Annotated in this window: 61 protein-coding genes; 31 read left to right on the plus strand and 30 right to left on the minus strand. The window is 40.8% G+C overall.

From position 1 onward, the window contains the following. Nucleotides 1-101 precede the first annotated feature (101 nt). Complete coding sequence (locus tag Q0779_RS16835; protein WP_298774291.1) at nt 102-461, minus strand: DUF2750 domain-containing protein; 360 nt, start codon at nt 459-461, stop codon at nt 102-104. 281 nt (nt 462-742) lie between these two features. Between Q0779_RS16835 and Q0779_RS16840 the strand changes: the two genes are divergently transcribed. The 6 genes from Q0779_RS16840 to Q0779_RS16865 all read left to right on the plus strand — a co-directional run bounded on the left by Q0779_RS16840 (nt 743) and on the right by Q0779_RS16865 (nt 8,356). Continuing rightward, nucleotides 743-1,906 carry a lytic murein transglycosylase gene (locus Q0779_RS16840; protein WP_298774387.1) on the plus strand — a complete coding sequence of 388 codons (1,164 nt, stop codon included), beginning with the start codon at nt 743-745 and terminating at the stop codon, nt 1,904-1,906. Nucleotides 1,907-1,991: 85 nt separating this feature from the next. Further along, nucleotides 1,992-2,474 (plus strand): peptidylprolyl isomerase, encoded by a 483-nt coding sequence (locus Q0779_RS16845; RefSeq protein WP_298774293.1) that lies wholly within the window; start codon nt 1,992-1,994, stop codon nt 2,472-2,474. Between the two features lie 339 nt (nt 2,475-2,813). Then, the gene (locus Q0779_RS16850; RefSeq protein ID WP_298774388.1) at nt 2,814-3,026 is read left to right on the plus strand and encodes a DUF3389 family protein; all 213 of its coding nucleotides are present in this window, start codon (nt 2,814-2,816) and stop codon (nt 3,024-3,026) included. A 10-nt stretch (nt 3,027-3,036) separates the two neighbouring features. After that, nucleotides 3,037-3,708 carry a carboxylesterase gene (locus tag Q0779_RS16855; RefSeq protein WP_298774295.1) on the plus strand — a complete coding sequence of 224 codons (672 nt, stop codon included), beginning with the start codon at nt 3,037-3,039 and terminating at the stop codon, nt 3,706-3,708. Nucleotides 3,709-4,067: 359 nt separating this feature from the next. Then, the gene (ushA, locus tag Q0779_RS16860; protein WP_298774297.1) at nt 4,068-5,846 is read left to right on the plus strand and encodes a bifunctional UDP-sugar hydrolase/5'-nucleotidase UshA; all 1,779 of its coding nucleotides are present in this window, start codon (nt 4,068-4,070) and stop codon (nt 5,844-5,846) included. A gap of 587 nt (nt 5,847-6,433) precedes the next feature. Beyond that, entirely contained in the window at nt 6,434-8,356 is a 1,923-nt protein-coding gene (locus Q0779_RS16865) for a bifunctional UDP-sugar hydrolase/5'-nucleotidase (protein ID WP_298774299.1), read from the plus strand. 93 nt (nt 8,357-8,449) lie between these two features. On the opposite strand, the gene ilvN is transcribed toward Q0779_RS16865, so the two are convergent. The 3 genes from ilvN to Q0779_RS16880 all read right to left on the minus strand — a co-directional run bounded on the left by ilvN (nt 8,450) and on the right by Q0779_RS16880 (nt 12,274). Continuing rightward, nucleotides 8,450-8,944, minus strand: coding sequence for an acetolactate synthase small subunit (gene ilvN, locus Q0779_RS16870; RefSeq protein ID WP_298774301.1), 495 nt, complete (start codon nt 8,942-8,944; stop codon nt 8,450-8,452). After that, the gene (locus tag Q0779_RS16875; protein WP_298774303.1) at nt 8,944-10,665 is read right to left on the minus strand and encodes an acetolactate synthase 3 large subunit; all 1,722 of its coding nucleotides are present in this window, start codon (nt 10,663-10,665) and stop codon (nt 8,944-8,946) included. The genes ilvN and Q0779_RS16875 overlap by 1 nt, the downstream gene beginning before the upstream one ends. Nucleotides 10,666-11,044: 379 nt before the next feature. Beyond that, nucleotides 11,045-12,274, minus strand: a complete 1,230-nt coding sequence (locus Q0779_RS16880) for a multidrug effflux MFS transporter (protein ID WP_298774306.1) — start codon at nt 12,272-12,274, stop codon at nt 11,045-11,047. Nucleotides 12,275-12,720: 446 nt separating this feature from the next. Between Q0779_RS16880 and Q0779_RS16885 the strand changes: the two genes are divergently transcribed. The 5 genes from Q0779_RS16885 (at nt 12,721) to Q0779_RS16905 (ending at nt 17,487) form a co-directional block, all read left to right on the plus strand. Continuing rightward, nucleotides 12,721-14,064 (plus strand): SLC13 family permease, encoded by a 1,344-nt coding sequence (locus tag Q0779_RS16885; protein ID WP_298774308.1) that lies wholly within the window; start codon nt 12,721-12,723, stop codon nt 14,062-14,064. 256 nt (nt 14,065-14,320) lie between these two features. Further along, on the plus strand, nt 14,321-14,599 hold the full coding sequence (locus Q0779_RS16890; protein WP_298774310.1) for a peptidylprolyl isomerase: 279 nt from the start codon (nt 14,321-14,323) through the stop codon (nt 14,597-14,599). Between the two features lie 1,191 nt (nt 14,600-15,790). After that, a complete protein-coding gene (locus tag Q0779_RS16895; RefSeq protein ID WP_298774312.1) occupies nt 15,791-16,279 on the plus strand; it encodes a GNAT family N-acetyltransferase in 489 nt (162 codons plus the stop codon). A gap of 182 nt (nt 16,280-16,461) precedes the next feature. Beyond that, entirely contained in the window at nt 16,462-16,980 is a 519-nt protein-coding gene (locus Q0779_RS16900; RefSeq protein ID WP_298774314.1) for a GNAT family N-acetyltransferase, read from the plus strand. Between the two features lie 51 nt (nt 16,981-17,031). Further along, nucleotides 17,032-17,487, plus strand: a complete 456-nt coding sequence (locus tag Q0779_RS16905) for an energy transducer TonB (protein WP_298774316.1) — start codon at nt 17,032-17,034, stop codon at nt 17,485-17,487. Between the two features lie 326 nt (nt 17,488-17,813). Here Q0779_RS16905 and Q0779_RS16910 read toward each other — a convergent pair whose 3' ends face one another. Next, nucleotides 17,814-18,299 (minus strand): pyrimidine dimer DNA glycosylase/endonuclease V, encoded by a 486-nt coding sequence (locus Q0779_RS16910; protein ID WP_298774318.1) that lies wholly within the window; start codon nt 18,297-18,299, stop codon nt 17,814-17,816. Nucleotides 18,300-18,804: 505 nt separating this feature from the next. On the opposite strand from Q0779_RS16910, the gene Q0779_RS16915 reads away from it, so the two are divergent. From Q0779_RS16915 to Q0779_RS16940, 6 genes are all read left to right on the plus strand, one after another. Continuing rightward, nucleotides 18,805-21,528: a TonB-dependent siderophore receptor gene (locus tag Q0779_RS16915; RefSeq protein ID WP_298774319.1), complete on the plus strand. Its 2,724-nt coding sequence runs from the start codon at nt 18,805-18,807 to the stop codon at nt 21,526-21,528. A 107-nt stretch (nt 21,529-21,635) separates the two neighbouring features. Continuing rightward, complete coding sequence (locus Q0779_RS16920) at nt 21,636-21,920, plus strand: hypothetical protein (protein WP_298774321.1); 285 nt, start codon at nt 21,636-21,638, stop codon at nt 21,918-21,920. Next, nucleotides 21,917-23,638, plus strand: a complete 1,722-nt coding sequence (locus Q0779_RS16925) for a PepSY domain-containing protein (protein ID WP_298774324.1) — start codon at nt 21,917-21,919, stop codon at nt 23,636-23,638. Before Q0779_RS16920 ends, Q0779_RS16925 begins: the two co-directional genes overlap by 4 nt. Continuing rightward, nucleotides 23,628-23,879 carry a DUF3325 domain-containing protein gene (locus Q0779_RS16930; protein ID WP_298774327.1) on the plus strand — a complete coding sequence of 84 codons (252 nt, stop codon included), beginning with the start codon at nt 23,628-23,630 and terminating at the stop codon, nt 23,877-23,879. Before Q0779_RS16925 ends, Q0779_RS16930 begins: the two co-directional genes overlap by 11 nt. 1,031 nt (nt 23,880-24,910) lie before the next feature. Beyond that, complete coding sequence (locus Q0779_RS16935) at nt 24,911-25,525, plus strand: HNH endonuclease (RefSeq protein WP_298774329.1); 615 nt, start codon at nt 24,911-24,913, stop codon at nt 25,523-25,525. Between the two features lie 365 nt (nt 25,526-25,890). Next, a complete protein-coding gene (locus Q0779_RS16940) occupies nt 25,891-26,922 on the plus strand; it encodes a kelch repeat-containing protein (RefSeq protein WP_298774332.1) in 1,032 nt (343 codons plus the stop codon). 227 nt (nt 26,923-27,149) lie between these two features. On the opposite strand, the gene Q0779_RS16945 is transcribed toward Q0779_RS16940, so the two are convergent. Continuing rightward, a complete protein-coding gene (locus tag Q0779_RS16945) occupies nt 27,150-28,184 on the minus strand; it encodes a methionine synthase (RefSeq protein ID WP_298774335.1) in 1,035 nt (344 codons plus the stop codon). Between the two features lie 159 nt (nt 28,185-28,343). Next, nucleotides 28,344-29,321 carry a DUF1852 domain-containing protein gene (locus Q0779_RS16950; protein WP_298774338.1) on the minus strand — a complete coding sequence of 326 codons (978 nt, stop codon included), beginning with the start codon at nt 29,319-29,321 and terminating at the stop codon, nt 28,344-28,346. Between the two features lie 223 nt (nt 29,322-29,544). Between Q0779_RS16950 and Q0779_RS16955 the strand changes: the two genes are divergently transcribed. Next, nucleotides 29,545-30,357, plus strand: coding sequence for a sulfite exporter TauE/SafE family protein (locus tag Q0779_RS16955; RefSeq protein ID WP_298774340.1), 813 nt, complete (start codon nt 29,545-29,547; stop codon nt 30,355-30,357). 780 nt (nt 30,358-31,137) lie between these two features. Here the strand turns inward: Q0779_RS16955 and Q0779_RS16960 are convergent. Further along, a complete protein-coding gene (locus tag Q0779_RS16960; RefSeq protein ID WP_298774341.1) occupies nt 31,138-31,827 on the minus strand; it encodes a TylF/MycF/NovP-related O-methyltransferase in 690 nt (229 codons plus the stop codon). A 1,197-nt stretch (nt 31,828-33,024) separates the two neighbouring features. On the opposite strand from Q0779_RS16960, the gene Q0779_RS16965 reads away from it, so the two are divergent. The 6 genes from Q0779_RS16965 (at nt 33,025) to Q0779_RS16990 (ending at nt 47,395) form a co-directional block, all read left to right on the plus strand. Then, on the plus strand, nt 33,025-34,662 hold the full coding sequence (locus Q0779_RS16965) for a hypothetical protein (RefSeq protein WP_298774342.1): 1,638 nt from the start codon (nt 33,025-33,027) through the stop codon (nt 34,660-34,662). Nucleotides 34,663-35,478: 816 nt separating this feature from the next. Next, nucleotides 35,479-39,459, plus strand: a complete 3,981-nt coding sequence (gene hrpA / locus Q0779_RS16970) for an ATP-dependent RNA helicase HrpA (protein WP_298774390.1) — start codon at nt 35,479-35,481, stop codon at nt 39,457-39,459. Nucleotides 39,460-39,580: 121 nt separating this feature from the next. Continuing rightward, entirely contained in the window at nt 39,581-40,936 is a 1,356-nt protein-coding gene (locus Q0779_RS16975; protein WP_298774344.1) for an acyclic terpene utilization AtuA family protein, read from the plus strand. After that, the gene (locus Q0779_RS16980) at nt 40,936-41,253 is read left to right on the plus strand and encodes a DUF4387 domain-containing protein (protein ID WP_298774345.1); all 318 of its coding nucleotides are present in this window, start codon (nt 40,936-40,938) and stop codon (nt 41,251-41,253) included. The genes Q0779_RS16975 and Q0779_RS16980 overlap by 1 nt, the downstream gene beginning before the upstream one ends. A 741-nt stretch (nt 41,254-41,994) precedes the next feature. Next, complete coding sequence (locus Q0779_RS16985) at nt 41,995-44,217, plus strand: M4 family metallopeptidase (RefSeq protein WP_298774347.1); 2,223 nt, start codon at nt 41,995-41,997, stop codon at nt 44,215-44,217. Between the two features lie 955 nt (nt 44,218-45,172). Continuing rightward, on the plus strand, nt 45,173-47,395 hold the full coding sequence (locus Q0779_RS16990) for a M4 family metallopeptidase (RefSeq protein ID WP_298774348.1): 2,223 nt from the start codon (nt 45,173-45,175) through the stop codon (nt 47,393-47,395). A 160-nt stretch (nt 47,396-47,555) separates the two neighbouring features. Here the strand turns inward: Q0779_RS16990 and fadE are convergent, their stop codons facing one another. Continuing rightward, nucleotides 47,556-50,003, minus strand: a complete 2,448-nt coding sequence (fadE, locus tag Q0779_RS16995) for an acyl-CoA dehydrogenase FadE (protein WP_298774350.1) — start codon at nt 50,001-50,003, stop codon at nt 47,556-47,558. A 248-nt stretch (nt 50,004-50,251) separates the two neighbouring features. Here fadE and Q0779_RS17000 point away from each other — a divergent pair, with 248 nt between their 5' ends. After that, nucleotides 50,252-51,049, plus strand: a complete 798-nt coding sequence (locus Q0779_RS17000; protein WP_298774352.1) for a class II glutamine amidotransferase — start codon at nt 50,252-50,254, stop codon at nt 51,047-51,049. A 101-nt stretch (nt 51,050-51,150) separates the two neighbouring features. Here the strand turns inward: Q0779_RS17000 and Q0779_RS17005 are convergent, their stop codons facing one another. The 15 genes from Q0779_RS17005 to Q0779_RS17075 all read right to left on the minus strand — a co-directional run bounded on the left by Q0779_RS17005 (nt 51,151) and on the right by Q0779_RS17075 (nt 65,799). Beyond that, nucleotides 51,151-51,933 (minus strand): DUF3108 domain-containing protein, encoded by a 783-nt coding sequence (locus tag Q0779_RS17005; RefSeq protein WP_298774392.1) that lies wholly within the window; start codon nt 51,931-51,933, stop codon nt 51,151-51,153. Nucleotides 51,934-52,029: 96 nt separating this feature from the next. Further along, nucleotides 52,030-52,434, minus strand: a complete 405-nt coding sequence (locus Q0779_RS17010; protein WP_298774353.1) for an MGMT family protein — start codon at nt 52,432-52,434, stop codon at nt 52,030-52,032. Nucleotides 52,435-52,760: 326 nt separating this feature from the next. Further along, nucleotides 52,761-55,655 carry an alkaline phosphatase family protein gene (locus Q0779_RS17015; RefSeq protein WP_298774355.1) on the minus strand — a complete coding sequence of 965 codons (2,895 nt, stop codon included), beginning with the start codon at nt 55,653-55,655 and terminating at the stop codon, nt 52,761-52,763. Between the two features lie 146 nt (nt 55,656-55,801). Further along, a complete protein-coding gene (locus Q0779_RS17020; RefSeq protein ID WP_298774357.1) occupies nt 55,802-56,056 on the minus strand; it encodes a DUF2897 family protein in 255 nt (84 codons plus the stop codon). Nucleotides 56,057-56,135: 79 nt separating this feature from the next. Further along, the gene (gene kdsB / locus Q0779_RS17025) at nt 56,136-56,873 is read right to left on the minus strand and encodes an 8-amino-3,8-dideoxy-manno-octulosonate cytidylyltransferase KdsB (protein ID WP_298774359.1); all 738 of its coding nucleotides are present in this window, start codon (nt 56,871-56,873) and stop codon (nt 56,136-56,138) included. Nucleotides 56,874-56,967: 94 nt separating this feature from the next. Beyond that, the gene (gene kdnB, locus Q0779_RS17030) at nt 56,968-58,038 is read right to left on the minus strand and encodes a 3-deoxy-alpha-D-manno-octulosonate 8-oxidase KdnB (protein WP_298774360.1); all 1,071 of its coding nucleotides are present in this window, start codon (nt 58,036-58,038) and stop codon (nt 56,968-56,970) included. Nucleotides 58,039-58,121: 83 nt separating this feature from the next. Continuing rightward, nucleotides 58,122-59,306 (minus strand): 8-amino-3,8-dideoxy-alpha-D-manno-octulosonate transaminase KdnA, encoded by a 1,185-nt coding sequence (gene kdnA, locus Q0779_RS17035; RefSeq protein ID WP_298774362.1) that lies wholly within the window; start codon nt 59,304-59,306, stop codon nt 58,122-58,124. Nucleotides 59,307-59,514: 208 nt separating this feature from the next. Then, nucleotides 59,515-60,123: a carbonate dehydratase gene (can, locus tag Q0779_RS17040; protein WP_298774363.1), complete on the minus strand. Its 609-nt coding sequence runs from the start codon at nt 60,121-60,123 to the stop codon at nt 59,515-59,517. A gap of 94 nt (nt 60,124-60,217) precedes the next feature. Continuing rightward, nucleotides 60,218-60,895, minus strand: coding sequence for a M15 family metallopeptidase (locus tag Q0779_RS17045; protein WP_298774364.1), 678 nt, complete (start codon nt 60,893-60,895; stop codon nt 60,218-60,220). After that, nucleotides 60,889-62,043 carry a succinyl-diaminopimelate desuccinylase gene (gene dapE / locus Q0779_RS17050; RefSeq protein WP_298774365.1) on the minus strand — a complete coding sequence of 385 codons (1,155 nt, stop codon included), beginning with the start codon at nt 62,041-62,043 and terminating at the stop codon, nt 60,889-60,891. The genes Q0779_RS17045 and dapE overlap by 7 nt, the downstream gene beginning before the upstream one ends. Beyond that, nucleotides 62,040-62,384, minus strand: coding sequence for an arsenate reductase (locus Q0779_RS17055; RefSeq protein WP_298774367.1), 345 nt, complete (start codon nt 62,382-62,384; stop codon nt 62,040-62,042). Before Q0779_RS17055 ends, dapE begins: the two co-directional genes overlap by 4 nt. A gap of 106 nt (nt 62,385-62,490) precedes the next feature. Then, complete coding sequence (crr, locus tag Q0779_RS17060; protein ID WP_298774370.1) at nt 62,491-63,000, minus strand: PTS glucose transporter subunit IIA; 510 nt, start codon at nt 62,998-63,000, stop codon at nt 62,491-62,493. Nucleotides 63,001-63,284: 284 nt separating this feature from the next. Next, nucleotides 63,285-65,000 (minus strand): phosphoenolpyruvate--protein phosphotransferase, encoded by a 1,716-nt coding sequence (ptsP, locus tag Q0779_RS17065; protein ID WP_298774372.1) that lies wholly within the window; start codon nt 64,998-65,000, stop codon nt 63,285-63,287. A gap of 10 nt (nt 65,001-65,010) precedes the next feature. Then, nucleotides 65,011-65,271, minus strand: coding sequence for an HPr family phosphocarrier protein (locus Q0779_RS17070; RefSeq protein WP_298774374.1), 261 nt, complete (start codon nt 65,269-65,271; stop codon nt 65,011-65,013). A 75-nt stretch (nt 65,272-65,346) separates the two neighbouring features. Then, nucleotides 65,347-65,799 (minus strand): ACT domain-containing protein, encoded by a 453-nt coding sequence (locus Q0779_RS17075; RefSeq protein ID WP_298774375.1) that lies wholly within the window; start codon nt 65,797-65,799, stop codon nt 65,347-65,349. 219 nt (nt 65,800-66,018) lie between these two features. Between Q0779_RS17075 and Q0779_RS17080 the strand changes: the two genes are divergently transcribed. Together Q0779_RS17080 and Q0779_RS17085 are read left to right on the plus strand one after the other, a co-directional pair. Continuing rightward, entirely contained in the window at nt 66,019-66,720 is a 702-nt protein-coding gene (locus Q0779_RS17080) for a DUF3334 family protein (RefSeq protein WP_298774394.1), read from the plus strand. A 412-nt stretch (nt 66,721-67,132) separates the two neighbouring features. After that, nucleotides 67,133-68,350: an RsmB/NOP family class I SAM-dependent RNA methyltransferase gene (locus Q0779_RS17085; protein ID WP_298774377.1), complete on the plus strand. Its 1,218-nt coding sequence runs from the start codon at nt 67,133-67,135 to the stop codon at nt 68,348-68,350. A gap of 187 nt (nt 68,351-68,537) precedes the next feature. On the opposite strand, the gene Q0779_RS17090 is transcribed toward Q0779_RS17085, so the two are convergent. From Q0779_RS17090 to Q0779_RS17115, 6 genes are all read right to left on the minus strand, one after another. After that, nucleotides 68,538-69,008, minus strand: a complete 471-nt coding sequence (locus tag Q0779_RS17090) for a MarR family transcriptional regulator (RefSeq protein WP_298774378.1) — start codon at nt 69,006-69,008, stop codon at nt 68,538-68,540. Between the two features lie 186 nt (nt 69,009-69,194). Continuing rightward, complete coding sequence (locus Q0779_RS17095) at nt 69,195-69,923, minus strand: TorF family putative porin (RefSeq protein ID WP_298774396.1); 729 nt, start codon at nt 69,921-69,923, stop codon at nt 69,195-69,197. A gap of 134 nt (nt 69,924-70,057) precedes the next feature. Further along, nucleotides 70,058-71,242 (minus strand): BCCT family transporter, encoded by a 1,185-nt coding sequence (locus Q0779_RS17100; RefSeq protein WP_298774379.1) that lies wholly within the window; start codon nt 71,240-71,242, stop codon nt 70,058-70,060. A 298-nt stretch (nt 71,243-71,540) separates the two neighbouring features. Next, nucleotides 71,541-73,241 carry a choline dehydrogenase gene (gene betA, locus Q0779_RS17105; protein WP_298774381.1) on the minus strand — a complete coding sequence of 567 codons (1,701 nt, stop codon included), beginning with the start codon at nt 73,239-73,241 and terminating at the stop codon, nt 71,541-71,543. A gap of 9 nt (nt 73,242-73,250) precedes the next feature. Continuing rightward, nucleotides 73,251-74,714, minus strand: a complete 1,464-nt coding sequence (betB, locus tag Q0779_RS17110; protein WP_298774382.1) for a betaine-aldehyde dehydrogenase — start codon at nt 74,712-74,714, stop codon at nt 73,251-73,253. 838 nt (nt 74,715-75,552) lie between these two features. Next, entirely contained in the window at nt 75,553-77,133 is a 1,581-nt protein-coding gene (locus Q0779_RS17115; RefSeq protein WP_298774383.1) for an isocitrate lyase, read from the minus strand. Nucleotides 77,134-77,244: 111 nt separating this feature from the next. Here Q0779_RS17115 and Q0779_RS17120 point away from each other — a divergent pair, with 111 nt between their 5' ends. The 4 genes from Q0779_RS17120 to Q0779_RS17135 all read left to right on the plus strand — a co-directional run bounded on the left by Q0779_RS17120 (nt 77,245) and on the right by Q0779_RS17135 (nt 81,359). After that, nucleotides 77,245-78,189, plus strand: coding sequence for a LysR family transcriptional regulator (locus Q0779_RS17120; RefSeq protein WP_298774384.1), 945 nt, complete (start codon nt 77,245-77,247; stop codon nt 78,187-78,189). A gap of 674 nt (nt 78,190-78,863) precedes the next feature. Beyond that, nucleotides 78,864-80,687, plus strand: coding sequence for a DUF4365 domain-containing protein (locus tag Q0779_RS17125; RefSeq protein ID WP_298774385.1), 1,824 nt, complete (start codon nt 78,864-78,866; stop codon nt 80,685-80,687). 88 nt (nt 80,688-80,775) lie between these two features. Continuing rightward, complete coding sequence (locus Q0779_RS17130; RefSeq protein ID WP_298774398.1) at nt 80,776-81,258, plus strand: hypothetical protein; 483 nt, start codon at nt 80,776-80,778, stop codon at nt 81,256-81,258. Then, a complete protein-coding gene (locus Q0779_RS17135; RefSeq protein WP_298774386.1) occupies nt 81,165-81,359 on the plus strand; it encodes an HNH endonuclease in 195 nt (64 codons plus the stop codon). The genes Q0779_RS17130 and Q0779_RS17135 overlap by 94 nt, the downstream gene beginning before the upstream one ends. Nucleotides 81,360-81,522 lie beyond the last annotated feature (163 nt).

The following is an 81,522-nucleotide window of genomic DNA, read 5'->3' on the forward strand; positions in this document are numbered from 1 at the left end:
GCCCTCAACTCAATGCCTTGCCTAAACGCGTTTTAATTCCAGCTGAATCCTGCATCTTCAAGTGGTTTGGGTATAGTGTTTATAGGGTGTGGCTTACTGGGTTATTCGGCTTCAATTTTGACTAAGGCTGTCGCTAATTCAATGGGATCGATTTCAAGACAGGTTTGATTTTCAATCCAGTTAACACCAATTAACACTCCATCGTCATTCAGATCACTTATCCATTCTTCTAATAAACTTTCTACACTAATTGATACTGCTTGATAATCGGCCCACTCTTCGGTGCAATGACTTTTGGCTTGGGTTTCGTTAGACCATAATGGCATCACGTCAGTATTTTCAAATTCAGCAGAATCACAGACAACCCAGCCTTCTTTGGCTTCATCTTGTAAACCCCAAACCCGCTGTTGTTCTTTAACATTGTTAATAAAAGTGTCCAATATAGGATCGCTGTTAGTCATAGTGCTTCTCTTGGCTGGATGAGAGGTTAGTGTGCAGTCGCCGTGCTTGTTAATCAAGTTTTAATGCTTAAAAAATGAGGAAAAAAAGGCGGATTAGGAATAATGTATTAAAAATGAGAACTAAAGGCTTAAATTATGGTCAATTTGATTAAATATGCCGATTTTTCACAGGTTCTATTAGTAACCTATGGTGCTTTAGTCTAGAGTGCTAATAAGGTTTGAATCGAATATCTTATTTTTTGGGAGTCTTCTGGTTTATGAAATTTATCCCCTTAGCTTCAATGCTCATCTTTTCAACAATTTATATTCCAACCGTTTCAGCACAAGACTTTAAAACCTGTGTTAAACGTTTACAAGTTACAGCCAAAGAGCAGGGTTTATCTCAAGATATTATCAATAATACCTTGGCCCATGTAAAATATGTGCCCCGCGTGGTAGAGCTGGATAATCAGCAACCAGAATTTAGTCAAACTTTTGAAGGTTATTACAATAAACGAGTGACGGAAGCTCGAGTGGCGCAAGGTCGGCAGTTATTAAAAGAGAATCGAGATTTTTTAGAGCAGCTAACGAAACAATATGGTATTCCGCCGCAGTATTTATTGGCTTTTTGGGGCTTAGAGACAAATTTTGGCGGCTATAAAGGAAAAATGCCTGTATTAGACTCGTTAGCGACCTTGGCTTGTTTACCTAGGCGCAGTGAGTATTTTACCGGTGAATTAATGCAAGCATTAAAATTGAAGCAAAAATATGGTTTCAGTCAAGATGACATGGTGGGCTCTTGGGCTGGCGCCATGGGACATACACAGTTTATGCCTTCAGCTTATGCGAAATATGCTATTGATGCCGATGGAAGCGGTAAGGCGGATCTGTGGAACAGTCAAGTTGATGCTTTAACATCAGCGGCTTATTTTTTACAGCAGCTCGGTTGGCATCGAAATGAACGTTGGGGAAGGGAGGTGATCTTACCTCGTGGTTTTTCCTATCAAAATGTGGGTAAATCCCAAACGAAGTCGTTAGCACAGTGGTCACAGCTAGGGCTTCTTAATACCAACCGTACTGCGTTAAGTACACCGAATATGCAGGCCAGTTTATATCTTCCTTCCGGTCATTTGGGGCCTGCCTTTTTAGCCTATGAAAATTTTGATGTGATCATGCGTTGGAATCGATCAACATTTTATGCCCTTGCAGTCGGTAGACTGGCAGATCGTATCAATGGTGGCGGCGTATTGACGAACTTGCCGCCGAAAATGCCCAGGTTAAGCCGTGAGAAATTGAAAGCCTTACAAACTTCTCTAAATGAAAAAGGGTTCGATGTGGGTGAGGCTGATGGCGTGCTCGGTTCACGCTCCATAAAGGGCTTACAAGAGTATCAGCAGAGTCAAGGTTTAATTGCAGACGGGTACCCGAGTCTGGCAACATTAGCCTCTTTAGGGGTATCACGATAGTTTTCAGAGGGGAAAAGAGAAAAGATCTAGAGCCTAAGGCCTGCATTTGGTAAGCTGCCGCCATCAATAAGCGTTAAGGATAGTTATGAGTATTAATGATGACATGGTCGTGCAGTTTAATTATACATTGCGTGATGAAAAAGGTGATGTATTAGAGACAAATGAAGGGCATGATCCCATCGCGTATTTACACGGTCATGATAATATGATGCCGGGCGTGGAAAAATCGATTGCGGGTAAAGAAGTGGGCGAAAAATTCACCGTCACTTTACCTGCTGCTGAAACCTATGGCGAGCGTAATGAAGGGGCTGAACAACGTGTGTCAGTGAAACACTTACAAGGGGCTAAAGTGTGGAAACCTGGTATGAGAGCACTGATTAATACCGATCAGGGTCAGCGCCAAGTGACTATTGTTAAAGTAGGTAAGTTTATGGCCACAGTGGATGTTAATCATCCATTGGCGGGTCGCGAATTGACTTTTGATATTGAGCTACTTGATGCGCGTGAAGCCACAGCAGAAGAAATCGCTCACGGCCATGCACATGGTAAGGGCGGTCATCAGCATTAATCGCACTTTGATACTTTTTACCCGTGATACTTGAAGATGCGGGATTCAGCTGGAATTAAAAGCCTTTTAGGTAAGACTTTGAACAACGAGCCTAGTCATTCTAAGCTGATGTTCAATAACGCAGCATAAAAGGCTTTTAAACCAGCCCGTTGGGAGTCTGTAAAAGCACCGACTTCTGCGTTATATCAACGCAGAAGGCAATAAGCACTCTTGCAATAATACGCCTTGAATTAGGCTCTTTTACAGGCTCTGAAAACATGCATCTTCAAGTCTCACGGGTATAAGCCCAAGGCGTTCATTCACATGACGTTGTTGGGCTTTTTTAATCATGAGATCACTATGATTATTGATTTTTCCCAAGGTAAGATAATTGTGACGCCTGATGAGGTGCAGATCCGTTTGGACCAAGCCACTCTTTATGGTATGGCGGAAGATATTAAATTTAAAATGGATGTGCAGATCATGTATGCGGATGCTGGTGCGGTGCGTTGGAGCTTGAAGCTGGATTCAGCAGAGCAACTATTACAGATAAAAGATACATTAATGATATAAGGAATTAAAGATGTCAGTGATCCCATTGGAACGTATTACGATTGAGCCAAAGGGCGTCGCAAAGGCCTGTGTGATTTGGTTACATGGTTTGGGTGATTCTGGGGCAGGCTTTGCCCCCGTTGTGCCTGCGTTAGGATTAAAGCCTGATCATTCTATTCGCTTTATTTTTCCTCATGCCCCTGAACAAGCTGTGACGATAAATGCAGGTCATGTGATGCGCTCTTGGTATGATATTAAAGGAATGGATTTATTGGATAGAGCGGATTTACCAGGAGTATTAGCCAGTGAAGCGCGTGTTAAGGCATTAATTGAAGAACAAGAAGCCTTAGGTATTAGTGCTGATCGCATTATATTAGCGGGTTTTAGTCAAGGTGGAGTGATGAGCTTATTCACTGGGCTGCGTTATTCGAAAAAGTTGGCGGGTATCATGGGACTTTCTTGTTATTTACCCACAGGCGATAAGTTACCTAGTAATGTCAGTGAGCAAAATCACTCTACGGCGATATTACAACACCATGGATTGCAAGATGAAGTGGTGCCTCATCAAGCCGGAGTGATGGCGAGAAATGCCTTGTTGTCTGCGGGTTACCAAACCCAATGGCAGGAGTATACTATGGGGCATAATGTCCTGCCGCAACAATTATTAGATATTGGTCGCTGGTTAACGACTCAACTCTCTTGAACAAGGATCGTTATCAAAGCTGTTAATCGTGTCATTTTTCAAGTGTTCAATTTTTATTGATGAGTGTTTGAAGAATGACGCCTATTCAACGTCGATATTTGCGTTCAAGATTCAGTGTTACATTATTTTAATCTGTTACCGGTTTATGTTCTGCTTATGTATTAATTGATGTCTTATTTGTATATTTAAATTTAATGATATGCCCCTGCGTTATACATAAGTCTAATCTCTTCGTTTTATTCAATTTATCAGTGTGCTGTCTATGTTAGGATCCGCCGCCAAAATAGAAGTGATTTTTTGATTAACTTTTTGATTAGAAATGGCACTGTTAAAATAAGAATGAAAAAGGTGAATGCAGCATGATAAAAAAGCTCGTTAAGGTGGCCGTGGGGATTGGATTGGCCGTTTTTCTCTCTGCTTGTGATTGGACAGAGCAAAGTGATGCACTCATGGCAGGCGGACTAAACTTAGACCCGACTCACAAAGAAGTGATGAGTTGTGAAGCTGCGGGCGATGATTGTATTCATTTTACGGTATTGCATACCAATGATAATCATGGGCGGTTTTGGCAAAATCAAGAAGGGGAATATGGCATGGCCGCCCGCAAATCTTTAGTCGATCGTATTCGTAAAGAAGTGAGAGCGGCTGGAGGAGAAACGCTTCTTCTGTCGGGCGGAGATATTAATACAGGGGTACCTGAGTCTGATCTGCAAGATGCCAAACCTGATTTTGTGGGGATGAACCTAATAGGTTACGATGCAATGGCGGTGGGGAATCATGAGTTTGATAACCCCTTATCCGTTTTAGACAAACAACGTGAATGGGCAAACTTTCCTATGCTTGCGGCCAATATTTATAAGGCGGATGGAACGCGTTATTTTAAGCCTTACAAAATATTTGATTTCAATGGTTTGAAAGTGGCTGTTATCGGTTTAACGACTAAAGATACCGCGAAATTAGGTAATCCTGAATTTGTTAATGTACTGACTTTTACCGATCCTGCCATTGAAATTGCCAAAGTGATTAAAGAATTAAAAGCGAAAAATGCAGCAGATGTTATTTTTGCCACAACCCATATGGGCCACTTTGCAGACGGGCATTTTGGCAGTAATGCACCGGGTGATGTGATGATGGCACGTTCATTGGAACCGGGGTTGTTGCAAGCGGTCTTCGGTGGACACTCGCAAAATCCTGTGTGCATGGAGCCTAACAGCAACAATTATGCTCAGTTTCAACCTGGTGATGATTGTGTACCCGATAGGCAAAATGGTGCCTATATCATGCAAGCTCATGAATGGGGAAAATATGTGGGTCGCGCTGATTTTGAATATTATTCAGGGAAGCTGCATCTTCTGAATTACCAACTTATCCCTGTTAATTTAGTCAAACCTAAACGGGATAATAAAGGTAAGCTTGTTTTTGACTCTCAAGGTAAAGCGGTGAAAACTTGGATCCAATCTTATATTCAACCAGACAGTAAAGTGCTTGCAGCGTTAGAGCCATATCAAATGCAAGGGCAAGAAGAGTTGGATCAAGTGGTTGCTAAAACCGATGGTGTTTTTGATGGCGCACGGGATCATGTGCGTTTCATGCAAACTAACTTGGGTCAATTAATTGCTAAGGTACAAAGCCAGAAAGTCGGTGCTGATTTTGGGATCATGAATTCTGGTGGGGTACGGGACTCACTGCCTGCGGGAAAAATCAGCTATCGCGATGTCTTGATGGTGCAGCCTTTTGGTAATTTATTCAGTTTAGCCACCATGACAGGAACACAATTACGTCACTATTTAGGTGATGTTGCAGCCATGCAACGTGATTCAGGTGGTTATGCGCAGATCACGAATGTCAAAATGTCGGTAGACTGCGTGGCAAAAACCGTCAATATCAGCAAAATTAATGGTCGGAACTTTAAAGAAACGGACAAATACACTTTTAGTATCCCCAGTTACAGTGCAGCGGGTGGAGATGGTTACCCTATCATTGATGCAGTAGCGACAGGGCATGTGGATGCTGATGTGTTGTTTCAATTTTTCAAAGATACAAAAAATGTGTCGATTGCAGATTATACACCTGCAGGCGATATCATATATGAAAATTCCGATAGTCCGTTAGGTTGCCAAGTGTCAATGCCACTTTAGCGAATAGAGGCGATACCCACCTTCTTTTTTGCGAATGAGAAAAAGTAAAAAGTCAGGCTTTTTATTTTTTCTTATTCTCTGTGATCTCTTACTTCTCTTCTATTTTCTATCAGCTTTGATGCTTGAAACTGCCATAAGCAATTTCATTAACAATAAATAGAACCCTCTATCATCTATTTCTGCTGTGTGTTTTTTATACGCGAGGTGCTTATTGTTATTAAAAATAGAGCGCTCTTTACAATTGTTATTTTTATTTGTCATAAGAAGTAAATTCTACTTTAGTTTATTCGTTGTTCTTAATTTAGTGTTTATTGGCTTTTGGTGTTTATTTGCTTTAATTCAATAGATTAGTGTGTTTTTTTACGGATGCTCCATCAGGTTTCATGTGAAATTAATAATCATTGTTTTTATTTATGTTTATTTTTATCGTTTAAAAAATAACTTGTAAAACAAATAAATTACAAATTGTCATATTTTTGACACATATTGAGTTTATTTTTTGCTAGAATGGACGCCAGCGAAATAAGAATGATGATGCGTTATCGCTAAATTATAAAAATGACAAATAAAAATAATAGGTTGATATAATGAATAAAAAATTACTTAAGGGATTGGTGGCTACAGCTGTATTAACCGCACTTGCTGGTTGTGGTAGCGACGATGATAACAACAATAACACGGAATCAGGTAGCAATACGTTTAATCTTGCCATTGCTCATATAAACGATACTCACTCTAATTTCGATGCGACTTCACTTGATTTTACTGCGCAAGTTGAAGAGGCTGATTTTGATGTAAGAACATCGGTTGGAGGATACCCACGTATTGCTAAAAAGCTAAAAGAAGCCCGTGAAGCGGCAGAGGAGAAAGGATTGCCATTTTTAGCTTTACATGGTGGTGATGCGTTTCAAGGCTCACTTTATTTTAGTGTCCTAAAAGGTGAGGGTAATGCTAAGTTATTGAGTGAAATGGGGTTAGATGCTGCAGCCTTAGGTAATCATGAATTTGATTTAGGTAATGAGGCGCTAATCGAATTTGCTAATAATATTAATTATCCAATTTTGGCTGCGAATTTAGACATGAGTGCCGATGCTAGTATGAGTGGTGTTGACAATATCTTGCCTTATACAATAAAAGAATTAAATGGTGAGCGTGTTGGTATATTTGGTTTAGTACTCGAAGACATGCCTTCGATTACTTCTCCAGGTGAGGATCTTATTTTCAATGGTGAAGTGGAAACGGCCCAAGCCACAGTGGATACGTTAGTTGCTGAGGGCGTTGATAAAATTATCATGGTGAGCCACATTGGTCTTGATCGCGATATTCGTATTGCAGAAAATGTTAATGGTGTTGATGTGATTGTGGGTGGTCATTCTCACACACGTTTAGGTGATTTTACCAATCTTGGACTAGGTCATGGTTCAGCGTCAGCAAGTTACGCGCAAATATTTACTAACCCTGACGGTAAAGGGAAAACGTGTATTGTACAAGCGGGCGAGAAAGCTGAAGCTGTAGGTGGTCTTGAAGTGAGTTTCACCGAAGGTGCCGTGACGGAATGTGCGGGGACCAATGTACTCTTGATTGATAATGACTTCCAACATAAATACGATGGTGAGACACGCGTTGCATTAGAAAGTGATGATCAAACAGCGGTAGAAGCGTTTGTCAATGCGCAAAGCAATATTGCCTTTGCTGAAGAAGATGAAGACGTTCGGCGTGTTATCGATACCGAATATAAACCTTTGCTAGAAAAATTTGAATCAACTGTTGTGGGCAACGTTTCTGATGTGAATGATCCAACTAATACTGCGCAGTTAGATCATGTCCGTATTCCAGGTGTTGCACGCGGCGGTGCGTCTTTAGCGGGTACAGGTTCTGAGGCGGGCGCTCATGTTGCCACCTCTATGGTGTGGAAATTAAATGAGCAAGGTTATGGCGTGGATATGGCCATTACCAACAATGGTGGTGTAAGAGATCATATTGTTGCGGGGCCTGATGGCTTAACCGCAGGTTATGTTGTCGGTTCTTTACTGTATTTTAATAATGAACTAGCCATCGTTGAATTAACGGGTAGCGATATTAGTTCGCTTCTTGAATATACCATTAATTATGGTATATCGACGTCATCAGGTGCGTTCCCAACATTTGCTAACCTTGAATTTACCTTTAATGGCTTGGCGATTGAGGGTGAGCAAATTGAGGGCTTGAATGTTTGTCCTGGTGGCGTAGATGCCGGAAATTGTGCTGCTATTGAAGATGATAAGGTATATAAAGTGACAACCAATGCCTATATTGCTGGCGGTAAAGATGGTTATGATATGTTAGCGACGCATAATCAGTCAGATTTAGTGTTGACAGGCTTTGTTGATAACGAAGTCATGATTGAATATGTGGAAATGTTAGCGGCATCAGGTAAGGCATTGGAAGAAATATCGACGGGGCTGACGTTTATTGCGCCGGCTGATTTAGTGATAGATAATCCGCTTAACAAGCCAGAAGATAACCAGTAAAAGATAATCAATTGATATAGATATAAAAAACCGGTAATGACTGATTACCGGTTTTTTATATTAGAAGAGTGAAAACTTTCTAAGTAATGAAGCTTATAACTTCATGGCTTTTTCACCGCGAGATAAGCCAACCACACCTGAACGTGAAATTTCAACCACTTTGGTAAACTCAGATAAAGCGGCAATGCACGCATCGAGCTTTTCTGTGGTGCCTATGGTTTGTACTGTGTACAAGTTTGCCGTGACATCCACAATTTGCCCGCGGAAAATATCGGCGGTGCGCCTGACTTCCTCGCGGCTATCGCCTTGGGCTTTCACTTTGATGAGCGCTAGTTCGCGTTCAACATGGGGACTCTCACTGATATTTAATACTTTTATGACATCAATCAGTTTGTGCAGTTGCTTTTCGATTTGCTCTAAAATGGCCTCATCGGCCTTCACAGTAATGGTGAGGCGAGAAAGGGTGTCATCATCGGTTGGAGCCACCGTTAAGGTTTCAATGTTATATCCCCGTTGTGAGAATAGCCCGACGACACGAGATAAAGCGCCTGATTGGTTTTCAAGTAAAATAGATATGATACGACGCATTAGCTTTTCTCCGTTTTGCTGAGCCACATTTCATTCATTGCACCGCCGCGAATAAGCATGGGATAGACATGTTCTGTTTCATCGACACTGATATCCACAAAAACCAGTTTATCTTTCATGGCTAGGGCTTCAGCAAGTTTAGATTCAAGCTCGGCAGGATCGTCAATGGTTATGCCAACATGGCCATATGCTTCCGAAATTTTGGCAAAATTTGGCACTGAATCCATATAAGATTGTGAGTGGCGACCAGAATAAATCATATCTTGCCATTGTTTGACCATGCCCAGAAAACGGTTATTCAAGTTAATGATTTTAACCGGGACACCGTATTGCAATGCTGTTGACAGTTCCTGAATATTCATTTGAATAGAACCATCACCCGTCACGCATACCACGGTTTCTTCCGGTAAGGCCATTTTAACGCCCATGGCGGCAGGCAAACCAAATCCCATGGTGCCAAGGCCGCCTGAGTTTATCCAGCGACGAGGCTTATCAAAGGGATAGTACAGCGCAGCAAACATTTGATGTTGACCCACATCAGAGCTCACATAGGCGTCTCCATTAGTGAGTTTATGCAAGGTTTCAATGACTTGCTGAGGCTTAATACGGGAGCTTGTTTTATCATAGGCAAGGCTGTCCCGTGCGCGCCATTGTTCGATATCAGTCCACCAATTATCCAGCACGGCTTTATCGTTATCTTTCGTTGGATCGTTTGCTAGCAGCGCTAACATGCTGTCGAGAATATTATCCGCAGAGCCGACAATCGGAATATCAACTCGAACAGTTTTGGAAATAGAGGAGGGATCGATATCGATATGTAATATTGTGGCATTAGGGCAATACTTGTCGACATTGTTGGTGGTTCTATCGTCAAAGCGAACGCCAATACCAAAAATAAGATCGGTATTGTGCATGGTCATATTAGCTTCATATGTACCGTGCATACCGAGCATACCAAGGCATTGATGATGGGTGCCAGGAAAAGCCCCGAGTCCCATGAGTGTGGTGATAACAGGAATATTGAGTTTTTCAGCGAGAGTGAGAATTTGTTTATCACAGCCAGAAATAATGGCGCCGCCGCCAACATAAAGAACGGGTTTTTTTGCGGCTAATAAGGCTTGTAAACCACGACGAATTTGCCCTTTATGGCCATTGGTCGTGGGATTATAAGAGCGCATCTTGATGGCTTCAGGATATTGATATTCATGTAATAGTTCAGGGTTTAAACAATCCTTGGGAATATCGACAACCACAGGGCCTGGACGACCAGAAGAGGCTAAATAAAAGGCCTTTTTAATGATAGCGGGAATATCTTTGGCGTCTTGCACCAAAAAGCTGTGCTTAACGATAGGGCGAGAAATACCTATCATGTCACATTCTTGAAAGGCATCATTACCAATTAAGGTACTGTGGACTTGCCCTGATAAAACCACCATAGGCACAGAGTCCATATAAGCAGTTGCAATACCCGTGACGGCATTGGTCGCACCGGGACCTGATGTGACTAAGACGACACCCACTTTACCTGTTGCGCGTGCGTAGCCATCAGCCATATGAACGGCAGCTTGCTCGTGTCGAACAAGAATATGATCAATATCTGATTTTTCGTGTAATGCATCATAGATATCCAGTACGGAACCACCTGGATAGCCGAATATATGCTTGACACCTTCATCGATGAGCGATCGAACGATCATACTCGCGCCAGATAACATTTCCATTATTAAATCCTCATAAGTTACCGCTGCGGTAGGCAGTATCTTGCTACAGCGACGGTAATCGCTTGAATAAATGAGTGAAGATGGTGATCTTTACTCTTTTATGTACCTAAGCGCAAAGTGCTTAACAGGCTGGTTAAGAGGGCCTGTGACATCTTGTGAGATGTGGTACTTCACTGTATATAACAGTCCCTCAATCATATAAAAAATGATTGGCTTTACAAGTTTTTTAAATCAAAATCTGTGCTAGTTGAAATATTTTCATTGTCGCCCAAAATAAGTAACATTTTATTTAACAAATAATGTTGCTTCTTTTTTCAAAATTAACAAAAAAGTCTTAATGGGGGATGCCACTCAATTGCTTCTTTGAGTGGCGATTTTGTCATTGGTGACGGTATCGTGTGCGACCTTTTTGTATGTGGATCAGGATTTGCAGTATTGCAGCAATCATAACGGCAGAGAGCATAAGAATAGCAAAAGGGATGGCACTGTTTTTGGCAAATAAAGCCAAAATCGGGCCGCCAAGTGCACCGCAACCAAATTTCAGGGTGCCTATGACCGCAGAGGCTGTACTGATCTCCTTTTGAAACTTCATTAATATAATGGCATCAGCATTGACCGACATGATCCCTAAACAGCCCATTAAAGGAATGAGGGCTGCTGCAGTGTAGAGGTAATCTAAATTTAAGGTATTAAATGTCAGTAAAAAGGTGCCAGCAATTACCGCTAAAAATGTCGCAATACGCAATAGCGCATCAGAGCCAAATCGAGTGACCAGACGGCTATTTATAACGTTTGCTAACATTAATGCGCCTACGTTAGCAGTAAAAATAATAGCGAATTTCTCAGGGGGAAGACTAAAGACGCTCATAAACACAAAAGGAGAGGCGGTTAGATAACTGAAAAAGGCGAATGAGATCACAAAGCTCACCATAATATTTAAGGCGACGCCGGGCTTGGTGAGTACGGTTCTATAATTTTTAAAAAAGGACACTTGGCTCAGAGTATTCTCTTCTGTTGTTTGAAAGTGGGTATCATTGGGGAGTTTTAGTTTATAAAAAGCTAAAATAACAATCAGTAAGGCATAGGCTGCTAAGAGGAAGAAAATCATATGCCAATCGCCCAAAGTGAGGATTAAGCTGCCGATACCGGGGGCAATTAATGGGGCGAGCATCATGATGAGCATCACATATGACATGCCTTTAGCGGTATCTTTGCCATAAATATCTTTTACATAGCTTGGAATAACGACGGTGGCAGCAGCTCCTGTGAATGCTTGAAAAAAACGCAATGTCAAGAAAAGTTGAATATGAGTTGTTAGGGCTAACGCTAAACTTGTGAGCATAAAGCCGATGAGTCCAAAAATAACAAAATGTCGTCTTCCCCATTTGTCAGCCAAGGGACCAAATATAAACATACCAGCAGAATAACCAATCAAATAAAGGCTCAAGGATTGCTGAATATCGGTGATAGGCGTATTAAATTGAGCAGCCAGAACCGTCATTGCAGGAAGATACATATCTATGGCGAAAGGGGTGATAGCAATAATGGCCGCTAATAATGGAATAAGCCGCGTAAATTGTGGTGCGGCGGGAAGAGAATGAGTGGACATGGCGTTTAATGCCTCTTAAATACGGGTAAGCAAAAAATAGGTACGAGTGACAATGTCGTCGCTAGGTATCAATCAATGGGATTAACTCTTATAAGCATAACATACATCATGGGCATCATTGTTGGTTCTTATGATGGTGAAAAGTTTTTCGCATTCTTGATTGACGAGCATGTATCACGAGTATATAAGGTTATTTTTTTTGAGCGCATGAGCTCATTTAGTTAACTAAATGTGGTATTTTAATTGTCTTTTTTGGTAAAAATATTGGTTTATGTCCCCTGATGATAGAGAAACTGGTAGGTTAGTTTTCTTTAATTTAGTATACGTTAATGGTTTAAGGCCTAAAAGTTGAGATAAGTCTTCTTTTCAATTGCTTAGGCTTAAATTTAAACAATCACTTGTTGTCGATTGTATGGCATTTAATTTAATCTAATAAGATAAAAAATATGAATAATCTTTCACTTCCGTTTAAATTAGTGCTGATTGTGCTATGGGCGGTAACCAGTTACTTTATTGGCCAAGGATTGGTAGAGCAGGCAGACACTCAGTTAGGTATTTTTATGCTAGTGTTATTCGCTGGGCTTTGGATGACGGAGATCATTCCCTTATCGGTTTCGGCTATTTTAGTGCCTGTTGTGGCCGCTTTGACCCATGTGTTAAGTTTTAAGGCGGGGATGACCAATTTTTCCTCCAGCATTATTTATCTTTTTATGGGGGGCTTTACCCTTGCCGCGCTATTAAATAAGCATGGTATTGATCGCTGGCTAGCATCAACGGTCACTAAGATCACAGGGGGCCATCTTTGGCGGACTGTCATTTTATTCTTTTCCGTGGTGTCATTGTTATCAATGTGGATGAGTAATACCTCAACCACAGCGATGATGCTACCGATTGCTATTGGATTAATTGAAAAGAAATACATTCGCATGCGTGCCTTTGTGATTTTGGGCACAGCCTATGCGGCCAATATTGGTGGTTTAGCGACTATCGTTGGCTCGCCGCCAAACGGTATTGCCGCTGCAGCATTGAATATGGATTTTTTAACTTGGCTAAAAGTCGGCTTGCCCACTACTTTGCTCATGTTTCCTGCTGTGTTATTTGCTTTGTATGTGGTTATTCGTCCTGAAAAAGATGCTCAAGTGGTGCACTTATCAGGTGAAGAGCCAATGCGCTGGACGCCAGAAGCAAAAGGGTCGATTGCGTTGTTTATGTTTACTGTTGTGTGTTGGGTGTTTGCAAAACCCATAGGTGATTTTTTAGCGGTGGATGGATTTGATCGTTTAATTGCCTTGGTGATCACTGCTGCTGCCCCCGCCTTAAAACTGATTAGTTGGAAGGAACTTGAGCGCCAAATTGACTGGGGTATATTACTGTTATTCGGTGGTGGTTTGTGTCTTTCTATGGTACTTAAAGAAACGGGCACCTCTGCTTGGTTAGCCGAAGCGCTCATGTCTGCACTTGAAAATGCCCCAGCTTGGCTTCTGGTGATCGCGTGTATTAGTTTTATGATTTTCTTGACGGAATTAGCCTCTAATACCGGGTCGGCGGCAATTTTAATTCCCATTATGATAGCCCTTGCAGATCAATTTAACCCGGCGATTACCTATTCGCTTGTTTTTGGTGTCGGGGTTGCGGCAACCTGTGCCTTTATGTTACCTGTGGCAACACCGCCTAATGCACTGGCTTATGCTACCGGTGAGGTGAAGCAAAGCCAGATGTTAAAAGCGGGTATGATCTTAAACATTATAGGTATTTTTGTGGTTTACGCATGTGTTAGTTTGTTTTCCTAGCTTTGAGGCCTTTCCCTCGTTTGTGGAGAGAGTTTTGAGGATATAGCTTGTGGATATAGCTTATGGACATAGCCGCTTGAGCCAGTCAGTGACTTGAATGGCTCGTCTATTAACGCTAAAAGCCTACTCGTATAAAAAGTCCATTAGCATTGAAAGCCTGATTTTTACAGAGAAAATCAGGCTTTTTTTATGGCTTTTTAACCTGATACGTTTTACATTATCGCTAATTTTTAAACGTGTAATCTTGAGTATCATCATGGCCCGAACTGCGAGTGCGCTGCATATTTTAGTAAAACATAAAGAACAAGCAGAAGATATTATGAAAAAGCTTGAAAAAGGCGCTAAGTTTCATGTCTTAGCCAAAAAGTATTCGACGTGTCCATCGGGTAAAAAAGGGGGCGATCTCGGTGAATTTCGCCAAGGGCAAATGGTGCCGCAATTTGATAAGGCGGTTTTTAAAGGTGAAATTTTAGTGCCGCAATTAGTGAAAACCAAATTTGGGTGGCATGTGATTAAGGTGTTGTATCGGACGTAATAGTCGACATATTGTGATATCGAATAATATCAGGATGTTTTTTAATAATTAAGCTGCGCTTAATGGAAGATCGTGAGTGAATATTTCTTTTCACCTGCGGTGAGGCTTAAAGTCGTGGATGCCCATCCACACAGGGGTAAAGAGGACTGCTCGTCCTTATCCTCTTTACAATCCCCATGACGCCCAACGGAGTGAAAGGGATTGGTTAGGTGCCTCGTTCTTATAGAATCAATAACTAACATTTCCGATGTTACGTCCCTATAACCCGAAAATTAAACAGACATCCTTGTCTGTTTTACGGTATTTATTCAAACGAACTTCAGCAACTCCGATGGGGGAATGAAAGCGATGAGTTGCTTCGAATTAGGTTTTATTATCGATGCATAAGCTCCAGAGAGTCGTCGTTTGATGATTAAGCTTCGCTTAATGGAAGGTTATGTGTACTCATTCACACAGGGATTGTAATAAACTAGCTTTTGGCCTTTTTGGTATTGGTGAGTGTGTTTATCGTTGAACCTTCGTGTGGGTTTATCGCTTCCAGCAGTGTTTGTGCAGACGCTGTGAAGCCATCTGAACTGCATGGATAGCAGGGAATGTCTTAAATTGTTGGGAACAGCTTTGTATGATCGGTGACAGGGCCATGGGTGCTCTGCGATTTCAAATGACATCCTTGTCTAAAGGCCAGCCAAATAAAATACATCAGTATATAAAAGCCAGCTTAACATCCTTGTTTCCCGTTCATTGACTCATGGCGTGGCCATATTCACCCTGTTTGTCGCTCATCAAAGCCATATTTATGGCCTTCGCCATGAAACAGAAACTAGCAGGTGCATCTACACTATGTTTTAAAAGCAAAGAGATAAGCGAAAAGCACAAGCTGAAGCAGCGTGTTTCTTCGTATGAGGTTAAATTGGCCTTTTATTTGATTAAGTTGTGAGGGTGATCATGGGTTATTGTTCTTACTATTATTTTAATTAAACATTTTACTTACAAAAGTAATTGTTTGGTGGTATTTTTTCTTGTGTGAGGGGGTGTTTAGGACTCATAGCATTTAATAGTAATATAGCATTAAATACAGTATGTTAGTAGTGTGCCGGATGTTTTAACAAGAGTACTGGTCTGCTTGTTAAGTTAGTATATAATCCAGCATGCGCATTATACAGGTTAGCAGTATTGGAGGTACGGTATAGTATGAAAGTTATAACGTATTATTTAGAAATGAACTCTCCAGAAGAGTTGATAAAAAAAACGGATGCACGTGGGCTTACCATTGTAGAAGCAAAAATTAATGAATTTAAATTCAATAGATTTCTTTATCAACTTATTGGAGAGCAATGGAAATGGGTAGATAAATTATCCCTCTCAGATGAAGAGTGGAAAGCTTACGTTGAAAATCCCAATTTACGTACCTGGGTTGCTTATTATGAAGGGGCTATTGCTGGTTATTTTGAATTAAATGCTAACAATTCAGGAGATTCAGAAATAGCTTATTTTGGCTTAGCTCCAAACTTTATCGGTAAAGGCTTAGGTGGTTATTTATTATCTAACGCTATTTCGAATGCATGGGAAATACCTACAACTAAAAGAGTATGGGTACATACTTGTTCATTAGATCATGGCTCCGCACTAGCAAACTATAAAGCGAGAGGGTTGAAGCTTTATAAGGAAGAAATAGAATAATGAATTTCATTAGTAGACATAGATTTCTTTTTTATAAAATCTAAATAATCAATTTACAACAATGAGTTATAAATGTATTCTAGCTTAATGATTTGTTTTGAGAAACTGTTTAAAAAAGAGTAAGCAGATTAGAAAGTTATTCTGCTGTTGTTGAATAAGCGGTTAGGCATCAAAGGATAGAGATGAGCACTCTGAATATAAGAGTTCTAAATAAGGAAGACTGGCCAACTTATCGAGCATTACGACTCTTATCTCTACAAGACTCCCCTGATTCATTTGGTAGTACTTATGGATCTGAAATTAAGTTTTCTAATGAGAAATGGCTTTCTCGTCTTGATCTTGATAATCAGGCTAAATATACACTGCCATTAATTGCTGAGTTAAATGGTGTTGCAGTCGGTCTAGCCTTTGGGGTACTTCACAGTCCATTCGATAAAACGGCTCATCTATATCAAATGTGGGTATCTCCCAGTGTTCGTGGTCGAGGTGTTGGCCGTTTACTGCTTAATAAAATCATTGTATGGGCAAAAGACTGTGATTTAGATTACCTTTGTTTAGCTGTTACCACTGTTAATATAGGTGCGGTTCATTTATATGAAACGACTGGTTTTGAGCCTTATGGTTCATTAGAAAAGCTTCGAAAAGATCCAGCGTTGGTTGTTCAATCAATGAGATTGAAGTTGTGCGCTAATCTTGCCTAATCAGTATTATTTAGCCCGTTATTTTTGCATTAACGCTATAAGGAATTAGCAATGAGTAAAGTCGTTACACTATCAATTTGTAGTTTATTTTTAGTGGCATGTGTTTCAAATGATGCTGTCGAAGTGGTGACAGAAGAACCAATACAATATATAAACTTTACCTCTAATGATCAAAAGGATCGCGTTCAAGAATATTGGGTGGTGGAGAAGAGACAAAATCCTAAATATCCCATTAGTGCCGCCAGAAAAGGTTTGTCTGGTTGTGTTGACTTCATCGTTGGCATCAAAAAAGATGGCAGAGCTGTTAGCTACCAAGCTAAAAAGTCATATCCTGAAGGTCTATTTGATGAATATGCCGCTGCAGCATTAAATCATTGGAAGTGGTCAGCGACAGAAGAAAATGGTGAACATTTACCTGTTTTAACCACAATTCAACTCGACTTTATGGTTGGTGGTGCTAAAAATAAGCGTACAGCAGAGAAGGTGTGTGGATTTTCTCACATTTAATCGATTGAAAACGCGCCAAAGCTAAGCGGTGAAGCTAACAGAAATCAAGTGTTCGAAAGGAGTGTGAGGTTGTGACAGGGGGAAGCTGATGCAACTGATTCTATGGCAGCGAAGTGAAATGAGAAGCAGTATAAAAAATTCAAGGTGAGTAAATCTTACATTGTTGGCGCTTTCTACCAAAGGCTGTCTCTTAGTATTGTTTTGGCGCTGTTTTATTATTGTTTTAGTATGGAATTAAAAATCACAATCACTTTCTCGATATCATTCCCTGTTTTAAATAAAGATGGTTATGTCTTCTAGCCTAGATCCATCATTGATAAGTGTGTTCAGCTAGAATGGGTGATCCAGTGGGGAGTGGGGCGTTTACTCCATTTGGCAAAATGCATTTTATCACCTAGGTAGAATTGTCTATAGGCTTTGATAGGATCGCCGATGACTTTATAGTGCTCAGGCATGGCTTGAGCAAATTCAGATAAGCCCTGATGTTCATATTTGTGTTCATATTCCAATGTTTGGATTGTGTCCAGTACTGCAATTGATTTGTGATCCCATTCTTTTTCATATCGGTAGCGGTATTCTTGATTCAGCGCGCGAGCTAATTGCTTAAGCCATGAAAAATTTTCATGTGAGGCTTCAACCCAAAGCACACAGGGGTGATGAATATGGGTTGAGCGATAGGGGGTAATAAAGCCTTTTTTATTTAAGGCTGTACAGAGTATTTGAACGCTTTCAAGGATCATTTTAACAACATGTTGGTCACAATGATATTGAGCACATCGGTCAATATTGTGATCAAGAACGAAAATATTCATGATTGAATTTATCCTAGAATTGATACTGGGTATGTGCAGATACACTGTCTTAATGATAATTATTGCTTGAATACCCAAAATGGCCAGTTTTGTCTTTGTTGGGGATGTTTTATTTAGGGTTTGGATTATGCATAGGAAGGGTTATTTGTAGAAAACCTTTTTTCTAACGAAATTAATTATGGATATCTCGATTTGATAGATTTGAGTAGGTTCCTTGTATTGGCTTAAGAACAGTCTCATAGATTGTTTTATTAAATAGGTTGAAAAATAATCAACTCATTCAATACATTGTCGAGCGGTCATTAAAAGATGTTTATTTCGTACATATTTTAACAATTAAAGATCAATAATACTTAACCAATTGAAAAAAAAGATATTGAAACGAAAAAATTGAAAGTGACTAGTAATAAAGTTGTAATAAAATAGGAAGCACTAGTTTACAATGATTCTGATAATCATTATCATTCGCGCTCAAATTGAATGACCATGAAGTATCAATTAACCCATGTTGTTAACACCTCGCTTTAAAATGAAAGCATTAGCTTTATCTATGTCACTGGTTTGTGTCACCGTTACGCCAACTTATGCCACACAAGCCCAAGCTATTAACGTTAAACCTGCCTCGGTTGGCTCGGCATTATCACATCTTGCTAAGACGAATAATATTGACATCTACGCCACAAAAAATTCACTGGAACATACCAAGTTGCCTGACCATTTTGTGTCGAATACCGATTCAATGGTGAAGGTACTGACAGAGATCTTGGCGAATACCGATTTAGAAGCACATTGGCTCAATGAAGCGCAGGTGGTGATTAAACAAAAGAGTGATATGCGTGCTGCTGATCAGTTGGTCACATTTGATAATAACCTGTTGAACTATAGAGAAGATCTTAACAATATTGAACGGATCAGCGTATATGGTCGTCACAACCGAATGGTTTTAGACTCAAGCACCGCAACCAAATCAAATATGTCATTGATGGAAACGCCGGCAGCTATCGTAGTGGTGGACAGTGAATTGTTGGGGGAGCAGGGAATAACGACCTTGCAAGAGAGTATTCGTAATGTCAGTGGATTAACCCAAGCGGGCAATAATTACGGTATTGGTGATAACTTAGTGATCCGTGGTTTAGGGGCAAATTACACCTTAGATGGCATGTATGGTGGCGCCAGTTTGGGTAACTCATATAATCCCACTCGTTCATTAACCAATATTGAAAGTCTTGAGATCCTCAAAGGTCCAGCTACGGGTTTATATGGCATGGGCGCGGCCGGTGGCGTGATTAATATGATCGAGAAAAAACCGCAATATGATCCCAGTTACCAAATTCAGACCAGTGTCGGTCAGTGGGGCAGTCACTCCCTGATGTTCGATGCCACCGCGCCAATCACTGAGCAAACCGCCTATCGTTTGGTGGGCAGCTATGAGTCCAGTGATGGCTACCGAGGGCTAAGCGCTGAGCGCAGTGAGGTCTATGCCACACTCAGCCATCAATTAAATGACAATAATAAGTTTATTCTTTCTGCGGCTTATATCGATGATGAAATTCAAATAGATTCCATTGGCCATCCGGTGCGGATCTTGAACTATGACAGTATCGATGCCAATCCAGGGGAGATCAGCGGGCAAGACTTACCTAATGATACCAATGCTGATGGTGATGAATTCTACGGGATCCAGTTAACTCCTGAGCAACAACAGCAATTGGCTGATTCTTTGGTTGCTACCGATGGTTTGGAGCCTTATGATCTGGGGGAGCAAGGGTTGATATCACCTTTATCGAGACCAAATGAGGGGCAGGAAATGCGCCTTAAGCTGCAACATGAAATGGATATCGATACTAACATATTCCTGCATCAGCAATTCGCCTATCGTGAATATTCTTCAGATTTTGTACGTCAAACGGGCGCTTATAATTATGTGTATTGGAACCGTAATGGTGAAATCAATGCCGATCCTAGAGCGCCATTAGTCATAGACGGTGTGCTTTATCCTTATGCCGCTCGCCGTCAGGAATACAGGCGGACTCAAGCCGACGAAAAAACCTGGCAATATTTCGCAGATCTGACGATGACTTGGTCACTCCCCATTATTGAAGGTGAGCATTTATTCAGTGCTAATTATGAAAACCGCGATATGGCCTTAAAATCTTGGTCTGCCTATGATGCCGACGGCGCTAGTGATGATGCTAATGCTATCCCTTATATTTTAGATATTCGCAACCCCAACTGGGGTACAGGCACGTTCGAAGATTATGATCCTGTATTAAAAAGTAACTATGACAAATCTGTCTCCGCTTGGGGGGTGAGTTTTCAAGAGGTGCTTTATTTCGGTGAGAGCTTAACCGGACGTTTTGGTGTGGCTTACTCAGGCACAAAGCAAAGTTACCAACATAAAGGCACAGACAACACCCCTGAGGCAAGTGTAGAAGCCGATACCGATGATGCTGGAGCAACTTATAATCTGGGGCTAAATTATCGTATTAATGAACAGCTAGCCACGTTTGTGAATTACTCTAAGGGCCGAATGGCTTATAGCATCTTGGACTCGGTTAATGGTACAACAGACGACCGTCCAGATTCAGAATCGCTCTCTTTTGATGTCGGCGTTAGATTTACCGCCTTTGATGAAGACTTACTCGGCTCTTTAGTGTGGTTTAAGACCCAACGCACTAATCTACGCTATTCAAACCCTGAGTATAACGATAACTCTGAAGATGTTGAATTTAACATTAGTGTGCCGCAATACTATTACGATAATAACGATACCACCAAAGGGGTAGAGTTTGACTTAAACTTGGCGCTGAATGACGTTTGGTCAATGAATCTTAATGCCACCTATCAGGATGCTTATACCATACGTTCTGAAAAAGAACCTGATCAGATTAAGGTTAACACTAAGGGTATACCAAAGAAGTTCGCCAGTTTGTGGAGCAACTACCAGTATCAATTTACCGCCTTACCTGCACCTATTACATTTGGCTTAGGGGTGACTTATGAAGATGAGCGCAGCATTAACTCGGCCGCATTTGGATTGCCGGATGCCGTCGTCGATGCTTATGTACTCTGGGATGCCAGTATCGCTTATCAGATCGAGCAGTGGGATATTCAGCTGAGCCTGCGTAATCTGACCGATACCACCTATTACAGCAAAGCGCTGTTTATCGGTGGGCTTCCTGGTGATGGCCGTAATGCCAAACTCACGGTTAGCTATATGTTTGATTAATCTTTAGCTGAAACACTTTTGTTTGAATAGATTGCCTATGACTCCCCAGCCAAAAACAAGCGACTTGTTTTTGGCTGTTGTCGTTAATTTACTGACCCAGAGAGCCTATGAAAGCTTCCTTAACGCTTAGTGTTCGTTGTTTGGCCGCCGTCGTTGGTGGCTATTGTGTTGCCTGTCTTTCGAGTCTGGCCTTAGTTCCGGTGCAACGGGCTTTATTTAATTACCCTGTAGAAGATGCGATATTAATCGCCACCATGTTCAGTTATCTGGTTTTTTTTGCCGTGATTATTGACTGTTTTTGCCAAGATTCAGCATTCAAGGCTTGGCGTAATATTCTGGTTTATAGCGTTATTTTTATTGGTATTTGCGGGTTCTGTGGAGGCATAGTATGAAGCCGGATTTCAGACGCACCATGATCTGGCTGCATACTTATACCGGATTGATAATAGGCTGGTTATTATTTGCGATATTTTTAACGGGTACCCTGAGTTATTTTAATGATGAGATCAGCCAGTGGATGCAGCCCGAGTTTCATGTGTCAATGGAGCGTCAGTTTGATGCGATAAATGACAGTGAGGGAGTCGGTAGTGAAGAAAAGGATAGTGAAGAAATAAATAGTGAGGGAATAGATAAGCAGGAAATAACAAGTGAGGAAATAGACGGAGAAGCTAAGCGCTTGGCGCTTATTAACCTGTCAATCGCCAAACTCAAAGCGCAAGGCAAGGAGCAGGATAATTGGCACATCACTCTACCTAATGTCAGAAGCAACCAGTGGCTTTTACAGTGGCAGCAAGGAAAAACACGGCAATCCTCGTATTTACAAGGTGACAATGGTGAGCAGGTTAACCCGAGACAAACACATGGTGGGGATTTTTTTCGAACTTTTCATTATTCCCTTGAGTTGAGAAATGTCGGCGGGCGCTATTTTAGTGGTGTGGCTGCCATGTTTATGCTGCTGGCAGTGTTTAGTGGCATTTTTACTCATAGACGTTTTTTTCGTGATTTCTTCACGTTGCGTAAAAAGACACTGCTTAAAACATTAACCGACTTTCATGCCCTTGCGGGGATCATTACCATTCCTTTTGCTGTCATGATCTGTGCCAGTGCGCTGGTGATCTATATCGGGCTTTATATGCCTTGGAGCGCGCAATATTATTTAGAAGGGGGGGCACGAGAGCTAAATCAAAAAGTGACCACTTATTTGCCTAAAGTGACGCCAGCTCAAGATTATCAGGCACCGATAAGCGACTTTACCTTGATCCAAAAGCAGCTTGAAAAAGCCTGGGGGGGGGATCACCAAATCAAACGTATTTCCTTTGAGCATCCTTTTGATATTAACGGCCGCATCATCGTCGAGCGCAACAAACAATTATCCCTGTCGAATAAAGCCGATGTCTTGGTTTTTTCATCCCATAATGGACAGCCGTTAGCGGGCATGTTTGATGAGCGCACCGCACGAAAAATTAGGCGTATTTTTTATGGCCTGCATGAGGCGCATTTTGCCGATCCTGGACTGCGTTGGCTGCTTTTTATTAGCGGTTTACTTTCTTGCGGTCTTATTGCCAGTGGCTTGATTATTTGGCTGAATAAACGCTTGGAAAAAACCAAACAGCGCCATATGGGTCACTTTATTGTTGAACGGTTAAATATTGCTGGTATTGCCGGATTGGTATTGGCGATTTTAGCTTACTTCTATGCCAACCGTTTGCTCCCCCTCGACATTGACGACCGCGCGAGCGTAGAAGTGAGTATTTTCTTATGGGTTTGGTTATTGAGCTTGCTACACAGTGTGTTTCGTCCGGCGCATAAGGCTTGGACCCTGCAGTTATTAGTGGCTGCAACGGCTTGCGTGTTATTGCCAATTTTGGATGTTATCCAGCAACCTCAGAGGCTTATGCAGGCCATTGAGCAGAAAAATGGAGTGTATTTGGGGTTCGAACTGGTACTGTTAATTACAGGCATTCTCTTATATAAAACAGCGACGGCACTCTACAAGAGGCAAAAAAAGCCCGTTCAAGGGCAGGCCATATTTTCAAATAAGAGGCCGTCAAATAAAAGGCTGTCAGAGAAGAGACTGGCAAAGAGAAGGAATAAACCCAATGCTGCTTAGTTTTTTACTGCAACAAATTGCGATAATCATGCTGGCCTTAGCCATGCATAAACACTTTAAAGTGGTGTTTAACGTGAACATTAAACCCCTGCAGAGCAAACTGCTCACGTTATTTGCTTGGCCCCTGCTGTGTTTATCTTATTATCTCGCTATTTCTGGCTTAGCAGCGCCGATAGCCACAGTATATTGGTTGGCTTTTTTGCCGCTGAGTATTTTGTTTGTGGCCCTATTTGTCAATTAAAGGTTGAATTAAAGGAGTCAATTAAAGGGTTGACTTAAAGGTTGAATGAAAGGGGTGAACTAAATAGGTTAATTAAATGGGCTAATGAAATTAACCAGCTCAATTGATTAGCCTAAGTGACTCAATCATTCAACTCACTATGACTAAAGGATAGGCCGTTAATCTAATGAGCAATTAGCCCTGAAATCAATTTGTATTTTAGAGATCTATTCAAGTGAAATAAAAGTACAAGTTCACCAGCCAAAACATCTTGTCTTGGCTGGTGATTTAATGTGTCAGTCACTTAGCTCATTTTTGATTAATGGGCTTTCTTTTTGCTTCTCTTTATTCATCTGCTCTTTATCGTTTTAGTATCGCCATCAATATAATATCACTACCTATATTCTAGTTTTTTCAAGGCTAGTCAAAGGTAAAAGCGTCATTCAATCCATTGTGAGGCAGAGCATAGATTTTTATGCTAATTATCATTTGGTTAAAACAATTTATTTACATAAGTAACGTTTGAGGGTATTTTGGCTGGATGGGTGTGAGTGGGAAGGCTGAGATGCTAGAGAGGATTTCATGACTCACCTCGCTTAATAGACAAATTAATCCTTTATTAATAGTCAATACAGTATATTAGTGATGTGCCTTGTGATTAACAGAGAGCAGGAAAGAGTATTGGGTTCTTGGTTAATAAATAGCTGCGGTAATCGAGCGTACGGGCTATACAAAGGTTACATTTGGAGTTTCAAAGGCGGAACATTTAACCTTGAGTGCCGTAGCTAATGTATAACTAATAAAGATAGGTCACGCGCAGTCACGTCCCTGATATTTTCAAGAGGCAAGTGTACTCTTATTAAAGTGAGCAGTTCGAGTGAATGAAAGGTTGTATCTTTTATCGTCACTATTTGAGTGATAATTCACATTTATCCTAACGAGAAGTCAATATGACAAAAGAATCAAGAACCAGCTTTGTAAATAGAATGATGGGACTGTCATTCAAATCGACGCAGGGTAAGTATTCGTATTGCAGTGACGCTAAAAAACAGGTGCTTTTTAGCTTAGATTGCTCGAATGACTTAAATAATAATCTCATTCTTAGCCCAACATGGGCTAAAAAAGGCTATGCACACTCTCTTAAACATATAAATAAAATTCGAAATAAAGGTTATGACCTTTTAGTGTTTAAAACTCAAACCAAGAAAAATAAACAAGGTGAAACAATTGCTGATGGCTTTAATCCGCTATTAGAAAAAAGGACATTATTAGCTGAAAATGATATGTTTAGGGCTATACCATTAAATATTCTATCCAGTGAAGAAGTGCATGTTAGTGGTAGTCCTTATTTTGAGGGAGTGACAAAAACAATAACGGTTAATGCCTATGAAAGAAATATAGCTGCTCGTCAAGCCTGTTTAAAAGAGTTTGGGTATATTTGCCAAATATGTGGATTCGATTTTGAAAAAATATATGGCGTGCGAGGTAAAGAATTCATTCATGTTCACCATATTGTGCCTTTGTCACAGATAAAAAGTGAGTATGAGCTTAAACCGCTGGAAGATTTAATTCCCGTTTGTCCGAATTGTCATGCTATGTTGCATCGAGGCGGGCACACGATGTTACCTGATGAACTTAAAGTGATATTAAATAAAGATTGCGGTTAAAATCGTCAATGACCTACGAAAACAACCAATCCATCTAAGTGCGTCAGAGATAAATCGATAGGCACTTATGTTAGACGTTTATATTAAGGCTGCAGCTAGCTAGAACACAAGCAATACATCCATGATTATATGTCTCAGATGACGCCTATGGTGCACCTGATTTAGGTGTTATGTGCTATTGAAATAGCTAAGATAAGGCGTTATTCCGAGTTCAGGTTAATAAAATTGAGTTTTCTATAACGTAGATGGGGATATATTCTCTTACAATTTACCATACTGATAAGCGTTTACTTTTAATCTGCTAATGCTCAAATGTGTATCAAATATTTGTGAAATATATAATAAAAAAACAAGGTTCATACTTTATGAAAACTAATTTGATTAAACTTCTTGGGCTGCTGTCCCTTGCCAGCTTAAGTGCGGTGCATGCAAAAGCACAAACCATAGATAATCTTTATAACTGGTCAGAAGCACCGTCAATCACAACACCCATTCAAGAAATATATCCTGCCATTTATAATGACGAAATTTATGTCTCCGGTGGTTATGTCCCGAGTAATAACCCGATATTTTTTGGTTTATCTCCTACTCGGTTAACCTTTATTTTTAACCTTGGATCTCAACAGTGGAGAAAAGGGCCTCAGTTACCAGAAGAAAGGCACCATCTTGGTTTAGTGAGTAACGCAAACTATCTATATGGCGTCGGTGGTTTTTACGGCCAAAAAGGTAAGGCGTGGCAAATACAAAATACTGTGTACCGTTTGGATATCACCTCAAATACTTGGCAAAAAGGCCCTGAATTACCCATTCCATTGGCAGAGTCAGTTTATCGATCAGTTGGGAATAATATTCATGTGATCGGGGGGAAAACGATATCGCCTGAAACGGGAAAGCATGTAGACACTAAGAAGCACTACATTCTTTTAGATAACAAACGTTGGGTAGAAGCGGCAGAGCCGAGTATTGTAAGAAGTTCTGCAGCAAGTGCAGTGTTAGATAACAAAATCTATGTAATAGGTGGTAGAGAAAGCGGTGTGCAATCAAGCAATAAACAATTTGCTGAGGTGTATGATGTGAAAAAAGATAAATGGACTGCGATTAAACCCTTTCCTGTCGCGTTAGCAGGTATGTCAGCCTCGGTGTTAAACGGTAAAATAATTGTTTCTGGTGGTGAAGCATTTGGTCAAAATGGCAACTGGAGAGAAGGCAAAGCCTATGATCAAGTATGGGCTTTTGATCCTGTTACTGAAAACTGGAGTGAAATTTCAACCATGCCTTCAGCTCGCCATGGCCATGGTTCTGTAACCCTTAATAATAAGATATACATTATGGGAGGAGCGGCAAAGGTGGGACCACAAGATACACTCGCTACCACTTTAATTTTGACTAAAGATTAAGCCATTTACATGAAGGACGAGGTGCACAGTCGCCGATAACAAATAACAAATAACAAAAGACGATGGCGTCAATAACTTATTTTACCAGCATTCGCATTCCACATGACGCCATCGCTTAACATTGGATTTAAGATCACAACTATCCATGCTTGACGTGACTCTCACTTTTTCGAGAGCCACGAGAGGGCCACGTTAGCATTATGTTTGCATGAAACAAGGTTAAAATCTTAGTTTTCGCTTTCAAGCTCTTTTCGAACAATGTCTGCGCCAGCATTTAAGGCATGGAGTTTGCCTCTTGCCACTTGTTGGGATAAGGGCGCCATGCCACAGTTGGTGCAAGGATAGAGCTTGTCGGCATCGACAAATTCAAGAGCTTTTCGAAGGGTATTGGCGACTTCCTCTGGCGTCTCAATCGTGTCGGTTGCGACATCAATGGCACCGACCATGACTTTTTTGCCTCGAATGAGTTCAAGCAGCTCCATTGGCACGTGAGAGTTGTGGCATTCTAGTGAGATAATATCGATACTGGATTGTTGTAGTTTGGGAAATGCCTCTTCATATTGTCGCCACTCAGTACCTAAGGTCTTTTTCCAATCGGTATTGGCTTTGATGCCATAACCATAACAAATATGTACCGCTGTTTCGCATTTCAGTCCTTCAATGGCGCGCTCTAATGTTGCTATGCCCCAATCATTCACTTCATCAAAAAAGACATTAAAAGCGGGCTCATCAAATTGAATAATATCCACCCCCGCCGCTTCTAATTCTTTGGCTTCTTGATTGAGAATTTTGGCAAATTCCCAGGCGAGTTTTTCACGACTTTTATAATGATCATCATACAGTGTATCTATCATGGTCATAGGGCCTGGCAAGGCCCATTTAATGGGTTGCTTGGTTTGCTGGCGTAAAAATTTGGCATCTTCAACAAACACGGGTTTTGGACGGGACACTGCGCCAACGACGGTGGGCACACTGGCTTCATAGCGATCACGAATTTTAACGGTTTGTCGTTGCTCAAAATCAACGCCGTTTAGGTGTTCAATAAATGTGGTGACAAAATGCTGCCGCGTTTGCTCGCCATCACTGACAATATCAATACCGGCTTGTTGTTGATTGAGGATAGATAAACGCAACGCATCTTGTTTACCCTCAATTAATGTTTTATCTTGCAATTTCCACGGTGACCAAAGTGTTTCAGGTTCTGCAAGCCAAGCGGGTTTCGGTAAACTGCCCGCTGTTGAAGTCGGTAAAAGTGTTTTCATAATAGATGATGCCGTTTATTTGAGTTAATGATTGAACCGAGTCATCTTAAGTGGCCCATTCAACTGACTATTTTAAATTGTTATTTTCATTTATTGCGCGTTTCATTACAGCGTTTTCGTTAACGATTTTTTGTTAACGAAGAGGGTTATTGCGCATGACTATTGAGCGAAAGTGGCAGCCCATTGCTCAAGTGCCGCTTGGTAAGGTTTGATGAAGTATTCCTCAGCAAATTTACCTTGTTCATTGGCTAACTGGCTTCGCTCTTCTCTGTCATAAACAATTTGGGTTAATGAATGATCCAGGTTCTTCAAATTGGGTTGGTAGGATTTTCCTGCAACGGCATTGGCATTATAGATCTCGGGTCGATAAATTTTTTGAAAGGTTTCCATGGTGCTGATGGTGCTAATAAGCTCTAAACTGGTGTAGTCGTTGAGTAAATCTCCAAAGAAGTAGAAAGCCAAAGGTGCCACACTATTAGGCGGCATAAAATAACGCACCTGTAAGCCCATTTTTTTGAAGTATTGCTCAGTCAAAGAGGTGTCATTTGGCTGGTATTCAACGCCCAATACAGGATGCTGATTTTCAGTGCGATGATAGGTTTTGTTATCCGATACACTGAGGCAGATCACTGGCAGTTTATTAAAGTGTTGTTTGTAAACATTTGAGTTCACAAAGTACTGAAACAGTTTTCCATGCAGTTCGCCAAAGTTATTGGGAATGCTAAATTGGGGCTTATCTTTATTATGCTTTGACAGTAATACGCTAAAGTCATAATCTCGCACATAAGAGGAAAAATTATTGCCGACAATGCCTTCAATGCGTTTATTGGTTTGACGATCCACAATATTGGTTTTCAATATTTCAATGGATGGAAAGGGCGCTGCATTGCCTTCAATATTCATATCAACAGAAATAATGTCAAGTTCGACAGAATAACGATCCCCTTTAGGGTTATCCCAATGGGCTAAGGCATTAAAGCTATTGTCAATCATGGTTAACGCGTTGCGCAAGTTAGCTTGACGGTAGTCTCCTCGCGCTAAATTCGCAAAGTTGGTGGTGATCCGTGTATTGTCTGAGGGGTGATAGTTTTCATCAAGACAAATGCGTTTAATGGAAAAGCTAACGTCTGTATTCATTGCGTATCCTGTTTTATAGCTAAAAACCTGAGATAAAACTCGATTTATTATTGGGTCTTCATTGTGTACTGACTTTTATACGGGGTTCGATACATGATTAAAAGCGCATTTATTTCATATTCAACATGAGAAATATTCATTCGCTATTTATTTGAATGTTGGCATGGGTGTCAGCTATATTGATGCAGTTTATTAACCCTTGATGAAATAAGAAGTGAGCTGAATGAGTGAATTAGTATTATTAATGATATTCTGCGCGTTACTTGGCAGTGGCGTGGGTTTTTTGGCTGGGCTGCTAGGCATTGGCGGTGGATTAATTATTGTGCCAGTGCTGAGCAGTATTTTACTTCACTTTAATCTTGTTCCGCCTGAGCAAGTGGTTATCGTTGCCGTGGCAACGTCTCTGGCATCAATATTATTCACATCCACTTCTTCGGCAATGGCTCACCATAAAAAAGGTAATGTTCCTTGGGATCTTGCGCCTTGGATCATGACGGGAGTGGCATTGGGTGCCCTGTTCAGTGGTTTTATGGCGGCACTGTTACCTGAAACAACGGTTCGTTTAGTCTTTGTTGTGAGTGTGGTGCTTATTGCCTTGAAAATGCTTTATAGCAGTACGCAAAGTGCCCCTTCAGAAGAGCGTCAAATGCCCAATAAAGGTTTGCTTACCCTTTTTACGACAATCACAGGCGGTTTATCTGCCATGATAGGCATTGGCGGTGGGGCACTCTTGGTGCCCTTATTGACATTTTTTTCAATCGATATGAAAAAAGCCATAGGCTGTGCTTCCGCTTGCGGTATTGTCATCGCATTATTTGGCTCCATAGGTTACATCAGCTCAGGGAGTTCGCATTTTGCTTTAGGAGATGGCTTTGCTGGTTTTGTCTATTTACCCGCGTTATTGGGTATTGTGTGCACGTCTTGGTTTACGGCGCCCTTAGGCGCCAAATCAACCCACTATTTACCGGTTTCAACCATCAAAAAAATATTTGCGGTATTATTGTTAGTGATGGCTGCCAACATGTTAATGCATTAATGGAAAGTCTAACGGATCCCTATCAATAAATGACGTGTTCAGCCAAGAAAACGATTAGCCCTAACTATTAAGAGTAAAGGGTGTAATGTTGGCATCGTCATTCGCCCTTCATTGTCAGTTAACATTGGACAATGAAAGGCTTGATTTTTAACCCTTGCATTGTTATCGCTCGATACTGTGTGGTTGGATCTATTAAATAGAACGGAACCTATTAATTACGTCATATAGCTTATGATGGGCAGAGGCTAGTTCATTAAGCTTATTATTAGGTTGTAGTTCAAAAAGGCTAATACAATAAATATGATATAAAACAGTTATAAGTAACAAAGTAGGCAGGTAAAAAGTTAGTAAACACTAACAATCTTGTTTCAACTCATTTTTATTATTTTAATGGAATGAATAAAAGGAAAGAACATAAAAAACATTCATTTTTAAGTTTTTAGAAGAGAGCGGTCTCATTAGTTAGGTTTAGTCTTTTAATATTAAAAAGTATGTAATAATTAAAGAAGGGGAAATAGAGTCAATCATTTGTCTTAAGCCTAAAATAAGATGATTAAAGAGGGGGCTTGCCTATTGATTATTGTCTCTTAGATTATTCTTGAACGAATGGGGAGTAGAGCGGAAGATGAGGATTCGTCTATTGACTGTGATTTCTTGTGGCTGCCTCTCGATTAACGCGCTGAATTTCGGTGAATTGATTTTGATAAAGAAGCAGTACAGGCTCCAGTTAATCCGAATAAAGGTTAACTCACAAGTCGCTGAGCTTGTACTGCAATAACACTATATTTTTCTAATAACACAAGTGCCAGATTTGTCGGGGACGGGAATAATGGATTCAGGCTTATCCTTAAAAAATTGGTTAATAGCATTTTGGGCACCTGGCCAGTGTAAACTGGAATGATCGTGCATGATCATAAAACCGCCAGAGCACATTTTAGGATAGAAATACGATAATGATTCAGAAATTGGTTTTTCGAGATCACAATCAATATGCACTAAACTGAAGTGGTTTATTTCTCCAACTTGCTCTAGACTATCGGGAAAATAGCCTTTTACATATAACACATTGTCTTCACCTATCATGTTTTTGACGGCGCTTAATGAGGTTTCTGAAAAAGCATGCTTGTCAACATGGCTATCCAGCCCTTGAAGATCACGTTGATCGAATCCTTCATAAGTGTCAAATAAGTAGCAAGTTGAATTAACGCGTTTCGCATATTTGGTGAGTAAGAAGCCTGAGTTGCCTTTATAGACACCAATTTCAGCGACATTGCCTCTTATTTTTTCTTCAATTAAATAATCGATACAGAGATTTAAGAAAAAAAATCGACCAATATCGCCTATATTATTGCTTTTGTTGCCTTTTAGCCATTGTTTAAGGTTATCAAATTCAAGAAAATTTGTTTTCTTATTGTACTCTGTGTAATTTTCTGAATATCTGTCCGGGATATAAGAGCTATAATATTTCAAGTTTATATCCTTGTGTCTGGTTAAAAGTAGGCCATTTAATTTGTTTAATAATTTAATGGCTACCTTAAAGAAGCGCTTTTTAAACCGATACTTAAGGTTGAACATTATCACTTATTCCATATCTAAATTGTGAATTGAAATGAATAGATATTGCTTATTTCTATTATGAATGGGTTATATTCTAGTCTCACTTTTATGGCCTGATGATAAGAGGAACGTCTGAAGAAGTGAGTGTTAATATAATAAAACTTAACTCATTAAGGTAGTGGCACATCAAAATGAACTGATAGCGTTTTTTAATGTATGTTATTTTTTGTTTTTTGTCTCTACTTTAATCATACATAGTATTCATGCTTTATGGTATCTGGTGGTTTTTTTACATCTGGTTATCATTTATTGGTGATTTTGACGGTTAATCTAGGATCATTTGTTTGCTAATATCCTCTATTGATAACATTATGTTTTTAATTAAATTTTGTTTATTAATCAATGTGACGTGAATTTTATGGCAACTCATTGTATCAGGCTGCAATTTCTCAATCGTTATTTTGGGAAAGACTAACAGTGACAAGTCAGAGTTGTGCAAAAAAATTAAAAGGATAATAGACTAATATTAAAGGTATAAAATGTATTTTTATTTAATTTTACTATTTATGGATGAAATTATTTAATTGAAGATCGATTGAGGTACCATTCTGATAGGAATGAACTATTGAGTGAACAGTCTGGCTGTGCATGTAGACTGAGCATGCGTTGATCGGCAGTAGTAATAGATAACAAAGTGTTTGATGCCAGTGAAGCTATCAAGTTCAAAGATCGGTTTACAAACAAAGAATTTAATCTACCACAGAAACAAGCACAGCAGTTTTGTGAGTTAACCTGCAAATGATAAAGTCGCTAGCGTACTCGGCTTTCTTGCTTAAATTTTTACCTTCTTGTAACGCTTTTAAGGCTTATCCAAAATCATAAGATTCAGTTATGTGTCATTGCTGTTTTTAACTATTTATTACACGGAAATGACACAGAATTACGAATGCTATCGATAAAACCTGACGAATTGATATCATTAAAGGCTTGTTTTTAGCTTATAAAATGAATATGTTCATTAGTAAACTATGAAAAGGTTGTCTCATTTAATATAGAAGTTTGCTGTGATATTGCTTTTGTAACCTTAACACTTGTTATTAAGGAAATGATATGAAATATCCCTATCCCTATCCCTATCTTGTATTGTTAATATTTTTATCTTCCATATGTTTTGCGAGTCAATCAAAAGAGTCTGTATCGACTGTAAAACCTGCCGCAAGTAACTTAATTACTGATGAAACACATCATTTTTCGTGCAGAAATGCCAGTGAAGCGAAGTTGAATGCTTTATTTCAGCAAATAAACAGTCAACTAGAATTAAAAGGAGTGGTGCTTTATTTTCATGGTGGCTTAAGTGGAGAAGATTATATGCAAGAAACGCTTGGGCCTTTATTGGAAGCATCTCTTTTTGATTCACCCTCGTTAAATGGATATTTCCCTATTTTTATGAACTATGATGCGCATCCATTAAAAGGGGGGAACTTTATTGCGCAGTTAAAGGCCGCTGCGAATGATATTTTTCTGCATCGTGCAGCACAAAAATTTAAAGATAAACTCCTGCAAGACTCAATGAAGATGAAAGCGCAAAAAAATCTTTTAGGTAAGATAACAGAAAAGGATGTGACTTTAGCGGCTAAGTCTTATTTGTACGGTGCGGCATTCGATATTAAGAATAAAAGCCAGTTCAAACCTCTCTTAGTCGACAATGATAAATATTATTATGACATTCTGAAAGAAGATCTATTAGCCGTTGAGTTAAACAATAACTTAGTCGAGCGAGATAATGATTTTAGTTCTATAGAGGAAGATCTTAGTCGATCTTCAACAGCGAAGCAGCACGATGAGAAAGTAAGCGAAACAAAAGGACTCTTGCCGATAACTACCAGCGTTGTGATTGCTAAATCACTGGCCAGAATCGCGCTTGGGATAAATCATCAAATCATTCCGACATTTGAAGAAGAAGCTTTCAGAACGTATAAAGTTGGGAGTTTAAGCATTCAAAGAGTCGCAACGAATCATTGGAATACAGTCAAAAACAATGCGCAAGAATGTTTTGCTAAAAATTCACCAGGGGATAAGCTGGTTCAACATCTTGTCGAAAGAAACATCCCCATTCATACAATTTCACATTCTGCTGGTGCGATACCAACAGGTTATCTATTGCAAAATATGGATAAAAAATCAAAAAAACTGGCCTCTGTGAACTTAATTGTGCCGGCGATATCTCAGGAAAACTTTAATGATCTCTACCTTGAGTCTATTGATGCTGCTCATAAGGTTTATGGATATGTATTGAGTCGTCAGCAAGAAGAGGATGACAGTATTGTTTTGGGGATTTATCCTGCTTCGTTGTTATATGCTGTTTCTGGAGTGGCTGAAGGGGTTTGGTATAATGATAAGATGTTAATGATTGAGCAGCATTTAAAGCCGACAAGGAAAATTTACGATAAATGGGCTTATAAAAAAATCACAGGATTTGACTCTAAACCTGTGAGGAATTATGTAAACAAAAACAATGATAATTGGTATTTTTATCCGAGTAAGAAATTACCTTATCAAAGCCAGAATCCTGGAAGGCGAGCGTCACATGAATGTACTAAATATCCATGGATTTCTCATGAAGTTTCAACCAACATTATTAAGAATATCTCAGGCATTTCAGAAAATAATATTAAGCAACCGACTACATCAGAGACACTTGAAGATGTTAAAAAATTAAACAAAAGGTGTCTATTTATTCAGTCTTAATACTTTATTAAGTCTGCAGAGTTTTATTACCAAATGTACAATAAGGATGTTAATTTCAAGAAAGAAGACACAGAATGGTTGATGTTCGTTTGAATAAATGGTGTAAGAAAAACAGGGAGAAGAATAATACTATTTTGAGTTATGAACGAGAGGATAGGGATATCATTTGCAGTGGTTTCCCTTTTAGTCTACTTTTTTAAGTAATCAAAAAAACAACCCGAAGAAATCCACTTGATTTTATCTTTACTTTTATCTTCTCTTGATTTTAAAACCCCGTGTAGATGCATCTGCTAGTTTCGGTTTCAAGGCGAAAGCCATAAATATGGCTTTGATCAGCGACAAACAGGGTGAATATGGCCACGCCATGAGTCAATGAACGGGAAACAAGGATGTTAAGCTGGCTTTTATATACGGATGTATTTTATTTGGCTGGCATTTAGATAAGGATGTCATTTGAAGTCGCAGAGCGCCCATGGCCCTGTCACCGATCATGCAAAGCTGTTCCCAACATTTTTAGGCATTCCCCACTATCCATGTAGGTCAGATATTCACGGCGAGTTATTTTTGTATTTGCACAAAAGCCTGCCGCAGGGTGAGGTTTTACTTTGTAAAACGCTTCGAACGAGATGCATCGATGCCGAGTGACTATCAAACACTTTGATTTCTTGTTAAAATCATCGCCTTTGATTTTGGTTATGGATTTTTGACTTGACTTCGCATTCGGACCCTCATTCTGGCGCTTCTTCTGAGCGCAATACAGATCATGCCGCTGACACGCATTCACCTTCATCTTCTGACTCTGATACTGCTGCTAATATGGCTGCGGCTGCGAGTACAAGTGTGCAAGCAGAAGGGCCTCATCCACTGTCATCGGCATTTTTAAAAACCTGTTATCAAGCAGATGCGGCCCGTATCAAAAAGCGCTTGTTTCGATTGAATAAACCCGCTCATTCCTCTGATAAGAAGAGAAAGGCGCAGCAAGGAAAAGACAATACCCATGGCACAGCATCAAACCAGCAAGCAGTAGCCAAAAAGAATGAAGAACTTGAAAGGCTGACTCAGCAGGCTTTAAAAGCGCGTGAAAAAGTCGAGCAACGTCTCGCTAATCGCCCTAAGATTGATTACCCTGAAAATCTGCCCATTTCGCAAAAGCGCGAAGACATTGCCGCTGCGATTGCCGCGAATCAAGTGGTGATTGTGGCGGGGGAAACAGGCTCGGGTAAAACCACGCAGCTGCCTAAAATTTGTCTGGATTTAGGCTTAGGCACCCGCGGCCTCATTGGCCATACTCAGCCCAGACGATTAGCCGCCCGCAGTGTGGCATCGCGCATCGCCGAAGAAATGAAAACACCTTTGGGTGAGGCGGTGGGCTTTAAGGTGCGCTTTGCTGATGCCATTAAGCCCGAGTCATATATCAAACTCATGACAGATGGGATTTTATTGGCAGAGCTTACCTCGGATAAGTTTCTCGACCAATATGACGCCATTATTATCGATGAGGCCCATGAGCGCAGTTTAAACATTGATTTTATTTTGGGGTATTTGAAAAATGTATTGAAAAAACGCCCCGATCTGAAAGTGATTGTGACCTCGGCCACCATTGATGTGACGCGTTTTTCCAAGCATTTTAACGATGCACCTGTCATTGAAGTCTCTGGGCGCACCTATCCGGTGGAGACCCGCTATCGGCCGCTGGTGTCGAATGATGATACCGACATGGATATGATGGACGGCATTTTTGCCGCCACCGATGAGCTGGTTAATGAAGGCTTAGGGGATATTCTGATTTTCTTAAGCGGTGAGCGTGAAATTCGTGATGTGGCCGAGCAGCTTAATAAGCGCCAATATCGAGACACCGACATTTTGCCCTTGTATGCCAGATTATCCTATGGCGAGCAGTCTAAAGTCTTTAACAGCCATGTGGGGCGGCGCATTGTATTGGCCACTAACGTGGCGGAAACCTCGTTAACGGTACCTGGGATCCGTTATGTGATTGATCCCGGTTTTGCACGCATCAGTCGCTACAGTTACCGCACGAAAGTGCAACGTTTGCCCATTGAAGCCATTTCACAAGCGAGCGCGAACCAACGCCAAGGGCGCTGTGGTCGTGTGGCAGCGGGCGTGTGTATTCGCCTGTACAGCGAAGAAGATTTTAATAATCGCCCTGAATTTACCGATCCGGAAATTTTGCGTACTAACTTAGCGTCAGTGATTTTAAAGATGTTGGCCATTGGGCTTGGGGACATTGAGCGTTTCCCGTTTATTCAAGCCCCGGATCCCCGTTACATTCGCGATGGCTTTTTATTACTTGAAGAGTTAGAAGCGGTAGACAAACAGACTCAAGGGCTAAAATTGACGCCTTTGGGTAAGCAATTGGCGCACATTCCGGTGGATCCCCGTTTAGCCCGCATGGTGATCGAAGCCAATAAAAACGGTTGTTTACATGAAGTGTTAGTGATCGCCTCGGCCTTGTCGATTCAAGATCCCCGTGAGCGGCCAATGGATAAACAGCAGGCGGCGGATCAGGCGCATCAACGTTTTATTAATAATGAGTCAGACTTTATTTCATGGCTCAACTTGTGGGACTTTATTAAAACCAGTCAGCAAGAATACAGCAGTAATCAGTTTAGAAAACAGTGCAAGAAAGAATTTTTGGCTTACATGCGGGTGCGTGAGTGGCAAGACTTGTATGCGCAGCTGAGACAAGCGACTCACGATTTAAAATGGAAGCTCAATACGGCGAGTGAAGAGATTAATTACGAGCTATTGCATCGATCGCTGCTGACAGGCTTGCTCAGTCATATTGGCTTTAAAGATAAAGACAAAGAGTACCTCGGTGCCCGTAATCGTAAGTTTTTTGTGTTTCCCGGCTCACCACTGGCTAAAAAAGGCCCTAAATGGGTGATGGCGGCAGAATTGACTGAAACGTCGCGTTTATTTGCCCGTTGTTGCGCTAAAATTCAACCGGAATGGATTGTGCCGCTGGCTCAACATTTGGTGAAGAAAAATTATCTAGAGCCGCATTTTGAAGCCAAACAGGGCAGTGTGGTGGCCTTTGAAAATCAAGTTTTGTACGGCTTAACGATAGTGAATCGCCGCAAGACTCAATATGGCCCGATTGATCCCGTAGAAGCCCGCGATATTTTTATTCGCAGTGCTCTGGCCGAAGGGCAGTTAAAAACCAAAGAAGCCTTTTTCATTAATAATCAAAAGCTATTATTAGATATTGAATCGCTTGAGCATAAGTCACGTCGCCGCGATATTTTGGTGGACGAGCAAGTGCTGGTGGACTTTTATCAAGCTAAAGTGCCCGAAGCCATGTATAACGCAGCCTCTTTTCACCGCTGGTGGAAAAAGGCTAAACAGCAACAGCCTGACTTATTGGATTTTGAACGTGATAGCTTGATGCAGCGCAGTGACAGTCATGTGTCGGCGTTGGATTTTCCAGAGCGCTGGCAAAAAGGCAATTTACAGCTACACGTGAGTTATCATTTTGAGCCCTCTGCCAATGATGATGGCGTGTCGGTGCACATTCCCGTGGCCTTGATTAACCAAGTTGATGACAGTGATTTTGACTGGCAAGTGCCGGGTCTACGCGAAGAAAAAGTGGTGGCGCTTATTCGCTCCTTGCCTAAAACCTTAAGACGTAATTTTGTGCCTGCACCGGATTACGCGAAGGCGTGTGTTCAGGCCATGACACCCTTTGAATTGCCGTTAATTGACGCCATGTGTAAGCAGTTATTACGCATGAGTGGCGTACGGATCGCGCCGACCGACTTTGATGTGTCTCAACTGAGTCAACATTTACAAGTGAACTTTAAGATTGAGGGCAACAAAGGCCAGTTATTGGCACAAGGGCGGAATTTATTGCCGCTCAAAGACAGCATGCAAGGGCAAGTGTCCCAAGCGATTCGTCAAGTGGCCGATGCGGGCATTGAACAAGATGCGCTGACTACCTGGTCATTTGGTGATTTACCTAAGCAGTATCAGCAGAGTAAAGGTAATTTTGAAGTCAAAGCGTTTCCGGCATTAGTGGCCCATAAAACCAGTGTATCCATTAAATTATTTGATGATGAGCATGAGGCGGATAAAGCGCATTCTGCGGGTCTAAAAACTTTATTACTGCTTAATATTCCCTCTCCGGTGAAATATTTGCAAAAGAGTTTACCTAATAAGGCCAAATTGGCCATGTACTTTAATCCTTTTGGGCAAGTGCAAGTGCTGATCGATGACATTTTGTCGGCAGCCGTGCAGCGCCTATTGGATGAGAAGAACCTAAACATTCGTGATGAGTTAAGTTTTGAGGCGGCAAAAGATTGGGTTCGCCAAGAGCTCAATCCCACAGCGGAGAAAATTTCACTGGATGTGGAGGCCATTTTGACCTTGTATCAGCAAGTAAAGAAACGCTTAAAAGGCAAGATCAGTTTAGATATCGCCTTTGCTATGAGTGATATCCATGCTCAGCTCGATAAGCTGGTGTTTAAAGGTTTTGTACAAAGCTGTGGTTGGCAGCGCTTACCGAATGTGTTGCGTTATTTAAAAGCCATAGAAAAGCGGCTAGAGAAATTACCTGTGGATCCTAATCGAGACCGATTGCATATGCACAGTATCAGTAAGGTGCAAACGCAGCTGGATGCTCAATTGGCTAAACTGCCAAAAAATATGCCCGTGCCTGAGGTGTTAGTGGAGGCGCGGTGGATGATTGAAGAATATCGCGTATCGTGTTTTGCGCAAATTCTGGGTACCGCTTACCCTATTTCGGAAAAACGCATTTTGAATAAAATCGCCGAAAGTTAAACGCTTCAGTACGTTCCAGTAAGATAGATCCCAAGTCGTGTGTGACGACTTGGGGTTTTTTTATGTTTCATCAGTGGTCTTGTTCTATGCTTTACAAGGTGCTTACTGACTTGACAGCATAATGAAAGATCAACAATTAACTGTGTTATCTCCCACAGCGATTTTAGGCTATGGCTTTCCTTTATCTTCCTTTGAGCGCGGTATGGCAATGAAACCTGACGTCATTGCCGTCGATGCAGGCTCGGTGGATCCAGGCCCCTTTTATTTGGGCTCTGGAAAATCATTTACGGATAGGGCAGCGGTAAAGCGAGATTTACTGCACATGATAACGGCAGGCATAAAAGCGAGTATTCCTGTGATTGTGGGATCCTCAGGAGGCTCGGGAGCCAAGTCTCACCTCGATTGGACGTTGAATATTGTTCAGGAATTGCTTGCTGAGCAAGACTTAGCTGCAAAAATTGGGGTGATTTCCGCTGACATTGATAAGCAGACAGTCATCGATGGCATTAATAACAACAAAGTGAGCGCATTAGCAGGTTTAGCATCATTAAGGGAAGAAGAGGTTCAAGCGTCCATATCCATTGTTGCCCAAATGGGAATAGAGCCATTTATTGAGGCCCTTGATGCTGGTTGTCAGGTGATTTTGGCGGGAAGAGCCTATGATCCCGCTGTATTTGCCGCTTTACCCATAAAAAGAGGTTTTGATGCGGGCTTAGCTATTCACATGGGGAAAATTTTAGAATGTGCGGCTATTGCGGCAACGCCGGGCTCGGGATCTGACTGTGTGGTAGGAGTGATTGATCAATCGGGTTTTACCCTCGTTCCATGCAGTGATGAGAGGCAATTTACTGAAGATTCTGTTGCTGCCCATACCTTGTATGAAAAATCGAATCCCTATGTGTTACCCGGTCCTGGCGGAAGATTGGATTTAAGGCAGGTTCAGTTTATGGCATTAGCCCATGGACAAGTGCGTGTGACGGGAAGCCGTTTTGTGCAAGATGAAGTGTATCGTGTGAAATTAGAAGGAGCACGATTACAGGGTTATCGAACGGTGAGCATTGCCGGTATTCGCGATCCCATTATGATTGCCGAAATTGATGAAATATTAGCGACCATTAAAGAGAAAATGTTGGTAAGAATGGAAGAAGATCACATCGAGGGTTTTGTTGATTTTCATGTGTACGGTAAAAATGGCGTCATGGGACAACAAGAACCTGTTAAAGTCAGTCAAGCTCATGAATTAGGTGTGGTCATTGAAGTGGTTGCAAAAGAACAAACTACTGCCGACAGTATTTGCAGTTTAACCCGTTCGACATTATTGCATTATGGCTACCCAAACCGCATTGCTACGGCTGGCAATTTGGCCTTTCCTTTTTCTCCATCTGACTTAAGTGCTGGGCCTGTTTATGCTTTTTCTATGTATCATTTAATTGAGATGCAAGAGCAATCCTTTTTTAAATTAAAGGTAATGAATTGATGAAGAAAACACTCACTGAGCTGGCCAAGGTGATCCGCTCTAAAAATTGTAGCCCTTTTGAGCTAACGTTCGATATCATTTTTAATAATAAAGAAGATTATGAGCGATTAAAAAGAACAAAGCAGATAAGCCATGCACTTGTTGCGAGCTTATACAATATTTCTGTTGATGAGGTGAAGTCCATTATCTATTTTGAACCCGCTAAAGCGATCAAAATAGTGATTAATCGTATTCAATCTTCAGGCAGTAAAGGTGACACTGATGTGTATGGTGCACAGCAACATGCTCCCTTGTTGGGTGTGATGCTTGATATCTGAGATATCAAGTCGTGTTTGTTTCATTTTTCAATATTAAATTTTATTTCATCATGTTTAACTTTATTTTACTACTTATATTCTACTAGTGTTTACATTTTGTTTAATACACTTATTTAAATCTTACTCATCAAAAATGTCTGCCTTTTTATTCAGGAATTATATTTAAAATTATTTTTTATTTTTATATAAGCGGTATATATCTATTTTCATTTACCTGTTTGATTTTAATTAATGATAATCATTGTTGTTTGTATTATAGTTTTTAATATTTTTTTTAGTATTAAAGTTGTAACTTTTATAATTCATGGTATTCACAATGTTAGCAATTAAATTAATTTTTATGGGTTTATAATAATGGGTAATATTCTTTTAAATCCAATGTCTTTAAGCTTTTTATGTGATAACGATAAAACAGGCTTTGTTTATAATCTGTTGATATAAATCAATATTATTTCATTACTAAAAGTTAATGTTATATGTTTGACAAGTTTTACCCCTGTACTAGCCTTAGAACGAAATACGGAGGCAAGACATATTTTAAAGCGATATTGTTTTTGCCAATGTATTTTGGAACATGGAAATACCTCGATCATTTAATCGATGATGTTGGAGGTGATATATCATTGTCATTATCTAATTAAAAATAAACAATAGTGTTATTTTTATATTCATAGCAATATTGATGTGTATTAATCATCGTGAGGGTGGTCTTTTTTAATTTATATTTATAAGGATATTTAAATGTTTAAAAAAAGTATTATCGCTTGTTCAATTTTAGGTTTTTTTTCTTTTTTACCTTCGATGACCTTTGCAGCTAGTCAGGTTGATTTACGCAATAATCAGGCGCAATTATTACATGTTACAGCGGATAAACATAATTTAAGAAGTCTGCTTAACTTCAGTGATAATGACAGTCTCGAATTATTAAAACAACGGACCACATTATCGAGTATGACCCATAGTCGTTACCGCCAACTCTATCAAGGTATCCCTGTTTGGGGACACCATGTATTAGTGACATCTGATGATTCTCAGCAGGTTGTCGCATTACATGGAGCTTTGTTAAAAGGGATTGGTAAAGACATCAGTACTCAGAGCATACAAACCAATAAAATGCAGGCGAAAAAGGTACTGTTTAAGCAACAAAATGCACTGAAAGCCCAAAACCCAGAAGTGAAAGATTGGGTATTTGACAATATTACCAGTGAAAAAGTGATTTATTTAAATGAAAGAAATCAAGCTAAATTGGCTATTTTTATCTCGTTTTTTGCCGACTCAGCGAAAGGAGGGCATCCTACCAGACCCACTTATATCATCGATGCGACAACAGGTGAAATGATAGAAAGCTATGATGGACTTGCTTTTGCGGATGGTACTGGCCCTGGTGGTAATGCGAAAGTAGGTCAATATCATTATGGTACGGACTTCCCCACTTTTAACATTATTGATGTGGATGGCAGTACTTGTCAAATGGAAAACACCAATGTTAAAACCGTTGATTTAGATCATGGCACATCCGGTACCTCAGTGTTCGAATTTGGTTGCTATGAAAATGCCAAAAAAGAAATCAATGGCGCTTATTCTCCGCTCAATGATGCTCACTTCTTTGGTGGAGTGGTGTTTGATATGTTTAATGATTGGTATCAAACCGCGCCACTCACTTTCCAATTAACCATGCGAGTGCATTATTCCAATAACTATGAGAATGCGTTTTGGAATGGCTCTTCCATGACTTTTGGTGATGGTCGAAATACTTTCTATCCACTCACATCGCTCGATGTTTCTGCTCATGAAGTGAGCCATGGGGTGACAGAGCAAAATTCGGGACTAGTTTATTATAATCAACCAGGTGGCATTAATGAATCATTTTCTGATATTTCAGGGGATGCGGCTGAGTTTTATATGAAAGGAACCAATGACTTTTTAGTGGGAGCCGATATTTTTAAAGCCGCAACGGGGGCGTTACGTTATTTTGCTGATCCTACCCTAGATGGCCGCTCAATTGGGCATGTGAATGATTACTATGATGGATTGGGTGTGCACTATTCCAGTGGGGTCTTTAATCGAGCCTTTTATAATTTGGCCACCACAGCAGGTTGGGATACCCATAAAGCCTTTGATATTTGGGTTAAAGCCAATCTAGATTACTGGGGACCATTGACAAACTTTCAGCAGGGAGCTGAAGGCATTTTGGATGCGGCTTTGGCGCTGAAAGACACAAATCCGAATTTTGATTATCCTGCTACTGATGTGCGTGATGCATTTGCTGTTGTGGGGATTGATCTCGTGATCCCAGCAGAACCTATTGCGAATTTTGAGTTTAGTAAAGAGTTTTTAACGGTGAGCTTTATGGATAGAAGCACCAGCTCAAATGGCGATATCACCACTTGGGCATGGGATTTTGGTGATGGCGGAAACTCCACATTACAAAACCCCGTTTATACCTATGCTGGTGCTGGTGCTTATGAAGTGAATTTGATGGTGACGGATGTGGATGATCGCACTCATTCAATGACGCAAACCGTGAGTGTGACTTCGACTCCTGAATATTGCTCTGCGGCAGGGGGATCGAACAGCTTTGAGTGGATCAGTGGAGTTAGTGTGGATAGCTTTAACCATACTTCGGGTGCCAGTGGTTACTCTGACTTTACCGATCAAGTCATTAATTTAGCCAAAGATAATTTCTATCCTCTAGTCTTAACGCCAGGGTTTTCTGGGACAGCATACTCTGAAAACTGGCGCGTTTGGGCTGATTTAAATCAAGATGGTGACTTTGACGATGCAGGTGAGCTGCTATTTAATGGAGCTTCCTCTAGTGAAGTCAATTATGTTATTCATTTGCCAGCAACTGCAATGTCGGGTGAAACAAGAATGCGAGTGTCAATGCAATGGAATTCATCCGTATCTGCTTGTGAAAGCTTTAGTTGGGGAGAAGTAGAAGATTACACCATTAATATTCAATAATGGAGTTAGGTTAATACTTATCTATGTGAAGTATTGATCAATAATAAAAGGAAGCATGAGTTTCCTTTTATTATTTTATATTGGTTTATTCAAAATTAATAATAGGGGATATTGATATTTTTAAGTCTGTTATAACATATTTAATTAATAATGTAACGGTGAGAGGTTGTAGTGTAAATGTCAGTGAATCGAAAACAGTACCCATCAATAAATATAATGTCTAAGAGGGAGTTATATGTTAATTATAATGACATTGTATATTTTATATTGTTTTTATTTTATTGTCGATAGTTTACTTGTTATTAAATTATTTTAATCTTTAGATTACTTTTTAACTATGACTTTAGTGTCTATAGTTAATTGACTTTAAATCAGTGAAAATAACTTATGCTCCGAAATGTTTTAAATATGTCTAGAACTTTATATTTGTTTTCTATTAATGAGAATCATTGTTGTTTATATTACAATATTTATTTGTTTGTTATTTAGTATTAAAGTGGTAATGATTAATAATGAGTTATTTTGACATGTTAATGTTCAAAATAAAGGCTTATGAAATAACTGTAACGTTAATATTCTTTGAAATCCAACATCTTCAAGTCACTTGCATGGTCATTAATGATAGCTGTTTATTTTTAAGGTTTTGATTATTAGTACTTTATTATTTATTAGTAAAAGTTAATGTTTTATGTTTGACAAGTTTATTCTCTGTACTAGCCTTAGATCGAAATACTGGTGTATGGCATATTATAAAGTGGCACTGTTGTTGTCGAAGTATTTGGTACTATGGAGTTATTTCGATCATTTAATCGATGATGTTGGGGAAGGAGTATCATTGTCAGTAGTTAATTTGAAATGAATAATAGTAATGTTTATATATTCATAATAATTGGCAGTATGTATTTTTCATCGTGATGGTGATCATTTTTTTATTGATATGTATAAGGATATTTAAATGTTTAAAAAAAGTATTATTTCTTGTTCAATTTTAGGGCTATTTTCTTTCCTACCTTCGATGACCTTTGCAGCTACTCCGGTTGATTTACGCAATAATCAGATGCAATTATTACATGTTAGTGCTGATAAAAGTGATTTAAACAGCCTGCTGAATTTTACTGCTAATGACAGTCTAGAATTATTAAAACAACGGACCACTCCAGCGAATATAACCCATAGCCGCTATCGTCAGCTATATCAAGGGATCCCTGTTTGGGGGCACCATGTATTAGTGACATCTGATGATTCCCAGCAGGTTGTCGCATTACATGGGGCATTGCTACAAGGGATTGGTAAAGACATCAGTACTCAGAGCATACAAACCAATAAAATGCAGGCGAAAAAGGTACTGTTTAAGCAACAAAATGCACTGAAAGCCCAAAACCCAGAGGTGAAAGATTGGGTATTTGAAAATATTACCAGTGAGAAAGTGATTTATTTAAATGAAAGAAATCAAGCTAAATTGGCTATTTTTATCTCGTTTTTTGCCGATTCAGCGAAAGGAGGGCATCCTACCAGACCTACTTATATCATCGATGCGACAACAGGTGAAATGATAGAAAGCTATGATGGACTTGCTTTCGCTGCTGGTACTGGCCCTGGTGGTAATGCGAAAGTAGGTCAATATCATTATGGTACGGACTTCCCCACACTTGATATCATTGATGTGGATGGCAGTACTTGTCAAATGGAAAACACCAATGTTAAAACCGTTGATTTAGATCATGGCACATCCGGTACCTCAGTGTTTGAGTTTGGTTGCTATGAAAATACCAAAAAAGAAATCAATGGCGCTTATTCTCCGCTCAATGATGCTCACTTCTTTGGTGGAGTGGTGTTTGATATGTTTAATGATTGGTATCAAACCGCACCACTCACTTTCCAATTAACCATGCGAGTGCATTATTCCAATAACTATGAGAATGCGTTTTGGAATGGCTCTTCCATGACTTTTGGTGATGGTCGAAATACTTTCTATCCACTCACATCGCTGGATGTGTCTGCTCATGAAGTGAGCCATGGGGTGACTGAGCAAAATTCGGGTTTACAATATTCGAAGCAGCCAGGTGGCATTAATGAGTCATTTTCTGATATTTCAGGGGATGCGGCTGAGTTTTATATGAAAGGAACCAATGACTTTTTAGTGGGAGCCGATATTTTTAAAGCCGCAACGGGGGCGCTGCGTTATTTTGCTGATCCTACCTTAGATGGCCGCTCAATTGGGCATGTGAATGATTACTATGATGGATTGGGTGTGCACTATTCCAGTGGGGTCTTTAATCGGGCTTTTTATAATTTGGCGACTACAGCGGGTTGGGATACTCATAAGGCATTTGATCTCTGGGTCAAAGCCAATCTAGATTACTGGGGACCATTGACAAACTTTCAGCAGGGGGCTGAAGGGATTTTGGACGCGGCTTTGGTGCTGAAAGACACAAATCCGAATTTTGATTATCCTGCTACTGATGTGCGTGATGCATTTGCTGTTGTGGGGATTGATCTCGTGATCCCAGCAGAACCTATTGCGAATTTTGAGTTTAGTAAAGAGTTTTTAACGGTGAGCTTTACGGATACCAGTTCCAGCCCGAATGGTAATATCACCACTTGGGCATGGGATTTTGGTGATGGCGGAAACTCCACATTGCAAAACCCCATTTATACTTATGCTGCTGGCGGTGCGTATCAAGTGAATTTGATGGTGACGGATGTGGATGATCGCACTCACTCTGTGACGCAAACGGTCAATGTGGCGCAATTACCTGAATATTGTACTGTGACTGGGGGATCAAACAGTTATGAGTGGATAAGCGGTGTCAGTGTCGGTGGTTTCAGCAATAGCTCTGGGGCCAGTGGTTATTCTGACTTTACAGGCCAAGTGATTGATATGACTAAAGGCACTGGATACCCTATGGTGTTAACGCCGGGCTATTCTGGTGCATCTTATACTGAAAATTGGCTCATTTGGGTTGACTTGAATCAAGATGGAGATTTTGATGATGCAGGAGAGCAGCTCTTCAATGGTACTGGCTCAAATGCAATGACTGGGACATTAACTGTGCCTGCGACTGCAATGACGGGCCAGACAGTGATGAGAGTGTCTATGCAGTGGAACTCGTCAGTTTCAGCATGTGAAGCCTTTAGTTGGGGGGAAGTGGAAGATTACACCATTAATGTGCAGTAATTAATGTTCAGTCATTTTTATGTAGAGCAAAGCGATTAGAGTCAATGTCTATTGAAGGTATGAATTGAAATAGATGGATTGAGTCGTGATGCTGACGATAAAAAAAAGGAGACTCATTTTGAGTCTCCTTTTTAAGGATTACGATAAGAATGTAAGGTGTTTAAGCTGCTTGCTCATGATGCTTATGTGCGGTCATTTGAGCTTGTAACTCTTCGGGAGAAAAATCATCGACATTAATAGACTTCATTCGACCTATCTCTGCTTTTTCTAATAGTGCGACTTCATCATCAGTTAATATGCCTAAGGCTTTTCCTTCTGCTGCCACTTTATCAAGCCATATGAAAGGCAAACGTTTATTGGCTGCTTTACAGACTTTATCAAACAAAGGTTCTGCAGCCAGCAGATCTTTAAAGGTTTCTTCTTGAATACCGATGGGATTATTTTCATGGGCGGCAAAATATTGACCATTACCTAAACGATCACGACTTGCACCAGGTGTTTGCATAATCGCAGCAACTTTGCCATCTAGCGCATCACTTGGGCGGGTTATAGGACGGCCAAATGGGAAGATGAATAGACGTAGTGCACGACCTAGCCCCATTGGGAAGTTGTCTAGTAATTCATCGAGAGACGTTTGTAGTTTATGCAATGAATCTTCGACAGCCCATTGAACTAGGGGTAAATCTTCAGTTTTACGGCCGTCGTCTTGATAACGTTTAAGAGTAGCAGACGTTAAATAGAGCTGACTTAATAAGTCGCCTAGGCGAGCTGAAATACGCTCTTTACGTTTTAAGTTACCACCTAAGGTTGCCATAGCTAAGTCAGAAAGCAGGGCTAAGTTAGCACTAAAACGGTTCATGTGCTGATAATAACGCTTGGTTTTATCAGAATAGGGGGCATTAGAGAAACGGCTTGAGGTCAAACCCAACCAGAAGCTGCGCACAAAGTTACTGGCTGCAAAACCCATGTGACCAAAAATAGCGGCATCAAAGTCATTCAAGCCTTTAGTAGCATCGGAATCGAACGCTGATTCCATTTCTGCTAGCACATAGGGATGACAGCGAATAGCGCCTTGCCCATAAATGATCATAGAGCGAGTAAGAATATTCGCTCCTTCAACGGTAATGGCGATGGGTGCGGCTTGATAGCCACGACCTAGGTAGTTATTAGGGCCAAGACAGACACCCTTACCCCCATGGATATCCATGGCATCAATGATACTTTTTTGCATTCTATCGGTTAAATGGCATTTTACGATAGCGGAAATAACGGAAGGCTTTTCACCTAAATCAATACCTGTTGTCGTTAATGAGGCAACAGCGTCCATCAAGTAAGCATTACCACCAATACGAGCCATTGGCTCTTCAATGCCTTCGAGTTTACCGATAGGTAATTTAAACTGACGGCGAATGCGAGCATAAGCGCCTGTGGCCAAAGCGGTCGTTTTCACACCACCTGCAGAATTTGAGGGTAAAGTGATACCTCGTCCAACAGATAAGCACTCGACCAGCATGCGCCAACCTTGACCTGCCATTTCTGGGCCACCAATGATGAAACTGAGTGGGACAAAGACTGCTTCGCCTTGAGTGGGGCCATTTTGGAACATACAGTTGAGTGGGAAGTGACGGCGACCTGTGATCACGCCTTTTATATTTGTTGGAATAAGGGCACAAGTGATCCCAAGTTCTTTTTTATCGCCTAACAAGCCATCTGGATCTTGGAGTTTAAAGGCAAGCCCTAATACGGTCGCAACAGGCGCGAGCGTGATATAGCGCTTGTTCCATGTGAGTTTCATGCCTAGGACTTCTTCACCTTCCCATTGTCCTTTACACACAACGCCAAAATCAGGAATGGCGCCGGCATCACTGCCTGCTTCGGGACTGGTTAAAGCAAAACAAGGTACTTCGAGCCCTTTTGCTAAGCGAGGTAGATAGTGATTTTGCTGCTCGCTTGTGCCGTAATGTTGTAATAACTCGCCAGGGCCGAGAGAATTAGGGACACCGACTGTTGAAGCCAGTTCACTGCTAACACCCGCTAACTTTTGCAGTACGCGAGATTGTGCATAGGCAGAAAACTCTAATCCACCATATTGTTTTTTAATGATCATGGCAAAGAAGCCATTATCTTTTAAATATTGCCAAACTTCTTGGGGAAGATCCGCAAGTTGATGTGACACTTGATGTTGATTGACCATGGCACAAACGGTTTCAACAGGCCCATCAATAAAAGCTTGCTCTTCAGCGGATAAGGTCGCTTTTGGATAATTGTGTAGTTTTTTCCAATTTGGGTTACCGGCAAAAAGATCCGCATCCCACCATGTGGTACCGGCTTCAATGGCTTCTTTTTCCGTTGATGACATTTCAGGCATGATCCCGCGATATACCTTCAATAAAGGGCGGGTGATGAAATTTTTTCTAAAAGATGTTAGGTTAAGAGGTAAAGCTATGATCAAAAAGGCAATCCAGGCAATAGGGTTGATGATATCAATCATCGAACCTGCCACCATTATAATGCCAGCACCAAGTGTTGCAGTCAGCAACGATACTCGTAAATAGGTTAATGTACCTAATACTAAGATCATCGCTATAATCCAAAGTAGCGTATTCACTGTCTTTCTCCTTTAAAGTGTGACCCAATTATCGAAAACGGTCACTAATATTTACTGGCATCCAGACCATGTTACTTTTCGTGGTCTGACCTGTCTAATATGAAATTTAAACCTTAGTGAAAAGTAATACAAGCTTTTTTAAACATTTGTTTGAATATTTATTATTTTTTAATTATTTAATCTGACGCAATAACTGGGTAAAATGGCGTAAAATTAGGGTTTATAGTGTACTGAGTAGGTGGAATAAAATGTGTGAGCTGCTGGCCATGAGCGCGAATGTGCCGACTGATATCGTGTTTAGTTTTACAGGGTTGGCGGAAAGAGGGGGGGTCACTGGTCCTCATATTGATGGCTGGGGGATCACTTTTTATGAAGGTAAAGGAAGCCGTTCTTTTAAAGATGCTTGCCCAAGTAGTGAATCGCATATTGCAACTATGATTAAATCGTTTCCGATTAAGAGTGAGTTAGTGATAAGTCATATTCGGCAAGCCAATCGTGGTGGCGTTGCATTAGAAAATACTCACCCTTTTATGCGTGAATTATGGGGAAAATACTGGACCTATGCCCATAATGGTCAGCTTAGTGGTTACGAAGATACCTTATTATCTTCTCGCTTTTTACCTGTGGGAGATACTGATAGTGAACAGGCCTTTTGTTGGATTTTAGATAAGGTATTGGATAAGTTTGGTTATACTCAGCCTGAGAATATGCTTGTTGTTTATCGTTATATAGCGGAGTTAGCGGATCAGATCAGGCAGTTAGGTGTATTTAATATGATTTTAAGTGATGGCGATTTCTTGATGAATTATTGCTCTAACAATTTGTGTTATATCACACGCAAGGCACCATTTGGTAAAGCAAAGCTGATTGATACAGATGTGGTGGTGGATTTTGATAAAGAAACCACGCCTAATGATATCGTGACAGTTATCGCCACTCGGCCGTTAACTCATAATGAGGAGTGGCATATACTCAGCCCAGGGCAATGGACATTGTTTAGGAAAGGTCAAGTGGTGATTGATCAGTCTTCGGCTACTGAAACATAAACTGACTTAAAAAATAATGGTTAATTTAACCCCGTTTAAGACAAGGTGTTCAGACGGGGTTTTATCAAAGGTATGCTTTATTTAAGAAAGGTTAATTTACTTCATTTTTGTGCATTTTCAAGTTGATTTTGATTGCTAAGTGAAGCAGGGCTTGATCTTGTATCCTTCTCATTGTTGTTTTGGGGTAAGAGTTCAGGGCTAAATGTGTAGTTTAATAACTGAATATCAAGTTGCTTGCTGCCTTTTTCAAAGTGAGTCAGCCTGATGGGTAAATATGCCAGTGATGGCGCCATCCAGAAAAAAGTTTGTCTTTTCTTACTGTCCCTAACGACTTCAATTTTTATGGTGTCATAGATGCCACTCACCACTTTGATTTGTTCTCGGCCTATTACCTTAAACTTATAATCATCGACTTCACCTTCTTTGACCATTTTGTATTCGAGATCTTTCGCTCCTTTACTGATATCTAAGCGAAATTGTAATTGTGCCATTAAAGGGTCATAAATCGATTCTTTATAGGGGAGTTTGACTTTCTTATCTTTGTATCGACTGAATATTTCTTGTTTATCTTTTAAAAAGACCGTTTGATCTTGATAATCAGAGCCTGTGCCTTTTCTGTCGTGAGTGTAGCGGATTGGGAGTAAATGGCCATCTTTAACGGTGAACTCACTGAGGATATGACGTTTATCCCAAAGCACGAGCAAACTCACATCACTGTCAAAACGGTACTGATAAATATCCCCTTGTTTTGGCGGTAACTGATAACGAGCTTTGCCAAGTTCAATACTGCCATAATAGACCTGATATTCGGCGGTTTGCGGTGTGAGAGGTGTTATTTCTGCCTGAGTAAATTGGCTGAAAAAAATCACACTGAAGGCAGAGATGAAAGATTTGATTTTTAACAAAGGAACACTCCTTAAAACAATCTCAATATCAGTATGTAAAATACAATATGAGCTTAATAAATTAACAAGGCTAAGCTAGAAAGGCATTGCTAGCACTAATGTGGCCATATCGGGTTTCCATTCAAACTGGCTTAATTTAATTCGTCCATCTTTCACTAACACGCCTTCCATGACTAATCGTTGCATTTGCTCCCTGAAAGCGGGAGTATGTTTTTCAAAGGCAATTTTTCCTTGGCTATTGACGACTCGATGCCAAGGGAGAGTCAAGTTAGAAGGGGCTTGTTTTAAGGCTGTAGACACAAAGCGTGCTCGACCAGGAAGACCCGCATAATCGGCTATCTTGCCATAACTGCTGATCTGCCCTTTAGGGATCATGGCAACAATATGCCAGATTTTTTCTTTGGGGCTGGGTTTAGGGGATAAGGACTGTAATCCATCATCGATATGAGGTAATTGTTCATTTAAACCTGTGCTATCCATCAGACACCTTTTACGTCAATAAATTAGCTTAAATATAGCGTATTTTGCCTCTTTATTGGGGGATTTGTTTGTAAATTTCAACCTTGTGGTGGAAGCGTTGGGTACCATTGGTTGACGCGATAGTTGATTTGCAGTGTTGCTTTTTATGTGCAGTTTGTAATAGCCCAAAATTATTGTGACTTGTAATCATGTGATGTAATAGCTTTGCATTATTGCATAGGAGAACGATATTAATTCCATCGTTTGTATTCTTGCTTAGATGGTGGTTAGACGCCATGCCAATATGGAACCTGAAGTGTTCTTCATTGTTTAATATTAAATTGAATTCAGTGCTTATTTTTGATATCAAGCTTATGTAACACAGAAGGGTAGCCCCAGCCATTTTCGCCTGCTTTGACAGGCTCTTCGGTTAGGTATTCAAATAATGTGGGCGCCAGTGAACCATTCGCTTCGGATACAAGTGGTATTGCATTAGGGCCTATCGGTGTTCCCCAAAATCCAATAAAGGCGTCTTTTTCTAGATAACTTTCGCCAGCATGCCTGCCTGGTACTTTTGTGTTGTAGCCTATGCCTTCTCTGGGGAAAAGATTAATGGTGCCAGCTCTTTCACTGGCATAAAGCTGTGCCAGTTGAACGATGGAATCGGGCCTTGGTGTCCATTGGGTGAGCTCTCGCCACTGTTTTGCATTACACCATGTGCTACTGTCTTGTGGAAGCGCTTGCTGAATACACTGTGCCTGCAATTGTGTAAAGCGTGATAATGCCTGCTCATTGGGCTTAGCTTGGTATGGATTAAGTGATTGCACATTCAGTAGTGTGACAGGATGGATGAATGCGTTTTTATCATTTATTGAACCATAGTAAAAACGCTGATTGTGATTGATGATGATTTCATCATGCCTTTGACCCAATCTATTTCCAATGAGTCTAATTTGGCAGTTATTTTCATTGCAGTTTTTTTCACGCACGACCATATAGTCGAGGGTATCGCCTAAGGCATCTATTGTTTCTGAGACAAAATCGACAGTCATGGCATCTTTAGCATTTATGGGACGCCATTGGATCAACTCTTGATAAACAGGTTGCGTCGCCCAACCTTGTTGTGCGTTAAAGAGATCGATCATGAAGTTTCCGCCGGCTGTGGAGGCGATAATGGCATCACTGTTTTTATTGCTTGAGGGATATAAAGCATTGGTCACTTTGGGTCCTTCACCTTCATCTGATGAGATTTTTTTGATGGCGAGGGGGTAACCCAATTTGGTTTCAAGAGCGGGAAAAATGACCTTTTCTGGGTTCAGTGTGTAATAAACCGGGGCGAGACCATGATCGCCTGCCATTCCCCATAATGTTTGATCATAAACTCCCGCTTGTTGATAGGCTTTTTCTATTTGTGTTATCCAATAATCCAGTCGGTTGAGCTCACCACTGGGCATAATGATTTCGTTACTAAAGGGGCCGACAAAATGAGCAAAGTGATCAGGCCAAGGGTTATAGACCAAAGTAAAGTCTGGGATCCCTTTGGCATCGAGTTTACTGTATTTTTCTATGTCTTGTTCAATTTTCCATTTACGGGTTAATTTGGTATAGAAACTCCACGGTGATATTTGTTGATAAGCCGAAATGTTTTCAATGAGAGTTTGGCGCATTTTATTTAAGGTGGGCTCTACTTTGGCCCGTTCATTTAATTCTTTTAGGCAACGTTTTTCGCCAAAATCACGGCGTTGTTCACCCGCACCTAAGTTAATGAGTCCATCATAACTTGTGTGTGCATTCCAATCATACTGCGCGTTGCAGTTGAGGGTTTTAAGGTGAATTAAACGATCGAACATGGTACGAACACCTTTGGCTTGTAAGAGCTTGTCGAGTTGGAGGGCATCGTTACCAAAGAAATAATAGGCCCTGTCTTTTTCTCTGTCGACAAAGTGAAAATTCGGGATCCCTGTGCCATGTTTACCTGCCACTTTTGCCCCCGTTTTAATGATAGGGAGGTTTCGTACACTGATGGTGGGTGTTGAGGAAATACCGACTTTTGCTATTGAGCTTGCATAGTGCTGATATACCCTTTTAAAAAAGGGTAAATAGTGTGGATCTTGATAGGTTGTCTTTGATAATTTCTGCAAAAAATCAACGTCAGGTTCATGTTGAGGCTTTCCTTGAGCGAGCGGGCTGTTTAATGCTTGTCTATTTTGATATTGCTGATAAGCGTGTGAAATAAAAGGGCTGTTAGGGTTAATGAGTCCTTGTATTAAACCTTGTTGTAATCCATCAACGGTCAACTGTACGGCAATTCGGCGTTTTTGTTGTGACTGTAAAAACGCAATTGCGTGTTCAGGTTCTTGTTTAAATGCGGTTTGCAGCCAGTGATTCAGGCGCTGCTGTTTTTCATCTTGATAAACAAATTGTCGGTAGGCTTTGAGTACGTTTAAACGAACGAAATCAATCAAGGTAATGGTGATTGCTTGGGCTTTATTATTGGGTTTTAACGTGTATTTGGGGTCATTATCTTTGATGATCGCCAGCAGCGCTTGCTTGGTGTCGCCCTCATCCATGTCGAGACTGGCTTGTTTGAGAATACCTATCACTATGGGCTGAATTTTTGCTATTAAAGCTAAATCGTCACTGGAGTGATCTAGGTAAGTATATTGCTCGGGGAGTCGCTCCATATCTTGCCATTCATCAATCTGAACGAGTGCATCATAGACTGTGACGAGTGTCGCGATAAACTGTCTATTGAACTGAAGGCCTTTTTGTTGCCCATGAGAGTGGTTGAGTGCTTTTTTAGCTTGCGATTGCTTGGAGAATTTCAGCAAAGAGTGTTCAAAGCCCACTAATGTCTGTTGGCTATATATTGTCTGTAAATAATGCTTGAATTCATCATTAGGGCTGATATTGGTGTAGCGATCATAAAAATGATAGAGAAAATAGCTTAACGGAATAGAATAATAGGGGTTGGCGAGTTGCCCCATGACCTGTTTTTTTACTTTTCCTTCAAGAGGTAAAGTGAGTAGATAAGCTTCTAATGTCATGCCTCCAATGGTAAATAAGGTCATATCACGAGCAAATTGAGTCGAATAAGAAAGTGATGAAACGATTTGATTTTTCAATATTTCAGTCGAGTTAATCAATCCGCCTATGACGGGAGTATTGCCTATTTCTGCTTGCACTGTATTCGTTGAGGTGAATGCCAGTATGATGAGGCTTGAGAGTTTGAGAGCATGCATGTGAGCTATCCTGTCGATACTCGATTTTTTGTTTGTTGTTACATTGTGGCATATAGCCTTAAGACTGCCATAAAGTGAGTTCGGATAAATGGGGAGAATGTTACGCAGGGGAGGATGAAGGTCTGTCTCGTCAACAAGATTAAAAATTAAGACTTGGGATTAGGGGGATTTTGTTTTTTGTGTTGAGTGGTATCATCGGATGAGGTTTCACTCCTATTTGGCGTTTCATTGGGTGACTTATTATTAACATTCGGTTTTTCTTGGGAATGTTTGTTTAATTTTTTATGAACTTTACCAAATTGAGTGAGTTTAAATTTAGCACTGTATTTGAGTACGACTAAATTACTGGCAATGATCCCAACGATTAAAATAATGATGAGCCATGTTTCTAACGTTGACATGTTTATTCCTTTTACATTGATGACTCATGGTTGAAGGTTAAGATCTCAACGGTGTTTGATGCTGAGATCTTATTTTGCATTAATCGACGGCTAAGCGAGCTTCACAGATGCGAATATCTTCAGGGGTATCCACTTCTGGCGAGTCAAATGCGCTAATAGCGACTTTTATTTTATAGCCATGCTCTAAGGCGCGTAATTGTTCAAGCTTTTCCAGATCTTCTAAACGGCCTAAAGGCAGCTTAGCAAAGGTTGAAACAAATTGTCGAGTATAGGCATAAACACCTAAGTGTTTATAAACGGGATAGTCGCTGGTATCACGACCAAAGGGAATGCGCGCACGAGAAAAGTACAATGCGTTAAAATCATTATCAAACACCATTTTGACATGCTTAGGATCGTTCAGTTCATGTTCTTCGGTGATTTCAAATCCCAGTGTTGCCATACTAAACTCACCTGGATGGCGTTCAAATAAACTAATGATTTGTTCAATAGAAATAGGGTCAATTAATGGTTGATCGCCTTGAAGATTAATCACTAAATCATCATCTTTTAAGCCCAATTGAGCTATGGCATCTTCTATACGATCGGTTCCCGATGCTGCATCGGCACTGGTCATTACAACGTTTCCACCAAAAGACTCAACGGCCGCTTTAATTCTATCATCGTCAGTGGCGACATAGATGTGACTTAATCCTTTGGCGAGAGCAGCGCGTTCATAGACATGTTGGATCATTGGCTTTCCATTTATGGGGGCCAATGGTTTACCTGGAAAACGACTGGAGCCATAGCGTGCAGGGATTAATAAAGTGACATTCATTGATTGTCCTATTTTACAAAATATGAAGGGCTGCAAGCAGCCCAAAGAATATGCTCAATTCCCTTAAAGGATTGAGAACCTTTGATGAGAAGGGTTACATGCGACGATAAAGTGCCGTTAGCATCTCGTCAGTGACTTTTTCTTCCCAGCCATCACCATACACATTATGCCATAAAGGGCCCATACTTTTCGCCACTTTTACCATTTTTTCAATGGTTTCATTCGGTAAGTCTTTGCAAATGCCTTTAGGCAAGGTGACATTATGCTTTTTCAGCATTTGACGGAATTCTGCTACTCCTTCAGGGTAGAAATCTTCCAATACATCAAAAGCAATACAATTACCAATACCGTGATGGTAGCCTAAAACATAACCTAAACCATAAGAGACGGCGTGGCAGGCACCGACTTGGCTGTATGCGATGCTCATGCCCCCCATGAAAGAGGCCATCATGAGTTTATCATCTTTTTCGGGATGATCATCTAAATAAACTTCACGGCACAGTGCGAGGGCTTTTTCACCATATGATTTTGAAAATTCATTTAAAAAAGTGCCTTCGAGTGATTCAATACAGTGGATATAGCAGTCCATCCCAGTGTAAAACCATTGATCGGTGGGCACACCTTGGATCAGTTCAGGATCCATGATGATTTGATCAAATACCGTATAATCAGAATTGAGGCCTAGTTTTCGCTCTGGACCACATAGCACTGCTGTGCGTGAGGCTTCAGCGCCAGTGCCAGAAATGGTGGGGATCCCCACATGATGAACCGCTGGGCGCTCAATGAGATCCCAACCTTGATATTTTGCCGAGCCACCAGGGTTGGTGAGCATCAGAGAGACAGCTTTAGCGATATCTATGGTGGAGCCTCCGCCTAATCCTACGACACTGACAGCTTGCTTTTCGTTAAAGCCTTGAACTTCTTTTGTCAGGTTATCGATTTGCTCGGTAGTAGGCTCATCATCGACATTGACCCAAATAAGCAGATCCTGTGATTTTAATGGAATACGTGCTTCTAGAGGTTTATTTTTGTGAGCATCATCGACTAAAAAGACAACATAGTCATCAGCTTGTTTTCGTTCGGCGTTCAGGACAGTATCAAGCTCTGCAAATGAACCGCGGCCATAGATCATTTTGGGCACGACTTTGAAATTCTTAAAACTCATATCATTGGCTCCATTACATTTTTACTTGTCGAGGCGGGAATAAGGGGGAGGTATTTTCCCCGCTATCTTTATTCTTTAAGGCGTTACGCAAAAGCTTTTTTAATGTTAGCAATACGCTCTTGGATTTGTTCTTCACTCCAAGATAATTTAATGAGCATTGAAATGGTGCGGCTCATAATGGCATCGGATTTAGGCACTGAGACTTTGGTGTAGTCAGGCTTGTCAGCAATTAAAGTAATTGGCAGCGCCGCAGGGGATTTAAGTTCTTGAATATGCTTCCAGTTTGTTAAGTAGTGCCAGTTATTGACATACCAGTAAAAGCATCCATCAACACCATTTTCAGCTAATTTTTGGTTGATCTCTATGGTGCGCGCTTCGGTGGGCAACATAAAGGTTAAAAAGCCTGCTGAATCGCCTTCGGGATCCGGGATTTCGCGAAAACTCACTTCACTAATATCCCCCATGGCTTCTTTAATCAATGCCTTATTGGTACGCTGAATATCAATGATTTTATCCAGTTTACGCAACTGGGCGAGACCCATTGCCGAATTCATTTCTGAGATCCTAAAATTAAGGCCCATAATGGGATGAGATTCCGCTCCGCGGTCATTACCCACATGATCATGACCATGATCGGAGAACATGTGAGCATGATCATAGATACCAGTTTGATTGGTGATCACGGCGCCGCCTTCACCACAAGTGATGGTTTTAACGGAATCAAATGAGTAACAACCGACATCACCGATAGTGCCTAAGGCTTGGCCTTTATAGCTGCCGCCAATAGCTTGACAAGCATCTTCTAAAATCAGCAAATTATGTTTTTCACAAACGGCTTTAATTTCATCCATTTTTGCCATAGAGCCACACATGTGGACTAAGTTAATGGCTTTGGTTCTCGGTGTGATTGCAGCCTCAATGCCTTCAGGTGATAAACATAAGGTTTCATCGATTTCAGCAAAAACAGGGATGGCGCCAGCCATGAACACGGCCTCAACGGAAGCGACAAAAGTAAAAGGGGGCACGATGACTTCATCACCCGCGCCAATGCCAGCAGCGGCCATGGCCGTTTGCAACGCGGCAGTACCGCTTGACACCAGATGCGCATGCTTAACATTCATTTTTTCGCATAGAAGCTGCTCCATTTCTCTGGTTTTCCAACGATCATTGCGCATATGATCGAAGTTATAACGGAAAGTAAAACCATTTTCCATGACGTCTGCGACTTCCTGTTTTTCTTCAGGACCAAATAATTCAAAACCAGGCATGTGGATTTCCTTAGAATGCGTTGTGCTGAGTTAACATTTCAAAATAATGTTCGGATTATAACTGTGATAAGGGAAAAAGAGCGAGTATTCTTCTTCAATATTGGACTAATAGGGATAATTTTATTGGAAGAAAATGAAAAAAAGGGGAGAATGATAAGTAATGATGACATTTTGCTATCATTCATCCTTCAATCGGGCCTTATTCCGTTTAGCCGGAGTGGTTATCTTCGTTAACAGTCACATCTAAGTCTGATAACAAACCATTTTCGATACTGTAAATCCATCCGTGAATGGCCAGTTCTTGCCCGCGGTGCCAAGCATCTTGCACTATGGTGGTGGCAGTGACATTGCCTACTTGCTCAATGACATTGAGTTCGCAGAGGCGATCAAATTGGGCGTTCTCATCTAAACGGGATAAGGTGGCTTTTTGATTTTTGTACAAGCTACGAATAGGATGCAACCAGTTATCGATGAGCCCTAACCTGTCTGAGCCCATTGCGGCTTTGACACCGCCACAACCGTAGTGTCCAACAACCATAATGTGTTTGACTTTGAGCACTTCGACGGCATATTGCAGTACCGATAAACAGTTTATATCACTGTGCATCACCATGTTGGCGATATTGCGGTGAACAAAGACTTCACCGGGCATTAAATCAATGATTTGATTCGAAGGCACACGGCTATCGCTGCAGCCTATCCATAAATATTCTGGGTGTTGTTGAATGGCTAATTGCTCAAAAAATTGGGGATCTTCTTTAACGATACGATCGGCCCAGCGGCGGTTATTATCAAATAAAGGCTTAAGTAGCTTCATTGTATTTCACTCTTTATATTAATCTTGTCATCATTTTAGCATTCTTTATTTTAAAGCTGGTCTATACAGTTTAATCAAGTCGGCTGCTTTTTTATTATTCAGGTGGTGGCGCAACACGTAATACATACTCTTGCACTAATGGTTTAAGCCGAGGCAGTAATGCTTGTTTTAATTGAATATTACTTTGTTTAATCATGTGGGTTAGATGTTCAAGTTCAAATTGCGCCAGCAAGTCTTTGGCAATGGGGTAATAGCTCAAATGCCATGGCTCTGGGCTTACTCCACTTAATCCGGCTTGATAAGGACGATAAAAACCGTAGTCTTTTGCATGGGCGTCTAGCCATTTCGAAAGGGAATGACAAGGCCCGGTTTCATGATACTCACTGTCAATAAGCTGTAATTGTTTTGCTGTTATTGCCAAGCTATCAAACACATCTAAATCCGTTCCCCAGTGATGGCGAGATGTGCCTGGAAGAGCCGACCAAAGGAGAATTAAATCAATTAGCTCGTTATCTGTCTTACCTTGGATATTGACGACGTGATTCCTATGATCTAAAAGTGGCCGTCTTCCCTTTGCCTTTTGATCCCAAATGGCTTGCTGAGCATGGAAATCTCGAAAAGTAGAGCAAGGGGTGATGTGAATGCCATCACGCTTAGCGGCTTTTTGCATGCGCATGAAAGCTGCTAAGGTGTTGGCTTCTAAGAGCCCGTTGCCAAAGGGTTTAAGGTGTTCTTGGCTCAGGCCAAGGAGAACCTTATGTGATCTTAGCACAAGAGATTTTCCAAAATCTTTTCATAACATAAGGCGAGCTGTTCAAGATCGTCGATATTAACACTTTCATTAACCTTATGAATGGTGGCATTAACCGGGCCTAATTCAATGACTTGAGCCCCCGTTGGTGCAATAAATCTGCCATCAGATGTGCCACCACTGGTTTGTGGATCGGTGTCAATTCCCGTGGTTTGTTTGATGGCATCTCGAGTAGCATCAAGTAGTGGTCCGTTGTCAGTTAAAAAGGGCAGGCCATTAAAAATCCAATCGATGTCATAATCAAGCTGATGTTTATCCAATAATGCGATGACGCGTTCAATTAATTTTTCAGCTGTGACTTCCGTTGAATAACGAAAGTTAAACATGACGTTGAGATCCCCAGGGATCACATTTGATGCACCGGTTCCGCCGTTGATATTTGCAATTTGAAAACTGGTTGGCGGAAAGAAATCATTGCCTTGGTCCCAAACAATATTGCTTAGTTCAGTCAGTGCGGGAGCGGCTTTATGGATTGGATTCTCTGCAAGGTGAGGGTAGGCGACATGACCTTGTATCCCTTTGACGACTAAATTTCCTGTTAAACTGCCACGGCGACCGTTTTTGACAATATCGCCCAATTTGTGGGTTGATGAAGGTTCACCGACTAATGACCAAGTAATTTTTTCATTACGTGCTTCTAGGGTATCGATAACACGGGTAGTGCCATTGATAAAAGGGCCTTCTTCATCACTGGTGATTAAAAAAGCAATAGAGCCTTTATGGTCGGGGTGTTTAGCCACAAAACGTTCAGTAGCGACCACCATGGCGGCCAATGAGCCTTTCATATCAGCAGCGCCGCGGCCATAGAGATAATTATCGATGACTGTAGGTTCGAAAGGTGGGGTATGCCAGCGATTCAAATCGCCTGTAGGCACAACATCGGTATGGCCTGCAAAACAAAAAACAGGCGCTTGATTGCCACGGCGAGCCCACATATTGGTGGTATCTTCAAAGATCATTGACTCAATATTAAAATTGCATGTTTTAAGTCTATCGCCTATTAGTTGCTGACAGCCTTCGTCTAAGGGAGTGACCGAAGGACGAGCAATTAATGTTTTCGCTAGGGCTAAGACTTCACGTTGTGAGGCTAAATCTTGTGGATGACTCATAGGTTAAACCAAGCCTTATAGTCTGCTTCTTTAAACCCAAGTAAAATCTTGTCTTGTCCAAGTAAGATAGGGCGTTTAATGAGGGTGGGAGTGGCCAACATGAGGTCGATAGCTTTTTGCTGATCGATGTCCTGTTTATCCGCTTCAGGTAATCCGCGAAAACTGGTACTACGCTTATTTAATAACAGGTTCCAGTCGATGAGGTTAGTCCAATGTTCAAGTTGTTCGCGGGTTAAACCATCTTGCCTAAAATCATGGAATGGTACGGTTAATGTGTTTGCATCGATAAATTTACGGGCTTTTCGTACCGTATCACAATTTTTAATGCCAAATAATGTCAAGGTAGTGACTCCAAAATAGTAAAGATAATGCCGTTATGGTATGACCTATTGTGGCATTCTCATATGACGGACTCAAGAGTAAAACCTGCGTATTACAAGTTAAGGGTTAGAGTATGGCTGAAAATATCACATCTTTTCCTGCTTCTATTTGCCCATGGCGTTTTTCTAACCCTTGGATATCTTCCATATTGGCTAACAATACTGGAGTGAGGACACTGTCGGCATGTTGTTTAAGGTAGGCTAAATCAAATGTGATAATCGGATCGCCGCTTTTGACTTCTTGGCCTTCTTCGGCCAAACGTTTAAAGCCCGCGCCTCTGAGTTCTACTGTGCCGATCCCAAAATGAACAAAAATTTCTAATCCGTGGGGAGACTCAATACTAAAAGCGTGATTAGTTTCAAAAATCTTTCCTATTACTCCATCAATAGGCGATAATATCGTGTCTCCTTTAGGATCGATTGCAATCCCATTGCCAACAATTTTTTCAGAAAAAACCGGATCGGGTACGGTTTCGATGTCAACGATTTTCCCCGATATTGGGGCGTATATATCCACATTACCAGTGCGTGTGGTTTGCCCGGACACTAATCGCTTAATTCGGCTTAAAAATCCCATACATTACCTCTTAGCAACTTGGCTTGTTTGGTCTCTCCAAGTGATCTGAATTTTTTCAGGTACACTGGTGGGGAAGATCGTTCTTGTTCTTGTTATTTTTTCATTGTTATTATTGTAGTCAGTTGAGACTATCATTATCTATTTTCATGTGCCATGACAAAATAACATCAGCGTTAGTCGGTACTCTAGTATTTCACTATTGTATTTTTATTGTTGGATAATACAGACTGCAAACACCAATATATTAACATTTATTCAAACTTTTTTGCGTTCTTAAAAATAGTTTAATCTCTCAAACGGGCTTGGTTATGAATATAGTCATGCAGGGATTTGATGGTGTTCATACTGAGGGATTCTTGGGCCAAAGACTGACAAGCTTGATAGCTTATTTTACTCAGTGCAGATTTAACCTCTAATATAGCTGGAAGGTTGACACTTAATTCATCCACCCCCATGCCGATGAGCAATGGGGCAATACGGGGATCGCTGGCTAATTCACCACAAAGACTAACAGGCGTTTGTTGGGCGTGGGCTGTTGAAAGGATCAGGCGAATGAAACTCAATATGGCAGGCGATAATGAAGGGTAGTCTTTGGTTAATTGAGGGTTACCTCTGTCGGCAGCCATAGCATATTGCGTTAAGTCATTGGTTCCAATGCTAATAAAATCTAATTTAGGTAACATAGAGGCTAAATTCATCACTGCAGCGGGGGTTTCAACGACAATACCGATACTTAATTGTCCAAAATTAGTATGATTTTTCTTCATCTGTGCTTTACATTTTTTTATTATTTCCAATAACTTATTGAGCTCTTCTATTTGATTTATCATGGGAAACATGAGACGAACTGGCCCATATTGAGCGGCTCTCAATACGGCACGAATTTGTGGGTACAGTAAGTTTGAGTGAGCCAAGGTGTAGCGGATCCCTCTTAGCCCTAGAGCTGGATTGTCCTCGGCAGTATTATTGAGAAAAGGCAGTGATTTTTCTGCACCAATGTCTAAGGTGCGAATGGTTAATATTTTACCCTTTAATAAGTGGACGATGTCACTATAGAGTCGGTATTGTTTATCTTCATTGGGCACACTTTGCGTGTTCATTAGCATAAACTCGGTTCGAAAGAGTCCTATGCCTTCCACATCCATTTCATTCATGTGTGTTGTTTCATTAATGGAGCCCATATTGATAAATAAGGGAATGTGATAACCCTCTTTTGTTTGTGTTTTTCTGTGTTTAAATTTGAGTAGTTGTTTTTTCTGTTTGTGGTTGTCTTGTTGTAGTTGTTTAAGCCTGTTTACTGTGCTCTTTCTGGGAGCCGTATAAAGTTTACCTGTTAATGCATCGAGTGCTAGAGGTTGTTGGTTGGTGATGTTGGCTTGTTCAAAAGGACAATCAAATAGCGCGGGGATCCCTGCATTTCGAGCAAGAATCGCGGTGTGGCTGGTTATTCCGCCTGTTTTGAGCACTAATGCGGTAATATATTTGAGGGGTAACATTGAAAATTCAGCTGGCGTAATATCGCTGGCCAGTAAGATCGTGGGTCGGTCAATTTTACTCAGTTCTATGCTATGTGCACCATTGATTTGATCGATCAGACGACGGGCTAATGACAGAATATCTTGAGATCGGTTTGCAAGGTAATGATTATCTAATGCATTCATTTCGGCAGCTTGATAGGAAAAAATACGCTCTACTGCGACGGCTGCGCAAAGTTGAAACCGCTCTATTTCACTGCAAATGCTATGGATTAATTCTTCGTCGTCCAATAAGAGTAAATCTGCTTCAATTAACTTGTAGTTTTCAGATTGGCTTGAAAGGCGATTTAAATGCTGTATTAATTGATTTTTCTTATCATTGATGATGCTAATTAGGTTTGCTTTTTCTTGTTCGACTTTATCGAGTGGCAATAAGTGGTAATCGTGCCTTTCAGGGTGTAAATGTAAATGTAAGGCTTCACCAAAGGCAATGCCTGGAGAAACTACGATACCAGATAGAGGCATAACTGAACTCCTAGTTAAGCTTTAAAAGTAGGTTAGCAATATCCGTGACGGCTAATTGGGCATTTTCTCCCTCAGTGATCACTGTTACTTGCGCTCCTTGATATAAACCTAATGTTTGTAATTTAAATAAACTCTTTGCGCTTGCTTGTTTTCCTTGGCACTCAATGAAGATATCGCATGCATAACTTTTTGCTTGCTTAACCAATAAAGCCGCTGGACGAGTATGCAGTCCATGTTGGGCTGAAATGATCACAGATTTTGAGTATTGCATGATTAAGGCCTTTTTTCTCAATGCATAGGAGCTAGCATACGATATAACGAGCAGATTGATAATTGCTTTATGGTGTCAATGATTCATAACTGGGTTATTTAGATGTTGCGAGTATGGCGTTTTCTTCATTATTAACGAGGGCTTGTGCATTAATAATGTGATAGTTGTTTTTTTCAATGAACTTAGGGTATGTTTAAAATCATGGCTTTTGACTAAGATATAATCTGTTTCAAAGGTCGAAATAGCCAAAATACTGATTTCTTCTTTGGCTAAAATTCCAGACACTTTGGATAACAATCCGGTCATCGAAAAGCCTAACGGACCAATCACTTCTAGGCAGCGCCAGTCTGGCTCCGAATCTTGGCTATTAATGGAGAGGCACTCTGGCGTAACAATGGATATTTCATCCTTTGTTTTTCCGATGAAATAAATATCTTGTGCAAAGACTTTTTCTGGAATGGACTTATTTGGATCAAGGCTATGAATACAAAAGGTTTCTTCATGTATTGCTAATGTCATTTTTGGCATTGTAATGATATAACCTCATGTTTATGAATGGGGTGAATTGAACATGTTCAAATCTTGGTGTCTCGTATATCCAGTATCAATAATAGCACTCGTATTGCATGCATAGGTTAAAGAGAGAGGAATCGTTTGTTTTTTATAATGAAGTCCTTATTTTTTTTCGTTAGTATAACGGTTAATAATAAGATGAAGATCAGCTGTTAACCATTGGAATGGATTATGATACTAAGCACGCCCGTTGTTACTTCTCAGGATATTTTACTTAAATTATGTCATTCTGTATCACATATATTGTCGAGGACGACAAGCACGGCTATCACGCATGCTGGCATGGTGCAAACCATTACTCGTACGTGTTTAAAGCCAGATTTAGGTTGTTTTTCTATTTTTGATGGTGGATTCTCAGGATTAGTGGTCATTAATTTTTCCTCATCCTCTGCCATCGAGATTTATCGGGCTTATATGATGCAAATGGGCATGCCAGAGTCTGATTTGGCTTTTTCTCACACTCAAGATGAGGTGGCGAATGTAATGGGTGAATTGATGAATCAAATTATTGGTGATTTTACCAATAAAGTCAGTCAGGAGTTACAATCATCTATTAGCCAAAGTCAGCCTAAAATGCTCACGATTAGCAAAGAAATTACCTTATCGGTCGACACGAACTTAACCGAAGCGGTCAGCCGTCGAGTGGCTTTTAAAACCGAAGGTAATCATAGTTTTTACCTTGAATTTGCCATGGATAAAACGGAATTTATTTCACTTAACACTATCAAGGATGACAAAGAGCAAGATCCTGATAAGTTGTTGGAAGTGCATGGCACGCAAAAAGTTGAAGCCCGTGAGCAGGTTAAAGTGACAAATAATCAGTCATCGACTAAAGTCGATGAAGCAGATGCACTATTAAATTCGTTGGGCTTATAACCATCCCTTACCTCATTTATACCCGTGATACTTGAAGATGCATGTTTTCAGAGCCTGTAAAAGTGCCTAATTCAAGGCGTATTATTGCAAGAATGCTTATTGCCTTTTAAGGTGATGCAACGCAGAAGTAGGTGATTTTACAGGCTCCCAAAGGGCTGGTTTAAAAGCCTTTTATACTGCGTTATTGAACATCAGCTTAGAATGACTAGGCACGCTGTTCAAAGCCTTGCCTAAAAGGCTTTTGCATCTTCAAGTATCACGGGTATAAGCCAATTGAACAGAGAAGGGAGATTGTGTGTCTGATTTTCTCTCTTCTTTTATTGGCAAGTTTGGCCATTTGAGGTGGGATTGACTTGCGTATTGCTCACTTTACTCCTATGATCCCTCGGTTTTTTCTCTACGGTAGCCTAACATGTTAAATGCTTCACTTTCTCCCCATTCTAATCAATTGGTGATCGATATCCTTGATCTTGTTTTAACGCAAGGAAAACCACTGGATCGTGCTTATTCTTTGCAATTTTCAGGGGTGACGCTGCAACCTTCAGAGCAAGGGCGGATCACCTATGTGGTAGGGGATATTTTAAGGAGGCTTAATTTATACTGTTATCTATCCGATGTTAAAACAGATGAAGTGGCCAGATTAGGGACAAGACTGTTAAATACTTGGCACGTTTTTCATCAATTACCCTTGCCTAAAATGCAATACTCCTTACCCATTGATGAAGCGGAATTAGCGAAACGAGTCGCAATAGCCAAAGAAAATCAGGCGTTATGGGATGGTTGTCCTGAATGGCTAGACTCCTTAGGTGCTGCTCAGCTAGGAGATAAATGGCCACAAGAGCGTGCGGCATTATATCAAGCGGCGAAACGTTTTTTACGGACAAATACCCTGAAAACCGATAAAACAACATTGCGTAAAGTCCTTGCTAAAGAGCGGGTGGACACCTTGGAAGTCGAGGGCGTTAACACTGCGCTTGAAGTGACATCTGATTCAGCCCTTTTTAGAACTGATGCGTTTAAATCAGGCTTATTTGAACAGCAAGATGCAGGGTCGCAATTAGTTGCAGCAGCATTAGATGCTAAACCTGGTATGCGAGTGATTGACGCCTGTGCGGGGGCTGGCGGTAAAACACTGTCTATTGCGGCTCAAATGCAAGGTAAAGGCCGTTTACTTGCCATGGATGTTGAGCAATGGAAGCTGGATAATTTAAAGCAAAGGGCTAGACGAGCTGGGGCTCACAATGTCGAAACCCGTATCATTGCCAGCAGTAAAACCATTAAGCGGCTTAAATTAACGGCCGATAGGGTGTTACTTGATGTGCCTTGCTCTGGCTTAGGTGTGTTAAAACGTAATCCTGATACTAAGTGGCGAGATGCGGCAGAGCGTTTACCTGTTCTTGTTGCGCTGCAAAAGCATATCTTGCAAAGCTACAGTCGAATGGTGAAAGTGGAGGGGATTTTGGTTTACGCCACATGCTCCATTATGCCAGAAGAAAATCGTGGGCAAGTGGATGCATTTCTTGCCAAGAACCCTCACTTTGAGTTGATTGAAGATGAAACGATTAGTCCTGCAGAAACAGGTTTTGATGGTTTTTATTTAGCGAAACTTAAACGTGTGGCCGAGGCTTAGTTTGATGTTGATAGCGTTTTTTAACAGCCGCTATCGACGCCATGTTAAGTCAAAGACAAGGCGATATTGATTGAATGTTGTGCAGTCAATAATGGAGTGATTGTTCATCTTATACCATCGCTAACTTTTTGTTAGCAATGCAGCTAAAAAGGAGGTTTGAGTGTGACTTTGGAGGATGCCAATTCTATTACTCTTGGATTTTACCTACGAGCAACACGGGGGCGGCGTCTAAATCATCTGCATTCATCATACTGGCAATACGTTCAATGGATGAAAGTAGTTGGCTTTGCTCCCACTCATCCAGGTTTTGGTATCGCTTGATAAAGTGATCTTGTAAAGGTTTAGGGGCGTCATCAAGAATAGCTTGACCGCTGTCACTTAAATATAAATGCACTTTTCGTTTATCGCTTTCACTGCGCTGTCTGTTGACTAAACCGCGGCTTTCTAAGCGATTAATGATGGTGGTGACCGTTGCTGCACTCAAGGTAATTTCTTGTGCAACTTGTTTGGCAAGGGGGGCATCAAGTTGTGCAATTTTTTGCATGACCATGAGTTGTGGACCCGTTAATCCCGATTGCTTATTAAGCTGGCGAGAATGGAGATCAATGGCGCGAATAACGCGTCGTAGCGAGATGAGTAATTGTTCGTATTTTTCCATCATAACTCCTACTTAATTGAGGGTCGCAGCATACTTGAAAATGAGTTTTTTTGAAATATCAATTTTTAGATTTTTAATCTAACGAAAAGTGAATATCGATGCATTTTTATCTTTTAAGATATTGATGAACTGCCGATATTCACTTTATTGATTGCTGACTGTTACTTTAGTGCGATTGGCTTCACATTAAAAGTCGAACGTTCTGGCAACAGAGACCACAAAACGTGCATCAGCGGTATCAACGTTCATGCTGGTATCTTCAGCTGAAACGGTTAAGTCAAATGACTTAATATTAGTCATATAGGCAATACGGTAATGGTTATAGGCACGGTTTTCATCCCAAGCCCATTTCTGAATATCGCCAGAGGTTGAACGATCGAAGCTAAAGCGAATATCATGGCCTTCAGCGAGGGTAAAGGTATGAGCTATCATGCCAATGTAATGACTGCCACTGTATCCAAAATAATCCCAAGTATACCAAAAGTTTAGTTCACTGTGACCTATTGATGAGTCATAACCAAATTTAGTGTAAAGCTCAGGGTAGTTGTAGTCGCTCGAAGCGTCATCACCATGGTAAGTATAATAGGCAAGACCTGCGTCTAAACTGAACTTGTCAGTGAGCTGAAAATAGTTTCCAGCATAGGCATCAAGTTCTAACCAAGTGTCGTCACCACTGCCAAAATCCACATTTGAGGTGAAGGCGCCAACGTACCAGCCAGCATCTGCCGCATAATCAAGGCTGGCTTGTAAGGCAGGGTTATTTTGAGTTTGGCTCACACCGTTAAACATATAGTCAGACGTTGCAGTAACGGTTGAAGACAGCGCTGCATAAGCACTTGAGGTTGATGCTAATAAGGCTGTGGTTGAAAGCATTAAAAGCGTTTTACTTATTGTTGTTTTTAGGTTGTTTGTCATTTTATTTTTATCATCTATTTTGAGTGGAAATAATGTCATGCCGACAGTTCAATACAGGTTCGTTATCCTGTATTGAACTGAACACTTAATTTTTATAATTACTTTTTATGATTAATTGTTATTATTGTTTTTTATTAATTTGTTGTTAGTGGCTTACGAATACTAAGGCCTTTAGTGTAATGCTGGTGGAGCATATAAAGGGTGCAACTGAAAAACAGTGCAATATTTAAGGCGCCAATCCATTCAATTTCTAAGAAATTAAGTTGGAACAATAACGTGAGCCCTGACATTAGAACTAGGTTGGCAATAAAGTATTTCCATTTACCTAAACGTTCAACGGTGAGGTTTAAGTTATCGGTATATAAGCGGATCAAAGAATCGAGAGAGTTGATCACAAAAGTAATGCCGACAACCACCATGGCAAGATTATAAAAACCAGTGGTATCTAGGCCATGAGTACTGTAGTAGTAAAGCACGGTAAACCAAATCGCAATGGGGATAGACGGGAATATCATCATGGCGCCCAATACTTGATAGGCTTTTAACCCACCGACAAAGCGTGAGGTAAATTGACCAATCATGATACTCCAAGCAAACCACCAAAGTAGATAAAATTCATGGTAATCATTAAGTGGTAATACGAAATGGTTCAGGTTAGTAAAATAGCCGCCAATTAAACCAAAGGTGCTAAAGAACTCTCCAACACTGGATTCTGGCGATAAAAATGCACCTGCCCACATGATGGCAATTAAGCTTAAAAACAACCAAGTACTGCCTAAACTTAAAATACGCACATACTTAAGACTGATACTGGAATAAACGGCTGCAGCAATCACGGCAAAGACAATTAAATAGAATGTCGCAACGATAGTACTGCCATCGCCTACTTCAGGTAAATACCAAGGTAGGTTTGATAATAATAAATACGCGGTAAAGGCACAGGTACCAATAATAACGACATTATTAATAAATTTAACCCAAGCTATTTCAAAGAATTTCACTTTAGGCTCAATGACACAAAAATAGAAGCAAGTGAGAAAGTAAAATCCCCAAATCAGGCATCCCCAAAAGCCAAATTCAATGGCCAGTGGATTCGTAAAACCGTATTCCGGGCTGGCTGCCACATCTGCGTACCCAGCAAACTCAGTGAGTGGGAACATGATTAAGCCCACATCTAAGCCCGATGTGAATAAGATCGCAATAAAAGTGAAGGTGCTAACGGGGTTCGTGCCGACACATTTTACATTGCCCCAGCGATATAGCACAAAAACAATGGCGATGAGGGTAAAAATAATGCCCATTGATAACCAAAGCGTCATTTTAGCCTCCTTTTTTGGACAAGTTGAAGTAATATCAAGTGTGATCCTTTGTTTGTTATTAATTAGTGGTCATTCAATATCAAATGATATCCTTCTATACCCAAACGACCTGACTGCATAATTTAAGGTCGCTTGGGTATAGAAGTGAGTTAACCTTATCTTGACTTTGCATTATTCAAAGCCAGACAACATAAATGTTAACTGCTGAAAATTGTGGTTAATGCCAAGCCTATCTGAAGCACATATCAAATGTGTTCAACGGGCTTGGCGTGTAAAATCATTATTTTTATTATTATGATTAGTGTGCGTTTGTATTCCTTTTTGGTGTGTGAGTGCGTTGCTGCGTTAACTTATCGGCAAGAATAACCTTGTGGTTTTCAGCCTTTAGCGTAGGACGAGACAGTATCAAATCGGCTGCACGTTCAGCTAACATAATGGTTGGTGAGTTCAAGTTGCCATTGGGTATACTGGGAAAAATTGACGAATCGACGACGCGCAATCCTTGTAATCCATGAACTTTTGTACTGGGATCGACCACGGCCATGTCATCAACGCCCATTTTACAAGAGCAAGAAGGGTGGTAGGCACTTTCTACAGAGCTTCTCACAAAGGCATCAATTTCTTCGTCGGTTTGAATATGCAACCCTGGTTGAATTTCTTCGCCGCGGTAATCATCAAGAGCGGGTTGGTTAATGATTTCACGGGTTAGCCTGACGCAAGCTCTAAAGCCTTCAATGTCGTCTTGATGCTCAAGGTAATTAAACTGAATGCGGGGAGCGACCTTAGGATCTTTTGAGACTAAATCGACACTGCCACGGCTTTTGGGTTTATTATGGCCAATATGCACTTGAAACCCATGACCGGCAAAGGCTTCCTTACCGTCATAACGCATCGCGGCGGGTAAGAAATGATACTGAAGATCGGGCCATTCAAGGTTGGCCTTTGAGCGAATAAAGCCACAAGATTCAAAATGGTTAGTTGCGCCTAATCCACTCTTATTTAAAATCCAGCGTGTGCCGATAAATAGCTTATTTAAAGGGTCGAGTTTACCATTGAGTGAAATGGGTTTTAAGCACTTAAATTGAAAGTAAAACTCTAAGTGATCTTGTAAATTTTGCCCCACACCCGGTAAATCATGTACCAACTCGACGCCAGCTTGTTTCAGTGTGTTTGCATTGCCAATACCCGATAACTGTAAAATATGCGGTGAGCCAATGGAGCCTGCACTTAAGATCACTTCTTTTTGGCAAAAGATGTCTTGTATTTTGCCTTTGCGTTCAACACGGACGCCTTTAGCCTGTTTTCCTTCTAAGAGGACTTTATGCACTAAAGCATGGGTGATGACCGTCAAGTTACTGCGTTTCATGGCGGGGCGTAAATACGCGTTAGCCGTGGACCAACGTACGCCATTTTTAACCGTCATATGCATAGGGCCAAAACCTTCTTGCTGGGCCCCATTATAATCTGACGTGGCTAAATAGCCCGCATCCACACCGGCATCAACAAAGGCTTGATAAAGGGGGTTTTTCATTTCATTACCGTTATTCACGGCAAGGGGACCAGAATCCCCTCGATAATCATTCCCACCAAAGGCCCAAGTCTCGGCTTTTTTAAAATACGGTAGGCAATGGGCGTAATCCCAATCCGTTGCGCCAAGTTGCTGCCACTCATCAAAATCTCTAGCATGGCCACGAACATAAACCATACCATTAATGGATGAGGAACCCCCTAAGACTTTACCACGCGGGCAATGCATTTGACGGTTATCCAAAAAGGGTTCGGGCTCGGTTTCAAATTGCCATGCGTATTTGGCGGTATTCATTGGAATGGACAAGGCAGTCGGCATTTGGATAAAAATGCTTTTGTCACTGCCACCGGTTTCCAATAGTAGTACTTGATTGCTGGGATCTTCCGATAATCGATTGGCTAATACACATCCTGCTGAGCCTGCGCCAACAATAATATAGTCGTAATGGTGTTGATTATTTGAGCCTATCAAAACGGATCCTTAAAATGGACTTTCTAGGGATTGTAATCCCACATAAATGGCTTTTGTTTGGGTGTAATGTTTCAGGGTTTCAGTGCCATTTTCACGGCCGATCCCCGATAACTTATAACCGCCAACAGGCATTTCTGCAGGCGAAGCCCCATAGGCGTTTATCCAACAAATCCCTGCTTGCAATTGATGAATAACGCGATGAGCCCGTGTAATGTCTTGAGTAAAGACACCTGCGGCTAAGCCCATTTCGGTATCGTTTGCGCGTTCGATGACATTATCTTCGTCTTTGAAGGTCAGTACTGACATGACTGGGCCAAAAATTTCTTCACGACAAATGGTCATGTCATCTTGGCAGTCGGTGAAAATGGTAGGGGCAACGAAATAGCCATTTTTGGCATTGTCAGGGTGTAATGAATGCCCACCTGTGAGTAAGGTTGCGCCTTCTTCAATCCCTTTATTGATATAGCCTAAGACCTTTTCTTGATGATCTTTTGAAATCAGTGCGCCAAAATTGGTGGCGGGATCCATAGGATCGCCACAAATAATATTGTCATTGGTTCTCTGTTTGAGCTTTTCAATGAATTGGGGGTAGATATTGTCGTGTACGAATACCCGTGTGCCATTGGTACAAATTTCGCCTTGGGTATAAAAGTTACCTAACATGGCTGCTGAAACGGCATTATCAAGATCCGCATCATCAAAGATAATCAGTGGCGATTTGCCGCCTAATTCCATGGTGACACTTTTTAGATTACTGGCCGCTGAGGCCATGACTTTTTTACCGGTACCCACTTCACCCGTAAAAGAGACTTTAGCAATATCGGGGTGGCTGGTAAGCCATTGTCCGACTTTACCATCGCCTAATACGACGTTAAAGACACCATTGGGCAATCCGGCTTGAGTGAAAATTTCTGCGAGCTTTAATGCGCCTAAGGGGGTTTCTTCTGACGGTTTGAAAATCATAGCATTACCGGCGGCAAGTGCAGGTGCTGATTTCCAACAGGCGATTTGTAAGGGATAATTCCATGCGCCAATGCCAGCACAAATACCGAGAGGTTCTGGGCGGGTGTAATAAAAATCGCCACCGACTTGTTGCTGAGTGCCTTCTAAGCCTGCGGCAATATTGGCAAAGAACTCAATGGAGTCTGCACCAGTGACAATATCAACCACACTGGCTTCTTGCCAAGGTTTACCTGTGTCTTTAACTTCAATTTCGGCTAATGTGTCGTTATGTTCACGTAATAAGCTGACCGCTTTAAGCAGAATGCGATTTCGCTCAATCATGCTCATTTTCGACCAAATGGCAAAGCCTCTCTTCGCGCTGTCTATAGCGGCTTGTTGGACTTTCTCATCACTGGTATCGATATGATAAATGATGTCACCCGTTGCGGGGTTGGTGACGGCAATGGGATTACTGTTATCGCTGGCTAAATATTGACCGTCAATGTAACTGTAATAATGCGGTAAGGTCATGATGCGCTCCGTACGACATGAAAGGAGTGTGAGTCAATGGCATAATTGACATAATGAGCCATTTTGGATTTAAAAAAGGCGGGTAATAAAATCAATAACCGACTTAATGTTTTTTTTTCGTTATAAAAAAAAGTGTTAAAGCTAAATATTAAAAATGCAGGCTTGTTTATGTAACTAAAGTTAATGGCCGAGACAAGCGTTGCATTTTGCTTTACATCAGGTGTCCACTTTTTACTATAAGTAATAGTTAAAACGGGATTTGTATTAATTGTTTCATTTATGTTTTTTATCTGTTGCTTTTGTCGCAGTTTTTTTGATGTAAATGGCATAAACAACTTAACTAAAAAAATGGCAAACAACGCCACTGAGCCCTTTTAATGGAGCCGTATATTAATACTTAGAGTTCAAACTATCAACAAAAATAAAAGTCTTTGTCTAGGCCAAATGGAGTCATATGCATAAGCATTTCTTCTTTTAATAATGTTAACTTACTGGTTAGTATTGATTTAAGTTAATTTTGGAAATAGTTAGATGTGAAATTATTATTCAAATGTTTGTTTGAAATATAAGCTCTAAATAGGGTAGCTTTTACTACAAAAAGCCAAATTTAACGGTTTATTGAGCGGTGTGGTGACCGCCTTTTTGTAAAAAAATCGATAAATAAACGTGTCTATTACTAGGGGCTATCACTAGCGTTAAACGGAAAAACAAGACAAACGTAAAATGGGTATAGCAGAAAGAAAACAGAGTAACCTAAAGCCATTCGCTTAAGGTTACTCTGTGTGCGTTTAAGGTGTTTGTTTATTCTCGGGTGCTGTCGTTGATATGAACGCTGAGGTTAAAATTGATTCATGGTATTGTCTTTACCAGAGGCTTTCAGTGCCTGATCCCCTGAGAAATACTCTTTATGATCATCGCCCATGTCAGAGCCCGCCATGTTTTGATGTTTAACACAGGCAATGCCTTGACGAATTTCTTTGCGCTGCACATTCGCCACATAGCCCAACATGCCCATGTCACCGAAATAGTCTTTGGCTAAATTATCCGTCGATAGCGCCGCAGTATGGTACGTCGGTAAGGTGATCAAATGGTGGAAAATCCCCGCTTCACGTGCCGCGTCGGCTTGGAAAGTGCGAATTTTTTCATCGGCTTGCTGTGCTAATTCACTGCTGTCATATTCCACATTCATCAAATCAGCACGCTCATAGGCACTCATGTCTTGACCCGTCGCTTTCATGGCGTCAAACACTTGTTGGCGGAAATTAAGCGTCCAATTGAATGAGGGTGAGTTATTGTAAACCAATTTGGCATTAGGGACGGTTTGGCGAATGGCATTGACCATGGCCCCAATTTGTGCCACATGGGGCTTTTCGGTTTCAATCCACAATAAATCGGCGCCATTTTGAAGAGAGGTAATGCAATCGAGCACGCACCTTTCTTCTCCTGTACCTTGTCTAAATTTAAATAAGCCATTGGGTAAACGATGGGGTTTGACGAGCTTACCTTGTTGCTTAAAGACAATATCACCATTACTGATGTCATCGAGGCTGACTTCTGTGGTTTCTAAGAAGGCATTATATTGCTCACCTAAGTCACCGGGGGTGTTGGTGACGGCAATTTTTTGCGTCAGGCCTGCACCCAATGAATCGGTACGGGCGACAATGACACCATTGTCAATGCCAAGCTCTAAGAAGGCATAACGCACGGCATTAATTTTGGCGAGAAATTCTACATGGGGCACAGTGACTTTACCGTCTTGATGACCGCATTGTTTAACATCAGAGACTTGATTTTCAAGTTGAATGCAGCAAGCGCCTGCTTCGATCATCTGTTTTGCCATTAAATAGGTGGCTTCTTCATTACCAAAGCCTGCATCGATATCGGCAATAATGGGCACGACATGGGTTTCGAAATTATCGATTTTAGCTTGTATGGCTTGCTTTTCATGGACTGGCGCCTTATCGAGCTGGCGAAATAGACCGCCTAATTCACGGGCATCCGCTTGACGCAAAAAGGTGTAGAGCTCTTTGATAAGTGACGCGACAGAGGTTTTTTCATGCATAGATTGATCTGGCAACGGGCCAAACTCAGAGCGCAGGGCGGCCACCATCCAGCCAGATAAATACAAATAACGTCGCTTAGTGGTTAATAAGTGCTTTTTAATGGAGATCATTTTTTGTTGGCCAATAAAACCATGCCAACAGCCTAAGGATTGCGTATATTGTGATGAGTCCGCGTCATAATTTGCCATGTCCTCACGCATGATGTCGGCGGTATATTGAGCAATATCCAAGCCGGTTTTGAATCGGTTTTGCAGTCTCATGCGGGCAACGGCATCGGCATTGATTGCGTTCCAGCTCGTTCCTTCAGCATTAATCAAGCTTGCAGCTTCATCTATCTGGTTTCTGTAGTTCGACATAATAATTCCTTTTTTAACAAATTGATTAGCAGCGTTTGATTACTCATCAAATAGTAGTAATATTACTCTAAATTAGTCTAATTTATAGTTTGTATTTTCGGTATTTATCTTATGAATATATCTCGTATTGATTTGAATTTGTTGGTTTATTTAAATGTTTTATTACGTGAGAAGAATGTTACTCGTGCGGCGGATCAACTGGGGATCAGTCAACCAGCAATGAGTAATGGATTGAAAAGACTAAGAACTTTATTTAATGATCCACTGCTTATTCGCACCAGCCAAGGGATGACGCCCACCGAGCGTGCAAAGGAGCTTGAACCCGCCATCCGCTCACTGCTTATTGAACTGGAAAAAGCAGTCCAACCGCGAGCGGATTTTGATGCTGCCAAGAGTCACCGCGTATTTAGGATCATGGCCAGTGATTATGCTGAAGCCACCTTATTGCCGCTATTAATTGCTCGCCTTCGCAATGAAGCGCCCAATATCATTTTGGATATCATGACCCCCAGTGATGTGAATTTTCCTGATGTAGAGCAAGGGACGGTGGATATGGTGATTAATCGCTTTGACAGTATTCCGCAATCCTTTCATCAAAAAGTATTATGGCGAGATGACTTTAGCTGTTTGATCAATAAAACCCATCCTGTGCTCAATGATTTTCATCTTGAAAGCTATTTAGAGGCGCACCATGTATGGGTCAGCAAAACGGGGATGGGCGTTGGCGTTGGCATGGATCCTGCTGATGTGCAACGCTTAGGTTGGGTTGATGAAGCCTTAACTCGTATTGGTAAAAAACGCCGTATTACCGTGTTTACTCGGCATTATCAAGCGGCCTGCTCCTTGGCTGAACGGCAAGATCTCATTGCCACTGTGCCCAGTAAAATGGCGCGCCTGCAACAGAGTAATCCTAAGGTGCTGATTGTTAAACCGCCGTTTGATATTCTGCCCATTGAGCTCACCATGGCTTGGAGCCCGCTACTTCAGCACAATCCCGGCCACCGCTGGATGCGAGAAATGCTCACCGAAACGGCTCATACTATTGATAAGGGGTAATTTTGTGGATGGCCATCCATAGGTGTGGCCTTCAAAGAGTCTAGTGATATTGAATTGCTGCCGCAGGCTTAAGGTCGTGAGTTTCACACTCACAGTGGGAGGATCTAGAATAGCGTCTAGCGATATTTGAGTTGAATTGCTGCCAGCAGGGTTAAGGTCGTGGATGCCCATCCACAGAAGGGGATCATAAACTAGCGTTTGGTCTTATTCATATTTGATATTCCATTGAGTGCCATAGCAGTAATGGTATTAATCGCTTCCAGCGGGTTTTGTGCAGATACCTCTGCTAGACGCTGTGAAGCCATCCATGGCCGCTTTACGGTTTCATCCTTGAAACCGAAACTAGCAGATGCATCTACACGGGATTGTTAAAGCAAAGACAAAAGCAAAGGGGACGTCTTCGAATTAGCTTTATGGGATAAAGTGTGAGCTATCTCTATGGTTTTATATTGGCTTAGTTTAAAAGTAAACATTATGTTTACATAAGTAACATTTGAGGGTATTTTGTTGGCTGTTTAGGCTTATAGCTTAGCTTGATTAATATTTACATTGCTTAACAATGGGTTAGTTGTGTGCTCTAGCTTAATGATTTGTTTTAAAAAAAGAGTAAGCAGTCTGGAAGATTATCCTGCTGCTGTTGAATAAGCTGTTAGCTGCCTACGAATGGAGAATCGATGAACGCGAAAGAAATTGGACGCAAAGCAGGCAGGGTACTCGAATTCTATTTACCTGATCACTGGATATTTAGATCACAGGAAGATCAAGAAGATTACGGTATTGATGGTGAAATTGAACTTGCTAATGAATCTGACAATGCAACAGGGTTTATCTTTAAGGCTCAAATTAAAGGCCAGAAAGCAGTTTCCATTATCGAAAATGGAACCACTGCATCTTTCAGTCTTAAGCTTGAAAGACTTAGATATTACATGCAAGAAGTAGAGATTCCGGTAATTCTGATTGTTGTGGACGTAACCACAAAAAAAATTTTTTGGAAAAGCCTACAGGATGATGCTCAACTTAGGGAAAGCATGAATTTGGCCTTGGACAATAGCCAGAAGAACATCGCTATTCACATCCCAGTAACCGATACACTACCTGAGAAGGATGAAGAACTGTTAGCGTCCGTCGAAGCCAATATGAACTGGTTGAGGGCAAGCGCACTAAGTAGAATGACCTCACCAATTGAGACCATGATAAAAAAGTCTCCTGATGTGCTTATTGCAGAAATGCTAGAAAAATCAAAGCAAACGAATTTTCATTTGTTTAGTGAGGCCTTTGAAAGGCTCTATGTAAGTGGTGAGTTCGATGCATTATTTGATAATGCTAAGGATGTCTTAAACTCTGCTACTGAAAAAGTAGAAACTAGATTTTGTGCAGGCCTCTATATAGAGCGCGTCTACTTACAAAAGGTAGATCCAAGGTCAGAAGAATATCAAAGATTATGCTTCAATTTGTATGTGTTACTTATAGAGCTGGTTAGAGAAAATAAAGCAAAAGAGTACATTCGTCTATATTCTGTACTATTGCTGCGAAGCATCAGATTAAAAATATCAGTCGATGCCGACTATCACTATTATCTGTCTGCAAAAATGTCAGAGAATGATGACTTAACTAAGTGGGTTGTCGATTTTTCAAGATCTCAAGTGGTGCTAAGGGCTGCAAAGGAAGTTGAGAAAGTTGTACATCTTATAAATAGAATTATCTTCTCAGGAAATAAGTACCTGTTGCTTGAAGCTCTACCTAGAATAGGAACTAAGGTTGCAGTATTTGCACATAGATTGTCTATGGATGGGCTGGATGAACAGTCGAATTACTTATATACATGGATGAAATTTTGTATCGATTTATCCATTGATCTTTCTAAAGAGTTGGATCAAGAGAATTTCATAGCTGAAATACTCGTTTTGAATTCAACCTTTAAGATAAACACCCCAGAAGCGGACTTTCATCTTGATGAGTCCTTTGAGTTATCCAAGCTCATTAAGAATGAATCTATAAAGACTAGTGTTACTGATACGATTGCTAAGATAAAAGCTGATATTAAGAAAAACAATGAAGATGCAACCCCAGAGGATGAGTTAAAGTTTTTTCGTGAAAGGGCAAAAGCTTTAGGGTTCAACTATGACGACCCTAAAGATGAAATGGGTCAGATAATAAAACAAGGACTTAAAGACTATAACCCTGAAAGAGTTATCAAGGATTGTGAGAATCTAATAGTATTCCCTTCTAGTGCGCAAGGAATCCCGGCTAGAATGCTAGGATTACCATCCGCAGCGATGAAGTGGGTGCATTGCATAAAAATGGGACATGCTATGGGAGGCTGGGATTTAGATAATATTTACAAGTCGCCTATTGAAGAATTCGGTTTCAAAAATCAGTATTGTAAAAGCTGTGAGCATAGAAACCCAAGGACTAGCGACTGGCATTGGAATAGTAAATGGCAAAATGAAGAGATGCAAAAACATAAAGAAATTATCACGAAAATTGACTCGATGTGATCAAAGTTAACAAGGCGCTGCTGCCGGACAAGTTTTCCGCTGCGCTCTAAACTTGCCGCAGAGCGCGGCGTTAGCCGTAAAGGAATATATGCCAGCACCTAGTGTAACAATTGCCGATATTGAAAGAGGAATATCTTTATATAACTCAGGCCATAGGCCATGGAGACAAACACTTAACTGTGTTGACTGGTTTATCATGTTTGACTCAAAGTTGTATCCTTTAAAATATACATATGCTTTGGCTGTAAATGAACCTCCGGCTGAATATACAACCAATCAGATGAAGTCAGCTATGAAAGGCGTGCAAATTTCATTTGTGAGCCTTAAAGAGCAACAAGAAGTATCGACTGACTTTGATAAATTAGTAATAGATTCGGTTAAAGATCCAATAGCTCGAAAAAACGTCTTATCGGTTCTAACCCAAAACCAGAAATCACCTTTACTTATCAAGCGAGCTATAAGAGAAACCCTGATGTTGTGGCTGAAGTTCTTGAGCGTGCTGCTGGTGTTTGTGAATGTTGTAATAAACCTGCTCCTTTCAAGAAATCGAAAGATAAAAGTCCTTACTTAGAAGTTCATCATATTATTTTCTTAGCTAAGGGCGGTGATGATACTGTAGAGAATGCCGAGGCTTTATGCCCAAATTGTCATCGACGCAAGCATTACGGCTAACAAGCTGTTAAACAAGGACAAAAACAGTTGGCTTTTGCTCCTTCGTTGCTTATTTTAGCCAACAATTTTTTGCCTCTTAGCGAGGCGTTAGTGCGTCAAGCGAAGCTTGATGCATCTTGCAGGGTGCAAGTCCCTGTCGGGTAAGGTTTAACCCACCACCCGT

Source organism: uncultured Shewanella sp. (assembly GCF_947491715.1).
Taxonomy (GTDB): Bacteria; Pseudomonadota; Gammaproteobacteria; order Enterobacterales; family Shewanellaceae; genus Shewanella.

Coding starts and splice junctions, on each gene's coding strand:
- Q0779_RS17115 (WP_298774383.1), bottom strand. CDS start 77,133: ATGTCGAACTACAGAAACCAGATAGATGAAGCTGCAAGCTTGATTAAT.
- Q0779_RS17010 (WP_298774353.1), bottom strand. CDS start 52,434: ATGGATAGCACAGGTTTAAATGAACAATTACCTCATATCGATGATGGA.
- Q0779_RS16985 (WP_298774347.1), top strand. CDS start 41,995: ATGTTTAAAAAAAGTATTATCGCTTGTTCAATTTTAGGTTTTTTTTCT.
- Q0779_RS16955 (WP_298774340.1), top strand. CDS start 29,545: ATGAGTGAATTAGTATTATTAATGATATTCTGCGCGTTACTTGGCAGT.
- Q0779_RS16940 (WP_298774332.1), top strand. CDS start 25,891: ATGAAAACTAATTTGATTAAACTTCTTGGGCTGCTGTCCCTTGCCAGC.
- crr (WP_298774370.1), bottom strand. CDS start 63,000: ATGGGATTTTTAAGCCGAATTAAGCGATTAGTGTCCGGGCAAACCACA.
- Q0779_RS16885 (WP_298774308.1), top strand. CDS start 12,721: ATGAATAATCTTTCACTTCCGTTTAAATTAGTGCTGATTGTGCTATGG.
- Q0779_RS16990 (WP_298774348.1), top strand. CDS start 45,173: ATGTTTAAAAAAAGTATTATTTCTTGTTCAATTTTAGGGCTATTTTCT.
- Q0779_RS16965 (WP_298774342.1), top strand. CDS start 33,025: ATGAAATATCCCTATCCCTATCCCTATCTTGTATTGTTAATATTTTTA.
- Q0779_RS16900 (WP_298774314.1), top strand. CDS start 16,462: ATGAGCACTCTGAATATAAGAGTTCTAAATAAGGAAGACTGGCCAACT.
- Q0779_RS16915 (WP_298774319.1), top strand. CDS start 18,805: ATGTTGTTAACACCTCGCTTTAAAATGAAAGCATTAGCTTTATCTATG.
- Q0779_RS16880 (WP_298774306.1), bottom strand. CDS start 12,274: ATGTCCACTCATTCTCTTCCCGCCGCACCACAATTTACGCGGCTTATT.
- Q0779_RS16890 (WP_298774310.1), top strand. CDS start 14,321: ATGGCCCGAACTGCGAGTGCGCTGCATATTTTAGTAAAACATAAAGAA.
- Q0779_RS16850 (WP_298774388.1), top strand. CDS start 2,814: ATGATTATTGATTTTTCCCAAGGTAAGATAATTGTGACGCCTGATGAG.
- Q0779_RS16835 (WP_298774291.1), bottom strand. CDS start 461: ATGACTAACAGCGATCCTATATTGGACACTTTTATTAACAATGTTAAA.
- Q0779_RS17070 (WP_298774374.1), bottom strand. CDS start 65,271: ATGCAATACTCAAAATCTGTGATCATTTCAGCCCAACATGGACTGCAT.
- hrpA (WP_298774390.1), top strand. CDS start 35,479: ATGGCTGCGGCTGCGAGTACAAGTGTGCAAGCAGAAGGGCCTCATCCA.
- dapE (WP_298774365.1), bottom strand. CDS start 62,043: ATGAGTCATCCACAAGATTTAGCCTCACAACGTGAAGTCTTAGCCCTA.
- Q0779_RS16980 (WP_298774345.1), top strand. CDS start 40,936: ATGAAGAAAACACTCACTGAGCTGGCCAAGGTGATCCGCTCTAAAAAT.
- Q0779_RS17000 (WP_298774352.1), top strand. CDS start 50,252: ATGTGTGAGCTGCTGGCCATGAGCGCGAATGTGCCGACTGATATCGTG.
- Q0779_RS16865 (WP_298774299.1), top strand. CDS start 6,434: ATGAATAAAAAATTACTTAAGGGATTGGTGGCTACAGCTGTATTAACC.
- Q0779_RS17090 (WP_298774378.1), bottom strand. CDS start 69,008: ATGGAAAAATACGAACAATTACTCATCTCGCTACGACGCGTTATTCGC.
- Q0779_RS17130 (WP_298774398.1), top strand. CDS start 80,776: ATGCCAGCACCTAGTGTAACAATTGCCGATATTGAAAGAGGAATATCT.
- Q0779_RS17085 (WP_298774377.1), top strand. CDS start 67,133: ATGTTAAATGCTTCACTTTCTCCCCATTCTAATCAATTGGTGATCGAT.
- kdsB (WP_298774359.1), bottom strand. CDS start 56,873: ATGAATGTCACTTTATTAATCCCTGCACGCTATGGCTCCAGTCGTTTT.
- Q0779_RS16840 (WP_298774387.1), top strand. CDS start 743: ATGCTCATCTTTTCAACAATTTATATTCCAACCGTTTCAGCACAAGAC.
- Q0779_RS17100 (WP_298774379.1), bottom strand. CDS start 71,242: ATGACGCTTTGGTTATCAATGGGCATTATTTTTACCCTCATCGCCATT.
- can (WP_298774363.1), bottom strand. CDS start 60,123: ATGAAGCTACTTAAGCCTTTATTTGATAATAACCGCCGCTGGGCCGAT.
- ilvN (WP_298774301.1), bottom strand. CDS start 8,944: ATGCGTCGTATCATATCTATTTTACTTGAAAACCAATCAGGCGCTTTA.
- Q0779_RS17020 (WP_298774357.1), bottom strand. CDS start 56,056: ATGTCAACGTTAGAAACATGGCTCATCATTATTTTAATCGTTGGGATC.
- Q0779_RS16910 (WP_298774318.1), bottom strand. CDS start 18,299: ATGAATATTTTCGTTCTTGATCACAATATTGACCGATGTGCTCAATAT.
- Q0779_RS17125 (WP_298774385.1), top strand. CDS start 78,864: ATGAACGCGAAAGAAATTGGACGCAAAGCAGGCAGGGTACTCGAATTC.
- Q0779_RS16925 (WP_298774324.1), top strand. CDS start 21,917: ATGAAGCCGGATTTCAGACGCACCATGATCTGGCTGCATACTTATACC.
- Q0779_RS16945 (WP_298774335.1), bottom strand. CDS start 28,184: ATGAAAACACTTTTACCGACTTCAACAGCGGGCAGTTTACCGAAACCC.
- Q0779_RS16845 (WP_298774293.1), top strand. CDS start 1,992: ATGAGTATTAATGATGACATGGTCGTGCAGTTTAATTATACATTGCGT.
- kdnA (WP_298774362.1), bottom strand. CDS start 59,306: ATGCCTGGTTTTGAATTATTTGGTCCTGAAGAAAAACAGGAAGTCGCA.
- ptsP (WP_298774372.1), bottom strand. CDS start 65,000: ATGCCTCTATCTGGTATCGTAGTTTCTCCAGGCATTGCCTTTGGTGAA.
- ushA (WP_298774297.1), top strand. CDS start 4,068: ATGATAAAAAAGCTCGTTAAGGTGGCCGTGGGGATTGGATTGGCCGTT.
- Q0779_RS17095 (WP_298774396.1), bottom strand. CDS start 69,923: ATGACAAACAACCTAAAAACAACAATAAGTAAAACGCTTTTAATGCTT.
- Q0779_RS16930 (WP_298774327.1), top strand. CDS start 23,628: ATGCTGCTTAGTTTTTTACTGCAACAAATTGCGATAATCATGCTGGCC.
- Q0779_RS16920 (WP_298774321.1), top strand. CDS start 21,636: ATGAAAGCTTCCTTAACGCTTAGTGTTCGTTGTTTGGCCGCCGTCGTT.
- kdnB (WP_298774360.1), bottom strand. CDS start 58,038: ATGAGTTTTAAGAATTTCAAAGTCGTGCCCAAAATGATCTATGGCCGC.
- Q0779_RS16975 (WP_298774344.1), top strand. CDS start 39,581: ATGAAAGATCAACAATTAACTGTGTTATCTCCCACAGCGATTTTAGGC.
- betB (WP_298774382.1), bottom strand. CDS start 74,714: ATGACCTTACCGCATTATTACAGTTACATTGACGGTCAATATTTAGCC.
- Q0779_RS16895 (WP_298774312.1), top strand. CDS start 15,791: ATGAAAGTTATAACGTATTATTTAGAAATGAACTCTCCAGAAGAGTTG.
- Q0779_RS17120 (WP_298774384.1), top strand. CDS start 77,245: ATGAATATATCTCGTATTGATTTGAATTTGTTGGTTTATTTAAATGTT.
- Q0779_RS17075 (WP_298774375.1), bottom strand. CDS start 65,799: ATGCCAAAAATGACATTAGCAATACATGAAGAAACCTTTTGTATTCAT.
- Q0779_RS16950 (WP_298774338.1), bottom strand. CDS start 29,321: ATGAATACAGACGTTAGCTTTTCCATTAAACGCATTTGTCTTGATGAA.
- Q0779_RS16875 (WP_298774303.1), bottom strand. CDS start 10,665: ATGGAAATGTTATCTGGCGCGAGTATGATCGTTCGATCGCTCATCGAT.
- Q0779_RS17015 (WP_298774355.1), bottom strand. CDS start 55,655: ATGCATGCTCTCAAACTCTCAAGCCTCATCATACTGGCATTCACCTCA.
- Q0779_RS16905 (WP_298774316.1), top strand. CDS start 17,032: ATGAGTAAAGTCGTTACACTATCAATTTGTAGTTTATTTTTAGTGGCA.
- Q0779_RS16855 (WP_298774295.1), top strand. CDS start 3,037: ATGTCAGTGATCCCATTGGAACGTATTACGATTGAGCCAAAGGGCGTC.